Consider the following 115,343-nt stretch of genomic DNA (forward strand, 5'->3'; position numbering starts at 1 on the left):
TTTTAATCGACCAACGGTTTATTACATAGCGGAAATTGCCGTTAATTTCCCCGACCTGACCCAATGACCCAATGACTATTGCAGCAACAACTTCAGGTTAATACCAAAAGTGGTAAAGGCCGTATTAAATGTCTGCGAAGTATATGGCCGGGTGATGTTTGAGTCGTAAAACAAATTAAGGTTAAAATGCTGGTTGATCACATAATCAATTGATGGCCTTACAGTAATATTTTCAGCGCCCGACGATACCTGCGCCTGTTGTACGTCCGCCTGGTAAATCAGGTCTTTTGTACTTTGGAGCGAAAAATCGATCTTAAAGTTAACATCATTTTTTGCCCGGCTGCTAAACAGGCCAAACGGAAAATGGAAATCTTTATCATGGTAACCCCATCCTAAAACCAGTACATGCTGGTCTTCCTCAGCCAGCTGGCTGTTTAAAACACTTAGACTTAATGAACGGCTCTGGCGGTATTCAACGTTTGCCGTCATACTGTTTTTAAACCTTGCGTTTAACCCCAGCAACGGCACAAATTGCTCAAATATAGTAACTGTTGAAAACTGGTACAGCGGTAAAAAATCGTTATTGGCGTCTCTTGAACTTACTGCTCCGTTGGTTGCCTGGTATTGCAAAAGCGTACTGTAGCCGCTAACGTTATATGAAGACCGGTAGCCGTGGGTGATATCAAATGATTCGAACATTTCAGCAAAGAACGGGATATGGCTTAAACCATTATAGGTTACCTGCCAGTTTGGTATCGGGATTGCCGGGAAAGGGCTTAGATTGACGCCGCCTGCATTTTTACCTGTATATGCGGCAAGGAATGCAGGCACCAGCACATTTTCTGAATTGGCACTATACCCATCAGCATAGCCATTGGTTGGCGCCCCCGTTGAATTTGGGTTTGTGGCGCCTAATCTTTGCGATATTACGGTACGGTTGTTCTCAAATTGCTGGAAAGTTGGCGAGGTATTATTCACCCCGCTGATTTTTTTGAAGGCGGTACCGATGGTCATATAAGAAATACTGTAGTCGCCTGTAGTAACCGGGTTGTAACTCTGTATCAGGTTCGATCCGTCAATCGATTTAAAATTGGTTTGATAGGTATGGTCCTGCGTTTTGAAAGCGCTTAATTCTATACGCAGATCTTTAAAAGGTTCAATGGTACTTTTAAAATTAAGCGCCTGGTTAAACGTAGTTACGTAAAGTTGATTTTGCAAAGTGTCGGTACTTATCCAGCCGTGCGAAAGGGCCGTTGCTCGCAGGTCGCCCTGCCCGCCCAGTAAAAAGCCGATACCGGGTGCGCCGTAATTCATGTCCTCACCTAAAAAGTTCGATTGCGGCAGGTAGCCAGGTATAAAGGTACCATCGGTCCTGGTAAAAGTGGCGCTCACATTTTTAATACTGGTTACCAGGCCAACCAAAAGCTTGTTCAGGTTATCTGTATTATCCTTGCTTTTTGATTTTTTTACAAACCCGAACTTGTTATACAGCATATCAAAATTCAGGGTGGGGTTAATTTGGATGCTGCGCGTATTGTCAATACTGTTGCCCACATCAAATTGCGGGTTATCAATGGCAAATAAAGGTTGCCCCTGCCAATGGAAAGTGGTTTGATAGCGTGTAGTTACCCCTACCCAGTCCATCCCGGGAATCTTGTTTATGGGAGGCGTATAGTTAAAGGTGATACTGTGGTTGTAATTGGTTGTACGGCCAAGGTTCAAAATGTTATGCCATAGGGTATCCATCTTTAATCCATTTAATGTACCATATGGTTCATCAACAGTGGCAAGATTTGTTGCATCAATATCCATCGACAATGACTTGGTAATGTTCCATCCAAGGCCGTAAATCCTGGTAACAGTAAATGTTTTGTTAAAGGTGGTTGGTATCGGCACGGTTTCTTCCGGGTCATTGTTCCGCGGGGTATTCTGCGAATAAAAGCGATCAAAACTGATGCTAAAGTTTAACCTCGATGGCCATAAGCTCAAATTTATATCGCGCAACAAGGCCAGCGAATTCTTTTTAATGATCTTGGCAAATGGTGAAAAATATTTGGGCTGATCGGTAAAGTTATAAGCCAGCGCAATCTTATACGTTTTTTCCAGGTCGTTCAGGGTTGAAAAATCGTGGTGGTCATATTCGCTGTAAGCAAAAGTAGCATTAAAATTTTCAAGGTCCCACACACGCGACGGGGCTTTTGAATCTACTTTCGATTTATGGATATTGGTAAAGTTGATACTCTTGCGCATGGTATAGTCTTCAGCAGCATTTTGTATGGAGTCGCGTTTCTGGCTTGTTTGCGCAGCGTTTAATGATTGTTTTAACAAAATATCGGGCGACGCGGGATCGTACTCCGGCGTACTTACCTGTGTAGAAACATTCACATAGGCCGGTATGTGCACCCCGCTTTTGTCAGGGAAGAATTTCCCGAGTTCAACATTCGCCGCAATGTTGTAACCTGTTATATCATTAAGGCTCCGGTCTTCCATACGCGAATCCAGGGTACCAAACCCTGCGGTAGTTTTATTACCCGACACGGTTATATCGGCAAAATCAGCTAATTTGGCATTTACCTTACCAATAGCTGCCCATCCTCCTTTTTCGTTAAAATTTGTCGCGCGCATCTCATCAAACCATATGGTTCCTGATTTAGCCATGCCGTCATCCGTGCTGGTTGTTGACGAAGTTTTTACCGGATTACGTACCCCAAGCATAATGGTGGTTACCAGGCCAAGGTCAGGTTCGCCCACTATGGTTATGGTATCGCGGCCGTCCGAAACTTTAAACGGTAAAGTAAGCGGCCAGGGCTGCCCGTGGTACCTGGCATTATTTCGGGCAAGTTTGGCGTTTGTTAATTTTGTAAGCGTAAGGTCAAGCTCATTTGCCGCGGGCCATATGGCATTCGGGTCTGAAGTGCCGGGCTGGGTTACCTGCAGCGGTATTTCATATTCGTAATAGTTGTTTATATAATCAGCGCCAAGCCTGATGAAGGCATTCAAATCGTTATTTTTTAAGGTTGATGTGGTTAATGCTTCAGCATGTATAAACATTTGCAATTGTTTGTACTGGCGCAGGTCATTGTTAAATAACTTAAAGGCAGCTCTTGAATAGCCATCGCTCAGGTTAGTGATCTTTACGGATAACGATTGCTCATTCAGCCTCGTGTTTGCCTGTAAATTACTATAATCTATCTGGCGGGTTATGCCCGGCGGCACTACGTACGGGATGGGCGACTGCGCACCATTCTCTTCAATGTTTACCGTTTCCACGTCAATGTTCGAATTATCAAGGGGCGCATTGGCGACATCCGAAATTACATTTGACGGATTATTTTCAAGGTTAAACGCACGCCATTCGCCGCGAACCAGTTGCATGGTCGCAAACCGCAGTATGGCAGTGTCGGCAAAATTGGTAAGGTAGGTACGCATGTACCGGATGGATTTAAAATCCTGGATCCCGCCGATGGCGCTCTGGTACGAATTGATGGGCACCCTAAACTGGTACCAGTTAACAGTGGTAGTTGTTCCGTTTGGCAATTTAACCTGCGAGGTAACTTTATCAGTAACATAACCCTGGCCCACCACCAGCGCCTGCGGACTAAGGTGCACCTTGTACTCAAAGTACTCGTCGTCCTGGTCCATATTGTTATCGTGGTTCACATCCTCACCATCCGGGATGGCTGTGGCTGCAGAGGTTTGCAGGCCGAGCAGCGCCTGCGATTGCTGTGCCGTTGGCGAGTTGCCTTCGGTACCGTTGTATTTGCTGTAACGCGCCAGGATACCTGCACCTGCCCTGTCAAGTTGGGGGCCCTGGTAATATTGGTAATCGTCCGATGCCGGGTCATTGGCAAAATCAGTTGCGGCCTGCCCTGTTACCTCGCCCTTAACCTGTTGTACAACATTCGCAAATTTTACTTTTTCAGCGGCATCTCCAATCCCGTCCAAACCCACATCCTGTAAAGCACGGGCAGCCGGATTGCTGTCAAATGAGTTTACTACCGGCTGAATGGTTGGCACCCTTCCCCAAACCGTTTCGGCAGTATTGATCGTGCTTCCATCGGCCGGCAAGCCGTTTTCCTGCCCTTTTTGCCCGTCTTTCAATATATCTTCTGACATATTACCCAGGTTAAAATACACGTCGCCACCGGTTGAGTTGGGCTTGTTTATAAACGGGTCAAGCAGCCAGAATTCAATATACTGAACGTTCAGGTCCTGGAAATCACTTGAATTTATCCCCCTGAAGATACCACCCCATCTTGATGTCGGGTTTTGCAGCGTTCCATCCGGATTAAGGCCTGTAGTGGTAAAATTGTACGGCCCGCGCACCATGGGGTAAAATGCAAGGTCTAATGTGGCCAAAGGCAAAGGCTGCCCGGTAGGCGATTGTTTAAAGGGGAATACTTCTGTTTGAAGCACCTGCCTTACATAATTATTAGATAACTCGTTCCTGCTGACAGGTATGGTTGTGCTAGTATAAAATATTGGGTCGATATTATAAAACGCGAGGCGCGCACGGTTGTAACCATAGCTCAGGTCGTTAAAGTGGGTATATTCCGGAAATTTCTTAAGGTCAAAAGGCACGCCTGAAATTTGCCAGGTATTGGCTGCGCTAACATCAATAACCGACTGACTGTTTTCAAAATCGTCCAGGTAGGCCGTTCCGTTTTTTGAGCCGGCGAAATTAAGGGCAGAAGGACTTCCAGGGATCAATTTGGCAAACTCGCCGTTAAAGCTAAATGAAGAAGGGACTTTTGTATGAACGAACGGTATTTTGTCAACCAGCCTGGTAAGAAACCTTGATGGCGAACTATAGTTGGCATCAAAACCAACCATGGTGTTCGAGATCGACTCCTGGCCTATTACTTCATTTTGGGTTATGGGCTGTTCAGTTAAATGCATTAAGGTGGCCCCAAGGCTTAATTTATCATCCACCTTATAATCTAACCTGGTGCCAAAAAGTGATTTTTGCTGCACGCCGAAGAGTTCATTATTCTCAACTTTAACCGTAATGGGCTGGCCCGATGCAAGCAGCGACTGGTTTAATATGGTGATGCGGCCGGCGTTATAATCAATGGTGTAGTCGGTACCTTCAACCATCGTGGTTGCCCCGGCATTTACGACTACTGAGCCCTGCGGAATATTCACAGCGTTTAACTGGTACGACGACCCGCTTGTTGCCGAATAGGTACCGGAAATAGTGTACCTGTTTAAATTAGGGAACAATTGCCGGGCAGTTGTTTGCGTTGAATCATAGAGCGGCTGGTACACATAGCGGTTAACCAGGTTTTGTTCGCCGGGTAAAAACTGCTTTGCAAGGTCGGCCCCAAAAGGCTCAACGGTGGGAAAGATCAGAATCCCGTTGTTTGAATCAATAGTAACACCTTCCAGGTAGTCAAAATAGCCATCAGGCTGTTTGTTTTGCTGCGCATCGAGATTATCAAGGCCCAGGTTTTGGATCCAGAGCTTGCTTTTCATATTCTGCCCCTCCTCCATAACTTCCTTCTGGATCCCTGATTTATCATCCAGCCTCGACACTTTCATTTTAAAATTCTGCGGGCTGATTTGCAGTGCGTTTAATGAATAAATATTCTTCATCATTAAATTCCAGGTCGGCAACGCGGTCTTTAACAATTCGTTCTTTAATAATTTCACATACAATACTTTGCGGGTAGTTGGGTTCACCGGCTGGTCGCTTGAAAATTCACCCACCTGGTACTGCACACCGTTATAAGTATATTGATAGGCTACGCCAAGTACCTCATCGTTATTTAATGGCGCAGTTAAGGTAATATAACCCAATTGGGGATGCAGGGTATATTCTTTTGTGGTTAACTGCCGTGCATAGGTTAATTTGGCATAGTTATCTGACGCACCCGAACTGGCAAAATAAGTAGATATGCTGTTTTGGGGATCATAGGTTAACCGTGCGCTTGCCGGTAAATTGCGAAGCAAGGAGTTTGATTGCTGGGGAAAACCGGGTGAAGTTGTACCGGCCGGCATGCCCGAAAAGCCTGCACCGCCGCGTACCAAAGTTGTATTGTACGGCTTGTTTTCGCCCAGGTCTAAAAATGCCAGTACGTCACGCGAATTTGTGGTGCTGTTAACCCTGTTGGTTACCCAAACTTCAATTTTTGTAATATTGATATTTGAGCTGATGATTGGAATATTTGCTAACGCTGAATTGTAATTATTCCTGAAAAACTGCGACAAAAAGAAGTGCCTGTTGGCATCATAATCCGCGGAGGATAGTTTAAATGAGCCCTGTTGCGAACCATTGGTAATGGTAATAGTTTGCGCCTGCGAACGCTGCTGTGTAAAAATGTTGGTTACCTGCAGTTTGCCGAATTTTAATTTAGTTTTTAACCCGAACAAAGCCTGGCTGCCGGTAATCAGGGTAGTTGGCAGGGGCATGCTAACTGTACCTAATTCAATTTTCTGGATGATCTCGTCCGGATGGCCGGTATACTCCAGCTTGATCTGGTTCTCAAATTGAAACTGGGCATCGGTATTATAATTGGTGGTTATTTTCAGTTTATCGCCAATAGTTCCCGTTACATTTAACTGGATCTTTTGGTCCATATTAAAATTAAACTGGCTGCGCTGGATGGTATTGAACAGCGGGTTATCGTTTTTATTGATCTGGCCGGATAAAATAGCTTCGGCAGAACCCTGCGGCCTGAAATTAATGTTTGAACCGCCGAATATCCGTTCGAACGATTGGCTGTGGATTTTTATGGTCGGTATAAAACCAGGCTGTTGCGATTGGTACGCATAGGTATCTGAAAGTTGTTTGAAATATTTCCGTTCGTTTTCACGTTCCAATAAGGATAGGTATTCAGCAAAAGTAAGATATTGCGGAGGCCGGTACAAAAGGTTACCCACCCGCTGGTATAAAATATAGCGGTTGGTAACCGCATCATATTCAATAGTGCGCACCAGGTTTGGCGGATCAGCATCAAAGTAACCTTTCAATGACCTTTGGTTATTCGATTCAGGAAGCGTTACCGGGACCGTTACAATAACAGAATCTTTCTTAGTCCCCGTGCCTGCTTTTTGTGCAAACGCCTGCCCTGCCCCGCATAGTGCAGAAATTAATATAATGGTAAAAAATTTTGGGGTAAAAATTCTTATCAAGTTTCAGCGTAAAATAGTACGTAATTATAAACTTTTTAAAGCAAATTTTATTAATTGTTCGACGGTTAAGTCGCCATTATTTTTATTTATTTCCTGGTCAAGTACCTTCTCGGCAGCCTGCCGCGCAAATCCCAGCATCACCAATGCTGACAGGGCCTCTTCTCTTACCGTTTTGTTCAGTGGCACGGTGCTTAAAGTATCCGGCCCCTCTTTGCGGAGTTTATCCTGGAGCTCAAGTATGATGCGTTGTGCCGACTTGGGACCAATGCCCTTGATCCTTTGGATCAATGATACATTACCAGAAATAATAGCGTTTTGAATTTCCTCCGGCGTAATGGATGAAAGCATCATCCGGCCGGTATTTGGCCCGATGCCCGAAATTGAAATAAGGTGCAAAAAAAGGCGGCGTTCGCCTTCATCGGCAAAGCCATATAAAGTATGGGCATCCTCTTTTACATGAAGCCAGGTATACAGCTTGCAGCGTTCTGATGCGCCCAGCCGCGAAAATGTATTTAATGAAATATTGATATGATAACCAACCCCTCCGGCATCAATAACAACAAAGGCCGGGCTTTTAAAAACTAATTTTCCATCAATATAGGCGTACATATGTTGTTTTTCAATAATCCAGGTAAAAGGCGAAATGTAAAAGGTTAAAGGTTTTTAATAACCGTATCTTTTTGTATCACTGTATCAGCAATAACTATTTACTGCGTATCAGGCTTAAAACGTTAAAATATTAAATTTATCAATGCGCTAAATTAATATTTTAACGTTCGTTTTTTGCGTGTTTTTAAATATTTTCCTTCTCTTTTTCCTGCGCGTCAACAACGGCTATGGTTATCATATTTACGATCTCCCTTACCGAGCTGCCCAGCTGCAGTACATGCACAGGTTTTTTCAGCCCAAGCAATATTGGCCCAACAGCTTCTGCGCCACCCATTTCCTGCAATAATTTATAGGCAATGTTGCCCGACTCCAGGTTGGGAAATATCAGTGTATTTGCCGGGCGGCCTTTCAGCGTGCTGAAAGGAAAATTATCAGCAAGCAGGTCGGCATTTAAAGCGAAGTTGGCCTGCATATCGCCATCAACTATCATCTCAGGGTATTTCTCATGCAAAATACTTACCGCTTCCCTTGTTTTTTCGGGTATGGGGCCATCGTTCGATCCAAAGTTTGAATAGGATAAAATGGCCACCCGTGGGTTCACATTAAACTGCCTTACAGAATGTTCAATCAGTACCGTAATATCCACCAGGTCCTGTGTAGACGGGTTTACGTTAACCGTAGTATCGCCAAAAAACACCGGTCCTTTTTTGGTGATCATCATGTACATCCCCGCAACACGCCTTACCCCGGGTATAGTACCGATAATTTGCAAAGCGGGCCTTATGGTAGTAGCATAATCTTTTGTTAAACCCGAAATAAGCGCATCGGCCTCGCCAAACTGAACCATACAGGCACCGTAATAATTTCGGTCGCGTAACAGCTTCCGCGATTCTGTCAGCGTTATTCCTCTTCGCTGCCGGGTTCGGTACAGGTAGTCAGCATATTCCTCAATCCGGTCGCATTGATCCTTGGTATCAATAATTTTCACATCGCCCAGGTCAATTTCGTAATCCCGCATTATCTGCCTGATCCTTTTAATGTTCCCCAGCAATATTGGTGTAGCAATACCTTCTTCCTTTACAATCTGGGCTGCCCTTAAAATTTTATAAGTATCAGCTTCGGCAAACACTATCCGTTTCGGATCTTGTCGCGCTTTATAAGTTAAGTTGCGTAATAATTTATCATCAATACCAATTCTCAGCCTTAGTTCTTCATTATAGGCTTCCCAATCGGTAATAATTTTACGCGCCACACCCGATTCAATTGCGGCCAATGCCACCGCTGAGGAAACTTCGGTAATTAACCGCGGATCCATTGGTTTGGGGATGATATAATCGCGGCCAAACTTCAGGTTTGTGGTGTTATAGGCAAGGTTAACCGCTTCAGGAATGGGTTTCTTAGCCATTTCGGCGATTGCCTTTACCGCAGCAATCTTCATTTCTTCATTAATGGCCGTAGCGCGCACATCAAGCGCCCCCCTGAAAATATAAGGGAAACCCAAAACATTATTTACCTGGTTTGGAAAATCCGATCTGCCGGTAGCCATAATGATATCTTTCCGGGTTTGGATGGCCAGGTCGTAGCTTATCTCAGGGTCCGGGTTGGCCATGGCAAATACAACCGGGTTTTTGGCCATCACTTTAAGCATTTCTGCACTAACCACATTTCCAGCCGAAAGCCCAACAAAAACGTCAGCATTTTTCATTGCATCTGTCAGCGTTTTTACGTCATTGCGCGTAGTGGCAAATGCAAGCCTTATTTCATCAAGATCTGTCCGGTCGGGCGTAATCACGCCGTTAATGTCAAACATTACCAGGTTTTCTTTTTTAACGCCCAGCGCTAAGTACATTTTTGAGCAGGATACGGCAGCGGCACCCGCGCCGTTAACCACCATTTTTATTTTATCGAGCTTTTTCCCCTGTATTTCGCAGGCATTGAGCAACGCTGCACCTGATATAATGGCTGTTCCATGCTGGTCATCATGCATTACCGGAATCTTCATTTCGGCTTTTAACCTGCGCTCAATCTCAAAGCAGGTTGGGGCAGAAATATCTTCGAGGTTGATACCGCCGAAAGTGGGCTCAAGCGCCTTCACAATATTTACAAATTCATCAACGGTTTTCGCGTTAACTTCAAGGTCAAAAACATCTATATCGGCATAAATTTTAAACAATAACCCTTTACCCTCCATTACGGGTTTACTGGCTTCGGGGCCTATATTACCCAGGCCAAGCACAGCGGTACCATTGCTGATTACGCCCACAAGGTTGCCCTTTGCGGTGTATTTATAAACTTCATCAACATTATCGGCAATGCGTAAGCATGGTTCGGCAACTCCGGGCGAATAGGCCATGCTGAGGTCCCGCTGCGAATTGGTAGGCTTTGTCGGCACAACCTGTATCTTTCCGGGTCGGCCTTTTGAATGGTAATTTAAGGCGTCCTGGTTCCGGTTAGGTTTATTCATCTTCTCAGTTTCAAGTGACAAAATTACGATTCTTTTTTTCCGAAAGGGGGATATTTGTAACAGAAATATTGAAGATGAAGGGGAATGCTTTTAGATTAACCGGCCAAAGCAATGAGAACCAATTGAATAGGGAACAATAAAGAAACGCCGATTATTTACCGGCGATCACTGTGTTTAATTATCCCTTACTGATCTTTATGGTCATGCCTGGTTGAAGCTGGCCCTTTTTCAAACCATTTAACGATTTTATCTTTTCAACAGAAGCCCCGTCAAATTTGGACGCTATCCCGCTAAGTGTATCACCTCTCTTTACTATGTATGTAATATAATTATGGCTATGTTTTGGTGTTGCTTCCTGATCAGGCTCGTCTGCAGTTTCTCTGAGCTTAAGTTTTTGCCCTACTATGGCTTTTTTTCCGTGCAGGTGATTCCAGGCTTTCAGGTCCTGCACTTCAATTCCGTAGAGATCGGCAATATCGCTAAGCGTCTCCCCTCTTCTTACTTTATGGTAAAGCGGATGGCTGTCTGTTTTCTTTTCTGCATAGGCAGCATGCATAACAACCGGTGCAGTAACTTGTAAATTTGAATTGTTTAACGCATCATACAATACGCCAAACTTACTTTTATCCACCTGCGGGATCACCATTCTGCGTGGTAACGCAGCTGTCCCGTTTATAATCTGCCTTTTATATGAAGGATTCAGCATGGCCAATGCTCTTACGTCAATATTCAGTACCTGGGCCACATCGCCAAGGGAAACATATTTGTTTACCAACACGGTATCGGTTTTTAAGGCATAGTCGCAAGCCTGCGGGATAATATTGTGGTGCGCATAACAATTCATCAAATAAGTAACGGCTATAAATGCCGGCACATATCCCCTTGTTTCGGCAGGTAAATACTGGCGAATCGACCAAAAATCGGCAGCACCGGCTTTATCTATCGCATGTTCAACGTTACTTTTACCGCAATTATATGATGCAATGGCCAACAGCCAGTCGCCAAATTCCTGGTAAGCGTCCTTTAAATATGCGGCAGCAGCGTAGGTGGCCTGTATCGGGTCGCGCCGGTCGTCTACGTAATCATCCATATTTAAGCCATAAAGCCTTGCCGTAGTAAACATAAACTGCCAGGGGCCGGTAGCACCAACCCTTGAAACAGCATAAGGGTCGAGCTTTGATTCAACAATGGATAAATATTTCAGTTCATCCGGGATCCCGGCATCTTTAAATGCTTTTTCGTAAATAGGGAAGTAATATTTGGTTAAACCGAGTACACGCCCCATTTCTTCGCGGTTACGAGCGTATATTTCAATATAGCTTTGCACATATTCGTTATAATCCAGCGGAACATCCCTTTTAAGGGAATCAAGGCGTTTTTTGAAAATATTGTATTCGCCGGTTAAAGGCGCGGGCTGATTTACGATGGGTAAAATAACGGTATCACGGTCATCACCAGGGTTATAATTATAAGGAATTTTAAGCAGGTGAATGTTTTTGGAAGAAAAATCAGCAGCAAACGCTGCTGAAAAAGAGGCTGCTTTAACTACTTGCAAAAATAACAAGCAGAAAATTAAAGTAAATATTCTCTTCATCCTATAAAGTTTATAACCAGGGGAATTACTTTCTTAAATTAATATTTTACTAATTTATTAATTTTTTTAAAGCCCAAGGAAATATTCGGAAAAATTCAACAATTCCTTTTCTTCAAAATGAGGCGCAAGCAATTGTAACCCTAACGGCAAACCTTTACTATTATTGCCTGTAGGTAAAGAAATTGCGGGCACACCCGATAAGGATGCCTGAACAGTGAAAATATCTGCCAGGTAAGTTACAACAGGATCCTTCTCCATCCTGCCGATGGGAAATGCAGGTTCGGGTGCAGTAGGCACCAATATAAAATCATATTCCTTTAAAATAGCTTCTGTTTTTTCCCTTATCATCCGCCGCACTTTTTGAGCCTTTGCAAAATAGGCATCGTAATAACCGGCACTTAATACAAATGTGCCCAGCATGATGCGCCGTTTTACTTCTTTGCCAAAACCTTCGGAACGGGAGCTTTTGTAGGTAGATAGCAGGTCAACTGCCGCCGGGCTGCGGTACCCGATATGAACACCATCGTACCGTGAAAGGTTTGAGGATGCCTCGGCCATTGCTAAAATATAATAGGCAGGGACCAGGAAATCAAGTAACTCAAAAGCAATAGGCTTAACTATATGGCCCGCATTGCGCAGTTTATCAATATATTGTACCAGGTTGCTTTTTACTTCGCTGTCAACTCCCGGGCTTGATATAGCCTCCTGTAAATAGGCGATTTTTTTTACTGATACAGGTTTATTATCCGGAAGATAGGACGGGACGGCTTTATTGGCCAATGTACTGTCGTACTCATCGGGCCCGGCCATCACTTCAAGCAAAAGTGCCGCGTCAGCAATGGAACGGGTAATAGGGCCTACCTGGTCGAAAGACGATGCATAGGCGATAATGCCATGCCTTGAAACCCGGCCATAGGTCGGTTTCAGCCCTACCAGCCCGCAAAACGAAGCCGGTTGCCTTACTGAACCACCTGTATCGGTACCAATTGCGGCATGGCACATGCCGGCTTGCACCGCAACAGCTGAACCACCGGATGATCCGCCGGGTACGCGGCTTTCGTCGGCAAAATTCTTTACAGGGCCAAAATGCGAATTTTCATTTGAAGCGCCCATGGCAAACTCATCGCAGTTACACCGGCCGATAATCACCGCATCTTCGGCCAAAAGTCGTTCAACAATGGTGGATGAGTAAACGGAGGTAAAATTATCAAGGATTTTTGAGGAGGCGCTAACCTTATGTCCTTTATAGCAAATATTATCTTTTATGGCGATAACCATACCGGCCAGTTTGCCGGCAATGCCTTGCTTAATACGCGAATCTACTTCTTGTGCACATGTTAACGCTTCCTGTTCAAAAACTTCGTTGAAAGCATTTAACCGGGCGTTAACCGCAATTTTATTAAGATAACCTTTTACAAGCTTTTCGACTGTAATATCCCCACTGGCTATCTCACTCTTTATTTCATTTAAAGAGGTATATGATTTAGTCATGGGCCTAAAGTATAAAAATATTCAGATATTAAAGATTGGAGGATGGAGATTCCCAATTGGAGATTAAAAAAAGTATAGTACAAGACTAATCCCTGAGATTTTTTCCTCACTAATCTCCAATCTCTAATCAACTAATCACTAAACCCGTGGCTTGTCGTCCGAATTGTTTGTTGGATTTGTATTGGTATTGGTTGGTGCACTGCTGCTTTCCCCGTTTTGTGCATCTTTAAATTCTTTCATGCCTTTGCCCAAACCTTTCATTAGTTCAGGAATTTTCCTGCCTCCAAAAAGAAGTAATAAAGCAAAGACGATTAAGATAACGTGCATTGGTTCCAAAAGTCCCATGATTTATAATTTTTATGTTATGATGAAATATTCTTATGAATTCTTTGTTGTTTCGCTCCCGGTTGAAGCAGCCTCATCATGCGTCGCAGAATGATTACCGTTAAGTACATTATTATGGTCGTCAGCCGGGTGGTTAATTCCGGTACTTTCACCCGTGTAAATATACCCCTCGCTTGCCGGTATCGTATTTTCAACCGGTTTTATTAAATTAATCGAACTGGATTCCGCCGGTGCATTCTGTGTTTCAGTTTGATCTGCGGTGCTTTTTTCTTCGATCTTTTTCTGTTCCTGCTTCTCTTCGTAATTGTATATCTGGTTATTAATTTCCCGCTTTATGCCATCCGAAGCATCCTTAAAATCACGGATCCCTTTCCCTAATCCCCTTGCTATTTCAGGAAGCTTTTCTCCCCCGAAAAGGAATAAAGCAACAACCATGATAATTATCATGTCTGAAGAAAAAAGATTGCTTATAAACAACAGGCCTGAACTATACATCACAATTTACGAATTGAGGTTACAAATATAGGCAATTAAAATATTAAAAATTCCAAACTTAATTGGGTACAAGCCAAATTTTAGGGTTTACCGGATCGAGGCCTTTATAAATAGCGAAATTCACGATCGCTTCGCCTGTTGATGACTCTGTTGATACCACTCCTATTACTTGCTTGGTGGTTACTTTTTGCCCCTGTTTTACATTATATGAACGCAGGTTGGAGTAGGCGGTAAAATACTCACCATGCTTAATAATTACCAGGTAGGTCCCGCTTACATCAGATATATGGGTTACTTCGCCGTTAAAAACAGCCCTGACAGAAGCCCCCTGGTTTGTTTTTATATCCCATCCGTAACTTTCGTTTTTTATTCCTTCATTATCGTAATAAATTCCAAAACCCTGTTTCAAACTCCCCGTGCTTACCGGCCATGGCAGGGAGCCCCTGTTTTGTAAAAAATCGTTAGAAAGCCTTGCAGCTTCCGGCGTAGCATTTAACACCTCGCTGTTTGATAAATTTTTTACAGCGGTGCGCGGTTTCACAACCGGCGCTTCTTTGTTTTCAGCTTTAGCCCTGGCTGCTGCCTCTCTCTGCCTTGCTCTCTCTTCTTCCTCAGCCTTGCGCTTTGCTTCTTCAATTTCACGGCGGATAGCAGTATTTATTGCTTTATTGGTTTTTGCTATCTTCCGCTGAATATCCTGCTGCTGTTGTTTTAAAAGCCCCTCGTGTTTCGACAAATCAGCCACCACCTGTACCTGGGTTTCTTTTTCTTTCCCCAGCGACTCCTTTTCCTTCAGCTGATCAACCAACAGTGTGCTTTTTTCTTTTTTATTTTTATCCAGTTCATTGATTTTAACGTGCAATTCAACCTGGGTTTCCTGTATGTAGCCTGCCTGGCGTTCGCGGTAAGTACCTATCTGCTGTAAATATTTTAAACGTTTGTAGGCCTGGTTAAAGTCTTTTGCGGCAAAAATAAACATCAGTTTATTGTACGAGCTTTGGTTATAATAGGTGAATAGCACCATAGCCGCGTACTCTTTTTTTAACTGGCTTAGCTGGCTCTGCAAATTATGGACGGAAGAGTTGCTTTCGGCAATCTGGTTGTCAAGGTTCCGGATCTCCGAATTGATATTGTTTATTTTTTCTTCACGAAGGTTGATTTTCTCTTTCAGCAGGTTTAATTGCTTCAGCGTTGCTTTTTTGTTGTTGACCGTTTGATCATATTCCTGGTTTAGTTGATCCAATTGCCGGGTCAATTCATCCCGCTGACGTTTCAAGTCGGCACTGCTTTGGGCATGTACGGCAAGGGCTGCAAAAACAAAAACTATAAATAATACTGCTTTTAAAAATTTCATCCTTAAATTTTGCTTGCTTTAACCAGCTCAAATTGCCTGCTGGATAATATACATTTCTGTAAGTTTACTCTGCAGGCCTGTACCGCGGCGGAATGCTGAACGGAAAATCAAGCGGCTGATCAAAGTCATCTTTAACGTAATGCAAATTAACCAGTATTTTTTATCTTTCACCATTGAAGACAGATCTATTTCAGAAGGTATTACTTTATTTCCCGCCTGGATGAAGGCGCTGTTGGCCACCTGCAGTGTTTGACCAGCGCCCTGGTTACTTAAATTAGTTTGATTAGGCCTTAAATCGGGTCCAAAAATCACCTTAAAAACAAAATCCGAAAAATTGCCCGAGAGTACCGTACCGCCATTTTCTTCGCGGACGTCTGAATTTTCACTCACCAGTTCGGGTATCGCATTCCCTATGATCAGCGATTCCAGTGTTTTGTAAGTGGCCTGGCTCCCTGCAAATTTATTAATGTAGCTAAATGGCTTTTTTACGTACACGTTTTGAAGGCGATTGATCAGCAATATGCTATCAGGGGTTATTAATGCCCGTGCAACCTCAATGCCGGCAATTGCAGTAATAGAGATCCAGATCTTTTGATCGCTTTTGATACGAATGTTTAGTGTAACATCATTGCTATCGCCATTTATATTCAGCTTCGCACGTGCCTTACCCGAAAAAGTATTAAAAGTAGTTTGCGAGGCTTTAATAGCATTCAGTTTTAAGGTTTTTATACTAACCGTTTTTGCAACGGTATCAATTGCCACTGCTTTTTTTACTACCAATTGTTTTTTTGCCTTACAGCTAAACATTAGTAACAGGCAACAAACGGAGAATAATTTTATATACGCCCCTGTTTTAAAGCGACGATATCGGGGCATTTTATTCGATGTATTTTCTTTCATTGATTTTTTGATCTAAAACCGGCGAGTTATCGCCGTTTGCTTTAGCTTTTTTCCAGTTTTCGACGGCGGCATCCACATTACCGAGGTAAAACATGATATCACCGTAGTGTTCGGATTTAACTGCACTATGATTTTTATCATCGGCTAGCGCCTTTTCCATCCAAAGTTTTGCACCTGTATAATCTTTTTGCTTAAATAAGATCCATGCGTAGGTATCTTCAAACGAAGCATTGTTTGGCTGCAGGTCATTTGAATGTTTTGACATTGCTGCCGCTTTATCCAGTTGCTCCCCTCTTAACGACAAATAATAGGCATAATTGTTTAAAGTGAACACATTATCAGCATTATACTCCAAAGCTTTATCATAAGACAAGTCGGATTTTTTAAAATCTTTTACGCCATGATAACAATCGCCGAGTGAGGAGTAACATTGCGTAAGGAGTTCTTTATCCTGCATTTCGAGCGAGGTAGCATTTTTGATATAGGAGATTGCTTTATTAAAGTCTTTTTTTTGGAGCCAGGCCAAGCCAACCAGGTAGTTCATCCAGGCCTGGTTAGGGAAAAACGACAAGGAATTTTCTCCATCCTTAACAGCACCGTCAAGATCATCGTCGGCAAGTTCTATCCGCACCAATTGTTCCTGAACCTCATAAACCTGGTTATTTAGCGAAATGGATTTTTGATAGGCCGAACGGGCTTCCTTTCCTTTGCCGTTTTGAAGTAAAATATCACCGTAAATCGCAAAGGCCCTTGAATCATCAGGATGTGCTAGGGTAAGGATGCGGCTTAACTCAAGTGCGCTTGCTTTGGCGTCAGGGTCAGGAAATTTTGGCAAATAACCCATCACAATTTTTATCTTCTGCTCAATGTCCACATCCGGTATAGCAAAAGCTAAAGTTAATTGGTTATAGCTGGCTTCGTAGTCCTTTTTATCCCTGTAAATATCGGCCATGGCCAGGTGTACCAGGCCGCTGCCGGGGTTTATTTTTTCTGCATTTTGTAAAACCTTAAGCGCCTTATCGGCGAAATTATTGGCATTGTATAATTCGGAAAGGAACAAATAGTATTTTATTTCAGAAGGGTTTGCGCTGATCATTTTTTCAAGCTGCTTTGCCGCCAGATCAACCTTACCCTGCTTTAAATAGATCTTCTGCCTGTCGGCCAGCAAATCGTCGGTGGGGCCGGATAACAGTTCTATTTTATCATAAAGTTGCAAAGCTTCATCATATTTTTGCTGATGAAAGTAAACGTTTGCCTTATCAAAATAGCTATCCGTTTTTTCGGGATTCAAACGGATCAGCTCGTCAAAAACATTTTCAAGTTTATCAATATTATTGGTTTTCTCGTAGCAATCTGCAAGTGATGTCCAATACCATGTATTGTCACGGTTAATTGTTACTGCCTTTTCGAGCAGGCCCTGGGCGCCGCTATAATCATTTTTTAACTTTTTCAAGTTGGCCAGTTCGTACATGGCGGCGTCATTGGCAGCATCAATTTGTATCACCCGCTGGAAAAGTTCCGCGGCAGTCACCATGTTTTCAACTGTTTTTTCGCGCAGGGCTTTAAAGAAAAGATCTTTTACCATTACGCTGTCAGCATAGGTAAGCACTTTACCCTGGTTATCGCCCTTGATAGTTTGAGCAGCACCTTTGGTTTGAAGCAGGAACAACGCAACAACTGTTATAAACACAGCAGGCAGAACGCGGGCGAATATGCCCGAATTTTTTGCGCTTTTATTTTCCCTGTCGTTCATCCCTGTATTACCGTTTTCTCCTGTATTCGTTCAACTCAATTCTCTCGTTATGCAACGCCTGTATGGCCATAACCACCGGCTCCGCGCGAGGTTTCATTTAACTCTTCCACCTGTTGCCATATGGCTTTTTCGTGTCTGGCAATCACCATCTGGGCTATCCTGTCGCCGGTATTTATTTCAAAAACCTGGTCTGACAGATTGACCAGCAAAACCTTAATTTCGCCGCGGTAGTCCGCGTCAATGGTGCCGGGCGAATTAACGATACCGATACCATATTTGTAAGCAAGGCCGCTTCGCGGGCGGATCTGTGCTTCAAAGCCTTCGGGCAGTTCTATGTATAAGCCCGTAGGGATCAGTTTACGTTCCATTGGCTTCAAATGTATCGGTGCATCAAGATCAGCGCGAAGGTCCATCCCTGCGGCATGGGCTGTTTCATAAGCCGGTAAACTATTTTTCGACTTGTTAATTATCCTGATGTTCATCGTTTAATAAATATAGCTTTTAAATTTTTATACTCAAAATAAAGTGCCGTTAAAATAAACAATAATAAAAGCGAATTTCCCACAAATATATTGCGGTTGAAAACATAGAACGACAAGTAAACGATAAGAATTGACGAAATAATATAGGCCAGGTTCTTTTTCAGGTCGTAAGGGATGGGGTAATTTTTTTGCCCCCAGATGTATGAAAGCACCATCATACTACCGTACGCGGCAAGCGATGCCCAGGCCGATGCCATATAGCTGTATTTTGGTATGAATAAAACGTTTAGTACAATGGTTAGTATGGCTCCCACCCCTGATATATATAAGCCATATTTAGTTTGATCGGACAGTTTATACCAAACCGAAAGGTTCATGTAAATGCCTAAACTTACATAACCAAAAACCAGCGGCGGAATTACCCCAAGGCCGCTCCAGTAGATATGGGTTTGACGTGCATCGTGCCCGTGAACAAAGTATTTTAAAATTTCGATGTTAGCCACCAGGCCCACAAAAATTACGCACACGGTTATTACAAAATAATCCATTATACGGGCATAGGTTTGCCCTGAATTTTTGCTTTTGGCATGGCTGAAGAAAAATGGCTCGGCCCCAAGCCTGAATGCCTGTATAAAAATGCTCAGGAAGAGCGAAATTTTAGCGCAGGCCCCGTAAATCCCCACATCCTGCAGGTCTTTAACCGGTAAAAGCTTCCCCAATAATATTTTATCCAAATTTTCATTTACGATGAACGACAGGTTGGCGATCAATACCGGCCAGCTGTAGGCATACATTTCGATTAGCATTTTACCATCAAAATCAAACCTGATCTTTAAAAATTCAGGAGTCAGCAATAGTAAAGTAACGGCGCTTGATACCAGGTTTGATAAGAAAACATATCCCACCCATCCCTTAATATACCAGCTACTTAAAAAGCCGGCGCCAGGCAGATGATGTGCCATCCAGAAAGGAATACCCCAGATAAAAATAAGGTTTAAAATAATAAAGATAAGGATATTAATAAGTTTGATCAGGCTGTACCTGCCGGGTTTCCCCTCAGCACGCAACCTGGCGAAAGGAATTACGCACCAGGCATCGAGCACTAATACACCAATAAAAAACTCGATATAAATCTTATAATCGCTGGCGGAGGTGCCTTTATTTACATTTATAAAATTTGCAATATGCCCAATAAAAGGCATTGTTAGCAGCAAAAACAGGATGGTGATGGTAAATACAGAGGCAAATGCGTTATTGTACACCCTTTTCCGGTCATTCTCGTACTTGTTAAGGTACCTGAAAAAGGTAGTTTCCATCCCAAAAGCCATTACGGCATTTAAAATGGAAGCATAACTAAATAAGGTGGTTAAAATCCCATATACCCCCGGAACGAAGGCCCCCGTATAAACAGGGGTAAGGAAAAAACTGAATACGCGGCCGGCAATAGTGCTTATGCCGTATATGGCCGTTTGCCCGGCGAATTTTTTTGCAGTTGACAATGATGTAAAGCGATTTTCAGTAAAAGTTTATACAATTATAAACTCTTTTTTACGATCTCAAAATTACGATAGTTTTTTAATTCGCCTTCATGGCTTTCTACAAGATTTACATTTGCATGTTCCGGGCCCTCATGGCACCACTCCAAAAACATTTCGAGCGAAAGCTTATCTCCCTCTGCTTCAATAAAAACGTCGCCACCCGGTTCATTCCTGATAAAGCCTTTAACCCCCAGCTGATCCGCAACGGCTTTGGTAGCCGCCCGGTACGATACGCCCTGTACCCGCCCTTTTACTGTTATGTTGAGGTGTTTCATTTTTTTATTGGAATGTTGTAAAGTTGAAAGGTTGGCATGTTAAAAGTTCAGTTTGAAAATTATAAATTATAATGCCGGCAAAGTTAATATTCAAAAAACATTACAACTTTACAACAATTTTCACAGCAAACGCTTCACCTTCGTTTCCGGGGTGATCTTTAAACCGTCCAAACCGGTGATCAGGTTCAGGCCGGGTGTTTTACCAGGTTCAAGCGTACCTTTTTCATCATCTAGCCCTAAAAACCTGGCACCGTTGAGGGTAGCCCATTCAATTAACCTGGCGGTGCTGATCTCAGGCATTTTATGCTGGATGGTACGCATTTCGCTTAAAATACACAACTGGTTATTGGACGCAAGGCTATCGGTACCCAGGGTTATATTGTATCCCTGCCCGATAAAAAGTTCAATTTTTGGCAACCGGGTCTCGATATATAAATTTGCATTTGGGCAAAAACACCAGGTAACTTTGCGGTCGAACCGTTTAATAAAATAAATATCTTTTAAATTGGTGCAGGTATTATGCACCATCAAAATTTCCTGTTTATTGGTTAATAGCGGCAATACTGATTGCACCGAATTGCGGGCCATTGGTTTAAAGTACTGGATATCTATCCCAAATGCATCGTACATATCCAGGAACCTGCCCTGCTTGTACCGGTAAAACTTGTTTTCATCCTCGCACTCCTGGTTATGCATACTGATTAAATTCTGGCCGGACGCACTATGGTCGCGAATCAGTTTAAATAACTCCTTTGAAACAGAATACGGCGCATGCGGCGTTATTGAACACGGCATAGGCTTAAATTCCTTTAGCAACTCCAGCGCCTTATTAAAAGATTCTTCGGCCTTTGTTGGCAAAAAGCTAAACGTTTCAACAAACGTATGATAGTACAATTTACTTGCTTGTTTTATCCCGATACTATTATTAGTATTGGAAATATCACCCACAGCAACAATGCCATTTTCGTACATCTCATTGTCAGCTTTCAACGCAGCATCCGTGATTTCGCCTTTATCGATATTCCTGAATTTTTGAACATCCATAATAAAATTAACCAGCCCGCTGCGCGGCTGAATTTTTCCTTTCAGATGCGAAAGCTCCACATGGCAGTGTGCATTAATAAATCCGGGGCAAATAACACCACTAAGCTGTTCGACGGGAACATCAGGAGGATGAGAATGTTGGTCAGTAATGGAAGCTATTTTACCGGTGTCGTCAACGGTAATAATTCCATTTTTAATCGGATCGGCATAAACAGGGAAAACGTAATCGGCTCTAAAACTTTTCATTCAATTATTTTAAACTCACGTTACCTTTTTTTGAACGCATCTAAGTATATTTATATACTTTAACTTAAAGTTATTGTTTTTAAATATAAAAATAATGCTTTTAAAAAGTAAGTTTTTAAAAATTCGTACTTTTGCAGCGTGAATACCGTCAAAGAGAAAATAGACATCCGCAGCCTTAGCCTTGAAACCCTACAGGATCATTTTGTTCGCCATCTGGGCGAAAAAAACTTCAGGGCTAAACAAGTATATGAATGGCTATGGAATAAATCATGCTTTTCTTTCGACGAGATGAGTAATATTTCAAAAGAACTCCGCCAAAAACTGATCGAAAATTTTACGATAAACAACGTTAAAATTCACAATTCACAATTCAGCGCGGATAAAACTATAAAAAATTCTTTTATTTTATTCGATAACCACCTAATTGAGGGTGTTTTAATTCCAACCCCCGGCCGGATGACTGCCTGTGTATCATCGCAGGTGGGTTGCAGTTTAACGTGTAAATTTTGTGCAACCGGGTATATGGAGCGTAAACGCAACTTAAACCCTGATGAAATTTATGACCAGGTAGTGCTTATAGACAAACAGGCAAAAGAGAATTACGGGATCCCCTTATCAAACATTGTATACATGGGTATGGGCGAACCGCTGCTGAATTATAAAAATGTGCTGGAGTCTGTCGAAAAAATAACCTCGGAAGATGGCCTGAACATGGCCGCAAAAAGAATCACCGTATCAACCGCCGGCATTGCTAAAATGATTAAAAAATTAGGCGACGACCAGGTAAAATTTAACCTTGCTTTATCGCTTCATGCAGCAAATGACGAAAAGCGTAATACCATAATGCCTATAAATGAACAAAACTCGTTAAAAGCGCTGGCCGAAGCATTGAAGTATTATTACGCCAAAACAAAAAACCCGGTAACATACGAGTATATTGTTTTTGACGGGTTTAATGACAGCCTGAAAGACGCAGAGGAGTTGGCACGGTTTTGCAAACACCTGCCGTGCAAAGTAAATATTATTGAATATAACCCCATCTCGTTTGCCAGTTTTATTAATGCAGGCGAAGATAAAATTGAGGCTTTTGCCGAATACCTGCGTAAACAGGGTATAAACACGAACCTGCGCCGCAGCCGCGGTAAAGATATTGATGCCGCCTGCGGGCAACTGGCCATTAAAGAAGGCGGCAAATAATAAGCGGGAGTCAAGAAAAAAAATCAGGAAAGAGATGTTAAGAAAGAAGAAGCGACTAATTTATTCTCGTTATTTTTTACCTTGGCACTTGACTCTTGAATCCTGACTCTAATCTAATATGAAACTTCGCGAGACCTACATAGCTGATTTTGTTTCGCTCCTGTTCCCCGAACTTTGTGCTGCCTGCGGGGATAGCCTGGTGGCGAATGAGCATTTAATTTGCACCTCGTGCCGGATTACCTTACCCTATACCAATTTTCATTTATTGCCTGATAACATAGTAGCCCAGCAATTTTGGGGCAAAATTAAACTGGAAGGCGCCTTCGCACTTTTTTACTTTGCCAAGGGCGGCAAAGTGCAAAATTTAATGCACCGGTTTAAATATAAAGGGCAAAAAGAAATAGGCAATTTACTGGGGGAGATTGCGGGCGCTCAACTTATTAAAAATGATATCTATAAAAATGTCGACCACATCATCCCTGTTCCCCTGCATAAGAAAAGATTAAGCCAGCGGGGATATAACCAGAGCGCCTGTTTTGCCGAAGGCCTTGCAAAACAGCTAAACACCACTGTAATGGAACATAACCTTATAAGACCGGCTGCTACCGAAACCCAGACCCGAAAATCCCGTTTCGACCGTTATCAGAATATGAAGGAGGTTTTTTACGTATTGAACCCTGAAGAGCTAAAAAATAAGCATATTTTGCTGGTTGACGATGTGATTACCACCGGATCAACCCTGGAAGCCTGCGGCGCACAACTGTTAAGGATTGAGGGATTAAAATTGAGTATTGCTACGATTGCTTATGCAGAGTAGCGGTTAGTTCATGGTTCATGGTAAGAATCATCACTATGAACCATGAACTATGAACCATGAACCATGTACTAACCTACTTTCTGGAAAGCGCTTAGTTTCTCGAAAAGATTGGCCGGATCAAATGGTTTTAAAATATAATCGTTCATGCCTGATTCCATAATCTCTGCGCGTTCGCTGCTTAGCATTGATGCCGTTAAGGCAATGATTGGAAGTTGCTGGAAATAGGAATCGCTGTTGGCTCTGATAGCCTGTGTTGCTTCTATCCCGCCCATCTCGGGCATATAAACGTCCATTAAAACGACGTCGTAATTGCGGTTGCTGGTAATTTTTTCAATTGCCTGCAGCCCGTTTTCAGCAAAATCAGCAGATGCACCCCATTTTGTTAATACTTTATTAATCAGCAACCGATTAATATTGTTATCATCAACAACAAGTACATTTATTTTAAGATCTGTTTCCAAGGTATAAATATTTAGATAATTTGACCCTTGTTAAACGGTATCCATGGCAAAAGGTTGCAAAAAACCGTCAATAAACAATTGAAAAAATGAAAATTCCGCCAAAGCTTAATCTTTATACAGCGGATGATCTCCCATCAATTTATGAACCCTTTTCTTTACTTTTTTAATAGTATGCTCATTTTCAGCATCGGTGATCACCATATCGATCAATTCAACGATCTCATCCATATGCTTTTCTTTCAACCCGCGGGTGGTTATAGCTGCAGTACCTACCCGTATTCCGGAAGTTACAAATGGTGATTTATCATCATAAGGCACCATGTTTTTATTTACGGTAATATCTGCTGAAACCAGTGCATTCTCAGCAGCTTTACCGGTAATATTTTTATTCCTCAGGTCAATCAGGATCAAATGGTTATCAGTACCACCCGAAACGATCTCGTAACCACGGGTAGTAAATGATTGCGCCATCGCCGCCGCATTAACCCTCACCTGCAGGATATATTTCATATATTCGTCAGACAGTGCTTCGCCGAAGGCTATCGCTTTAGCAGCTATAATATGTTCCAGCGGGCCGCCCTGCGTACCAGGGAAAACCCCCATATCCAACAATGCCGACATCATTCTTACTTCTCCTTTAGGTGTTTTTAAACCCCAGGGATTTTCAAAATCTTTGCCCAGCAATATCATCCCCCCGCGCGGGCCGCGTAAGGTTTTGTGAGTGGTTGTAGTAACAATATGGCAGAATGGCATCGGATCATTTAATAAACCCCTTGCTATTAAACCGGCGGGGTGCGATATATCAGCCAGCACCAAAGCGCCAACTTCGTCAGCTACTTTGCGGATAAATTCATAATCCCAATCACGTGAGTATGCAGACGCACCGCAGATGATCATCTTTGGTTTTTGTTCAAGTGCAACCTTTTTTAGCTGGTCATAATCAACCCGGCCGGTTTCCTTATTCACCCCGTAAAAATGAGGTTCGTATAATTTACCTGAAAAGTTAACGGGCGAACCGTGTGTTAAATGCCCGCCATGCGACAAATCAAAGCCCAGTATCTTATCACCCGGCTGTAAGCAAGCCAGCATAACAGCAGCATTTGCCTGCGCGCCTGAGTGCGGCTGAACGTTGGCCCATTCGGCATTAAACAATTGTTTGGCCCTTTCAATGGCTATTGTTTCAATTTCGTCAACCACCTCGCAGCCGCCGTAGTAGCGTTTGCCCGGTAAGCCTTCGGCATATTTATTGGTTGCCACAGAACCTGCAGCTTCCATAACCTGCCTGCTAACAAAATTTTCTGATGCGATCAGTTCAATGCCCTCTTCCTGGCGTTGCTGCTCTTCATCCAACAGCTTGAATATTAACTTGTCTCTTTTCATAAATTTATTAAAACGGGGGCAAAGGTAGGAATTAGAGATTAGAGATTAGAGATTAGAGATTAATTTTTTAGTCCGAAAGTCCGAAAAGTCGGAGGTCCGAAAGTAAAACCAATATAAAGTGCCCCCTAATCTCTAATCTCCAGCCTCTGATCAACTAACCTGGCCGATATCCTGAAGTTATTATACCCCAGCCCTATCTGTATATCAATCAATTCCTGCTGAAGCATTTCCAATACTGCCAAAAAATTATACACAAAATGTACTTTATTTTCAGATTGACTGGCAATGGCCTTAAAATCCATCATTTTATTGATCTTCAGTAACTCTTCGATCGCCTTTTTTTGCTGCTCAATGGTATATGGATACTGTACAACTGTGTGGGTTACCTCTTCGCTACGGTTCATGTAACGTTTTAAAACGCGGCCGTACACCACCATCAGTTTATATAAATTAATTTCCGACAGTTCTTCACCCGGAAGCGGAACAATATCTGCCTGCTCAATATCAAACCGGATGTTGCCGCGCTTTTCCTGCTTGAAACGTTCATCCTCAAACGGGTGCAGTTCTGCACAGATCTCTTTGAATTTTTTATATTCGATCAGCTTCCTGATCAGGTCTTCTTTGCTATCCGTTTGGCTTTCATCATCCCCTGCATCATATCGCGGCAGCAGCATTTTAGCTTTTATCCGCATCAGCGTTGCAGCCACATAAATAAACTCGCTGGCAATCTCCATATTAAGGGTAGCCATGTGATGCAGATAGTTTAAAAAATCATCCGTAATGCGGGCGATGGGGATATCATGGATCTCCAGTTCATCCCTTTCAATAAAGAAAAGCAAAAGATCGAATGGCCCCTCAAACTGGGGTAAATGGATTTCAAAACTTTCTTCGACCATGGGTCAAAAATAAAGTTAAAAAGGTTTAAACGGTTGTAAGTGTTATAATTGTTGAAAAGTTTAGGAAAGTTAAAAAGGTTTCAGGTGTTGTAGTTGTTGAAAAGTAGTATCAATCAGAAATCTCTCTGCCATTCTTTACGGATTGCGGTTAGCTGTTTGTCAATATCCTCGCTACTCATTGGGGTTCGGATCTGCCCCGTAAAGACGATAGCTTTATTGGTTCTTTCAATACACGGATAAGGTGCAACTCTTCCATATCTTTCAAAAGTTTATAAGCTTTTTTTGATCGGTCAACTCTATCACAACCTTATCCATTTTAACTTTAATAATTATAAACAAATATGCGATTTTGTTAAATTGAAAATTAAACCTTTGTGAATTATACGTCGCACCTAAATTTATTAACACGAAGTCAAATTATTCCATCAATTTTATCCTGAACTTTAGCAATAAAATGCCGTAATTTGCATGCTAAATATTTTCTTCGAATGTCAATACAGGTACCGGCCGGAAATTTATTAAAAACCATAAATTATCCATCTGATTTAAAGCAACTTAAAATTGAGGAGCTTGAACAGGTTTGCCAGGAGTTGCGCCAGTATATTATTGACGAAGTATCTGTTAACGGCGGGCATTTCGCGGCAAGCTTAGGTGTTGTTGAACTCACGGTGGCGCTGCAATATGTTTTAAACACCCCCTATGATCAGCTGGTGTGGGATGTTGGCCACCAGGCTTACGGGCATAAGATACTTACCGGGCGACGCGACATTTTTCATACCAACAGGATTTATAAAGGATTAAGCGGCTTTCCGAAACGTTCGGAAAGTGAATATGATACTTTTGGGGTTGGCCACTCCTCCACCTCCATTTCGGCGGCGCTGGGCATGGCGGTGGCATCGCAATATAAAGGCGAGACAGACAGGCAGCATGTGGCCGTAATTGGCGACGGTGCTATGACAGCAGGTATGGCCTTCGAGGCGCTTAACCATGCCGGGATTGAAAATTCTAACCTGCTGGTGATCCTGAATGATAACAACATGTCTATCGACCCGAACGTTGGGGCATTGAAGGAGTATTTGACAGATATTACCACTTCAAAACCCTATAACCGTTTCAGGGATGACATTGCAAGTGTACTGGCAAAAATCTCGTCAATCGGCCCCGACGCTTTTAAGATAGCCCAAAAATTAGAAAAAAGCATTAAAGGTACTTTGCTTAAAAAGAGCAATTTTTTTGAAGCGCTCAAATTCAGGTACTTTGGCCCTATTGACGGGCATGATGTTGAACACCTTGTAAAAGTATTACGCGATCTGCGCGACATACCCGGCCCCAAGCTGCTGCATTGTATTACCGTAAAAGGTAAGGGTTATGCGCTGGCCGAAAAAGATCAAACCAAATGGCACGCACCGGGCTTATTTGACAAAATAACCGGCGAGATCAAGAAAACAAAATCAGAAAAACCACAACCGCCAAAATACCAGGATGTATTTGGCCATACCATAATTGAACTGGCCGAAGCAAATCCGAAGATAATGGGTATTACGCCGGCCATGCCGTCGGGATGTTCATTAAACCTGATGATGAAGGCCATGCCTAACCGTGCATTTGATGTAGGGATTGCCGAGCAACACGCAGTTACTTTTTCTGCAGGTTTAGCTACACAGGGGCTTATCCCCTTCTGCAACATCTATTCAAGCTTTATGCAAAGGGCCTATGACCAGGTTATACATGATGTGGCCATACAGAACCTTAACGTAGTATTTTGCCTTGACAGGGCCGGAATTGCCGGGGCAGACGGCCCCACACACCACGGCGCCTATGATCTGGCCTTTATGCGCTGCATCCCGAACATGACGGTTTCCGCACCGATGAACGAAGAAGAGTTACGTAACCTGATGTTTACGGCACAACAGGATGATATGGGGCCGTTCGTGATCAGGTACCCGCGCGGCAGTGGCGTAATGGTTGACTGGCAGCGGCCATTAAAAGCCATTAAAGTTGGTAAAGGCCGCATGGTTTGCGATGGCGACGATATTGCTATTTTAAGCATTGGCCATATTGGTAACGAAGTGGTAAAAGCCATGGCAAATTTGAATAACGAAGGCTTTTTCCCGGCACATTATGACCTGCGTTTTGTAAAACCGCTTGATGAAGCGCTGCTGCATGATGTATTTAAAAAATTCGGTAAAATAATTACTGTTGAAGATGGCTGCCTTGAAGGCGGTATGGGAAGCGCGGTACTTGAATTTATGGCCGATAACAATTACAGCGCGCAGGTGGTACGCCTGGGCATACCCGACCAGGTAATTGAACATGGAGAACAACCCGAGCTTTGGGCTGATTGCGGTTACGATGCCAACGGTATTGCCGCAAAAGTTAAACTTATAGGCATCCCCAAAAACAAGCATATTATTGCTTCGTGATAAAAGTCGTAAGCATTGAGTCTAAAGTCAGAAGATCAAGAAAGTACTGACTATAGACTTTGGACTACGACTTTAGACTTAATCAATGAGGTTTAAAGCTTGCCAGGTCGTTATATAAACTCCGGAACGAACTGCGGAGGCCAATACTTAGCCAGGTAGTACGGTCCTTAAACTGCGTATTATTTTCTGTTCTGTAGATGCCGTCGAGCTCTATCCGCAAGTTATACTTCGGGTTAAGTAAAAAGGCTATTTTTCCTTCCAGGTATACCATGTTTGTGGTTAAACCCTGCCCGGTGTAGTTTCCCTGGGAGTAATTCTGGTTATCCCCGTGGCGGGCGGGTTGTGTCCATAACTCAAATATATCTTTACCGAAATTTGCGCCATTTATATCAAAACCGTAACGGCCGAAATCGGCCTCGGCGCTAAAATCAAACCGTTTATAAGAGTAGTTCAGCAAGCCTACCCATTCCCTGAAATTCGCGCCCCAGGGATGCGCCAGCGGCTCGCTATTGTCTGAATAGTTTTCAATGTTTGAACGTTCAGAATAGGTATAGGGCTTTGCTGTATTATATTCAAAAAGGTAATTAAGCCCTTTTACGCTAAACAACTGTGAACCCCTGAAACCAAGTTGCCAGGCATACTTATTCCTTGAACTACCATCGTTTGAGAAAAAATCTTTCGACTGGAATTCATCCAGGGCAAACTGGCCATATGCAGTAATATTATCGGTAATTTTATATTTACCGGTAACGCCGATCAGCGCATTATCCGGCGAGCCATTTGATGCTTCAAGCGGCCTTAAAAATATAACCGGGTTTACATAAGTAAAGTCAAAAGGGCGTTTATTGCCATTATCATCAACTGTATATGAAATAACTGCATCAAAAAAACCAAGCGAGAGGCGGTTCGATACGTTCCAGTCCAGATAATGAAATACCGCAAATTTCTTCCGGCTGATATTGCTACCTGAATTTGCCTCGGCAACGGGGTCATTCATAAGGGTGTACATAGCCATATACCTTACATTGCCCAAAGTTGCCGTAAGTTTGAAAAACGGGTATGGCGAAGCAAAATCTGATAACAATTCGGAGCGGTAACCATCGCCTATAAAGGTTTTATCGCGCCCGGCACTAATATTTAAGTATCTAACCGGCGTGTAAGAGACCACAGCGGTAAGGTATGACCAATCATATCCGTACGTTGAATAAGTACGGGCATAGGCCTGGCCTGGCACAATACCCACCTGGTTGATGTAAGTTGAAATATATTCAGGAAGCTCCGCGCTGCCCTGGTAACCACTCACATTATAACTGAATTTATTGCCAATGGTACCACCAATTTGAGCACCGATGGAGAGGCTGTTGGTATTAAGATGCCCTGAAAGGTCCCGGCCTATGCCTATGTCGGGCAGCAGGTCGGCATAAAAAGTTGAACCCGGGCTTTTTACATCTATCAAATGTTCGTTAAAAAGCTTCCGGTATCCCCAACTGTGCTGTTTACCATCGTTCCCCAAATTCATTAACGAATCGTAATGATGCTTCAATAAAGAATCATCAACAAAAAAAGGCCTTAGCGAGCTGTGCTGGCGACTGCTTGTTGAATAAACATCCTCATTCAATTTTTGGTAAAACTGGTATGAATAAGGCTGATAAACGGATTGAGCCCTGACCACGCCAATTACAGAAAACAATAAAATAATGCTGCTAAAAACTTTCCTCATATGCTAAAATGAATAGTTTTACAATTTACTCAAAATAATTGAGTGTTTTAAACCCACCCTTTTTTAAATAGTCATCTTTTTTTACCAGGTGAAGATCAGATTGAACCATATCGCTTACCAAAGTCTGCAGGTTGTATCGTGGTACCCAACCCAATTTTTCTCTCGCTTTAGAGGCATCCCCTATCAAAAGGTCGACCTCGGTAGGCCTGAAATATTTGGGATCAACTTTTACTAAAGTCTGTCCGAATCTTAATGCCTCACGATTTAAACCTAACTCTTCGATCTTTTGATCATCAACATCAATAATCACTCCGCGTTCGTTTTCATCTTTTCCGCTAAATTCAATTTCAATACCCAATTCGCCGAAGGCCATTTTTATAAACTCCCTTACGGTAGTGGTAACCCCGGTGGCAATAACAAAATCTTCGGCTTTATCCTGTTGCAGCATAAGCCACATCGCTTCAATATAATCTTTTGCATGGCCCCAGTCACGCTGTGCCGAAAGATTGCCCACGTAAAGGTAATCTTGCAGCCCCATGGCTATTTTTGAAGCGGCACGGGTAATTTTGCGGGTAACAAAGGTCTCTCCGCGAATAGGGCTTTCGTGGTTAAATAAAATACCGTTACAGGCAAACATATTATAGGCCTCGCGATAGTTTACAATAATCCAGTACCCATAAAGTTTAGCCACAGCATATGGCGAACGGGGATAAAACGGGGTCGTTTCGCTTTGCGGTACCGCCTGTACCAGGCCGTACAACTCAGATGTGGATGCCTGGTAAATCCGGGTTTTTTTCTCAAGGCCCAGCAGTCTTACCGCTTCAAGGATCCTCAGTGTGCCGATACCGTCAGCATTTGCCGTATATTCCGGCGTATCAAAACTTACCTTTACATGGCTTTGGGCGGCAAGGTTGTATATTTCATCCGGCTGAATTTCCTGTACCAGCCTGATGAGGTTGGTCGAATCGGTCAGATCCCCGTAATGAAGTTTAAATTTTACATTTGCTTCATGCGGGTCGTGGTAAAGGTGGTCGATCCGCTCCGTATTCAGCAATGACGATCTCCGTTTGATCCCGTGTACTTCATAACCCTTTTTTAGCAAAAATTCAGCTAAATAAGCACCATCCTGACCGGTAATACCTGTTATTAAAGCTATTTTCATTTACGGTAGAAGCAAATAATGTTTTAGTTTACAATATTATCCAATTTAATTGTAAAAATTGGCATCAGGCATACCGATATTGTTTTTACAAACTATATGGTTATAAATAGGATTTTTGATTTTTTGTTTTCGGAAGAGTCAGATTAATACCTATTGCCTTTCTAAACAAAGGCCCCCGGTATTAAATAACGTGAAAATACCGTTAACATAAAAAAGGCAGGGTAACAACCCTTTTAAGGGCTGTTACCAATGCCTCCATATGGCTGGGATAAGTTTTTTGATAAGGTTCAGGTGTATTGATAGCTTAAAAAATTAATGTAAGTATACCTGCAAAATTTCAATTTTGCAGCCCGTATTTTAACCCTATTTATACCGTGTTTTCACGGTGTAAAATAACTAACCGGCATTTTTACAATTCATTATAAAGCACCAAATACCGATACAAGTAGTTAATTATTAAATACTTATAGCAATATTGCGGTAAAACCGTTTCTTTCTATTGAGAAAATTTGATTAAATATCCGAAACCTGTTCTTCCAGCTCCTGGTACCACTCTTCGCCGTATTTGCGAATGAGCGGGCCTTTTAAAAACTGGTAAACATGAACTTTCAGTTCGTTGCCAAAGGAGCATGCAGGGCTGCAAATACTCCAGCGGTCATAATTCAACACATCAAACTCAGGGTATTTTGTAATACGAATTGGGTATAAATGGCATGAAATGGGTTTCTGCCAGTTGATAGCCCCATTTTCATAGGCTTTTTCGATGGCGCATTTAGTAATACCGTTTTCCCAGATAACATAGGCACACTCTTTATTTACATCAACACAGGGCGTTGTATAATCACCTTCAAAATCTGTTACATAGGTGCCATTTTTCTCGATAGTGGCTATACCTTTGTCGGTCATAAAAGGTTTTACCTTTGGATATATTTCATTAAGGATATCAAGTTCAGCGGCGTCAAGCGGTGCACCTGAATCACCTTCCAGACAGCAGGCTCCCTTGCACTTGTTTAAGTTGCATACAAAATTTTCCTTTATCAGTTCTTCATGCACTAATACTGCGCCAATTTCTATCATATATTATTTTTTTAGAGCCAAGAGATAAGAATCAGGAACCAAGATAAAAAAATCTACTTTGCTTTTTACAACTTTAATATTGAAGCGCCAAACCAATGTTTTTTCATTGCTTTCGGCCGGCCTGCTCCGCTTCCTAAATCTTAATTTTTGGTTCTATACTCTTGATTTTCCCTTTATTTACTTATCGGTTTTAAAGGATATTTAAGATCCTTTGCGCTGGTTAGCTCCATAGATATACTGCCAACAATCAGTTCGACATGGGCCTTTAAAGGAATTCTGTTTTCGTCATCCGTTATCCACAGGTAAAGTTTACTATCCTTCCTGAAAACCCGCCCGGGGATGATTGTGGGGTTAAACTTCAAACAATTAAATTCCCCCAGGTCGCTTTTCAGCCGCTCTTTTCCAACGTAGGTAATACTGAGGGTATGTACGCCATCATCCAAAAAATATTTCAAATCGAAAGTTTCGCCTATTTTTAGTTTGGAAGCATCGATGCCCCTTGAAAAGTAATAAGCTGATAAAAAATCAAATACTTTCCCTTTGAACGGAAAAACGCCTTTCGCTGCAGTTATTTTATCGCTATCGTGGTTAAATGTAACGTTATCGGTGTGCTTGTAGCTTGACTCATGCCGATTTTCGGTATAGAAATAAGGCATCAGCGTTTTTTCATCAATATAGGTCTCGTACCTGTTACGCACTTTATATAGAACATCAAAAGCGCCCGCTGTTTTGCCGTCGGCAACGATATGGAACGCCGGCTGACCATCAAATTTCCTGTCTGTTGCCTCAACTCTTAAATTAGCTTCTGCCGCGGTAAAAAAACCATACTTGAGTTTATAGTTTAGCTGCTCACCAACTTTAAAAACCGGCGTCACCATATCCACCATTTCCTGACAAAATGTATTTCCTGAAAATGCAGATAGCAAAACCGCTACGAGTATGAATTTTTTCATTTAGTTATTTGCCGGCAATTTATTTACGGCCCGCTGTATTGAACCGCTGCCGGCGCAAATTATTGCGTTGCTACAAATCCTTTTTTTTGTAAATAGGTACTGTTGAACAAGGTTCGCCAAACATCAGGCTTTTTACCACCGGCGTAAGCTTTTTTGTTAAGGTAACATATGCCGAAACAGGTACAGGTATATCCCCGCAACCTTTTATCACCACGCGTTGACCATTATATTGTCCGACATCCATTTTTGCTAAACTTTTTTCAAACAGAACGGTTTCCAGCACTTCGGCATTGCCGAAAACAACCTCGGCCGCGTAGGGCGCCATTTTGTTGGCCAGCAGCATATAGGCCCAAGCCGGAACGATAGCGTCTTCAGAACAGGTTAAAGCTACAAATTTATCCTGGTACTGTGTCCAGTCATGCGCTTTCACAAACTCCCTGAAATCCTTTTCACGCAGGATCAAGCCCATGTACAAATTATCCTTTATATCGTACACAACACGATCACCAACCGGATAAAATGCGGCAGGGTCTAAAGTAACCAGGCCACTCATTGCTACTTTGTTAACTATATTTTCCTGTATTTCCATTTTTATTTTAATAGCGGGCTAATTCACCTACCCGGAAAACCCTTAAATAAAAAATCCGGGTACAGACATAGTGCTATACCCGGATACAAAATTACTTTAAAATATCCTTATAAAAACTTTGCTCTGTAATCTTTTACATTCGCCTTATCTTTCAGGGCTTCAAATATCTGCGAATCTGCACGCTGCATCATAGCCTGCCCCAGTTGTTGTTTTTCCCTAACTGCATCCGTCATAGGCGCCGGATTGGTAAAACTATCCAAAACGAATACATAAGCACCTTGTGTGCCCGCTATTGGTTTGGAGAGTTTATTGGGTTGCGATCCAAAAACGGTACCTATTAATTTATACTCTGCCGAAGAACCTGGTATAACCGGGTTAGCAAATACCATGTTTTGAATCGGGTTAACAGTAACTCCCGCTTTTTGAGCAACCTGGTCAATGGTAGATGCACCGTTTAATGCTGATTGCAGCTTATCGGTTAATGCTTTGCCTTTTACCTGGTTTAACACCATCGGCTGGATTTGCTTTTTAACATCATCCAGGGATAAAATTCCTTTTGGTTTAATTTGCGTTAAATGAGCCACAATATATTGGTTGCCTTCGATATACACCTTGTCTGAGAAATCGCCTTTAGCAGCGCTAAATGCCCACCTAACCAGGTCACGCGCACTATTAACGCCCGGAACTGAAACCGCCACACCATTTACATCGGCAGCGGTTTGTTTTTTAAGGCCGATTTTCTTTACTTCTTCGTCAAAGTTATCTTTCGTAAGCGAGCCTAAAAATCCCTGGGCTTTGCTGTAAACTACTGTTTGTGTTGCGCTGCTGGCTTTTAACGGAACATCCACAATAGCTACCTTGGCCACTTTTGACGAACCTTTTTGATCTTCGATCTGGATAATATGGACGCCAAATTGCGTACTCACTATTTTAATATCGCCTTTTTTGCCGTTAAACGCAGCGTCCTCAAACGGGCCTACCATAGCGCCGCGGGCAAAAGTACCCAGTTCGCCGCCTTTGGCAGCTGAGCCGTCAATGGAGAATTTTTTGGCAAGATCGGCAAATGATGCACCGCCATCGATCAATTTTTTCAATGAATCGGCCCTGGCCAGCGCTTTTTCATGACCAATAGTTTTTTCATCAATTAATATGTGTTTAGCCTTTACTGAATCTGCTTCAACATGCGAATCAACCAGCTTGGCTATTTTATAGCTGCCGTTTGATAAATAAGGCCCGTATACAAAACCCTTTGAAGCGTTGAACATCACCGAATCTAATTTCGGATCGCCCAGCTGCCCTTTGTGCTTGTAACTGATCGCTGATTTTGTTTCGGCGTTAATCTGCACAAATAACGAGTCATTGGTGGTTGTTTTAAAATCACCGGCTATTTTATCGGCTTGTTTTTTTATACCCGCTGAATCTGCTGAAGAAGGCGCCGCGTTAAAGGTTATAAAATCAAAGCTCCTTAACTCCTGCTGGTTTTTAAATTCAGCTTTGTGCTCATCATAATAAGCCTGGTAATCAGCATCCGTAGGGGTTACTTTATTATCAGGGATTGATGAATAATTAAGTACTGCATATTTAAAATTAGCCAGCCTGTTTTTATTCTGGTAATCATCTTTTGCTTCAAGCGTGTTAACATACAAAGAGTTGGTCACCAGCGAAACATATTTTTCCTGCAGTTTAGCCTCTATCATCTGGGTGATAAAATCGCTCCACTGCTGTTTTATTTCGGGGCTCAGGGTTGGCAGCTGGTTTAAAAAGTTATTCAGCCTGCTTCTGTCTAACTGCCCGGTTTTAGGATCGGCAAAGGCCTGCACAATCTGCGGATTAGGTTCATTACCGCTAACCATCGATTTGGTTTCATCGGTACCTACCTGTAAACCCAGGTTGTCAACTTCCTTTTGCAAAACGGTTTGTGCCACCAACTGGTTCCAGGTAGTTTCCTGTACGTAGCTGGTGATCTGCGGCGATAACGCCCCCTGGCCGGATTGCTGCCTGAACTGTGCGCTGTTCTGATCAACCTTTTTATTGAAATCGGTATACGAAATCTTTTCGCCGCTAACTTCACCCAGCAAATCCCTGTCGTCCCTGAAAAATGATCCACCCGACCTAACCACTTCACCAATAATAAATGCCAATAGCGAAAACCCGATACTAATCGCGAGGATTTTCCCCATCCGGTCACGCAAAAAACCCATTATACCCATATACCTATAATAATTACTTTATACTACTAAAAAGAGGGCGCAAGATACAACTTTTAGTAAAATTCTATAATACAATTTTTGATTAGTTTTTGTGGTGGTAATTAGTTGATTAAGTTGGTTAAATAAGCGGTTTACCAGGTTGTAACAAGTGATAGTATTTTGGGCGCCGGGCGGTAAGAAGCTTGAAAGTTGCGGGGGCTAGCCAACTGTAAAAAAAAATAAAAACTACTCCAAAGGGCATTGCTTCCTTGCCAAAGCACCGTAAGCACCTGAACCACCCGGAACGGACGAATAAGGCTGGTACACCTGGTACACTAATTTTTTCTGTGTTTTACTTGGATTTTTAAAGAAAAATACTTATAAATACAACGCTTGATTCATTACCACCAATCAACATGCCGTCCGGATAAATAATAACCGAAACGCGCCGCATTATTTATAATCCGCGTTGCGGCTGATTATCCGGCTGCATTACAGCGGTTTTACGTGCTAAGTCACGATAACATCACAACCCTTGATGCTTGTTTTATGCTTTCGTGATGATTGCCAGTTTTATAAATGACATTGGTCACCTTTGCGGCAGTTTGATTGCGTATCTTGGTATGCATATTGATAATAACAGCAAACATGTCCGGTCACCCTTATTTGAAATACTATTTTTTAATTCTGTTTATCGTTTGCGAAACCCTGGTTGGCTGCGGGCAGCCAAAACCCAAAAAGCCGGCCGCTAAACCGGCAAGGGTTTGGGACGAAACGATCCCGGGTAATTTCAGCACGCAGTCGAAGACAGTTTTTGATAGTACCGCCATCGACGAATTCCTGAAAAATTATCCGGATTTTAAACCCTATTCGAACGAGATCCATCGCTTTTACCAGGGCCGAAACTACGCCTGTGCCTGGTTTGAAGGCGGCAGGCTGATTGAACAGGGCAGCAATTTGGCCAGCAGGATGTTGAACCTCCAAAACGAAGGGCTCAGTCAAACAGCGCCTTATCAAAAGCAACTGGATTCACTGGTAAATATCGAACATACGAATGGGAAGGCAGACATCCAGACAGAACTGATGCTCACAGCGCAGTATTTTGTTTTTTCGAGACTGGCCTGGCAGGGCCTTGACAATAGCGCCAGCAGGATGGCCCGGTGGTACCTGCCCCGCAAAAAAGTTGATTATGAACAATACCTGGACAGTTTATTAAAAATACCGGCGAATGAGGTAGCCGCCGCAGAGCCTGTTTACCGGCAGTACGAACTGCTGCGGGCCTGGCTGCGCAAATACCGCGCCCTGGACGAGCGAGAAACCTGGACGCCCATCGTAGTGAGGCCTGCCATCATACCGGGCGATACCGCTGCAGTGGTCCCATTGATCAGGCGGCGTTTATACCTGCTGGAAGATTTTAAGGGAGACACGCTCAGCCCGGCTTATAATGAGGAGCTGCAAACGGCCATCACTCACTTTCAAAACCGCCACGGCCTGACGGGGGATGGTTTGTTGACCAAAGAAACGCTTGCCGAATTAAACGTATCCTTAAAAAGCAGGATCGAACAGATTATTGTCAACATGGAACGCTGCCGCTGGTTGCCGCTCAAATTAAATACCGACTACCTGGCGGTAAATATCCCGGAGTTTAAGCTCCATGTTTACCATGGCGACAGCCTGCTGTGGAGCTGCAATGTGGTGGTGGGGAAAACCATGCACCAAACCACGGTATTTTACGGAGAGATCAAATATGTCGTGTTCAGGCCGTATTGGGATGTGCCGCCAAGCATTGTACGCAAGGAGATCCTGCGGGATATGAGAAGGCACCCTAACTACCTGGCTGCCCACCAGATGCAGATCATTGGCCACGCAGATGGATTGCCGGTCATAAGGCAGTTGCCCGGCCCGGAAAATTCACTGGGGCTGGTAAAGTTTTTGTTCCCCAACAGTTACAACATCTACCTGCATGATACGCCAACCAAATCCCTGTTTGGCGAAACTGCCCGGGCCTTTAGCCATGGCTGTATCCGCGTGCAGGAGCCGGCAAAACTGGCCGCGTTCCTGCTGAAAGATGAGGATGGCTGGGACGCGGATAAAATAGAAGCTGCCATGCAGAGCGGAGATGACCATTCCATCACCTTACAAAATAAGGTGCCGGTATTTATCGCCTATTTTACCGCCTTTACCGGCCGCGATCATCAATTGAATTTCAGGAAGGATATCTATCACCTGGATGGCACGCTGGCAGCGATGATCCTTTCGGGGAAACGGGCGCGGCGGTAAATGGTGGCAGATGTGTTTAGGATTTTTCACTGCCCAAAGCTGACAGGCAGGGATTACCCTATTGTGTAAAACCAAAAATCATTTGCAGAAAAGTTTTTTGTATCTAATCTGTAGCCAATCCTGCTCGTTATTTCCTCATCTGTATCTATGGTAAATTCCTGCCTTGTTAAATCCTTTGATTCCAGGACAACTATATATTTAAGCTCATCGATACTTCCCTTTATTTCAGCGGTGCACCTTTCATCGATAATTATCAGGGGATATTTTTGCCATACATATCCTACCACGCCGCGGTTGAGTAAAAGTTCAGCCCAATTTTCCTCTCCTTCCCAAAAAGAAGTTTCAAATCCATTGTTCTTTAACATTTCAATGAAATAGAAAAAATCACTGATACACCAGGTAGCATTTACAGAAATTGCCTTTTTTATTTGTTTAGTTATATTTCTCATCATTTAGTTTCCCGGTCCGGCTAAGCTTGCCCACCACCCTATTTTAGCAATCAATCCAAAATTCAATTAAAAAAATGTATTGCTCGGATAAGGCTTTGCATCAGCTAAATATGGGCATTTAACTTTATAATAACAACAGGGTGTTTTATTTGATCAGCAGACTCATGATGTTAGATGTCCAGGCGGCGCGCTTGGACAAGCGGGTAAATAAATAAACAATCTCGGCAGTCAAGCGGTATACATACCAGGCGCTGGCTTAATAGTCCACAACTAAACTTTTGATATAATAATTGACAATCTCGTCCCCATAAAATTTTACACAGATAATCTCTTCATGTCCGGATCGCTTATCGTTTAAATGAATTACTACGTAGGTATTACCCTTATATAACACACTTTTATACAATCGCATTTTGTATATCGGGCCATTCAAATGTCCGCCTTGATGATACCTTATATGAATAGGTATGTTGGTTTTAGTATTTCGCCTAACTTCCGTGTTAACCATATTTATGCTATCCAGGTATTTTCTATTAGGAACACTGTCCTTCAGCATATTTATATCCCCAGTTGCGTAGGCAACATCATATATTTCCGATGGGCCTTCTATAAAATGCGGTTTTTTTACCGATATATTTTTTAGGGACGATTCAATTTTTAAAATATGATTATAAAAATAACCGGCAGCCGATAATTCCATTGCCACGTCATCCTGCGCAAATAAATTGCCGTCACAAAAAAACACAAGGCCTGCAATTAATATGAATACTAATTTCCTATATGCATTTTTCAAATTTATGTTTCTATATAACCGATTCGATTTACTCTTGGTTGAATAAAAAAGACACCTATTGGAAAAAACCAAATTACGCAAAATGTTAGAAAAATGCTCTGCTTTAGACACAATCTACAAATAGCAGGACGGTATATTAAGTTTCAAAAGTCCTCCCATTGTTTTAGTAATTTATTGTAAACCCATGCATTTTTAACGCTATCATATTTCAACAGCACCATTTTTCTATCGATATAGGTAAATATTCTAGGTGTAATGAAATAATTTTCAGCATCAACCTTAGATATTTCTAATTTCATTTGCAATTCCCCCACTTCCAAAGAGTCATATATTACCTGTAACGCAAAAGCTGATTCGCTTTTTTTGATATATTTTTTAAAGGATGGTTCATTAAAAAAAACCAATGACAAGGTATTGACTTTTAACGTTGATGTATCAATGAAATTAATATTTGCGGGAATTAGAAAACACAGCACCCTATTATCCAGAAACGCCCTATCTCTTTTAGCATAAGCCGAATTGATAACATCTTGTAGATTAAGCTTTTGGCCGAAAGATATTTTGCAAAAAAATAGTAAAATACAAAGCAATGTTTTTATCTTCATAAGAAGCTTTTTTAATCCCACGCCGGTCCAACTATTTACTCAAAAACTCCAATGCTCTCTGATTGGACAAGCTAACAGTATAAAATTTGTTGTATTTTTTATCCTTTACAAAAAAGGACATAGAGTAATCCCCGGGAAAAGTCCTAACAATTTCAAACTGCCGTTTTTGGAAAAACTTCTTATATCCTACTATCGTCGTATCCCCATTGTATTTGAAAATCGCATGCCTTTCAATATCTTTCGGGCCAAATCCATATACTATCGTGGTGTCACCGATCACTTTATCATATGCCCCACTGCCTTTTATAAACTCAACATAATTATTATGTAGTAATTGGTGAACCGTGACTACTTGTAAATCAACTTTTAGTCTGATGCCATCGTCCGGGTTTGAAACCCGATTACACCTTGACAAAAAAATAACTACAAAAAATAAAATGGTAAGCCTTCTCATCTGTGTTATTTTATTTTGCTGCACCTAACCATGTCTGCCCACCACCCAGTTTTAGCTTACCATCCAAAAATTTCAATAAATAAACGTGTATTTACTCGGACAAGGCTTTGCATCAGTTAAATATGGGTATTTAACTTTATAATAACAACCGGTTGTTTTATTTGATCGGCAGGCTCATGATGTTAGGTGTCCAGGCGGCACGTTTGGACAGGCGGGGGCTGGAAACACTATTTTATCCCCGCAGATTCTATGATTTGAATAAGAAAATAATTTTTGAGGTATCATTAACCGGATGCTTGTAATCAAATGCGACTTTCCAACCCGATTTTGACACATACCAGGTGGCCCATCCGGAAATTATATGCTGATCATCAGCCGTTAATTTAGCTAATACAATTTTATAAGTCATCCCGATTTTTATACCCTCACTAGTTGTAAAACCGGGATCATTAGTGAATATTTTTTTAATTCTTTTTGAGCCGTCGAGGATTAAATCATACTTATGCTTTTCGAATATAACAGAACAGCCCTTTTCAAAGCCACCTGGGTTGGTCATAATCAATTTTGAGTTATCAATTATCTTCATTGAATTATTCAATTTTACGCCAATCTTTAATTGTGCAATACCTGTGTAGCCAAATATTAAAAGTATACCAAATATTGTTTTCATTCTTTCCTGTATTTTCTAATTGTCCGGCTGTTCCGGTTAAATAAATTAAAAGCCGACAGTAAATTTTCTTCTATTGTGATGGGCAGTTAAGCGGCACACTTGACGGGGCGGGTTCTCGTTTTCATCTCAAATAGAAAAACCAAGCCAAAATAAAATTTACAACAATAGCCACTATAAGTATTCCAATTGCTTTATCCCATTTATCTTTCTTTTGTTTTGGCAGCCCTCTAAATTCTTTTACCATCAGCTTCCATTGATCGTAGTGGATAAAATAGAAGTAATTAAAAGATGCAAGTAGCAGAGATATAATTAATGTCACCCCCTTTGTATTGCCTAAATGACTTCTATTCCCTATAAAAGTCAGGTAATACATCACTAGAGATGCTAGTGTAACTTCCTGCAAAGCAATTATTGAAATAATAGCCTTCACTTCGCTTAAAAATTCAGGAATTGATACTGTTTCCCAAAAAGAGTAAATTTTGCAAAATAAATAATTATAAGTTTCTTTAATTTTCATATTGTTTTCCCGCCAGCTCAAGTGTGCCACTAGGACAGGCGGGTTTTCATATTTTTACATAATGTTTACCCGTCCAAGCGCACTTGGACAGTCGGGTACATTTTATAATTAGTTACAAATATTTAAATCGCTTTTACTTAACCCCCAATTTGGTAAATAAAATTTTTTAACAGTTGTATCGCCGCTATAAGTTAATTGTTTTTCGACGCCACTGTTGCCTATGTTTACTTCAACATATTTCGGAACACCCACGTCGCTGCTATAAACTCCCTCATCCACGGTAGCGATATTGTTTTTTATCTTGAGAAAACAATATTCGTTTATTATTTCTAAATCCCGAAAATTTGAAAAATCTAACTTAACACATATCATAAAGTATGGTTTGCCTGCATAAGAATATATTTTGGAGTTGATAACCTTTCCTTTGAACTGAACTTTTCCAATATATTTTTTGTTTTTATCAACCATTAATTGAGATTGATTATCATCGAATATTGCCAACAATACAATGATGATAATAAAGGCTACGCCAAAAAAAAAGAAACCTTTTTGCCGAGTTGTCATTTCAAAAATAAATAAAATTAAAATTCAATTACTGTTAATAAGCCTCGCCAGTCCAAGAGTGTCGTATGCTTGCTTGGGCGGGCGCCCCATCCAAAATCCTAATAAAAAAAAATGTATTTACTCGGATAAGGCTTTGCATCAGTTAAATATGGGCATTTAACTTTATAATAACAATTCATGAAATGAATATTGGAGAAACTTCCGGCCGGGGGATAAATTTAAATCCGAAATCGAAATTCCCTGCCTGCGGCAGGCAGACGACTTCCGAAATCTATTTCCCCTGCTCCTGCTTTTCATCCACATGAAAAACACCTGTTGAGCTGTCGATGGTCCAGGGGTACAGGCTTTCGTTGCTTTTAAAACCGGTGCCGTACATTACGTTGCCGGCAGTCATGGTAATTTGAACGGGTTTATGCGAATAGAGTTTTTTATTGGTCTGGTCGTAAACCAGCTCTTCTGATTTAAACGTCTCGCCCTGTGCATTGGTGGCGACCACGTTTTTACGGAAAGTAATGGTATTTTCTTTTACCAGGCGGATAGCATATTCAGAGGTGATGGTACCTTTTTCGCCGAGGGCGTCATCATAAAAGATCACTTTAACGCCCTTGGGCATCTCCTGGTAACCCTTATTCTGTTCGTCAAGCTCAATCATTAAAGGAGTGATCAGGTGCGCTTTCACCTTGGCCGAGTCGCTGTAGATCACGTCAACGCCGGTGGATTTGGAGATCGGCTTATCCTCTTCCTTGGAGGCGATCTTTTCGATATCGTTCAAAGAGTTTTCGCATGAGCTTAACGCCAGCATACAGCTAAACAGTGCCGGCAAACCCAGGTATAAAAACTTCTTTGCCCCACTTTTCATAAACGGATTTTATTCAAATTTAAACTGCTGGAACCATTTGTCGTTCAGCACAAAGCTTAAGTGCAGTGTAAAATAATTCTCTTTAACCATAGCATTGGTGGTAGTACCACGCTGGCCAACTTCGCCCGCCAGGTTGATCTTATAAAAAGCGCTACCTACACTGTTCGGCGCCAAAGGCAAACCCAAACCGAACGTTACCGCGTAGCCGGTTATATTGGTATACACCCCAGCTGCGTTTTGCACATTTAAGTACGATTGGTTGTACATAAAGCCTAAACGATAATCGGCCCGGGCAAAATAGTTCCGCAGGGAGTTAATGTCCGGGGTAAACTGCCCGCCAATGTTATAGGTTTTGCTGTCAACCAAACCCTGGTTAACACCGCCTATGGTTAAGGCCGACCATTTACCGGTGGAGTAATCGGCACCCACTAAAAAGTGGCCGTCGTTTTGGAACGAGATCCCGAAATGGTTGATCTGCGGTAGCTTGATGCTGGCTTTGGCGCCCTGCTCGTTTTTTATGGAATCAACTGCCACGTTTTTTGCGCCGCTGCTGTTATAGGTGTACTGGCTAACGATGTAAGTATCTGTTGCGCTCAGGCTGGTATTCGCCGAGCCGGAATAGCCCAGCACAAGGTGTTTGGTTTTATATTCGCCAAAATCAAATGAGTATTGGATACCGTAATCATAGTTAACACCGCGAACACTTCGCGTTTGCTGTACCTCGTTATCAAACACGCCATATAAATTGGGAAATTCAGTAGCCGTAGATTGCTGCGTGTTGCCAAAAATAAAGGAGGCGTTGGCACCTATTAAAAGGTGTTTGCCTAAACCAAAACCATAACCCAAATAGGCCTTTGAAAGGCCACCATCGCCGCTATTGATATAATTGGTTTTGTTGGTATCTACCGATGAGCCCGAACCAAACCCTGTTTTGGTTTGCACATTGTTGTAACCCACCTGGCTGTAGGGCATCAAACCAAAACTTAATGCCGACCGTTTGGATACTGGAATGGCAAAAGCAATATGGCTGAACCTGAAGTTTGAATTTTTGGATGTTGGCTGCCCTGTTTGGTTAAATGTTTGAAAGTTTGAATAAATACCGGCATCAATGGTAGTAAAATTTATCATACCGTATGATGCAGGGTTAAGCGGGTTAATATTATTATACAGGTTGATCCTGTTTATAGCGGTGGCAATGCCGCCCATGGCAATATTTTGCGGCAGGTAACCCGGGTCGATGTCGCCCAATCCGAATTGCGAATAGGGGGTACTGGTAGTAGCGGTTGATTGTGCCTGTGCTCCAAAAGCAAAAAAAGCAAGTAAAATTGTTATAAAAACCCTGGTATATTTAATCATTATTGTTGTGTATGGCTGCATTTAATCCTTTTAGAACCAAGTAAGGCTCAATTTTTATACAGGGGGCAAAGATGCTATTTTTTAACAGCGTATCAAAAAAAATACTGTCGCCCCCGCTCAGTACAATATTCAAGTCTTTTTCGTTAGCCCGGTAGCTTTCAATAAAACCGGTTAACTCATATTTTATCCCGTTTTGCACCCCCGATAGTATGGATGAGGTGGTGTTGTTTCCAAAAAAAGCGCTAAAGCTTTCGTCGGCATCAACCAGCGGTAACCCGGCAGTATAATTATTTAATGCCTTATAACGCATATTTAATCCCGGTGATATGCTGCCGCCAAAATAATTTCCGCCGGCATCAACCCAATCATACGTAATGCAGGTACCGCCGCTTATTACCAGGTTATCATTACCGGGGTATAAATGGTGGGCTCCCGTAACCGCTGCAAGGCGGTCGGCCCCTAATGTTTCCGGGCTCAGGTAATGATTTTTAATCAGCCTGTTCATCGCCGCATTAAAGTAAACCAAACGGGTGCTTTGCGCCAAAAACAGTTGCCAGGCATCGTCGTCCTTATTTTTAACGGTAGATATAATGGCCCGGCTTATTTGATGATCGATTAACAAGTCACCGATGATCTCTTCATCAAGCTGCTGGTATTGTGCGTTAAAAACAAGTTCATCCTGCTTAAAAACAGCAATTTTTGTAAACGTATTGCCAATGTCGATGACGAGGTTCATTTTTTGAGTCCCGAGTCTTGAGTCTTAAGTCTTAAGCCAGGTAAAAGGAAAACCATTTTAGGTATAAATTTATTTACCATCTTATTGATTATTAAGCTTATGCTACTGACTTAAGACTTCAGGCTAAAGACTTTGGACTTAAAATCAAACCTTTACCATTGATAAAATAGATTCAAAAATGGCAAGGCCATCCTCGTTGGCTACCAAAGCATCGGCAGCGCGTTCAGGGTGCGGCATAAAACCAAACACATTTCTTTCCTTGTTGCAGATGCCCGCTATGTTCTCTAAAGATCCGTTAGGGTTGCTTTCAGGCGTAATATTTCCTGATTCGTCACAATACCTGAACAAGATCTGGTCGTTGTCTTTCAATGATTGCAACACTTCCGGATCAGCAAAATAATTGCCTTCGCCATGGGCGATAGGTATTTTTAATGCCCGCTGCGGATCGATCTGCGCGGTGATCAATGAGTTTGAAGTTTGCGGCTTCATATAAATATTGCGGCAAATAAATTTCCGGTTCTCATTATGCAGCAGCGCACCTTCCAGCAAGCCTGCTTCGGTAAGGATCTGGAAACCATTGCAGATCCCTAAAACATATCCTCCGTTGGCAGCAAAGCGGATAACTTCCTGCATGATGGGCGAAAAACGTGCAATTGCGCCCGAACGCAAGTAATCGCCAAAAGAAAAACCGCCTGGCAATACAATAAACTCGGCCCCCTGCAGGTCATGGTCTTTATGCCATAAACGAACCACTTCCTGGCCCATTATTTTTTCCAATACATAAATGAGGTCCTCATCGCAATTGGATCCCGGAAATATAACTACTCCAAATTTCATCAGAATTAATTTTATGGCAGTCGGCCTGATGGTGATCGGGCTTATCGGCCGGTATTCATTTAAGATCATGAAACACATAACGGTTTCATGTTACAAAACTAACATAACAGCTGTAAATTGAGCGAAACTAAAAGTTAAAAATTGTTAAACTGAAAATAAACGATCATGAGCAGCAATAAGCCGAACAGCGCTTCGTAAAACCATTTGCGTTTAGCATTTAAAAAATAGTAAGCAAAAAACACCGATGCCGGCACTGCACACAACAAAAAATGTGGCAATTGAAAAGCAGCTTTTACGCAAAATGACAGCAGGGTGATCACAAATACGATCAGCAACAGCTGAAGCGACTTGCGTACCTGGATATAACTTTTATAAAAATTTTGCTGCAATTTGATCAAACAGAGCGTCAGTATAACTACAACCGGTATAATTAACAGGTAATTATAATAGTTGGTATTGATATTTTGCGGAAACCTGGTGGCCAGCGGAAGCCATATATCTGCAAAATGTACCAGGTTGTTCTCTAAATAATAATAAACCGCCAGGAAAAAAAAGATGGTAATGAACCCGATTACAGCCGCAATCCATTCGCGCCAGTCGAAAGACCTGAAAATTACCAGGCCGATCCATACGGCCAGAAAAAGAAAAACAAAGGGAAGATATAACAAGGTGCCCAGAGCGATGATCATCCCAAGGTCAAACGCAGTTGATTTGGCATCTTTACTTTTGTAAAAATTAATCAGTTTAAAAAGCATCCAGATCACCAGGAAATTACAAATTAAGGGCGGGCTTAATAACAGGAAGGGCGTAAACAGGCTTGATAAGGCAATAAACATTAAGGCCGGCAAAAATGAGGGTTTCCCTAATAAGTTAAAATGATTGACCAGGTGATTAAGCAAAAGTGCCTGCGCCAGCACCATAACCGCAGCCAGGAAAACGTTTAATGTGGGAGAAATTGCGCTGTAACCTGCCGGCAGCCAAAGGCTTAAAAACGGCCCCATAAACATTGATCCGGCTTTTGCGGGCGCGTTAACCAGGTAGCCTGTGCGCAGCCCTATTAAAACCACTACAAGCCATAAAACATTAAACGGGCTAAGCTTTTTGAAAAAGTTGATCATTATTGAAAATATCCGGGGGCGAAATTAGCAGAAAAACCGCTCACGGTAAAAGTACTTATTTTTAGCATACGTTGGCCTCACCTAAAATGCATAGCATTCATGAACTCCTATTAAAAACGAATTATTTGCGTGAATAATCCTCTCCAAAGGAGAGGACTTTACCTTCGCTCGCGTAAATCTATAACACTTTTAAGCCCCTCTCTCTTGGAGAGGGGTTGGGGTGAGGCAAAAAACTACTTATTTTTAGCATACCGTTTGATCATATCAGCTATGATCTGCGCTGTTTCATCCGGAAAATTAACGGCGATCTTTTTTTCGCTGCTGATCCAGTTATTGATATGGTAAACAAACTGGTCGTCAACATCATATATCACCGGCACCCCAAGTTTTGAAGCCGCCAGGGCATTGCATTGCTGCTCATACTGGCCCTTCATCGGGATCATCATCACTTTTTTCTGTAAAAATAAAGCTTCGGCAGGGCCTTCAAAACCGCCGCCGGTAAGCAGCCCCTCGCAGGCCGCAAGGCTATTGTTAAATGCTTCGTTATTTACCGGAAACACCTGCACATTACCCTGCTGGTATGGCGTTTTCTGCCGCTTTGAAAAAATATGCCACGTTACTTTAGACGCTTTATTTAACAGCCCCGCAAGCAGTTTATCGTCATATGCGGGCAGGTAAACCGTGTAATGCCCGGCGTTGCTGGTAATTAAATTGCGGATTTCGCTGCGGATAACCGGGGTATGTATAAAATCATCATAACGCTCAAAATGAAAGCCAATATGATCAGTAGTAGGCGAATAGTATTTAAAAAGCCATTCGGCCCAGCTGCGTTTGGCCGGCCTGGGTGTTTTGGGCGAAACAAAAGAGCACTGGTGACTTAACGATACACTTGGTAATTTTTGCAGCCTGCATGCCCAGGCGCTTACTGGCTCAAAATCGTTGATGATCAGGTCGTATTGCTTCAAGGGGAGGTTTCGGATATCCTTCAATAGGCGGGGCAGGTTCATCAATTTAAAGGTGGCCCAATTGTCAACCCCGCCCTGCGTCCCAAAAACAAAACTAAAGCCATGAAACCGGTACTTTAATGGCTGCGCCAAACTTACCTCGGCTTCTGTACCGCTTACCAGCAGGTCAAGCTCGCCATATTGCTGCAGCAGGGGCACAATTTCGCGCGCCCGGCTAATATGGCCATTACCTGTTCCCTGTATAGCATAGAGTATTTTCATGGTAGAGTTGTTGGAATGTTGGAATGTTGTAAAGTTGGAATGTTGCTAAAATGTTTTAATGTTGTTTTCAACTTTACCCTCAACGTCAAATGTAACATTACAACGTTTCAACTTTACAACATTACAACAAAATTGTTAGCAACAATTCCTACCCCGGTTCCTGTTTAAATCTTTCGAGTAAGATATTTACATCCATTTTGGCATCCAGGTCCTCTGCATCGGTTTTATCGTCGTCATCGGGCTCGCTTCCAAAGTTATCGGGTTCGTATTTAAATATGGTCCACTTACCTTCATTATATTCCAGCGCGGTAAGGCTCTCTACCCAGTCGCCTGAATTTAAATACAAAACGGAACCGCTTTTTTCGGTTGATTCGATCTCCCTGATCTCGGCGTGATGGATATGCCCGCAAATTACATACTGGTAGTTTTTGTCGACAGCCAGGTCGGCGGCAGTTTGTTCAAACTGGTTGATAAATTTTACCGCTTCTTTAAAACTCGCCTTAACTTTTTGCGAAAAGCTCATTTTTTGGCGGCCAAAAGCTGTTAAAATCCGGTTGGTAAAGCTATTGATCAGGATGAGTGTATCATAACCAATGGCGCCAAGTTTGGCCAGCCATTTAGAATGCTGCATGGTAACGTCAAACACATCGCCGTGGAAGATCCAGGCTTTCTTACCGTCAATATTCAGTACGATCTTATTCAGCAGCTGGAAAGAACCCAGGTTAAAATCAGCAAATTTGCGCAGCATTTCATCATGATTGCCGGTTAAATAGTAAACCGGGATGCCTTCGGTCACAAACTTCAGAATCCTGCGCACCACTTTCATATGCGCTTCGGGCCAGTATGATTTGCTGAACTGCCAGATATCTATGATATCGCCGTTCAGGATCAGCATTTTCGGTTTGACGCTTTTTAAATATTTCAGCAATTCTTTGGCGTGACAGCCATAGGTGCCCAAATGCACGTCGGATATAACTACAATATCAACTTCGCGTTTAGCCATTAAAATTTAGGGGGTAGAATTTTGGCCGGCAAAATATACCGGAAAAAGGAGTGAGAAAAATATAGCAACGATTACTCGTCGTCGTCGTCATGATTAACTTTCAGATCAAATGGGCTCAGATAAAATACTCCTACCAGGAATAACAATCCAACTATAACCAAATAAGCAAATTCGAAATGCATATCTTAAATGTTTTACAAATATCCGTAAATCAGGTTATTCTAATGTTAAGACTCTGTTAAATGTAAAAGGTTTCATCCGGTTTTAAATTTTTTTTCGATCCTGTCCAGCTGTTTTAAATGATGCAGTAAATGGATCCTGATAAATTTAACCCATTGCCCGGCATTCAGCATCCCCAGGCGCGGGTGTTTATGCCGCGAGGCCGGCAGTGCATCCTTTAATTGCGGGGTAATTTCATCCACCCGTTTCCGGCATTTGATCACCAGGTTTTTGGCGTCCTCTTTGCTGATCTTCAGGGCAGGCATTTTTGCGTTAACTTTTTCAGGCACTTTTACCCTAACCGGCGGGAACCTGTTGATGGTCATCATCAGCATGCCCAAAAAAGTTAATTTTTTGGTAGTAGGTACGCAGGTATTATTGCAGCACCGTTCCAGCGCTATGGTTGAACCTAATGTGGCCTGCAGGATATGGCTGTACACCTCGGCGTATGACCATCCCCCGCCAGGCGGCGTTTCGGTAAATTTTTCATCAGGGATAAGGTCAAGCCGCGCCCGGTAGTTATCCAATGCGGTATCAATGGCCTTACGTTCCTTGTTGATGTTCATGTATTAAAGGTAATGTGTTTTTATTCAAAGTCTTGCGCTAAACTTCTCCACATATAAACTATTAGCTAGGAGGGCGGCTCAGTGATCAATAAGAAATTGTTTCGGAATTTAGTCTTTTAAATCAATCCCGGCTTGTTTGAGAATCCCGTGCAAAGTCCCCTTTTTTAAATCTTTTGCGTGCATCGGAACAACAGTTCTCTTATTATTCGATCTGTTGACATAGATATGGTGACTTCCATTTGTTCGGGCGAGTTCAAATCCATGCGCCAATAAAATAGCAACAATCTCTTTGGGTGTATAAGACTTCATGCATTAAGACGCAAATGTCAAAGAATATTCGAGGCTTTTGCTGTCATCAGGAACCGGCTCACCATCTTCTTCTAAACTTTCCACATATAAGCTTATTGCCTCTTTCGCCATTGCTATCGCTTCGTCAATTGTCTCACCTTGAGTAAAACATCCCGGCAGCGCGGGAACAGAAACACTAAATCCCCCTTCATCCTCAGGAGTAAGTAGTATACGGTAGGTACGTTGCTTCATAGCACAAATTTATATAATATTTCCCAATTATAATATCAACATCAGTTCCTTCAAATGATGTATCTGCACTGGTACATCATCCGGCTTTGGCGCATTAAACGGGTTAAAATAGATGGCATCCATACCAAAATTCAATGCACCGTAAACGTCGGCCTCCAGGCTGTCGCCAATCATCATGCTTTCATTTTTTTTGGCTCCCGCCACATTTAGCGCATGTTCAAAAATGGCCGGATCGGGCTTGTTGATGCCCACAATTTCGGAGATGATCACCTCAGCGAAATACTGACCAATATTGGTGTTACCTATCTTAAGCGTTGAGGCTTCCTTAAAACCATTGGAGATCAGGTGAAGGGTATATTTGCCTTGCAAATATTGCAAAGTCTCGTGCGCATGCGGAAACAGGTTGGTTTTGGTGGGGCAAAGTTTTACATAATCATCCTCAAAAGCCAGCGGCACCTGGTCGGGGTGCAGGCCAAGCTCTATAAAAGTCCTTCTGAAGCGGGTTTCCCGCAATTCCGTTTTGGTGATCTTCCCGGTATGATATTCTGCCCAAAGCTGGTGGTTATTGCGGGTATAGGTTTCAATAAATAAGGATGCGCCGGGTAAACCGATCTCGTCCAGTTTATAAATGTCATATAACTCGATGAGTGTTTCAGCGGCATTTTTATCAAAATCCCAAATGGTGTGATCGAGGTCGAAGAAAATGTGTTTGTATTTTATTTCGGATGTCGGAGTTTGCATTTCGGATTTGATAGATATAAAATCCAAAACTAAACTATTCAATTATTAAATCCGAAAGTGGGAACTGAAATTAAAAATCATTGTGCAATTTGGGAATTGAATTCCCAAATTGCATAAAAATCGCGCTAAACAACAGATAGTGTTAATGTTTTATTTATTTTACGACAAGGATGAAACAGTGATAAATCATTTATTCCTGCAATTCTATAAAAAGATTATAAAATTGCAGGAATGTTCAGCGTCAAAATAATTCAAATATTATGGTTTTAACCATTTATCGTGTTGAAGTTTAACTTGTTCATGACTTAACAGGTTACTGCTGTCAAAACTTTCTTCATAAGCTGTCAGCAGTTCTTTTTTCTGATCCTCGGTAAGGCTATTCCAAAGATGCCCGTTTTGGTCATGGTTGATCTTTTGAATCAATTGATAATAACTTTTTAAAAGTTGTTCGTCTTCAATACTATCAATCAACTGATGAAAATCGTCCTTTATCTTCATGGCATAAAATAATTGTACTAAAATAACCATTTTTAGTAAACATCCCTAAAAGTGGTTCTTAAAAACTATACCTCATTATTATTTTAAATACTAAGAATGAAACGACTTTACATTTTTAAATCCTTTGTTAAATACTCAAGATAATTTGATAGAATAAAAGGCATCTCTTTCATAAACATGTAAAAATTATCTTTTCTGTTTCCATAAATTTCTCGCATCATTGGATGCTGAAATGTAAAGTCCATCATTTCTTTAAAATCATTGACAGCGTCAACTTTTGTTTCTTTACTTGATTTAGATTTTAAAACGTCAGAAAGTTCTTTTCCCATATCATAGACCCAAGGAAAATCAGCGCGAAAAAAACTCAATACAATTAAGAACCCATAAGAACTCTTCCCGCTTTGCATTGCCATATGGAGCATTTCATCAAAAAATATCGGACTAAACTTTCTTGATATTCTCCTAACATCTAATTCAGAATTCCGTTCGCTTTTTAAATATTGATCCTGGATCATTGCTTTTAATGTATCAAAATTTTCGTAAACTTTCGGATCTGGATTTCGCAAAAGTTTTTGGTTATTTCTTGATAAATCGAGAATTTCTTCTAAAATCTCGGCTGAATGAGACTTGCTATCTTCTTTACTTTCAGCATCATCAGCTTCATCTTTGATACCACTAATTTTGCTTAGCTCATCTTCTAAGGTAGGGTACCATACCTCAAAAGCTTTTTCTAGCCTACTTTCGGGAATTCCGATTTCTCCGCACGCTTTATTTAAAGTATTTAGCAGTTTTTTTATATCCTCTTTTTGAAATATTGTAGATTGAAATTGTAAAATGGGGCCTTTGACTTCTGAGCGTTTAATATCAAATAGAAACGGGCTCACAAATGCCTTATCCATCGTCTTTGAAAGAGCGCCAGCTTCAAAAGAAAGCCAGGGGGCCTCGAGATTTTCTTTAGTAACACAAAGTATCCCGAAAGTTGAGTTTTCAAGTTCTTTGGCGATATCGGTACTCCATCTAGCCCCTTTATCAATATCTTCAGAGGAAACATATGGCTCAATGGACTGAATTACTGATGGAAACCAATCGCGAAAAACCAATGCAACTTTATGACTTTTACTACCAGACCAGCTTATAAATACTTTCATTCTCAATTTGTTTAGGTTGTTTATTTTGTAAAGATAAGATTCTATCATTGATTGTTTTAATTGAAAGCTTAGGCCGCATGCGTGAGTTGTGCAATTTGGGAATTCAATTCCTAAATTGCATGATCATTGGCAGATTTCACAAAATACCCTAATTCAAACAAACCCTGCTGACATACCGTTGTCACATAACATCCTATTTTTGGCTCCACAAAGCTGAATCGTCAATTGCCCGACATTTTCTTTCGGACTTTCCCAACTTTCGGACTTTCGGACTAAAAAATAGTATTTTTGTAATAACCTATGGATTTTAAATTAACTTCTCAATATTATCCCACCGGCGACCAGCCCGAAGCCATCAGGCAGCTGGTTGAAGGTGTAAATAACCAGGACCCGTTTCAAACCCTGCTGGGGGTAACCGGCTCGGGTAAAACATTTACTATTGCCAATGTAATTGCGCAAACGCAAAAGCCTACGCTCATATTAAGTCATAATAAAACCCTGGCGGCGCAGCTTTACGGCGAGTTTAAACAGTTTTTTCCGGATAACGCGGTCAACTATTTTGTTTCTTACTACGACTATTACCAGCCCGAAGCTTTTATCCCCACTACCAATACTTATATCGAAAAAGACCTGCAGATAAATGAGGAAATAGAAAAATTACGCTTACGCACCACCTCGGCGTTAATGTCGGGCAGGCGGGATGTGATCGTGGTTTCGTCTATTTCCTGCATCTACGGTATGGGTAACCCGGAGGATTTTAAAGATTCCGTTTTCCGTTTTGCGGTGGGTACACGCATCAGCCGCAATGCTTTTTTACACCGGCTGGTAGAGATACTATACTCACGCACCACGGCGGATTTTAAACGCGGCACCTTCAGGGTAAAGGGCGATGTTGTAGATATTTTCCCGGCTTATATGGACCACGCCTACCGGGTTTCTTTTTTTGGAGATGATATTGAGGAATTAAGCACTTTTGATGTCAGCACCGGGAAAACGATGGAGAAGATGACGCACATGGTGCTCTTCCCGGCCAACTTATATGTGGCCCCGCGTGAACGTTTTACCCAAAGCATCTGGGCCATACAGGAAGAACTGGAAACCCGAAAAAAGCAATTCATAGGCGATGGCCGCTACCTGGAAGCCAAACGACTGGAAGAAAGGGTAAATTACGACCTGGAGATGATCCGCGAATTGGGCTATTGCTCGGGTATTGAAAATTACTCCCGCTTTTTTGATGGCAGGCTGCCTGGCGCAAGACCGTTTTGTTTACTGGATTATTTCCCGGATGATTATTTAATGGTGATTGATGAGAGCCACGTTACGGTGGGCCAGATAAGGGCGATGTATGGCGGCGACCGTTCCCGAAAGATCTCATTGGTTGAATATGGTTTCCGTTTGCCTGCCGCTATGGATAACCGCCCCTTAAATTTCCAGGAATTTGAAAGCCTTGCCCCGCAAACTATTTATGTAAGCGCTACCCCGGGTGATTTTGAACTGGAAAAATCAGGCGGTGTGGTGGTTGAACAGGTGATCCGTCCTACCGGATTGCTTGACCCTGTGATAGATGTTCGGCCTGTGATCAACCAGGTGGATGATTTATTAGAGGAGGTTGATAAAACGGTAAAAATGGGCGACCGTGTGCTGGTAACCACGCTTACCAAACGCATGGCCGAAGAACTGGCCAAATACATGGACAGGCTGGGCATTAAATGCCGGTACATCCACTCCGAAGTGAAGACCCTTGAAAGGGTGGAAATATTACGCGGGCTGCGCCTTGGCGAGTTTGATGTACTGATCGGTATCAACCTTTTGCGCGAGGGCCTGGACCTACCCGAAGTTTCGCTGGTAGCCATTTTGGATGCGGATAAGGAAGGCTTTTTACGCTCGGAACGCTCGCTGATCCAAACCATTGGCCGTGCGGCGCGTAATGACCGTGGCAGGGTAATTATGTATGCTGATAAAATAACAGACTCGATGCAGATCACGATGGACGAAACCAACCGCCGCCGTGATATCCAAATCAAATACAACGCGGAACACGGCATTACGCCAACCACTGTTGGTAAAACCCGCAGCGAGATCATTGAGCAAACATCAGTAATGGACTTTAAAGACGGGATCCAAAAAGCTTACGTAGAGGCCGATTCGGTATCCATGGCCGCAGACCCTATTGTGCAGTACATGACCAAGCCTGATCTAAAAAAATCCATCGAAAACACCAAAAAAGAAATGATCGCGGCAGCAAAAGATATGGACTTTTTGTTAGCAGCCAAACTACGCGATGAAATGTTTGCGCTTGAAAAAATGATGGCGGAGAAGTTTTGATCAATTTGAAAATGTGTTGATTTGAAGATTTGAAAATTGATGGCTGCATCTTCAAATTGTCAAATTTTCAAATCATCAAATTAAAAAATGTAACAATTGCCTTCATCCTGAAGTCAAAAATTACAGCAAAATCATACACAAACAATTTTGCCGTTATAGTATTATATTTGTACGCTTAATTTTTACCAGCTATGCCGGAATTACTTAGTTTCCTGATTACAGCCATCTTAATTTTATATATCCTACGCCTGCTTGCACGTATATTTTTGCCTATGCTTTTTCAAAAGGTGGTTAACAAAGCTCAACAGCAGCAACAACAAAACTACGGGCAGCAGTACAACCAGAACACAAACCAGCAAACCAGCCAAAATGCCGGCCCTGCAAAAATAAAGGTTGACTATGTACCGCCTCAATCAAAAAAAGGAAGCATACCCGATTCTGAAGGGGATTTTGTAGATTACGAAGAAATTAAATAAATACATTAGCAATGATACCGGAAGAGCTATTTAAAAGGCGCCCCAGGCATAACAACACGCCGGATTCAACGCTTCTTATCCTGACCAATTTTATCGTTATCGCCATTTCCACCGCTTTGTTTACTTCAAAAACAGAGATCTATACTTTTTTTTGGGTAGTGGTTGCCCTGCTGGCGCTTTATAATTTTTATACCATCCGCCGCAACCGCGAAGAGTTTGGCACCAAAGTGGTGCTTATTTCTTATATCGCGAGCACTGCATTGCTGGTGGGGTTATTTTTCCTGTTTAAGGGCCACTCCTGAGCCATAAAAATCAAAAAAAACTAATCATTCCTATTCTCAGGCAAATTTCTATTTTTGGGAGATTATATTATCTTCAATAAAAAACTGAAATGAATAACTGGTTTAAGCGCAATGGCACTCACTTTTTGATTGCTGCAATATTTTTAGTGATCTGCTTAGCTTATTTTACACCTGCTTTCCAGGGGAAAACCCTGGGCCAGGCTGACGTGCTCGGCGCTCAATCAACCCAAAAAGAAATTAACGATTACCGGGCAAAGGATACCACTATATTATGGACCAACCAGATTTTTGGCGGCATGCCCGCTTACCAGATCTGGGCTCCTTACTCCAGTAACGTCGCTTCATTTGTCATAAAAACCCTGATTGCGGCATTCCCTAACCCTATTTACGTTGTATTCCTGTTGCTGTTTGGCACCTACTTTTTATTCACCGTTTTAAAGCTAAATCCATGGCTTGCCGCCGCAGGCGCAGTCGCGTTTACATTTTCATCCTATAATATTATTTTGCTTACGGCCGGGCATTCCAACCAGGTGCTGGCGATAGCCTTTTTTGCCCCCATAATTGCCAGCGTTATTTTAACCCTGAGGGGGCGATATCTGCTGGGCGGTGCCCTTTCGGCTCTTTTTATCGCTTTAGAGCTAAAAGCCAACCACATCCAGATGACCTATTACCTGGTACTGGCGCTGGCTATTTTAATCGGAATAGAGTTGTACCACGCTATTAAAGCAAAAACAACACCGGCGTTTTTTAAATCTGTCGGGGTTATCGCTGCGGCAACTTTACTGGCCGTACTGGTTAACGCATCATTACTATGGAGCACCATGGAATACGCTGCCTATAGCTACCGCGGACCATCAAACTTGACCCAACATTCCAAAGAACCAAGCAATGGCCTGGCTAAAGATTATGCCTACCAATGGAGCCAGGGCGTTGGCGAATGTTTTACCTTTTTAATACCCAATGCCTACGGCGGTGCATCCGGCCCGTCGGAAGGAATTGATCAAAACTCGGCTACTGCGAAAGTTTTTATTGACAAAGGCGTTCCGGCTGACCAGGCGGTAAATTACGCGCAGCAAATGTCACAATTCCCTGGTTTAGGGATGTACTGGGGTAACAAACCCGGCACTGCTGGTCCCTTTTATTTTGGCGCCGTAATATGTTTCCTGTTTTTATTTGGTTTACTGATTGTAAAAAACCGGATAAAATGGTGGTTATTGGGCACGGTGCTGCTAACCATGCTGCTTTCATTTGGCAGTAACTGGCCTTATTTATCCGATTTGTTTTTTAACTACTTCCCGCTCTATAATAAATTCCGTGCGGTGGAGTCCATATTGGCGGTAGCAAGTATTTGCTTCCCGATAATGGCGCTGCTTGCGGTAAAAGAGATCACCGAAACAGTTGATAAAAAAGAGATCCTCAAAAAGCTTTATATCACAGCCGGTATTTTCGTCGCCCTGATCATCGTAGCTACTCTGTTTTTAAGTTTCAGATCGGCTGATGCACAAAGCGGCATCACCTATTTAACAAAAGCATTACGCGGCGACAGCGCTACGGCAACCAATATTGCCACTGCTATTGTTAGCGACCGGCAGGACCTGGAACATGCAGATGCCATCAGGTCTTTCATTTTTATAGCGCTTGCTTTTGGCCTGCTTTGGATCTTTATAAAAGACAAAGTGAATACAACCGTTTTTTCAGTTGCCTTGCTGGCATTGATATTGGTAGATATGTGGCCGATAGATAAACGTTATTTGAAAGAGGCTAATTTCCAGGAGAAACAGGATGCCAGCCAGGTGGTAAGGCCACGAGAAGTGGACCAGTTTATTGCCAGGGATCCTGACCCGGATTTCCGGGTATTTGACCTTACCGCTGAAATCAAAAACGACGAAATAAACCCGTTCTTCCATAAATCAATCAGCGGTTATTCAGCTGCACGCTTAAAAAGGTATGATGAGTTGATGGATAACCAGCTGACTACCAACCCGCCAAACCACGATGTTTTGGATATGCTGAATGCCAAATATTTCATCACCCAGGATACGGCCCACAACTCCAAAATGGTATCAAACGTTACTGCATGCGGACATGCCTGGTTTGTAAAATCCGTTAAGTTTGTTGACAATGCCGACAAAGAAATGCAGGCCATCAGCAGCTTTACACCAAAAGATGAAGCCATTGTTGACCAGCGTTACAAAACTGTGATCGATACCAAAAGTACAATAGGCGGCGATCCGAATGCTACCATCAAGTTAACCAATTACAATCCTGATCATTTAACCTACCAAACCGGCTCAACCGCCAACCAGGTAGCGGTATTCTCCGAGATCTATTATGATAAGGGCTGGAAAATGCTGATCGACGGTAAAGAAGCCCCTTATTTCCGTGCTGATTACCTGTTGCGTGCAGCGCAGATCCCGTTGGGAAACCACAAGGTTGAATTCATTTTCCATCCGGCATCATACTATACCGGCGAAAAATTATCACTTGCCGGATCAATTTTGCTGGTGCTTTTATTAGGCGGAGCGGTTTATACGGAGGCGAAGAAAAAGCCTGTGGCTGAAGCTGACGACAAGAAAAAGGCACCTGCCGACGATAAGAAAGCGAAAAAATAACTATTTGTCATTGCTGGAGCAGCAATCGCGAACTTTGCATCACCGCTATACAAAGTTTGCGATTGCTGCAGGCGTTTCATTTGTCCAATAAAGTTTGTTTTTCCTATGATTAAAGTTATTTGTAACTTTACGTTATGAATAATTATCTGGAAAGGATTACAATTGACACAAATATCTGCCACGGCAAAGCCTGCATCCGGCATATGCGCTGGCCTGTGGAAGTTATGATTGACTTGATTGCTTCAGGTATGTCGTTCGACGAAATTATTGCCGACCACCCGGAATTAGAAAAAGAAGATATTTTGGCTTCGTTAGCCTACGCAAAGAATTAGATTTGTCCTTTTACAACAATTCCAACCCTTACAACCTTTAACAACCAACCCTCAATCATTCGTCCTACTATTCCTCAGCCAGTACCAGCCCAGGTTAAACGCGATAACAAAGTGGTTTAAAACAGTAGGTATTAAGCCATAATAGCGTTGCATGATATCGAAGCGCTCCATTAAGCTTTGGCGGTGCTTGGCTTTTGACATCCCCCCTACCAGGTACCTGGCTACATATTGGTTTACATTAACGATCTTTTCTGCCTGCGATGCCGCCCGGATGATCCAATCGATGTCCCCGCTCAACTTATACTTCAGGTCGTAGGGCCCGGCCAGTGACCGGCGCACATAAATGGCCTGGTGACTGATACTCATCCCATACCGAAAACCCATCCAGGTAAACTTTTCAGGCGCTTTGTGCCGCCTTTGACCCAGGCTTTTACCTCCCGCATCTATCATTTCGGTTTCGCCATAATAAATATCCGCATCCGGCGCCGACTCAAAAACTTTTTGTACGGTATCCCTGGAATAAAACTCGTCGCCCGAATTCATAAAGATCACATAGTCGCCGGTAGCTGCGGCAAGGCCCTTGTTCATGGCATCATAGATGCCCTCATCCTTTTCGCTGAAGATCTTTGCCACCTGGTCCTTATACCGGTTGATGATTTTTAACGTACCATCGGTTGATTTGCCGTCAATAATGATGTATTCGATACGGGGATAGGTCTGGGTCAACACGGAAAGCATCGTCCGTTCAATATCGCGCTCGTTATTATAAACAACGGTGATAACTGATAATGTGGGCTTAAAAGCTTTCATTTTTTTACTATTGACCGGTAAACATCCATATATTTTGAGGCGACGATTTCATTGGTAAAATTTTCCATTACCTTTTTTCGTGCATTTGCCGATAGTTCGGCCTTTTTGTTTGAGGTTAAGATAAAATTGATCCCTGCGGCAAAATCAGCGGCAGATTTAAATTCGGCCAGGTAGCCATTTTGCTGATGATCCACCATATCCGGCAGTCCGCCGGTATTAAAAGCCACCACGGGTGTACCACAGGCCAGCGACTCCATCACGGTATTGGGCAGGTTATCTTCGATGGCCGGCGTTACATACACATCTGCCAGGTTATACAGCGCTGCCATATCCTCCTGCGAGGTAATTACATTCATTTCATATACTTTAAAAGGCAGCAGGCTGACATCAAATGATTTATTTTTGCCGAAAAGGACGATCTCAACAGTATCCGTATCGCTGTAATTATTTTTAAGATCATTCAGCGCCTCCACCAGGTAGGTGATGCCTTTGCGCCTGTCGAGGATATTAGCCGCGCCAAACAGGATGATTTTTGATTTTGGGTCGATATTCCATTTAAGCCTTGCTGCATTTTTATCCTGCGGCGAAAACAGTTCTGTATCTATCGGGTTGGGGATGGTTTCGATGCGAAAATCTTTTAACAATGAACTTGTGCGGGCAACATCAGCCAGCCAGTGGCTGCAGGTTACCAAAACCAGTTTTTTTGCCGGTTGAAACATATCCGATTTACGATTCCAGCCTTTGTGCGACAGATCATTTTTATGCGGGTCGCGCAGCATCCAGCAATTTCCGCATTGGTTCATAAAATGGAAACAATCGCCTGAATAATGGCAGCCACCGGTAAAGGCCCACATATCGTGCAGTGTCCACACCACCGGTTTGCCGGTTTCAAAAAGCTGTTTGATATTATGGGTCGACAGAAAACCTGAATTTGTCCAGTGCAGGTGCAATAGATCTGCACTTTGTATACCAGGTTCTTTTTTTATATCAGTACCAAATTCCGCAGTTGAAAAAGCAAACCTCACCTCGCGCGCCTTTGCCTCCAACCAGATAAAAGGCAAACGCTCATAAAAAAAACTAAATCGTGCTTTTAATTTTCCCGCTAAATTATCGCTGATGCTGTCAACACGCGGCTCACCGGTTTTCTTTTCCTGTACTAGCATATGCACATCAACCTGCTTTAATTCCAGCGCTTTCAGCAGGCGCATACAGGCTGCCGGGGCGCCACCGCCGGCATCAGAGGTGTTAATTAAAGTTACTTTCATTTGGCGGCGCTATTTTAGCGGCAATTATAACAATTCTAAAATGAAAACTTTACTTTTGGACGCGCCGTATTTAAATTTGAAAATACGGCTTTAGCATAACCGTCTGTAGAACGGTCATTTTAAATCAATTCCATGCCTTAGGTATGAAGGCCGCGTTCAGGGTAGCCCGCCAAATGGCGGGGCAATTTATTTGATTTGATTTTTCCTACAAACAGGTAGCCCCTACGGGGCAAATGAATTTGATTTGGCAACTAACAGCCGTAATTGTGAAATAAACAGACAGACCCGAAAAATGAACTTTTTTGCTTATTTATTCCAGGACTGGCGGGCAAACCGGCAAAACTTTAAGGCACAGTCGGTTTTGTTTTCTTTTCGGTTGCTGCAGGCTTTTAACCGCTATACCATCACCAAAATCATTTTTTACCCATACTTTATGCTTTACCGTTTTTGGGTAGAATGGATCCTGGGGATAGAACTGCCCCGCAAGCTAACCATAGGCAAAGGCTTGTCATTATATCACGGGCAGGCGCTTGTGGTCAATAAAAGCACCATCATCGGCGATAATTGCGTGTTACGAAACTCCACCACCATCGGTCACAAAAAACTGTCCGACGGTACGTTAAGCCGCAGCCCCCGTATAGGGAACAATGTAGATATTGGCGCCAACGTTTGTATTATTGGTGATATTACCATCGGGGATAATGTGATCATTGGTGCAGGGGCCGTTGTTACAAAAGATATACCTTCGGATTGTATTGCCGTCGGCAACCCGGCAAGGGTGTTGGAAAAGAAGAATTAATTAGCAAATAGTTTTCAAACTGTCCACTAATTAGGCTAAAGCCATCCCTATTTTTAACTTTATCCGTTGGCTAAAGCCAACGGCAATAAAAAAGTTGGATTAACGGCTTTATATTTTAATCATTGCCGTCCCATTTATGGGGCGGACTAATAAAAAAAGCGCTATTGGCTTTAGCCAAACTTCCGCGTTTCGGTTGTCAATTATTTCGGGGCGGCCTAATCAGGGAGAGAAATTCTGGCGGCTAATTGAGCATTTCGCATATTGAGTATTTAATGGAACAAAATTTAACTGACCGCGCTTTCTGGAAGTCCTTTTGGGAATCAAAGAACGACATCATCTTTTACCTGAAACCGGATTACCATTTCGGGGAGATCCTGGCCAAACTGATCAAAGAAAAGAATATCAAAACGGCAATTGAACTTGGCGGGTTTCCGGGCTATTATGCCACCTTTCTGAAAAAATATTACCAACTTGATACGACGCTTTTTGATTATTTTATCCACGAAGGAATAATCGACCAACTACTGGAAAAAAACGGGCTGAAACATGGCGATGTAAAGATCATCGAAGCCGATCTGTTTGCATACCAGCCCACCGTACAATACGATTTAGTGACCTCCTTTGGCCTGATAGAGCATTTTAACGATACCAGAGCGATCCTTGAAACCCACCTGCAGTTTTTAAAACCCGGCGGTGTGCTATTTGTCACCCTGCCAAATTTTAAAGCCGTAAATGGCTGGATACAGCGCAAATTTGATAAGGCTAATTACGATAAACATAACATCAACTGTATGGAGCCGAAACTGCTGGCAGATTATTGCCGGCAACTGGGACTTACTGAAGTGGAAAGTTACTACCATGGCAAATTCTCCGTTTGGCTGGAAAACCGTGCCGAGCAGGGCGGGATAGTTAAGGCATTGGTAAAATCTATATGGTTTGCTGGCAAGGTGTTTACTAAAATTGTGCCGGTGGAAAGTAAGGCTTTATCGCCATATATTGTATTGAAAGCAGTGAAACCTCTGTAAAACGATGAAAACGTCAAAAGTAATTCTGCTTAAAATACTTTCAGCATTATTAACGCTTGGCTTAATCTATTTTTTGTTTTCCAGCCTGTTTATTGAAGATATTACCACTTCGCTATTACCCGGCTGGCATACCACCATCACGCCTTTTGGAGGCGTTTTACAGGCAATTATCGTTCTGTTATTATTTTCAGGTATTGCGTTTTTGGTATATAAACTGATCTGGCGCGTACTGAGCAAATTTTGGTTATAAATTACACAGCGCTTTCAACGCAAGTTGCCTTGAGAGCTTGAAACAGATTTAGCATAAAGATTAAAAAATGAAACTCCACCTTTTTGAAGAACAGGTTTATATTGACCGCAGAAATATATTAAAGCAAAATATAGGGCAAGATGGCCTGATCCTGTTGCTGGGTAATGAAGACAGCAGCATGAACTATAAAGACAATTGCTACCCCTTCAGGCAGGACAGCAGTTTTTTGTATTATTTCGGACTGGATGTGCAGGGGCTTGCCGCCATTATTGATACCGATACGGGCGAGGAAGTAATTTTTGGGGACGAGCTGACCATCGATGATATCGTGTGGACAGGCACCCTGCCCACTGTAAAAGAAATGGCTTCACTGGTAGGCGTTCAGCAAACCAACCCGTACCAGCAGGTAGTTCGTTATATTCACAAAGCAATGGTAGCAGGCCGAAAGGTACATATCCTTCCGCCCTATCGACCCGAAAATAAAATTAAACTTGCTAACTGGTTCAATGTGAGCCTGGAGGACGTTGCCGATCATGTTTCGGTAAAACTCATCAAAGCGGTTATTGCCCAACGGCTGATCAAATCTCCGCTGGAAATTGAGCAAATGGAAAACGCTGTGTCCATCAGTGTGGATATGGAATTGGCCGTCATCAAACATACCCGTCCCGGCATCAAGGAATATGAGCTGGTGGCCAAAGCCGAAGAAGCAGCCATGGCTGCTAATGCACGATTGGGTTACCCTGCCATCATCACCACACACGGGCAAACCCTGCATACTCATTATTACGGCAACACGCTGGAAGAAGGCCGGATGGTGTTAAGCGATATCGGCGCCGAAAACGCCATGCACTATGGCGGCGACCTTACCCGCACCTTCCCTGTTGGGCGGAGTTTTACTACCCGGCAAAGGGAGTTGTATGAAGTGGTACTGAATTCAATGGACCATGCCATCGGCCTGTTAAAACCGGGCGTAAGGTATAAAGACATCCACCTGGCAGCCTGCCAGAAACTTGTTGAAGGGCTGACCCAGGTAAACCTGATGAAAGGCGATGCCGCAGAAGCCGTAGCCGCCGGCGCACATACCATGTTTTTTCAATGCGGATTGGGCCATATGCTGGGCATGGACACTCACGACATGGAAGACCTGGGCGAACCTTACGTGGGTTATACCGACACCCTGAAAAAGGAGACATCGATATTCGGCCTTAAATCATTGCGTTTGGGCCGCGAACTGGAAAAAGGTTTTGTACTTACGGTGGAACCGGGCATTTATATCATCCCAGAACTGATTGACCGCTGGGCAGCCGAAAAAAAGTATGCTGAATTTATCAACTACGATGTTTTAAACACCTACCGCGATTTTGGCGGCATCCGCATTGAGGATAACTTTTTGATCACCGAAACCGGGAGCCACCTGCTGGGTAAATATCTGCCTAAAACTTTAAAAGAGATAGAGGGGTTGAAAGGATAAAACTCTTTAAAGATTTGAACTGCCGGCCATTTTATTTTTTTGAAAGATATTTCACCTGCAACTGTTTCACAAAGCGGACCCCACGTTGCAAAAAATTGCCCTTCCTGTTTTTCAGGAAATTTTTGATGGCCTGGTAAGCCTGCTGATCTTCTTTTATTTCCGAAGGAAATTGGGTGACGGGTTTCTGTGTTATGCGTACATGATACATATCTTCCTTATTGGAATGCACACCCGTGCCGTCGTTGCCAATATTATTCACAAGGGAAATAGACGGATTAAGGGTAAGGCCGCCCTTTAAAAAAATGGAAGCATACCAGCGGATGGCCCATGAGTCATTTTTACCGGCTTTAAAACCTTGCAGTTGTTTCCAGAAATTCATGGTGCCCTCGATGGAAAAGCGGTCGGTTTTCTTTTTATCGAATTGATTTAACAACACATCCACATCAGGCTCAAAATCTTTCCAGGCGCGGGCCCATGTTGCCCAACCCCAGCTGGTTGCCGCTCTGAAAAAGAAAGTTTGGGGCAGAACTTTCGCTTTTAACTGGTACATATATGCGCCGATATGCATTACTTTTTCCTCTTTAGCATACCTGTCCAGTGCTTCATTAAAATACCGCAGCGTAAAGGGCGATGAAAGCAGGTCATCCTCAAAAACAATTACCTTATCATACTCATTCACCAGTTGGGTAACACCGCTGATGATGGACTCCGCCAGCCCCAGGTTTTCTTTTCTTTGGGTGATCTTTACTGATTTAAAGCCGGTAACCTCTTTTATGAGCTGGCGTACTTCATCAACCTTAGCTTTATCCGCATCGGTTTTTGGAGCATCCGAAAAAATAAACAGGCGCGACTCCTCTGCCAGTAAATTTTTCTGCAAATAACTGATAGTCCGCCGCGTATGTTCGGGGCGGTTATAAACAAATAAGGCTATCGGCGCAAGGTTTTGCATTGATTAAACACTAATTTTTTCGAATTGATGCGAATTTCACGAATTGCCTCACCCCGGCCCTCTCCAAAGGAGAGGGAGGAAAAAGCATCCCTTTTTTAAGTCCTCTCCTTTGGAGAGGATTTAGGTGAGGCGAACGGAATGCTTACACTCTCGTATTATCTAAAATATATTAACCTGCTGGTCGGCCTTTTTAACCAATACCGTATAGGCATTGGCTAACTTCTCATTCATTTTTTTTCCAAAAACTATTCCCAGCATATCCTTCAACGCGTATTCGGTGCTGATCTTGATATTCTTTACTAAACTTTTTGATTTTTTCTGGTTGATGTAAGTATTGAACCTGGTTACCTCGGGTTCAATTAACGATGTCAGGTCATCCTCAACTTCAAAACCTTCTGTTTGAAGCAGGTAGCGCAGCGAGGTCGGCGTATACACATTAATGTGCCCATAGGCCAGGAAATGCTTGATCCTTTTGTCAACCCCTACCCGGTAATCCAGCGGCACTTCAATAATGCAATGGCGCGCTACCCTTTTCAGTTCGCGCAACAGCATACGCTCATGCTCCACATGCTCTAAAACATGTGAAAGGATGATCAGGTCGAAACTATCCCTTTCAAACGGCAGGGTATAACCGTCAAATTCCTGTACTGATTTTACGCCTGCTATATTCCTTGCCAGGATATGCTCCACGCCGCTTTCCGAAATTTCCACCGCATGGTACTCTTCGGCAAAATTGGCATCGGCCAAAAACTTTAAGATGCTGCCGTCACCGGCGCCAACTTCCAGCACTTTTTTGAATATACGCCCCTTACTCACATCAATAATATGCTGTGCCTTGTATTTAGCGCCCAGCATGCGCCAGGCTTCGTCGTGCTTTTGGTAAAATTCGTCGTATGCGGTTTTAACGTTCCCGCTGATGATCTGTTCAGCCATATTATATATTTAGGCAGTTTTCGGGCCTGTAAAAAACTGATGTTGCTTTCCGGTAAAATAACCCGGGAGAAATACCGGTAAATGCCAGTTCCTTAAACCCTTTATTGGTTAAATAAGTAATGCCTTCTTTATAAAACTCCCGCTCCGAATCATCCAGCACGATCACCCCGTTTTCGGATACCGCCTTTACCGCCTGTTTGCAGCAGTTTACACGGTCGCGGCCATCAACTATGATAATGTCAAAGGTTTCTTCCAGTTTTAAGGGCATGCGGCAATAATCGCCGTCGCGCACCAGTTCACAAAATATCATTTCGGCATTTTCGGGTTTGGTATTGACGATTTTATCGAACCATTCCTTATCATGCTCCACCGAAACCACGATCCCGGCGTATTTGGCATAAAAATAGGTGGAATTGCCCGAGCCAAACTCAAATACGGTATGCTGGCGGTTTAATCTTCCTTTAATAAAATCAATAAAGGAATAAGTAACCCAGGGGATGGGGTTATTGTCCTGGTCAACCGGCGACTGGGTGTCAAATGCATTGAACCAGCCCACTTCATCCAGGTAACCTTTATCATTAAATGACAGCAATGTGCGCAGCCTTTTGGGGCTTGTAAATACTTTAAACAGTAAATTAAGTTTATTACTCATCGTTTAATGATCTTTTGAACCAGCGAAATTAAAAATAATGATTTAAACATCATCACTGCCTGGTCGTTAACTTTTGGAATAAATACGATAAAGAAAGTAGCGCAGGCGTAGGCAACCAGTGTAGCGATGGCCGCGCCCATCATTCCCATGTGCGGGATCAGGATTAAATTGAGCACAATATTTACGATAGCTCCAAAGCCGGTACGGATAAAGGTAAGTTTGTTAAAATTTTCGGCTATTAAATACTGGCTGCTGGCCGCCCCTAAAAATACAAACACCCCCGACCAGATATGTACGGCCAAAGTTGGCGCTGCATAAGCATATTCAGGCGTAAATAATTTATAGATCAATGGTGCTGTGAACGTTATTATAACGGCCACGGGCAAGCTGATATAAACCATCAGGTCGTACAAATGCTGGATGCGTTTTTTATAACGTGCGGCGTCATCCCGCTTAGCATTCAAAATGGCCGGGAACAGGGAGGTGACGATCACAGCAGGAATAAAGTTCCAGGCCTCGCTTAAATTGGCCACAGTTGCATAGGCCCCGGCTTCTTTAACGCTGTACATATTTTGCAGCATGATCTGGTCTATCTTCATATAAAGAGCAACCATTATACCCGAGATAATGAGTGGCCATGAATAATGGAGCAGTTTTTTGGATAGCTTAAAATTGAACGACCAGTTAAATACGCTTCTTTGTTTTCGCTGGTAGGTGAAATAATAACCAATAGAGATCAGCATAAAATCAAATGTATAAGCATACACAAACCAGATGAGCGGCATTTTATTAAATATCAACAATAGCTTTACAGCAGCCGATACCAGGTTGCCCGCTATCTGCACCTGCATAATATATTTGGACTGCACCTGCGACTGGAAGTAGGCATCAATTACCGTGAAGGCCTGTATGATACCTATAAATGAAAAGATAAATACATAACTATACGGTGTTTTGTTGGCAGGATAAATCACATAGGCGAGGTAAATTAACGGGATGCAACAAAATCCGGCGAATACTTTCATCCAGAAAGATGTGCCCAGGATCTGGTCGCGGTTATCAGGAAACTGGTGTAATTCTTTAACAATAAACTGGTCGAGGCCTAGCGTGGCAATGGCCGAAAAAAAGTAAATATAAACAGTACCACCGGCTAAAATGCCATTAAATTGCCTGCCCAGGTATCGCGCCAGTATAATGGTAACGATCATTTTTATGGCCAGGCTCCCCACGCGGCCCACAAACAGCATTCCTGTATTTTTAAAATACTTTTCAAATGCCTGCTGGTCAAAACCTGGGATGTTAGGGAAACGCATATTTGTGCAAAGGTATAATTTAGTTGATTAAGTTGAGTGGTTGATTTGGTGAGTAGTTTTTTTAGTCCGAATGTCGGAAAAGTCCGAAAGTCCGAGAGAAACTGCAATAGCCTAATCAACTTAGTCAACCTAATCAACCACTCATTACCTAATCAACCCCTCACAAAAAAAAATCAAAAAACACTTGACTCTTACCTTACGTCATAGCATACCTTTGGTTTCGGGTAACAAATGCAAAGGAAATGAAAGTAAATTATGCCGTAAAACAATTAGCCAAATTAGCCGGGGTAAGTGTGCGCACGCTTCATCTTTACGACCAGATTGGGCTGTTGAAACCATCCGTCCGGACTGCGTCCCGGTATCGCCAGTATGGCGAAACGGAATTGCTGCGGCTGCAACAGATCTTGTTTTATAAAGAACTTGACTTCCCGTTAAAGGAGATCATTCGCATCCTGGATGACCCGGATTTCGACCTGGTGAGGGCGCTTGAAGGCCACAAAGCTGCCCTGCAGGCAAGAAGGAAACGTTTGGATACCTTACTTGAAACCGTTAACAAAACTGTTAATCATTTAAAAAACAAAACCATGAGCAATTACGAAGAATTATATGAAGGCATGCCGCATGAACAAGCGGCGGCCTGGCGAAAGGAAGCCATAGAAAAATGGGGCGAAGACACCGTGATACGGTCGGAGAAAGCCCTGCTCGAAATACCGAAACTTGACATTGAAAGACTGAAGGCAGATCAGAAAGCGATAAAGACGGCACTTAAAGGGCTGGCCGGGGAGAATCCTGAAAGCGACGCCGTGCAGGAGCAAATCGCCAGGCATTATGCAAATATCCGCAGCTTTTGGGGGGTGTCTGACCCCACCGACCTAAAGATAGCAACTTATAAAGGTTTAGCGGAATTGTATGTATCGGATGAGCGCTATACGGCTGAAGATGGAAAGCCTGACCCGGCTTTTGCCACGTTTATGCGAAATGCTATGATTTACTTTGCTGATAATACATTAATGTGAGCGGCTACCCAATTCACGAAGGGTAGCCACTGACGTGGCAATTATCCTTGTTTTTTGATTTCTACAAAGCGGTAGCCCCCATGGGGCATACTTTAATGATGTCCAATTCTTATATGAACCCACATTAAACTAAAGTGGTGAATAGTAAGGGAATGAATCTATTTAAAACTCAAAAGCAAACCTGTGTGCAGGTTTGCTTTTGAAATGATATGATAACCAGTTAACGATTAATTTTTCAACTCAAATATCGAATTCGACTTATCAACCCACCATGGTAAACCAGATGGTGAAACTGCTATACTTACACCAGAAGCACCGGTTACAGGCGCCCAGCTGTTATTAGTGAATTTATAGATTGGCGAATTGGCATTTGTTGAGTCTTTCCCGGTTACATAAACGGATCCATCGGCCCCAATGCCTATGTCATTTGCTGCAATACCGGGTACCGGGTTCCATAAAAGGCCACCGGTATTTTCATATACGATGTTTGACTTATTTACCACCCATGGAATACCCTGTGGCGATACAGCAATACGTACACCGGCACATTGAGGCATTACGTCCCAATCGGAGCCGTTCCATTTCAAAATATTAAAACCTCCTGTAGGCGAAACGGTAGTTGTTCCGATGATAAATACTGATCCATCGGCGCCAATACCTATATCTGTTGCGGTACCCGGCAATTGATCCCAAAGCGAGCCATTGTACCTGAAGATGAGGTGCGATTTATTTACGGCCCAGGGTACACCCTGCGGCGAAACGGCAATACGAATGGCTGCGCACTCAGGCATTTTAACCAGGTTACCGCTAACAAGTTTTGAGATGCTGTAACCGCCCGTTGGCGAAACACTGTCTTTACCGACAACAAATACCGACCCATCTGCACCAATGCCAATATCGGTGCCGAAGCCAGGGATTTGTGTAATATTTCCGTTGATTGGTGCAGTAACCAGTACCACACAGGTTGCTGTTACTGTTCTGTCCGAATTATTTACGGTAATGACTGACTGACCAGCCTTTTTACCGGTGATCATCCCTGCTGCAGATACCGTAGCTATGGTAGTATCGGATGAACTCCAGGCAAGCTGGTTGCTGCTGTAATTTTTTGAAACCAGCTGTTTAGTTTCGCCTGTGGTTAGTCTTAAGGTGTCAAGCGTTAACGAAATAGACTTATCAGGGTTTACGGTTAAGGTTTTTACGCAAGCGCTGCAGATCCATATCAGGGACACAGCGATCAATATTAATTTTTTCATTATAAGGATTTAGTTATGTGGTGCAAAATAATAAATTATCGTCACATTATTAAGCAAAAAAGCACCCTGAATTTACAGGATGCTTTGTATTTTAATATTTTGATTGACTTTTTGACAAATTGAGCAGCAAACTTAATCAACCACTCAACCAAATCAACCAATTACTGATTCACAAACTTCTTGGCGTTGATCTTGCGCTCGTTCTCGTTAAGGAAGATCTTACGCATACGGATGCTTTGCGGGGTTACCTCGATGTATTCATCAGCCTGGATATACTCCATTGATTCTTCCAATGAAAATTTGATCGCCGGCGCAATACGCACGTTGGTATCGCTGCCTGATGCGCGCATGTTGGTTAACTGCTTGCCTTTGGTAAGGTTGATCACCAAATCGTTATCGCGGATGTGTTCGCCCAAAACCTGGCCTTCGTAAATATCAACCCCGGGGTCAACGTGAAAACGACCACGGTCCTGCAATTTATCAATGGCGAAAGCGGTAGTTTTACCGGTATCCATTGATACCAACACACCGTTTGAACGGCCGGGGATAGTACCTTTCCAGGGTTCGTATGATTTAAAGCGGTGGGCCATAATCGCCTCGCCACCGGTTGCAGTTAATACGTTGTTACGCAAACCGATAATACCGCGGGCAGGAATTTCAAACTCCAAATGCTGCAGGTCGCCTTTTGGCTCCATCACTAAAAGGTCGCCTTTGCGCTGGGTTACCAGCTCAATTACCTTACCGGCAACTTCTCCGGGTACATCAACAATCAGGGTTTCCACCGGCTCGCATTTAACACCATCAATTTCTTTGATGATAACCTGTGGCTGGCCAACCTGCAATTCGTAACCTTCGCGGCGCATGGTCTCAATCAATACCGATAAGTGAAGGATGCCACGGCCATATACTAAATAGGAATCCGGCGATTCGGTTTCAACAACCTTAAGGGCCAGGTTTTTTTCCATTTCCTTATATAAACGGTCGCGCAGGTGGCGTGAAGTAACAAACTTGCCTTCTTTACCAAAAAACGGTGAAGTGTTGATGGTGAACAGCATGTTCATGGTAGGCTCGTCGATATGGATAACTTCCAGTTGTTCCGGTTTATCAAAATCGGCAATGGTATCACCAATGTCAAAACCGTCGATACCTACCACGGCACAAATATCGCCTGATTTTACTTCAGTGGTCTTTACTTTACCAAGGCCTTCGAAAGTATATAATTCTTTTATTCTTGATTTCTGTATTGTACCGTCGCGTTTAACCAGCGATACCGGCATATTTTCGCGGATAACACCACGGGCCACACGGCCGATAGCGATACGGCCAACGAACGAAGAATAATCCAGCGAAGTGATTTGCATCTGCAAGGTGCCTTCAGACTCAGGAGCCGGAGGGATATTTGCCAGGATAGCATCCATCAGCGGGAATATATTCTCAGTAGGCACTTTCCAGTCGGTGCTCATCCAGCCTTGTTTTGACGAACCGTAGATCACCGGGAAATCCAGTTGCTCTTCTGTTGCTTCCAGGTTAAAAAACAGTTCGAAGATCTGTTCGTAAACTTCTTCCGGACGGCAGTTTTCTTTATCTACCTTATTTACTACCACAATTGGTTTTAAGCCTAAAGCCAAAGCCTTTTGTGTTACAAACCGGGTTTGGGGCATAGCGCCTTCAAAGGCATCGCACAGCAGCAATACGCCGTCGGCCATTTTCAATACCCGTTCCACCTCGCCGCCAAAGTCGGCGTGACCAGGAGTATCAATGATGTTGATTTTAACATCCTTATACATTACCGAAACGTTTTTTGAAACGATGGTAATACCCCTTTCGCGTTCCAGGTCATTATTATCCAGTATCAATTCACCTGTTTGTTCGTTATCCCTGAAGATGGAACAAGCGTGTAAGATCTTATCAACGAGGGTAGTTTTACCGTGGTCAACGTGTGCAATGATTGCTATATTTCTTATTTTTTGCATTTAAATGCGCCTCTAAATTTGGCGCAAAGGTACGCTTATTTAGTGAAAATTTCAAGCAATGGCAAGTTATTAGTAAAATAATGATGTTGGGTTAACAATCAACGCCCTGCGCCTTTTAAACTTACTTATTTAAATCATGACAATCAGTCAAGGCTTATTCCTCGTTCCTGTTAAACTTAACTTTAAAAATAGTTCCTTTATCCACTTCGCTTTCGGCAGATATTTCGCCGCCCATGGTTTCAACCTGGGTTTTGGTTAAAAACAGGCCAAGGCCCTTGGCTTCGGAATGGCGGTGAAAGGTTTGACGAAGGCCAAACAGGTTTTTGCTATGCCGGGCAAGATCAATACCGAGGCCGTTATCCTGCACACTGAGCATTAACTCGCCATTAATATTATCGCTGGTAATGGTTATCCGGGGCGCCCGTTCCGGCGATTTATATTTAAGCGCATTCGATACCAGGTTCAACATAATGCTTTCCAGGTAAATTTTGGGGTAAACAATATCCTGCGCTTTTGTAAAATCGACGTTTATAATCGCATGTGTTTCCTTTATCTGGCCGATCAAAGTTTCTTTAACGGAGTTAAATGTTTTTTCGAAACTGAGTATTTCACGCTCTTTGGCAATATCTTCCTGTATTTTCAGTGTTTCTAAAAGTTCGTCGAGCGTGCTATTCAAATGGCCGATTACGGTGTCAAAATTCCCCCAAAGTTCTTCTTTCTCCAGTTCAGTAGTGCTTTCTTTATAAAAGTGCACCAGTAAATTCAGATTGCTTACGGGAGCTCGCAGGTTGTGCGAAATAATATGCGCAAAGCTTAGTAATTGTTTGTTCTGGCCGGTTAATTTATCTGCTAATATTTCGAGATCCTTTTTGGTTTCCTGCAGGTTATTTTCAGTGATCTTGCGCTCTGTTATATCATAAACAAAAGACATCAGGTATTTGTCGTTCCCGTCGTCCAATACTTCAGCCGAAAGTATACAGTGCTTGATATCGCCATTTTTGCCTTTCAATATGGTATCCTCATTCTTTATAGAACCATGATCAACCATTCTGTCGGCGAAGTACTGGCGATAGTCTGCAGTGATAATCGACAGATCAGCCGCCGAATGCCCGATAATCTCCTCCCGTTTAAACTCCAGCATCTCCAGCAGCGCAGGATTTACATCTTCATACTCACCATTATCTGTGCGGGCTATCGCTATACAAATAGGACTTGCGTTGAATATGGTTAAGAACCGGGCATTGCTTCGCTTTAGGTCGTTTGTCCTTTGTAGTATTATTTTCTCCAGGTTTTTATTCAGCAGACGGGTTTCGTTTTCGGCTTCGGTACGTTTTAAATCCAAAAAATTCATTTCCTTAACCGTGCTCCTCGTCAAAAAAAGCCCGGTTATTAAAAATGAAGCGGTCGTAATAATCACGCCAAATTCAGTGCTGATATATTCAGCGCGCTCCAATTCAATACTGATATACGCCAATACAAGCAAGGCGATGATCATCCCCGGAAAAAACTTCCTGGCTATAATGTTGCCTATGCCGGCCCCCATATACAAGCCGGTAAAGCCTAAATCGTCATTAATCAACGAAGCAACTATAGAAAACAACAAGAAAGCGATAGCCGTATTTAAGGCCATGGTTGAAAAAAAGCTGAATTTAAGGGCGTACGGTACGCTAAACAAATAGCCTATCAGCGATATAAATGCAATTAGCGTTATGGCATGTAAAAAATACTGCGCTATGTTTCTATAGAAAATGCCCTTAGCTCCCACATTCCATAGGCCTATTGCCAGCAGAATAAAACACAGGGCCGTTGAAGGCGAAATGCGACCCGGAAAAAGATGCCCGGGGACAATCAGGTTGTGGTCGGTAATAAACAGTTGGTCGATCCCGGCCGAATAATGAAAAATATCCTGCGAAAATGAAACAAGTGCGACGGCTCCAAAGCAGAACAGCAGCAGCCGCATCAAACTTTTCGAAAATGAATCATTATACCGTGTAAGCAATAAAAACGACAGTCCCGAAATAATAAAACACAAGGATGTATTAAATTTCATGGTGACATATGCAGAGAAAACACTTTTTAAAACCCCTACGTTTAACAGCCAGCCTATTAATGCTGCAATTCCTAAACTGATTACAAAAAAGCCTGTGGATGCAAAAAGAACTGATCGCTTACGATTTTGATGAATGACTATCATGCTTGGCAAATTATTGGGTCCGGCTATAAATAAAAACTAACAGATAACATAGGCAAGATACCTGCAAACCCGAATTGTAAATCAATGTAATTAATTGACCTGTAAACCGATAAGATGGTATAGTAACTACATAATAAATGATTAAATGTTTGCTTACAAATAAAATTGCCTGATTTAAACCAACAAGCAGCACAAACTGCTCCATGCAGGCCAAATTGCGACCGGTTTGCGGCCATAAACAGGTTGCAATTTAACTTAAAGCCATATTTTGCAGATTCAGTAACTTAGTGCTCATAAAACACCGCATGACCCGCAAAGCATTTCCCAAAATTTACCTTTACCGCAGGATAGTTTATGCCAAACTATTTATTGATAACCATTATGACGAAAAAATCGACCTGGACAATATTGCGGATGCAGCCTTCTTTTCGAGGTTCCATTTTATCCGGCTTTTTCATGCTGTGTACAAAAAAACGCCGCACCAGCACCTATCATTTGTCAGAATTGAGAAAGCAAAGCTGCTTTTAACGTCGGGTTTAAGTGTTTCGCAGGTCTGTTACGCTGTTGGCTTCGAAAGTGCAAGTTCGTTCGCCGGCCTTTTTAAACGGCTGACGGGGCAAAACCCTTCAGTTTATCAAAAAGACCAGCATAAAAGATTGACCGATATCGCCAAAACACCCCTGAAATATATTCCTAATTGTTTTGCGGAGAAGAAGGGCTGGCGTTAGTTGATTGGATTTGAAAGCCATTGGGTGGGGTCATTGGGTCAAAAAAGCCATCGGTTATCGCGGAAAGTTACCGGCTTAATAACTGAGGGCCGGCATAGTTTGGTCGTAAACTAACTGAATCAAACAAATCTAACTTAGTCAACCAATCAACTTCCCATAAAAATCGCAATTTTCGAGAAGTTTCGCAAAAAATAAACCTGCACTTTTGGCCCATAAAAAACTACCCGCACATGATCACAAAAATGAACCACGTTAGCATTTTTGTCCTGGACCAGGACAGTGCTTATGAGTTTTACGTTAATAAACTCGGTTTTAAGGTACACACGGACGCACCTATGGGCCCCGGGATGCGCTGGTTAACAGTTTGCCCGCCTGAACAACCTGACCTGGAGATATCGCTGATGGCTATTAACGAAGGGATGATGTTTAAAAAAGATGCAGCCGCACAAATGCGGAGCCTGGTGAGCAAAGGCACTTTCGGCTTCGGGGTGTTTGAATGCGATAACCTGCTGGTAACCTATGAAGAACTGAAAGCCAAAGGGGTGGAATTTACCAAGGAACCTACCCGCGAGTTTTACGGCTTCGAAGCATTATTTAAAGATGATTCGGGCAACTGGTTTTCGCTCGGGGAAAAAGCCGGGTAGGCTACCTGTTTAAGGCTTGGAAATTAAGCGGTTATCATATAACTTTACTTAACTGGTTTAAGTTAAGTTATATGATGAAGATTTCATCCATTTAAAACAACTTATCCTGTTATTCCATTAAAATGACGACGATGAATAAGCAGGTTGTTTTCTATTTTGCCGGGGCGATCAATAGCCATGATGTTGACAGGATTTGTTCCATGATGACTGAAGAGCACACTTTTGTGGATGCCCATGGCAACCGTGTTGAGGGCCGTGATAAAATGAAAGCCGGTTGGAATGCGTATTTTCAACTATTCCCTGATTACCACATTGAACTGACCGATATTTTTGAAAATAACGGCACTGTAGCTGCCTTCGGTTTTGCCGGGGGCACCTATAAAGGTTATAAAACGCCAAACAACCAAAATTACTGGCGCCTGCCCGCCGCCTGGAAAGCCATTGTTGAAGACGGTAAAATTAAGTTATGGCAGGTTTATGCGGATACGAAGGTAGTGTTTGAGGTGATGGGGAAGAATGGGTAGCCCCCAACAGCTTTGTCACATTATTAAACACCGAACATGCAGGAACTACCTTGGTGTTAATGTTATTAAGTTAAGGGGGAAAATGAAAAAATTAATTTCGAATAATGAATGCCGAATATCCAATTTCGAAGTTTCTTAATTTATTATCCGGCATTTGATACTGGCCATTCAATATTAAAATCCTTGCCCTAATGCTATTGCCTGTCCCCGCATTCTATGTTTTGGGCGACCACAAGGGTCGCCCCTACAATCTTCCCGTAACACATTAGTCATTCCCCGAATACACCCTCACTGGCCCCAGCAATCCGGATTCCAGCAATGGCGTACTTCCTCTCAGCATATCAAAACGGAAAGCATCATGTGTTTTGGTAAACCTTTTTTCTTTGGGCAGGTTCAGGTCGCCAACAACTCGGTTAGCCCATAAATTAATAACATCCACCTCCAGTATATTCCCTGTTGGCTTTACGGCATTAGTAATTTCAACGCGCCATGGGGCACACCAAAGAATGCCCAGTTTCTTTCCGTTCAGCCGCACTTCTGCAACGTTCTTAACCTCGCCAAGATCAAGAAATATTTTTCCCGGCTTATGCGTTCCTTTACTATCGGCACCTCTGCTCAAATCAAAGGTTTTGGTGTAGGTGGCCGTGCCCGAATAATATTTAATTCCTTCTTCAGGCCTTTTAGTCCAGCTAACCAGTTCAGGAAACTCCGCCTTAGCAGGGCCGCCCCATTGGGTATCAAATATGGCTTTCCAGACGCCATCCAATTTTTGCATTTCTTTCAACTGAGGGAAATTACTCTCTGCTTCCCCTTTGGCATTAAGGGCGACAGGCTTGCGAAACACAATAAAACAGGAGCCGAAAGCATCCAATTCCAGCGGCAGGGTGCTACGGCCATTTTCCTGGCGATACGCCGCGGCCAATTGCGTTTTGCCCGTTACGGCATTCCAGATCTCGGGCTGCTTGCCCGCAACGCGGAATGTAAAGGCACTTACCTGGCGCCTGTTAGTTCTGTTGATGACGAAATAGATGTCGGTTTCTTTATCTGTGCGATGAATGTAATCGAACTGATCAGGCTTTTCAGCTTGCCCGGTGAACGAAAAGTCGGGAGCTAAGCCATCCTCAAGCAAAACTTCCCGCGGTGTTTTTCCCCAAATTACGCGCCCCTTTCCCAGGCGACGTTCGGTACGGGTTTTACCGTCCAGGTCGCCCCATATTTCTGCGGCTATTTTCCGCACCTCTGTATCACATTCAGGATAATTTTTCAACTCAGCGGATATATCTGGCGGAGCCCCAACAACAGTTGCACCAAGATTAACCAGTTCCCGGATCTTTTTGATCACCGATAGCGACATCGCATCAGAAGGAACAGAAGATACGGAGAGGCTCTGGTAAGCCCCCACCTGCTTCGCGATCTCCTGCAACGGGCTCGTGCAATTCTGCAATACCAAAAGTTTATAGCTCATGCCGTCGGGTAAAACAATCCGTCCATTTTTAACGGTCATCCTGGACAATAATACTTCTGGATTGCTATAATCACAGTCGTAACCCGGGCCAAGGGAAGGAATATTGTATTTGGGCGGCGCCAGGAGCGGCGGCCTTTCGCCCAGGTAGAAACAAACATCGCCCACGAATTTTCCCTGCTGCAGCATATACTGGCAGCGTGACAGATAGCTGAAAAACGCCGGCGACTGCTCCCACCAGGTAATATTTGGAGTAAAATGCTGCCCTGCACAAAATTCATATCCCGGTTTGCCGTCTGACGGCGGCTGACAAGTGGCCTGATGAAGCATCAGGCGATTAATGCCTTCGCAAAATGCATCGTTGGCATAGGGCTTCAAATCGGATGGACCAAGTGACCAATGGGTACGATCCTGTTCCTGCTGGGTGAAAGCCTCTGCCTGTGCCTGCGGTTTGCCATATACATGCGCCGCCGTTGCCGTTTGTTTAAGATTGAGCCGGTTAAACCTGTCCTTATTATATCCATCCGGCGAGTTATAATGCCCGTTTACCCAAAACTCACCTGAAAGGATGTCACAATGCCCAAAATTCTTCAAAACATCCTGGGGAGGAATATCATTAGGCCCCCCGGCTTCGTTACCCACCTTCATTCCGTGCTGATGACAGAGTCCTTCAAAATGTCCATAATAATTTTCTGCGATACAATCCTGGATCGTCCGGTCAAAATCATCCCGGAACCGGGCCGATACATCCGCGTTAACCACGTTATATCCGGCCAATGCAGGCATATAAGCATTCAGATCGTACCCCCGGAAACGGTTGAACTGACCGGGAAAATCCTGTGTCCAGGTAAGTTTTCCGCACTCCCAACTGTCGGACCATAAATAGTCCAAATGTGCCCCGGCCTTCTTCAGTTCTGCAATTACAGTCTTGCCCAAATGGGCAAAATAGTCGTCTAAAGCGGCCCTGCTCAAATAATCTATCTCATAGCCTTCCCCGCCTTTAAAGGTATCTCCTTCGGGATAGGCTTTCCATTTGCTCCATGGATGCCCGGTAAGCGTGTAGCCGGATCGCAGGATTACCCATTTCCCTTCCGGCACATTCCACTCAAAATGGCCCGAGGCATCCAGCTGAGCTGTTAAGTTGAGAATGGTTTTAGGGTCGATGGATTTAGTACTATCCGGCAGCGGGAAAGCCTGCACCATAATATCATGATAATAGCCATCTATCATTTTCGGCTGTGGAAGAGTACCTGAGAATTTAGCCGGCCCTGCTACGCGTAATTCGGCCGATTCAACCTTTTTCATGGCATTATCCTTTGTTACGGAAGGACCCATCATGGTCCACCCTCCGGCCAGGTTAAACCCAATTTCAATGTGCAACTTATTGGCTTCACTCACGGCATAACGAAAAAGTGCCCGCCATTGCTTACCCAGAAAAGGCACACCGGGCAACGGTTCTTTCCCAGCATATCCGCCGGTACAGATCAGGTTAACGCCACTGATCCCTTTCGCCTTAAACTGCGTTAAATCCCTTGTAATACCAGCTTTAGTAACCCTGTTATATTCCCAAAACCAATAAACCCTTGGTTTTGCGGAAGCTGGCGGCGAACGAAATAAATTGAATAAGGTATCGGTACCTGCGGTGTTTTTTTTAGCATAATTTTTGTGTTGCTGCGCCTGGCTAACAACATCAATATTGAATATTAAAAATGCCGATAAAATAATACGAATGCTAAGGTGACGAATAGACAGGTTATTCATAAAACAAAATTAGCGTTAGTTTATGCAACTTTATTTAAAAATAAAGTTGCATAGTTGGAATATGCAGGATGCTATTTACAATTTACTAAACCACCCTTTTTTCCAGAAAACAACCACCTGGATAATCCCGATGATGAGCATTCCTCCCAGGGCATAAAAATAGCCATGCGGGTTGTAAAGTTCGGGCAGGTTATCGGGCATTACCTTGTTGGTTACCGGGTCGACCCGCGAAAAATTCATGCCGTACACGCCGGCAATAAATGTAAGCGGGATAAAAATGACTGATATAATGGTGAGCACTTTCATGATCTCGTTCATACGATTGCTCACCATCGAAAGATAGATGTCCATAATGCTCGATGTGATCTCCTTATAGCCCTCCACCAGGTCCATAATCTGGATGCAATGGTCGTAGGCATCCTTCAAAAACATTTTTATTTCCGGGCTTATCAGCGGGCTTTCCGTGCGGAGCATATCGTTGATCTTGTCGCGCTCGGGCCAGCATGCGCGGCGCAAAACAATCAGGGTACGTTTAAGCTGCTGGGTTTCGTACATAATGCTTTTATCAGCATGATCATACAGGCGGTCTTCCACCTCGTCCAGTTGCTCGCCAAGCTGGGCTAATAATGCAAAATAACGGTCGAGTATAGTGTCGGTTAAAGCATAGCACATGTAACCTGCCCCGGCGGTGCGGATAGCGCCTTTCCCGGCTGCCAGGCGGTTTTTTACGCCTTCAAAATGCTCTTTGTGCGTTTCCTCGAAGGTGATGATGATATTATCCTTTACCAGGGCCGAAAACTGTAAATTGACAAGCTGGTAATCAATACTGAAACTGATCATCCGGCTTACGGCAAAAATATAGTCGTCATAATCGTCAAATTTGGGGCGTTGATGTACGTTGGCAATATCCTCCAGCACCAGGGGGTTAATATTTAATATGGCGCCCACTTCTTCAATCAGGGTGGCATCGCCAAGCCCGCGCACCTGGATCCAATGGGTATGGTCGCTGCACTTTTTAAACTGGTCAAATATTACTTTAATGTCTTTTCCCTCGCTGCTTACCAATTCTTTCGCATTATAGGAGAAAATAGTGATTAAAGGTTTAAGGGCATCCTCGGGCGGTATCACCACACCGGGGCTTTCCCCTATCACGCCGGCCCTTCGCCGCGGGTTATATTGGATCCTTTTCAATGGTTTTTTCATTTGGCGATTTTATGTTTATAAAATTGAAATGTAGGTTTTTTATTTCCATAATTTATCGATGCACAATAAACTAAAGAAAAAACTTCTTGTAAAATGGCTGTCTTTTTTTTCAAATCATACACTAATTATATTAGCAAATTTTCCTTATATTTGTTTGATGCTGATGTTCATCCGCATCATAAATTTTCAACCGGGTTTCTTCGGTTGATCTTAAAAAAATAAAACATAAAAATTTTTCTAAAAATACCGGCGTTCAGAGACGCGATGCATCGCGTCTCTACGTGTTGATTTTAAAAAACTGCGTTTCTGACTGATAGAAGCGGTTTTTCATCAGCGGGCATCAACAAAAAAGCCAAAATTGCCTGGTACCCAAAACGCGTTTTGCCTTCGGAATAGCCTGTTTTTATGGTACCCAAAACGCATTTTGCCTTCGGATCGGCCCTTTTTTTTGGTACCCAAAATGCGTTTTGCCTTCGGAATGGCCCGTTTTTGTGGTACCCAAAACGCGTTTTGGGTACCAATTTTACCGGTTTATGGTTCCCCTGCCCCCTTTTTGCACATTAAAACCCAATAAAATATGACAAATAACAACCTTAACCGCTTCGTTCCGGCCCGGATCACCCGCGCCGGGAAGGATTTTGACTACTGCCCGCTGGATGGTGACATTCCCCTATTACAATTTATTAACACACATAGCAAAAGGGGCACCCTGCAGGCCAAAGATTACCTTACCAGCTACAGGGAATTTTTGATCTGGAGTCATGAGATCAAGCTGATCGACGACGAAACCAGCGACATCCTGGAGCTGGAAGCCTACTGCTATGAAAGGGAAGCGGGCGGAATCCTCAACAAAGCCATTATAGCCCGCGGCAACTTTTACCTGCTGATTGATCATATTATGCATGATGAACCCGTGCCAGCGGCAATAATAAATGAATTGAACGACGCGAACGACGAAGCCAACAGGCACATACATTATGTGATGACGCCCTATGGCTTGAGGGAAGCATGGCGCAGCCCGCAGGAAGAACTGGCTTTCCCGCTATGGATCATTACAAAAAGCGCTTTGAAATTTTTAACGTCGGCGGAGGTGAAATATATTAAGAGATGCCATTGCGGGCACTTTTACCTGGATACTACCAAAAACCGCAACAGGCGGTATTGCAACCCGCTTACCTGCGGTAAGATCCGCCGGTCGAAAAAATATTTGGAGAGATTGAGGAGCCGCCAATTTGAAGATTTGGCAATTCGAAAATTTGAAGATTAAAAAAATGCCGATTCAAAAATTGAAAATTAATTTTCAAAATCTTCAAATCGGCACATTTTCAGATTACTACAACCCAAAAGCCGCCTTCACTTTATCTACATAATCCAGTTTCTCCCAGGTAAACAGTTCCACTTCTTTGGTTACCACGGTACCTTCGGGGCTTACAAAAGTTTTGGTTACTACTTTGCTTGGTTTGCCAAAGTGGCCGTAGGCAGCAGTTTCGCTGTAAATAGGGTTACGCAGTTTAAAGCGGGTTTCAATGGCGTAAGGGGTCATGTTAAATATTGCCTCTACTTTTTTGGCGATATCGCCGTCGTGCAGGCCAACTTTACCTGTTCCGTAAGTGTTTACATAGATACCCATAGGCTGTGCAACGCCGATAGCGTAAGATACTTGTACCAGTACTTCATCGCAAACGCCGGCAGCAACCAGGTTTTTGGCAATATGGCGGGTAGCATAAGCTGCAGAACGGTCAACTTTCGAAGGGTCTTTACCTGAAAACGCGCCGCCGCCATGTGCGCCTTTGCCGCCATAGGTATCCACAATAATCTTGCGGCCTGTTAAGCCTGAATCGCCGTGCGGGCCGCCGATCACAAACTTGCCGGTTGGGTTAATATGGTATTTAATGCCATCGCCAAAGAAATGGGCATATTTTGGATACTTAGCTTTTACCCTCGGGATGAGGATGCTGATGATATCATCATTGATCTTTTTCAGCATCGCAACTTCTTCGTCAAAATCATCATGCTGGGTGGAGATCACAATGGCATCAATCCTTACCGGTTTGTTGTCATCATCATACTCCAGTGTAACCTGCGATTTTGCATCAGGGCGAAGGTATTTAATACCGGTATTCTCGCGGCGGATAGCAGCCAGTTCAATTAATAGTGCATGGGCAATATCCAGTGCCAGCGGCATATAGTTGTCGGTTTCAACAGTAGCATAACCAAACATCATCCCCTGGTCGCCAGCGCCCTGCTCTTCTTTTGCAGAACGGTCGACACCCTGGTTGATATCCGGTGATTGCTCATGAATAGCGGAAAGCACCGCGCATGAGTTACCATCAAACATATATTCGCCTTTGGTATAGCCGATCTTATTGATTACCTCGCGGGCAATTTTTTGAACATCAAGATAAGCCTTTGATTTTACTTCGCCGGCCAAAACAACCAGCCCGGTAGTAACCAGGGTTTCGCAGGCCACTTTCGACTCAGGGTCGAAGGCTAAAAACTGATCAATTAATGCATCCGATATCTGGTCGGCAACTTTATCCGGATGTCCTTCTGATACGGATTCTGAGGTAAATAAGTATGACATAAATTTTTTTTGGATAAATTTTAACTTAACAGCAATAAGGTTCGTTTCACGGTGCCTCTGCCAAATTTTTTATTTAAACGTAAAAATGAAGAATAATGATTTAAGGGGATTGTAGTAAAAAGAAGCATGGTTTTAGCACTTTTTTACGTGGTTGCAATCCAGACCGCTGTATTTTCCGTTACCTGTATTAAGGCATTAGAATTTGGAACGGTACAATTAAATCAGTCCACATTCAGGCCGCTAAATTAAAACAATTTTTACAAAGCCGAAAATACATTTACTTTTGGCGCCAGAAAATATATTTAGTTGAAAGGGAAAGCGTTATTTATTATAAACCCGATATCGGGCGGGAAGAAAAAGGAAGGGGTTCCTGAACTGATAGAAAAACATCTTGATGCAAATGCATTAACGCCTGTTATTCTTTTTAGCGACAGTGTTTCGCATGCCAGGGAAATAGCCCGGGATGCGGTAAACAAATTCGAGATGGTAGTGGCCGTTGGCGGCGACGGAACGGTGAATGAAGTAGCCTCGGCAATAGTGGGTACCGATATGAAGTTAGGCATTGTGCCATTCGGGTCAGGGAACGGTTTATCCCGGTTTCTGCAAATCCCTATGGACCCTGTAAAAGCTATTCAAACACTCAACGCAGGCCATGTAGAAGTAATTGATTCAGCAACCCTTAACGGAAAGCCGTTTTTTAATATGGCAGGTATGGGTTTTGATGCGCACATTGCCGAAGTATTTTCTCACAACAAAAAACGGGGCTTTATCACCTACATCAAGTCTTCGTTTGAAGAGTTCAATAAATATAAACCGGAATTATATAAAATAAATATCGACGGTAAAACCTATGACCGGAAATCGTTTATGCTGAGTTTTGCAAATTCCTCGCAATATGGTAACGATGCCCACATCTCACCATGTGCCTCCGTTCAGGACGGGTTACTGGATATTTGCATGATCGATCAATTTTCAATCTGGCGGTTGCCTGAAATGGGTTTGCGGATGATGAACAAAACCGCAGATAAGACGAAGTTTGTGGAGATTATCAGGGGAAAACGGATCCATATTACACGTGTTGCCCCGGGCCCTGTTCATCTTGACGGTGAGCCACGTACAGAAGGCGCCGAAGTTACCATTGAAATTGTACCCGCATCTTTAAAGGTGATTACGGGTGTTGATTATAAAAAAGGCTGAAGTCCGGAGTCTGGAGTCTAAAGTCAGATTTATCTTTGTCTCTATCTCTCGAAAACCCGACTCAAGACTTTCGACTTAAGACTAACGACTTAGAAAAATGTCAAAAAAAAATTTCACAGGGGTAGTTTATTCAACCGACCCGGGGTTCCGGTACCAGGAAGAAGGCGGCCAGCCAGCGGCTACCCTGCCACCACAGCAGCAAAATCTTAAAATATTCCTCGACCGCAAGGGCGGCGGTAAACTGGTTACCCGCGTAACCGGGTTTATTGGTGCCGATGACGACCTGGAAACCCTCGGCAAAAAATTAAAATCCAAATGCGGCGCCGGCGGCGCGGCCAAAGATGGCGAGATCTTGGTGCAGGGCGATTTCAGGGAAAAGGTTTTAGCCATGCTGGTGGCTGATGGTTATAAGGCGAAGAAAGCGGGGGGATAGTTGATTAGTTAATCAGAGGTTAGAGATTAGTTAAAAAAAACTATAATATCTCGCGGGCTATTCCGGTTGCGTCTGTCTTCGGACTTTACTGACTTTTCGGACTTTCGGACTACATCAACCGCTAACCTTAGTGTATCGAACTAAATAAATAAATATCTATATATCAATTATTTATATAGTGTGTAAAACATACATTATGTAAAAAAATATGTTATTTTACTTGTTTCTTAGTGTTTAAAACCGGTATTTTTGCGCCGACCAATTTATCTGTTTTCATGAGAAACCGTACTACCCATGTACCTGATTTGAGCTATTTCGGACTCGACCAGGCAAAGCACATCTATTACCAGTTAACTCCCTCCGAACTTATTGAAGAGGCCTTAAAAAGAAACGAAGGCGTTTTAACCGATAACGGCGCCCTTGCCATCGACACGGGCGAATTTACCGGGCGCTCACCCAAAGACCGTTTTATTGTTGAAGATGACCTTACACGCGACACTGTATGGTGGGGCAAAGTGAACTTTAAATTTGACAGCGCCAAATTTGACACCCTGCTGCAAAAAGTTTGCGACTACCTTTCACAACGGGATATATTTGTACGCGATTGTTGTGCCTGTGCAAACGAAAAATATCATATTGATATACGAGTGATTACCGAAACAGCTTATCAAAACCTATTTTCGCACCATTTATTCATTCGCCCCGAGGTAATTAACGCACTTTTACCTCCGGAGTGGACAATCATTGCGGCGCCTGGCTTTATCGCCAACCCCGAAGTAGACGGTACCCGCCAGCATAATTTCTCAATTATCAATTTTAGCCGGAAGATCGTCCTCATCGGCGGTACCGGCTATACCGGCGAAATCAAAAAAGCAATATTTTCGGTGCTGAACTTTATTCTCCCGCTGCAAAAGAAGGTGCTTGCCATGCATTGCGCAGCCAATACGGGCGCAAAAGGCGATACGGCGATATTTTTCGGCTTATCAGGTACCGGCAAAACTACCCTATCAGCCGACCCGGAACGCAGCCTGATCGGCGATGACGAACATGGCTGGAGCGATTATACCATTTTTAACTTTGAAGGTGGCTGCTACGCAAAATGCGCCGACCTTACTGCTGAAAAAGAGCCTCAGATATTTAAAGCGATCCAATTTGGCGCCCTGCTTGAAAATATCAATTTTATAAAGGGCACCCGGATGGTGAACTTTTCAAACATCGATAAAACGGAGAATACCCGGGTAGCCTATCCGTTGAATTATATCAATAACGCGGTAACACCTTCTATAGGGGCCTCCCCAAAAAATATATTCTTTTTAACTGCCGACGCGTTCGGGGTTTTGCCGCCCATATCAAAACTTACCCCAGAGCAGGCCATGTACCATTTTATTTCGGGGTACACCGCAAAGGTTGCCGGTACCGAAACAGGCATCACCGAACCAAAAGTCACTTTCTCTGCCTGTTTTGGCGAGGCTTTCCTTCCTTTAAACCCGGTAACCTACGCCAACCTGCTTGGTCAGAAAATAAAAGATCACCATGTAAATGTGTGGCTTGTAAACACCGGCTGGTCGGGCGGGCCGTACGGAACCGGTAAGCGGATCAAACTTAAATACACCCGCGCTATGATTACCGCCGCCCTCAACGGCGAACTTTGTAATGCACAATATACCGAACACCCTATATTCAACCTAAGAATGCCGATCAGCTGCCCGAATGTGCCCGATCAGCTGCTCGATCCAAAAAATACATGGTCAAACACGGAAAATTATGATGAAAAAGCCCATTATTTAGCGATTGCCTTTAACAAGAATTTTGAACAATACGCCAGTTTAAGCAATTTAGCCGTATCAGAAGCGGGCCCGAATGTGCCGGTGCAATTTTAGTAACATAATTTTTATAGGTTATTACTTGCTATTATTAAAAAAATAGGTTTTATTGTAAAAAATTGCATTGGTAAAATACGATTCATAAATTCTGTTACGTTAAGTATCCACCCTGTATACTAACCGTATAAAGTTTTTATTAAAAAACAGTAAAGAATAATTTAAATAGTTTTTTTAATTCATTAAAATTCTATTTTTGTTATTCGCTTAATATATGCGCATTTAACAAACTTATATTCATAAACTAAAAACTAAAACTAAAAACTAAAGTAATGGCAAACGCACCAACAAAACCAACTACTCCTGTTAAAAAAGAAAGCGCAAGTGCTTCAGGCTTGTTTGCAACGCTTACTATTCCTATTTGTATAGCTGTTGCAATATTAATATACATCTTTATACTGGGAGATCCGAGCCATTTTGCAGGAGGTGACACTTCAGCAGAGCCTACAGATTATTATGGTACCGTACACAGAGGGGGAACTATCGTACCGCTGATCATGTCGTACCTGTTAATTGTAATTACATTCTCTATCGAACGTTTTGTGGTTATCGGCAAAGCATCTGGTACAAGCAATGTTGATTCATTTGTACGTAAAATACAAAGCTTCCTGAATGCAGGTAACATTGATGCTGCTAATGCAGAATGCGACAAACAAAAAGGTTCAGTAGCTAACGTAATCAAATCAGGCTTGAAGAAATACAAGGAAATGGAACTTGAACCAGGACTTGATGTTGACCAGAAAACTTTGGCTATCCAGAAAGACATCGAAGAAGCTACTTCACTGGAAATGCCAATGCTTGAGCAAAACCTTACCGTTATTGCTACCCTGGTATCTATCGGTACATTAACCGGTCTGTTAGGAACGGTTGTGGGTATGATCAAGGCGTTTAAAACTTTGGCTTCATCAGGTGCTCCAAATACTACTGAATTGTCAACTTCTATCTCTGAAGCGTTGATCAACACTGCATTGGGTATCAGCACATCTGCTATCTCAATCATCATGTACAACGTGTTTACTTCAAAAATTGACAAGCTGACTTACGCTATCGATGAAACCGGCTTCAGCATTGTACAAACATTTGCTGCATCGCACAAAAATAAGTAAAGGCCCGCTATTGCTTAGTTTTCACCCTGTTTAATTGCCGCTGCACTGGCTGCAATTAAACGGGGGTAGTATAATTCACTTATACATTATATATTTAAAAATTAACAATTATGCCTAGAGTAAAAGTTGCAAGGAAAAGCACAGCCATTGACATGACTGCCATGTGCGATGTGGCTTTCCTGTTGCTTACCTTTTTTATATTAACAGCAAAACCCAAAATAGACGACCCTTCGCATGCTGAAGTACCACCTTCATCATATATGCTCCCGTTGAAGGATGCAAACATGATCACCATAGCTGTTGGAGTTAACAAGGCGTTTTTCTCTGTTACGGAGCAGGACGTTCGTGCCGGCGCGTTGAAAGCCATGGGCGAAAAATACGGGGTAACTTTCACCCCCGAAGAAACCCAGCGTTTTTCATTGGTACCGATATTTGGTGTACCGATGAAACAACTCAAATCGTACCTGGATACGGAGCCAACCCAGGTAAAAAACTTCCCTCAAACCGGGATCCCTGTTGACACTACTAATAACAACGAATTATTTAACTGGATTTATACCTCAAGGCAGGCTGAAAAAGCTTTACATGATAAGGATCTGCAAGTATCCATCAAAGCCGACAAGAAAGAGGAGTATCCGATGATACACACTGTTATTAGCGTTTTAGAGAAACAGAAACTCTTTAAGTTTGATTTAATCACCACGCTGGCAACAGCGCCTAAAAAATAAAAAGATGGCAGAATTAGACACCTCCTCCGGCGGGGGCAAACATAAAGGCGGGAAGGTAAGGAGTAAAAAGGCTTCAACACGCGTCGATTTAACGGCGATGGTTGACCTTGCATTCTTATTGATCACCTTCTTTATGTACACTACCACGCTGAACAAACCGAAGGCCATGAACGTGGCGATGCCTGATAACTCCGTAAAAACCCAGAGCTTACCAATTGCTGCCTCCCGTTCAATGACGATCCTTTTGGGAAGCCATAACAAGGTTGAATGGTACATGGGCGAGCCTGGTAAATCAGCACCGACAGTTGACCATTATGGAAAAGACGGTTTGCGCAAAGCATTGATCGATAATGCCAAACAAGTTGAATCGACGCATGCTGCGCCCGACAACACCATGGAAGTTTTGATTAAACCAAGTGATAAGTCGACCTATGAAAACCTGGTTGCCGCGCTTGACGAAATGAAGATCACCAATGTGCAGATCTATGCGATTGTAAAAATCACACAGATGGAGATTGATGACCTGAAAAAGAATAATATTTATTAGTAATATTCAAATTACTATTATCGTTAATTAATTATTAAAGCCTAAAAAAATGTTAGGATCAAAATTAGACATATTTAATCAGGAATGGATTGATGTCGTATTTGCCGGTCGTAATAAAGCATATGGCGCGTATGAACTAAGAAGGGACAACGGGCGCAATACCCGTACCGCCCTTATCATAGGTGTTATCGCCTTTGTTATAATTATCTCTGCAAATACAATCATCAACGCTATTTCTGGCTTTATTCCTAAAGCCAAAGAAAAGGTGAAGATCACCAATGTGGTGCTTGCGCCGCCCCCGGTTGATATTAAAAAACCACCTCCGCCGCCTCCGCCTGAACCGCCGAAACCAAAGGTTGACCAGGTAAGGTTCCCGCCTCCTGTTGTAAAACCGGATGCTGAGGTAAAGGAAAAACCACCAACCGTTAAGGAACTGGAAGTAGCTGACCCCGGTCAGAAAAACCTGAAAGGCGACTCAAAAGCTGATGTTACTATCGATGAACCTGTTGGAACAGCAGAAAAGAAAGTAACCGAAGATGATGGCAACAAAATCTTTACAGCAGTTGAGCAAAATCCTGAGTTCCCCGGAGGTTTGGATGCGTTCTATAAATATCTTGGAAAAACCATCCGTTATCCCGCAGTTGCAAGGGAAAACAATACCCAGGGAAGGGTAGTTGTACAGTTTGTTTGCGAGAAAGATGGTTCGTTAACAGATATCAAAGTGGTACGTGGTATTGGTGATGGTTGCGATGAAGAAGCAATTCGCGTTGTGAAAAATTCACCACACTGGAAACCAGGTATTCAAAACGGTCGCCCTGTACGTGTAATGTACAGCGTGCCTATCAACTTTACGCTATCGTCTGAAGACCAATAACAGTTACATGTTTACAGATAATAACAAGCAAAAATCGCCCTCCCGGCGATTTTTGCTTATTTTAGGAGCCGTAGTATTTATAGCAATTTTCGCATGGGGACTGATGGTGATCTTTGACGACAAACTGTTTTCAAACTTACCAAAAACCCAAAAAATACTTTTTGGTTCATTGATCATCCTCTACGCAGTGCTGCGGATTTCGCGCATATTTAAAAAAAATAATGACCAGGTATAGTCTCTCCGCCGGCGTTTGCCTTATTGTTTTGTTCCTGCTGTGCCAAAGCTGCGGGCATAAAACCAATGCGCTAAAAAAGGGCAAATACAGCGCTGATAGCTTGACAATGGTTGTAGATGAGTCCCTGCAGCCAATCGTCGACCAGGAATTATATGTATTTAAAGCGCTGGAGACCAAGTCTCGCCCAAAAGTAATTTATGCGCCTGAAAATGACGCTGTCAACCTGCTTTTAGCGGACAGCGTTAGGATGGCCCTTATTTCGCGCGAGCTAAGCCCGCAGGAAAAACAAGTACTAAAATCCCGCAACCTGGTAACCATCGTAAACCGCTTTGCTGTGGATGCGATCGCTATTATTGTTAACAAAGCCTCCAATGATACCACTATTACCGTAAGCGAAGTAAAAAAGATGCTTAACGGACAGGCCAGGCAGGATAAAAATATCATTTTTGATAACCCAAACTCGGGCCTGGTAAGATATCTGAAAGCGTTTTCCGGCAATAAAGAGCTTAAACAAAAAAATATTTTCTCCCTCAAATCCAACAAAGACGTCATCAAATATGTGAGCCAGCACCCCAATTCAATAGGGATTGTCGGCTTTCCATGGCTTAATGACCCGGATAAGGATTATGCCGATGCCGTCGACAATATAAAAATTGTAGGTGTGAGGAATGATACCGCAAAAAATGCATCCCCTGATTATTTTACACCATCGCAAACTACCCTTGCTTTAAAACAATATCCCCTCACCCGCGATTTATATATTGTAAACAGCACCGGCAATATGAGTTTGGGAATGAAATTTGAGGTGTTTATGAGGGGCGAAAGAGGTCAGCTGATCGTATTAAAATCTGGAATTCTTCCCGATAATATACCGGATAGACAAATAAATATTGTAAAATAAAAGAAACAGTTAACCGGGTTTATTTATTTTGTATAAACTTGTTTAAACTTGTACCCGCAAAATCAATCTAAAAAATATAATATTGCAGGATTATCCAAAAAAAAATGTTGTTTTACATGCTGTTTCACAGGGGAAAACATTTCTAAAGTCACAATGTTGCAGTAAAAAACAATTAATTAGTAATTTAGCAGTTATTGCTAAGGAAACAATTATAAGAATAAGGGAAGTACCGCCGGTTTACTGAAACATTAAAATAAAAGTAAATATGCTGCTGCTGACAGAACGCAATTAAACATAAAACGATAACGAATTAACTATTAAAAATGAAAATGATCAGTAAAATAGCCGCCTCAGGGTTAGGACTGTTATTTATAGGTTCATCAGTTTTTGCTCAAAGTTTAGCAGATGCCAAAAAAGCAATTGATGCCGAACAATACCAGAAGGCTAAATCGATGCTAAAAAACCTGACGGTTACGCAGGCAGATAAAGATGAAAACTATTTTTACCTGGGATGGGTATATCTGAAGCAGGATTATTTGGACTCGGCCAAAACGCTTTTCAACAAAGGGCTTGCTGTAAACAGCAAATCAGCATTAAATTATGTTGGTTTGGGCGCTGCTGCCCATATTGAAAAAGACAACAGCACCGCTACAACCAATTTCAACACCGCCATAACCCTTGCAGGAAAGAAAAACAGCACGCCTTATTTATATATAGGCTTGTCGTACCTTTTACCGGTAAGCGGCAGCAGTATTGGTCCCAAAGGGTCAGCTGTAACCCAGGCTGATGCAAATGCTGCTATTGCCGCATTAAACCAGGGCAAAGCTGCCAATCCGCGCGATGCCGAGGTATTGACGGCGCTTGGCGATGCGTACCGCTCGCAATTAAGCAGTAACGATGCCTACAGCGCTTATTCATCGGCGTTAGCAATTGACCCTAAATCAGCAGCTGCAAATGTTGCTGAGGGTGTACTATGGAAATTTGCAGACAACTTTGACGGCGCCGTAACCCAGTTTAAAGCAGCGTTAAATGCCGATCCAAACTATGGACCCGCCTATCGCGAATGGGCCGAAACTGATTTACGCTGGGCTGATACTGACCCGGCCATCCATGATGCCAAAATCCAGGAAGCAGCGGATAATTATAAAAAATACATCAGCCTTACTGATTATTCGGTTGAATCGCAAATGCGTTATGCCGACTTTTTGATCACCGCTAAAGATTATGTTACCCTGCAAAAGGTTGCAACTGACCTTTCGGGCGCCTCTAAATCTAACTTAAGGGTTTACCGCTATTTAGGTTATGCCGCGCTTGAAAACAAGGACTATCCTGCGGGCGAAGCTGCTTTAACCAAATGGGTTACCCAGGCAGATCCAAAACGTTTGATCCCTACCGATTATTTAAAATTGGGCAAGATAGAACTCGCACTTAAAAAAGATTCATTAGGCGTACTTGACCTTCGCAAGGCTTTAACATTGGATACCACGCAGGTAGATGTATATGGCGATATAGCAACTTCGTTATTTAGCCTGAAAAAATACCAGGAAGCAGCAGATGCTTATCATGTTTACGGGCAAAAATCTTCTCACGCTAAACTGAAAGACCATTTTAACGAGGGTTATAGTTTTTACGAAGCCTATTTAGCACAGGCCCGCAAATCGCAAACTGATAAGGCCTATAAACCAGATACGACATTGCTTACAAAAGCAGATTCAGCTTTTACCTATGTTCAGCGTAAACTGGCCAATCCTAACGTTAGCGTTGTATATTACCAGGCGCAGGTGAAGGATTTTGAAGATTCAGGCGACAGGAACAATATCAAAGGATTGGCAAAACCTTTTTATGAACAATACATCCAGTTGGTATTGGCTAAAGGCGGTACCCCTGATGAAACTACCAAAAGTAATTTGGTTGATTCATATGTTTATCTAGGCAACTATGCCGAATTTAAGGACAAGGACCACGCCAAAGCGCTGGATTACTTTAACAAAGCAAAGGAACTTGACCCGACGGATGCCAGGGTTACCTATTACTTCCAGACTTCAGGAAAAGCAAAGTAAAACCCATTCTATAAATAAAAAAAGCCTCGCTGATAAAACATCAGGGAGGCTTTTTTATTATCGTTCCGTTTGTATATTTGCAGCATGGAAGTTCATAGTTTGCCAGTAAATTATTTGCCCATCATTTTTCAAATGATCGTGGCATTGGCCTTTGTGGTGGTCACCATGTTTTTTACCCATAAATTGGGGCCCGCACGCAAAACAAAAGATAAGTTAACCACCTTTGAATCGGGTATCGAGGTAATAGGTAATGCGCGCACACCCATCTCCATCAAATATTTCCTGGTAGCCATCCTTTTTGTATTGTTTGATGTGGAAGTAATTTTTATGTACCCCTGGGCAGTAAATTTCAAGGACCTTGGCCAACAGGGAATGATTGAAATGTTCATTTTTATGGGCACCCTGCTGCTGGGCTTTATTTATGTTATAAAAAAAGGCGCACTGGACTGGGATTAAGCTGCCCCTCCCAACCCTCCCCGGTAGGGAGGGCTTTTGAATTGCGTTTTAAAAGATTATTTAAAAAATACTTTTCAAGTCTCCCCTACCGGGGAAGATTTAGAGGGAGCTGGTTTAGACTAATTCTAAATATAAATACCATATTGCAAAGTGTATCTTATACATTAGTTATTTATTGTAAATTTGCAACCACATAGTCAATTTAGGACGGGTTTTTGTTTGATATAGATCATGAGTGAAATTCAGTTAGTTGATGCCCCTGCGGGCGTAGAAGGAGCAGGTTTCTTTGCTACTTCGGTTGATAAAGCAATAGGTTTAGCGCGTTCATATTCATTATGGCCACTGCCATTTGCAACTTCATGCTGCGGGATCGAATTTATGGCCACTATGTCGCCACATTATGACCTGGCCAGGTTTGGTGCCGAACGGTTAAGCTTTTCGCCCCGGCAGGCCGACCTTTTAATGGTGATGGGTACCATCTCCAAAAAAATGGGCCCGGTTTTACGCCAGGTTTACCTGCAAATGGCTGAACCACGCTGGGTAATGGCCGTTGGCGCCTGCGCATCAAGCGGTGGTATTTTTGATACCTATTCGGTTTTACAGGGAATTGACGAAGTGATACCGGTTGACGTTTACGTGCCCGGCTGCCCGCCACGCCCCGAAGCCATTATTGATGGCTTCATACAAATTCAAAAACTGGTGCAATCAGAAACTTTGCGCCGCAGAAATGAGCCTAAATATCAGGAACTATTAGCTTCATACGGAATTCAATAATGGGTAAATTAACAAACGAAGATCTTGTAAAAAAGATCAGCGAAAAATACAGTGACCAGGTAACCCTGCTTGGCGAACCATTTGGCTTATTAACCTTTGAGACCGGGCGCGACCAGATCACCGATCTGCTAACCTGGTTAAAAAACGACACTTCAACGCAGTTTATTTATTTAACAGATATTACCGCTATCCACTATCCCGAACTGCCAAAACCTATCGGGGTAATTTATCATTTGCATAGCCTGGTAAACAATGTACGCGTTAGGATAAAAGTATTTTTAGAAGATGCTGATGTACACATCCCTACGGCCTCCAATATATGGAACGGCGCAAACTGGATGGAACGCGAAACATATGACCTGTTTGGGGTGATATTTGACGGGCACCCGGATTTGCGGAGGATATTAAATGTTGATGACATGACAGCCTTCCCGATGCGGAAAGAATTCCCGCTGGAAGACCCTAACCGTGTTGATAAAAAAGATTATTTTTTTGGAAGATAAAAGCAATGCAGAACCATCCGGTATATACAGATAACGATCCGCAAACCGAGCTTTCAACCCTGAACCTGGGTCCAACCCACCCTGCCACACATGGTGTATTCCAGAATGTGCTGCAGCTGGATGGCGAAAGAATTGTAAGCGGCGTATCCACCATAGGCTACATCCACCGTGCTTTTGAAAAAATTGCCGAACACCGGCCGTTTTACCAGATCACCCCGCTGACCGACAGGTTAAACTACTGCTCATCACCCATCAATAACATGGGCTGGCACATGACAGTTGAAAAACTACTGGGTATTGAAACCCCTAAACGGGTTGATTACCTGCGTATCATTATTATGGAACTGGCACGTATTGCCGACCATTTGATCTGTAACAGCGTACTCGCCGTAGATACCGGTGCAGCAACCGGCTTCTTTTACGTAATGGAATACCGCGAGGCCATTTACGAAATTTACGAAGAGGTTTGCGGATCGCGACTTACTACCAATATTGGCCGCATAGGCGGTTTCGAACGAAATTTTAATGCCATCGCCTTCAGAAAGCTGCGTAAATTTTTAAAGGAATACCCCGTTGTTTTAAAAGAGTTTGAAAACCTTACCAAACGTAACCGCATATTTATTGACCGTACCAAAGATGTTGCAGCAGTAACAGCCGAAGATGCAATAAGCTACAGCTGGAGCGGCCCGATATTGCGCGCTACGGGCGTTGATTATGATGTAAGGGCGATGAACCCTTACTGCTCATACGAGGAGTTTGATTTTGAAGTACCGGTTGGCGAAAACGGAGATGTATACAGCCGCTACCTGGTACGCCAGGAAGAAATGTGGCAAAGTTTACGCCTGATTGAGCAGGCTTTGGTAAAATTGGAAAAAGAGCCTTCGGATATTTTCCACGCGGATGTACCCGACTTTTACCTGCCTCCGAAAGAAGATGTATATAATAATATGGAAGCGTTGATCTATCACTTTAAAATAGTGATGGGCGAAATACCTACGCCAAATACAGAAGTTTACCACTCGGTTGAAGGTGGTAACGGCGAATTGGGCTTTTACCTGGTAAACGATGGCGGACGTTCGCCTTACCGTTTGCATTTCCGCCGGCCAAGCTTTATTAATTACCAGATGTACGCGCCAATGAGCCGCGGCATGCTGTTATCAGATGCGATAATTAACATGAGTAGTTTAAACGTTATAGCCGGAGAGTTAGATGCTTAGAGTTGAAGAAACCCAGGCGCCGGTTGAATTTTCGCCGGAACTGTTAAAAAAGTTCGATGAAATCGTAAGCCGTTATCCCGAAGGGAAGCAAAAATCGGCTTTATTGCCAATTTTACACCTTGTACAGGCAGAATTGGGTTGGCTTAGCTCATCCGCTATGGATAGCGTAGCTGAATACCTGAATATCCAATCGATTGAAGTTTACGAAGTAGCCACTTTTTACTCCATGTATTTTTTGCGCCCCCAGGGCAAATATGTACTGGAGGTTTGCCGCACCGGCCCATGTTGCCTGGTGGGCGCCGAAAAAATAATGGACCATATTGAAGAAAAACTGGGAGTTAAGGAAGGTGAAGTTACTCCCGACGGCTTGTTTAGCTGGAGAGGTGTTGAATGCCTTGCGGCCTGTGGTTTCGGCCCCGTATTGCAAATTGGTCCTGAGTACACATTTTATGAAAATTTAACAAATGAAGGGGTTGATAAGCTGATTTCGGAATTAAGAGCGAAAGGCAATAATTAATAATGACAGGAACATCTTTAGTTTTATCAGATACTTTGTTAGTAGTAACCGTAGCAGTTATCAATTTAACCAACGAAAGCATCGATCAAATACCAGTGTTCCTGAAGTTCCTCATAATTATTGCTGTAGCCAGCTGCATTATCAGGCATATCAACCATTACCGGCATACAAAACGACTGTATTAGCTGGTTTACCTTATAAGTAAATAAAAAATGAACAACAGAACAAAATTGATTTTATGGGATTCGGCCTTAATCAGCGGGATCATGTTGTTTTTGTTTTGGAATATTCAGCCGCATAGCAATTTAATCATAGGTTTAATTACCGTATTAATTCTGTCAAATTGTGCGGCAAAACATATAGCCGCTTATAAATTAACCGGCAAAATTTATTAACAGTAATGGCACGTAAATTACTATTAGAACACATCAACGTACCGGGCATCAATACTTTTGATGTTTACCGATCAAAAGGCGGCTATGCTTCGGTTGAAAAAGCTTTGAAAACCATGTCGCCCGACGAAGTGGTGGAAGAAGTCAAGAAATCGGGACTGCGCGGCCGTGGCGGCGCGGGTTTCCCTACCGGGATGAAATGGAGCTTTCTGGCAAAACCGGAAGGTGTTGCCCGTTACCTGGTTTGCAATGCTGATGAATCGGAACCCGGAACTTTTAAAGACCGCTACCTGATGACTTATATTCCCCACCTATTAGTTGAGGGGATGATCACCGCAAGCTACGCCCTTGGTGCTAAAGTATCCTATATCTACGTTCGTGGTGAAATGATGCCGCAGATCAGGATCCTGGAAAAAGCTATTGCCGAAGCAAAAAATGCCGGTTTCCTTGGTAAAAACATCTTAGGTTCAGGCTACGATCTTGAATTATATGTACAACCGGGCGGCGGCGCGTATATCTGCGGCGAAGAAACCGCTTTATTAGAGTCGTTGGAAGGCAAGCGCGGCAACCCGCGTATCAAACCGCCGTTTCCGGCGATTGCGGGTTTGTACGGCTGCCCAACGGTAGTAAATAATGTTGAATCCATAGCGGCTGTGGTACCCATCATCAACGAAGGGGGCGAAGAATATGCCAAGATAGGGATTGGCCGCAGCACGGGCACCAAATTAATCTCAGCCGGCGGAAATGTTAAAAAACCGGGCGTTTATGAAATTGATTTAGGCTTACCAGCTGAAGAATTTTTATACTCCGACGAATATTGCGGCGGTATCGCCAATGGCAAACGTTTAAAAGCGGTTGTAGCCGGTGGTTCATCAGTGCCTATCCTACCTGCAAATCTGTTCCTTAAAACCATTAATAACCAGCCCCGCCTGATGAGCTATGAATCATTGGCCGACGGCGGATTTGTGAGTGGTACCATGATGGGCTCAGGTGGATTTATTGCTTTTGACGAAGATCAGTGCATTGTTCGCAATACCTGGAACTTTACCCGTTTTTATCACCACGAAAGCTGCGGGCAATGCTCGCCATGCCGCGAAGGTACCGGGTGGATGGAAAAAGTATTGCACCGTTTGGAATATGGTCACGGCAAAATGAGCGACATGGACCTGCTGGTTGATGTATCGAAAAAAATTGAGGGGAATACTATTTGTCCGCTGGGCGACGCAGCTGCATGGCCGGTGGCCAGCGCCATCCGTCATTTCAGGGATGAATTTGAATGGCATGTAACCAATGCTTCCGAAGCGGTAACAAGGAATTTTGGATTGGCGCATTATGCTGATCCCCTGCCGAAATTAGAAACGGTAAGTTAATTTGGCTTATTTTTGTGTATGAACAGCATCAATGACTTAGACTTCTCAAAAACTTATACCTACGCGGATTATTATTCGTGGAAGTTTGAGGAACGTTTGGAATTGATTAAGGGTAAGATCTTTAAGATGAGTCCTGCCCCTAGTAATGCACACCAGGAGATTGCACTTAATATCGGCAGCGAACTAAATTACTTTTTAAAGAATAAACCATGCAAGGTTTATTTGGCTCCTTTCGATGTTCGGTTGGTTAGGAATGAAACAACTGATCAAAAAATAAAGACGGTTGTTCAGCCGGATATCTGTGTTGTTTGCGATCTGAACAAATTAACTGATCAACGTGGATGTTTGGGTGCCCCTGATTTGGTTGTTGAAATTTTATCACCTGGTAACAACGCCAAGGAAATAAAAATAAAATACGATTTATACGAGGAGTTTGCTGTAAAAGAATATTGGGTTATTTATCCCGATGAGCAATCATTATTAAAGTACGTTCTCAATAAAGATGGAAAATTTGTGGCTGAAGGCAGGGCGTTAACTGTTGGTGACAAAATTACCACATCAATATTGCCCGGTTTTGAATTGTCGTTGGACGATGTATTTCATAACCTGATTTGAGCGTCGATTGCGTTTTAATAATATAATTTTGACTAATATAGAATGTCAGTTAAAGTAACCATAGATGGCATTGCCATTGAAGTAGAACCAGGGACAACCATCCTTAACGCCGCAAGGCAGATTGGTGGTGATATTGTTCCGCCTGCGATGTGCTATTATTCAAAACTGAAGGATAGCGGCGGTAAATGCCGTACCTGTTTGGTAAAAGTGAGCAAAGGATCTGAAAAAGACCCGCGCCCTATGCCCAAACTGGTGGCTTCGTGCCGCACCACAGTAATGGATGGCATGGAAGTGCAAAACATCACCTCGCCCGAAGTTATTGAGGCCCGCAAAGGTATTGTTGAAATGCTGCTGGTAAACCACCCGCTGGATTGCCCGATTTGTGATCAGGCCGGCGAATGCCACCTGCAGGATCTTGGGTTTGAACACGGCGCAGTAAAAACCCGCTATGAGTTCGACCGTCGTACCTTCGAAAAAATCGATATCGGTGATAAAATACAGCTGCACATGACCCGCTGTATCCTTTGCTACCGTTGTGTTTTTGTAGCTAACCAGCTTACCGACCATCGTTACCACGGAATTTTAAACCGCGGAGATCATTCCGAAATATCAACTTATATACAACATGCCGTTGATAACGATTTTTCCGGAAATGTGATCGACGTTTGCCCTGTTGGCGCCTTAACTGACAAAACTTTCCGCTTTAAAAACCGGGTTTGGTTTACCAAACCGGTTGAAGCACACCGTGATTGCGATCATCCTAACTGCAATGGTAAGGTAACCCTGTGGTATAAAGGCGAAGAAGTTTTGCGTGTAACCGCCCGTAAAGACGTATACGGCGAGGTAGAAGATTTTATTTGCAATACCTGCCGCTTTGATAAAAAGAAAACATCCGACTGGGTAATTGACGGGCCGCGCCACGTATCACATAAATCTGTTATCAGTGCTAATCATTATGATTTTATACCTTTGCCGGTAGTAAAATCCAACCCTGTGCTGATAGAGGCTAATAAAGAACAATTTGAACGGGAGACACGCTTATAATGGAACTTGCAGATATCATAATTAAATTTGTACTGGTAGTGATCATTTTTGCCATCAGTTTGCTGATCGCATTATACTCTACCTATGCCGAACGTAAAGTAGCCGCATTTTTTCAGGACAGGCTGGGCCCAAACCGTGCCGGCCCATGGGGTATTTTACAGCCTTTTGCCGATGGCGGTAAAATGTTTTTAAAAGAAGAAATCATCCCGGCAAGCGCCAGCAAGTTCCTTTTTATTGCAGGCCCGTCGCTATCCATATTTACAGCTTGTATCGGTTCCGCTGTTATCCCCTGGGGGCAAAAACTAGTCATTGCAGGCCATACAATAGACCTGCAGGTAACTGATATTAATGTCGGCATATTATACATTCTCGGCGTAGTATCACTTGGTGTTTATGGGGTAATGATAGGTGGTTGGGCCTCCAACAACAAATATTCCTTATTGGGCGCCATACGTGCCGCATCACAAAATATCAGCTACGAAATTTCGATGGGCCTCGCTATCATCGCGCTGTTATTGGTTACCGGTACCCTGAGCTTGCGCCAGATTGCCGAACAACAGCATGGCTTTTGGGCGCATGGCTGGTTCACCTGGAACTTTTTTAAACAGCCTTTAGGGTTTTTATTGTTTATTGTTTGTGCTTTTGCAGAAACCAACCGTACCCCTTTCGACCTTCCTGAATGCGAAACTGAACTGATCGGTGGTTACCACACCGAATACTCCTCCATGAAACTGGGTTTTTACCTATTTTCCGAGTATATCAATATGTTCGTGTCTGGCGCAGTAATGGCTACCCTTTATTTCGGTGGTTATAATTTCCCTTTCATGGATATGATTCACTCACCAAACCTGGTAGCAATTTTGGGTGTTGTTGCGCTATTCGCAAAGGTATTTTTCTTTATATTCTTTTTTATGTGGGTTCGCTGGACAATCCCCCGTTTCCGTTACGATCAGTTAATGGACCTGGGCTGGAAAGCATTGATCCCTCTGGCAATAGCCAATATTGTCATCACCGGTATTGTTATTACTTTTTTAAACAGATAAGCGATTTAAACAGATGGAAGCATTAAGTAATAAGCGAAAAGTAATGGAAGCAAAGCCGCTCACGTTTTTGGAGCGGATCTATTTACCGGCCATTTTTCAGGGCCTGGCCATTACCATGAGGCACTTCTTCAGGAAACCTGTAACCATTCAGTATCCTGAACAAACACGCGAATATTCTGAAAATTTTAGGGGGTTGCACTCGCTCAAACGGGATGAGAATGGCAAGGAACGTTGCACCGCCTGCGGATTATGTGCCTTATCCTGCCCGGCAGAAGCCATCACCATGACAGCGGCTGAACGCCAGAAAGGTGAAGAACATTTATACCGCGAAGAAAAATATGCAGCTGTTTACGAGATCAATATGCTGCGCTGTATTTTTTGCGGCTTATGCGAAGAGGCCTGCCCGAAAGAAGCAATTTACCTGGACGGCCCGCACGTAACTTCAGACTATTTGAGAAAAGATTTTATATACGGTAAGGACAAATTAGTAGAAGCCCCATTAAATCAATAAAGAAGTTTTATACCTTTGCCCCGCACTTTAAAGGGTAAGGTATTTTGTAAATATAAACCATGAGTACATTTTACTTCATCGCATTTTTGTCAATCTTTTTTTCGATACTGGTTATCTCTGCGAAAAATCCTGTACATAGCATTCTTTACCTGGTGCTGGTGTTTTTCACCTTCACTATTCATTATATTTTGATGAATGCCCAGTTTTTAGCTGTGGTAAATTTCATTGTATATATGGGTGCTATCCTGGTATTGTTTTTATATACCCTGATGCTGATTAACCTGAATAAAGAATCAGAGCCGCGCAAATCCGGCCTCATTAAGCTTGCAGCGGTTGTTGGCGGCGGTTGCTTTTTAACAACCATCATTGCAGCATTAAAAGCATTTAAAATTTCGCAGCCGGTAATGTTGCAGGACCCTAACCTGGGCCTGGTAAAAAACTTAGGCAAAATTTTGTTCAACGAATATTTACTGCCATTTGAAGTTTCGTCCATTCTGTTGCTATCAGCAATGGTTGGCGCGGTTTTACTGGCAACTAAAGACCCAAAAACAACCTGATGGAAACCATATCAAAAAACATACAAGCTATTCCGCTTAACCATTACATCCTGTTATGTTCTATCATATTTTCGATAGGCGTTATCGGTGTTTTGATCCGCAGGAATGCGATTGTGATCTTCATGTCGGTTGAGTTGATGCTGAACTCGGTAAACCTGCTGTTAACCGCATTTTCCGTTTATCGCGGCGATGCCACCGGCCAGGTTTTCGTATTCTTTATTATGGCGCTGGCAGCGGCAGAAGTAGCAATAGGCCTTGCCATCATCGTAATGATCTATCGAAATACCAATTCGATAGACATCAATGTGCTGAACAGGTTGAAATGGTAAGCCCCCGGCCCCCTAAAGGGGAGCAAAGAGGGATTTCGGAAGTCGGATTTTCGATTTCGAATTTTAGAAAAATAAAAAACGCCTCATCCCTTTTAAGGGTTGGAGACTAATTAAATAACAATTAAAATTCCCCCTTTAGGGGGTTAGGGGGCATATGGATAATTACATCTGGCTTATTCCTGTACTACCGTTAGCCGGTTTTATTATTAACGGCTTAGGCCGCAACACGCTGTCAAAAGGCCTCATCGGCTTTTTGGGTAGTTTAATGGTACTGGTTTCATTTGGCTTAAGCCTGGGCCTGTTCTTGCAGATCAATTCAACACATGCGCCAATCAATGTAACTTTGTTTACCTGGTTCGAAGCTGGTACCTACAAGTTACCTTTCGCTTTTCTGGTAGATCAGTTAAGTGCATTAATGTTGCTCATCATTACTGGTGTAGGTTTCCTGATTCATCTTTATTCAATAGGATATATGAAGGATGACGCAGGTTACGGCAAGTTTTTCGCCTACCTTAACCTGTTCGTTTTCTTTATGCTTTTACTGGTTTTAGGTTCAAATTACCTGATTATGTTTATCGGCTGGGAAGGTGTAGGGCTGTGCTCCTACCTGCTCATCGGTTTCTGGTACACCAACCCCGATTACGCGGATGCCGCAAAAAAAGCATTCATTATGAACCGAATCGGCGATCTGGGCTTTATCATTGGTATATTTTTACTGATGTATTATTTTCATAGCGCAAACTTTGCGGATATCTTCCTGCACGCAGGCACCAGCCAATACGCTGGTATACCATACGTTTTAATCACATTATTACTATTTGTAGGCGCTGTTGGTAAATCGGCACAATTACCATTATTTACCTGGCTTCCTGATGCGATGGCCGGCCCGACACCTGTTTCGGCCCTTATCCATGCCGCTACCATGGTAACTGCAGGTGTTTATATGATCGCCCGCTCAAACATCTTATTTACTTTGGCGCCGGTTACGCTGCATGTAATATCCATCGTCGGCTTATCAACCGCAGTTTTAGCAGCTGTTATCGCTTTAACCCAAACTGATATTAAAAAAGTACTGGCTTATTCAACGGTTTCGCAGTTGGGTTATATGTTTTTAGGCTTGGGCGTTGGCGCCTATACAGGGGCTTTCTTCCATGTGCTTACCCACGCGTTTTTCAAGGCTTTATTATTCCTTGGTGCAGGTTCGGTTATCCACGCGGTTAGCGGCGAACAGGATATGCGCAAAATGGGTGGCCTAAAAAGCAAACTGCCTATAACTTACAGAACAATGCTTATTGGTACCATCGCTATTGCGGGTATACCGCCTTTTGCAGGCTTCTTTTCAAAAGACGAAATACTGGCACATGTTTTCGCGCAAAGCCCTGCGATGTGGGTGATTGGTGTTATTACCGCCATGTTCACCTCCTTCTATATGTTCAGGATGCTGTACCTTACCTTCTTCGGTAAGTTCCGCGGCACGCATGAGCAAGAACATCATTTGCATGAATCACCGTCTACTATGACCATTCCGCTAATTGTTTTGGCAGCATTATCCATTGTTGGCGGTCTGATCGGCATTCCCGAGGTGTTGGGTGGCCATGATTGGCTTGCGCAATTTTTAGCGCCCGTATTTAAACAATCAGCCGCTGTTTTAACTGAAACGCCTTTGGCGCACTCTACAGAATGGGGCCTTATGGTCTTCTCTGTTCTCGGCGCATTAGCAGCCTTGCTTTATGCATACAACAAATACGTAAAGAATGCCCATGTGCCTGTTGCCGATACCGAAGAACGCCCTGCCCTGGCTGAATTATCATACCATAAGTTTTACATCGACGAATTGTATGACATGATTATCCGGAAACCACTGGATGCGCTATCAGACTTCGCTTATAAAGTGGTAGATAAAATGGGTATTGACGGAATTGTGAATGGACTGGGTAAAGGATCAATTGAGGCAAGCAAAGGCCTGCGCCTTTTGCAAACCGGTAATGTAGGTTTTTATATTTTCATGATGGTATTGGGGATCATTTCCATACTTCTGACACTTGTTTTTAAATTTTAAAAAACGTTTAGCGTTTACAATATAAAATGACGGTTAGTATTTTAATTTTTTTGCCGGTAGTTGCAGCCCTTGCGGTATTGTTATTTAAAAACAATGCGGCCAAACACGCTGCCTTAACTTTTGCGGTTGCCGAGTTGGTTGTAGCTGCATTGTTTTTATCCAAATTCGTACCTGATGCATCGTTTCAGTTTGTTACGGATGTGCCCTGGATCCCCAAATTCGGTATTTATTTTAACGCCGGAATCGACGGGATCAGCATGATGATGGTCTTGCTGACTACTTTATTGGTTCCGCTCATCATTTTAACCACCTATAAGCATCAATACAAAAATGCAAATGCTTTTTATGCCCTCATTTTATTTATGCAGGCAGGCTTGCTGGTAGTATTTACCGCTTTAGACGGGTTTTTATTTTATGTGGGTTGGGAAGCGGCTTTGATACCCATCTATTTCATTTGTTCACTATGGGGCGGCGAAAACCGTATCAAGGTAACCATCAAGTTTTTTATCTATACTTTCTCAGGTTCGCTGATCATGTTACTGGCTATCATTTACCTGTACCTGCAAACTCCTGAAAAAACTTACGACATATTTCATTTTTATAATTTAGCGCTCGGTGCCAAACAACAGTCATGGGTTTTTCTAGCTTTCTTCCTGGCGTTTGCTATAAAGATGCCGCTATTCCCTTTCCATACCTGGCAGCCTGATACTTATACCGAAGCGCCAACAGCCGGCACCATGCTATTAGCAGGTATTATGCTGAAAATGGGCATCTATGGCGTTATCCGCTGGTTAATTCCAAATGCGCCGCTTGGCTATATGCAATGGTATAGCATTGTAATTGTACTGGCAGTAATTGGCATTGTATATGCCTCCATTATTGCCATCAGGCAAAAAGATGGCAAACGGCTGGTTGCTTATTCGTCCATTGCACACGTTGGCTTAATTGCAGCCGGCATCTTTGCCTGGTCAGTTCAGGGCTTGCAGGGCGCCATGATCCAAATGCTGAGCCACGGTATTAACGTAGTCGGCATGTTCTTTATATGGGATATTATCAGCACCCGTTTGGGCACCCGCGAGATCAGCCAGCTGGGCGGCATTGCAAAAGTAGCCCCCAAATTTGCGCTGGCATTTTTAATTATCGTATTAGGCACTGTAGCCCTTCCGCTTACCAACGGCTTTGTTGGCGAGTTTATGTTGCTCTACAGCGTATTCACCGTAAACATCTACCTGGTTGCTGTCGCAGGTTTGACTATGATATTTGGCGCGGTTTACATGTTGCGTATGTATAAACAGGTAATGCAAGGCGAAACAAATGCATTAACTGCCACTTTTACTGATATTACAGGTACTGAAAAACTGGCCCTTTGTATCATTTGCGCCCTTATTATTGTAATTGGCATTTATCCGCAGCCAATACTTCATATTTCAGACGCCGCAGTTACAAAATTGGTGCAAACCTTGAATTTTAAATTTTACCAGCAAAAACTATGAGTACCCTAATAATTATATCTACTCTTCCTATACTATTGTTATACCTGGGTTTATACAAAGCCCAAAAAGCATTATTACCCGTTACACTGATTGGTTTGATCGCTGCGTTGGGCTGTACTGTGGCTTCCTACACCTCAGCTGACACCGCTACTCCTATTTACAGCGGCATGATGCTGTTCAATAATTTTTCAGCAGTATTTTCAGGTATCACCATCATTACAACTATCCTGATCATTTTACTGTCCCGCGGTTATTTTGAAAAGATAAGTAATCATATCGCTGAGTATTATGCCATCATCCTGTTTGCGCTGGCAGGGGTTATTGTAATGGTTTCTTTTTACAACCTGGTTATGCTGTTTATCGGTATCGAGATCATGTCTGTGAGCTTATACATTCTTGCAGGTATTAAAAAAACCGATTTCGCCTCAAATGAAGCTGCTTTAAAATACTTTCTTATGGGGGCATTTTCAACCGGCTTCCTGTTATTTGGTATTGCCTTAATATATGGCTCTACAGGTTCCTTTAACCTCGAAACCATCCGCAATTGGGTAATTCAAAATCCACACAGCATCGATCCGATGTTTTATGCAGGCATCCTGCTGATCGTTGTTGGCCTTTGCTTTAAAGTGGGTGCCGCCCCCTTCCATTTCTGGACGCCGGATGTGTACGAAGGCTCCCCTACCCTGATTACCGCATTCATGTCAACCGTGGCAAAAACGGCCGCTTTTGCTGCTTTTTTACGCCTGTTCAGCGCTTGTTTTGCGCCGGTATCTGATTTTTGGGTGCCTGTGTTATTAGTGATTACCATTATCACCCTTTTCATTGGAAACATTACGGCGCTTTACCAGCAAAGCTTTAAACGCATGCTGGCATTTTCGAGTATTTCGCATGCCGGTTACTTACTGTTCGCCATTGTGGCGCTTGGTGCAAGCTCTGCAAATTCGGTATTCATGTATGCCACTGCTTATTCAATTGCCTCTATCATTGCCTTTGGCGCCTTAATACTGGTTCAGCAACAATCAGGCAGCGACAATTTTGACAGCTTTAACGGATTGGCTAAAAAGAACCCGTTCCTGGCGGTTGTATTAACCATTGCCATGCTTTCACTGGCGGGCATTCCACTTACTGCGGGCTTTATTGGTAAATTCTTTATGTTCTCAGGCGCATTGCTGCAATTTAAGTTAGTGCTGGTATTATTGGCAGTGGTAAATGCTGTTATCAGTATTTTCTATTACTTCAGGGTAATTATTGCCATGTATTTCCGTGATGCGGAACGCGCCGAGCTAACTGTACCTGTATATTATCAACTGGTTTTAGGTTTTGCTGCATTGGTAACCATACTGATTGGCATCTACCCGGGCTTTATTTCAAACCTTATTTAAATCTGTAACATAAGCATTACAAATTCATTTAATATTTGTAGTTTTACAAATATAGCAAATGAATAGTTTTTGGGAACACCTGCAAAATTTAACAGATGCCCGATCAATTATAAGCTTAGGGTTCTTCTTTTTGCTTATCGTTGTTTTTGCTGAAACCGGGCTGTTTTTTGGTTTCTTTTTGCCAGGCGACTATTTGTTATTCATGTCAGGTCTGTTCTGCTCAACAGGCAGGTTCGATATTTCAATTTATACACTTGTTTTATCACTCATTGCGGCAGGCGTTTTAGGAAATTATACAGGGTACTGGTTTGGGTACCGAACGGGGCCTGCCTTATTTAATAAAAGCAATTCTTTCTTCTTCAAAAAGCATCATATTATTGTTGCACAGGAATTTTATGCCAAACATGGAGGCAAAGCATTGGTTTTAGGGAGATTTTTCCCAATAATTAGAACTTTTGCACCTATCTTTGCAGGAGTTGTTAAAGTTGACATTAAAAAATTCACACTTTATAATTTTGCGGGCAGTATTGCCTGGGTATGTACATTTACCTTATCCGGATATTTTTTAGGCCGACGATACCCGCAATTAAAAGAATATATTGAGTATATTGTAATTGGTTTAATAATAGTAACAAGCGTTCCGCTGATTTACGCGTTGTACAGGCGAAATCACAGTAATCGCGAAAAGATAAAAGAGTTAAAATAAAATAGATAAATGAGTACACAACATCCATGGCACCAGGTTTCGCCCGGAGATAATATGCCCGAAATTGTTAACGCAATTATTGAGATCCCTAAAGGATCCAAAGCTAAATATGAAATTGACAAAGCTTCCGGGTTGTTAAAACTCGACAGGGTTTTATTTTCATCGGTAATGTACCCGGCTAATTACGGGTTTATCCCGCAAACTTATTGCGATGACAATGACCCATTGGATATCCTCGTACTTTGCTCCATAGATGTATTCCCCATGTCAATTATCGAAGCTAAAGTGATAGGTGTTATGCACATGGTTGACAACGGCGAGCAAGACGATAAGATCATCGCGGTTGCAAAAAACGATATGTCGATCAACTACATCAACGACCTTGCCGAACTTCCTCCGCATGTAATGGTAGAAATTGTACGCTTTTTTAAGGATTACAAAAAGCTGGAAGGTAAGAACGTGACCATTGAACACCTTTTAGGGATGCGATATGCACATAAGGTGATCAAAGAAAGTTTGGAATTGTATAAGTCTACTTTTCCCGTTTACCAATAAATAATTTATGGGGCCTGATCTTGAAATAAACGGTTTTTACCTTTTCCTTACCTTTTTCCTGGTTTTGCTGAACGGTTTTTTCGTGGCGGCAGAATTTGCCATGGTGAGGGTCCGCGGTTCGCAGGTTGAAATTAAGGCAAAATCGGGCAGCCCGGTAGCAAAAGTTGCCCGGGGTATTTTACACAACCTTGACGGATACCTGGCGGCTACACAACTGGGTATCACTATTGCCTCCCTTGGTTTGGGCTGGGTGGGCCAATCCGTTGTAACCGCTTTGATGCTGCGGATGTTCCTGACCTTCGGCCTTGATATAAAATCAGTATTTATTGTTGATACCAGCCATATTGTAGCATTTGCTTTTATTACCGTATTTCACATTGTATTCGGGGAATTAGCGCCCAAGTCTATAGCCATTCAACGATCAGTGCGTACAGTAATGGCCATTTCGCTGCCGCTGCGGTTCTTTTTTGTTGTGTTTAAGCCTGTAATCTGGCTGTTAAACGGCTTCGCCAATTTTATATTAAAGCTGATGGGGATCAACCCTGTGCAGGGTGAAGCTTCTCACAGCTCCGAAGAGCTGCAATACCTGCTGGACCAGGGAAAGGAAACAGGTGCCCTGGATTCAACTGAGCATGAACTGATCCAGAATGTTTTTGATTTTAACGAGCGTATCGTTAAAAACATCATGGTACCCCGTACAAAAATATCGGGTATAGAGCTCACCACCACTAAAGATGAGTTACTTGAAATCATCATAACGGAAGGCTATTCGCGCATACCCGTATATGATGACACTATTGACAAGATAGTGGGCATTGTGCACGCAAAGGATATTTTACCCCTGCTGGCCCACCACGAGGAAATCATTTTAAAGAACATTATCCGCAAACCCTACTTCATCCCCGAAACAAAACGGATTAACGACCTGATGAGCGAATTACAGCAAAAACGCATCCAGATTGCAATTGTGCTGGACGAGTTTGGGGGTACAGCCGGAATGGTAACGCTTGAAGATATTGTAGAGGAATTGGTTGGCGAGATCCAGGACGAATATGATGAAGAAAAACCAATTGTTGAAACGATAAACGACCGTGAATTTATTGTGAATGCGCTTGCACCCATCTATGATGTTAACAGCCATTTGCCGCATGATTTGCCGGAGGATGGTGACTACGACACAGTATCCGGATGGCTTGGCGATATTTTCGGCAAAATACCGGATGTTGGTGAGCAGAAAGAAGCAAATGGTTACAACATAACGGTTTTGAAAAAGTCCGAACAGAATATTGAGTCGGTAAAGCTCGAGTTGCTGATTAACGAGGAGGATGCATTAGATTTACATTGATCTGCTTTAACGATGCACCTTTTTTACACGCCAGCTATTGAACCGTCATGCCAGCAATATTTTCTGACAGAGGAAGAAAGCAAGCACTGCGCACGTGTACTAAGGCTTGAGAAAGGAGCAAAACTGCAATTGATCGATGGCAGGGGTGGTTTATATACCGCAAGTATTTTGGATCCCCATCCAAAACGAACATTGCTTCAAATCATCTCGGTAACCCACAACTTCAATAAAAGAAACCACTATTTACATATCGCCATTGCCCCAACCAAAAATATTGAACGTATTGAATGGTTTTTGGAGAAAGCAACAGAGATAGGCATAGACGAAATCTCGTTCATCCTCTGCAAACGATCAGAACGAAAAGAGGTAAAGACGGAACGGCTGAACAAGGTAGTTACCTCCGCCGTTAAACAATCGTTAAAAGCCTACCATCCGCTTTTGAATGAGCCGATAAATTTGAATAAACTGCTGACCCAGCCTTTTGAAGGACAGAAATTTATTGCACATTGCGAAAAAACGGGCAAAACCAGCATAGACGCTGAGCTTAAAACCGGAGGCCGGTATTTGATACTGATTGGACCCGAAGGCGATTTTACCACGGACGAAATTGACGAGGCATTGCAATACGGTTTTAAAGCAATAACTTTAGGCGAAAGCCGTTTGAGGACAGAAACAGCCGCTTTAGAAGCTTGTTTTGAAGTGAACTTTTTGAACAGAAAAGGTTGATTTTATTGATAGATTGGTTAACTTAGTTAATATTTGATGATTAACCGAAAAAAATCTCTTAAAGCGCCGGACTTAAAGCCCATTGCGCTAATTTTTGCCTTTACGATGTTAATGCTGGCCAGCAGTTTTAGCCCACCTACCTATAAAATGGCCAAGCTGAAATATAACGGCGGCGGCGATTGGTATGGCGACCGGACAGCCCTCCCCAACCTGATAAAATTTTGCAACGAAAAACTCAAAACCAACTTTCAGCCCGAAGATGATGTGGTTGAGGTTGGCAGCGCTGAATTATTCAATTACCCTTTTATTTTCATGACCGGCCATGGTAACGTGATTTTTTCGGACCAGGAAGCCCAAAACCTGCGGAAATATTTAACCGGCGGCGGCTTTTTGCATATCGACGATAATTATGGCCTCGACCCTTATGTGCGGCCGCAAATGAAAAAGGTGTTCCCTGAGCTTGATTTTGTTGAATTGCCGCTTAACTATCCTATCTATCACCAAAAGTTTGATTTTCCATCCGGCTTACCAAAAATTCACGAACATGATGGTAAACGGGCGCAAGGTTTTGGATTGATTTACAAGGGCCGCCTGGTATGTTTTTACACCTATGAGTGCGACCTTGGGAATGGCTGGGAAGATTATGGCACCTACGCCGGCGATACGCAGGAAACGCGCTTAAAGGCCTTAAAAATGGGCGCTAACCTTGTGCAATACATTTTAACCCAGCAGTAACACCCGATCACTGAATATTTGAATTTTTAATGAACACTATTGAGAAAGCCCCTCGCTATTTTACTAATCTCTAATTAACTAACCTCCAGTCTCTAACAACTATGTACCAGGTAAAAGTAAATGAAAAATACAATTTCGAACTTGAAAAGAATGGCGATAGCCTGTTGATAGATAAGGAAATCATTGAGGCAGACTTAAAACAGTTAAATAATACCGCCTATCATATCATAAGTAACATGCAGTCGTACAATGCGGAGGTGATCAGTTTTAACCCCGCTGAAAAAACGGCTGAAATAAAAGTAAATAATAATATTTATACAGTTACCGCAAAGGATCAATTTGATATTTTACTGGATAAACTTGGCCTGAGTAACCTTAATACAGCTAAGGTTAGCGAAATAAAAGCACCCATGCCCGGCATGGTACTTAAAGTTTTTGTAAGTGAAGGAATGGAAATAAAAAAAGGCGATAACCTATTTGTTTTGGAGGCCATGAAAATGGAAAACATTATCAAAGCGCCGGCGGATGTAACGGTTAAAACAGTTAAGATAAAACCAGGGGATAAAGTAGAAAAAGGGCAGATCCTGATGCTGTTTTAAGCCGGGATCAACTTATATTCCACACAAAAAAGGCCTCCCGATTTTTTCAGGAAGCCTTTTCAATAGCTAAAGATTGGAATTATTGTTTCGCGTTAAACTTCTTTGATTGTTTGATGCTGTAATGCGGTTTGCCTTCAGGGTGAATTTCAGGCTCACCTACTAAGGTCATTGCACAACGGAAACCAACGGTTGAACTTGACTCGTCTTCATTCATAAAACGACGGGTTGCCGGGTTTAACCAAAAAGCCATATCATTCCATGAACCTCCCTTATACACTTTTGAATGATCGCTTACCAAACTGGTTGTACCATACAATGTAGTATTTACAGTATCGTTATAACCCCTGTTATCAGGATTAAATTTCTTTCCTTCCAAAGCATTTTTTTCAGCCGGGGTTTGACCGGGAGCCGCACCTACAGCTGCGCCTGCATTTGCAGTATTTGGTTGGTTAGGGTTTGCAGTTTGTGCCTGTTGCAATGCCAGTAATTCGCTGTATTTTAATTTTTTGTTTGATACAGAAGCATCTTTAATCGGGCGGCCATATTTATCTTTTGCATACAAACCTTTTGAAGCATCAGCCAAACGCTTATTGCTAAACTCGTTACCACGGAAAGGGTTAAAATCTTCAACTTCTTCAAATGAAGTTTGGCGGTAGGTATCCTGAACCCATTCATTTACGTTTCCGGCCATGTTATATAAACCAAAATCATTTGGTGGAAAGTCCCTCACAGGCGCGGTTATATCGGCTTTATCATTCAAATATCCACCTACGCCCATGTTATCACCCAAACCGCGTTTAAAGTTGGCCAATATCATACCCCGGGTAGCTCTTTTTGATGAACGTACACCTAAACCATTCCACGGATAAACTTTATTGTCGTCAATATTTTCAAATTGAGTATTTCCTATCAAACCCAGGGCAGCATATTCCCATTCGGCTTCTGATGGCAGGCGATATGCTTGTTTTAATATGCCGTCTTCCATACGCACGTGCCTTACAGGCTCTTTTCCGCCTTTTCCGTTGGCACCTGTAGTTGGTTTGGCGTTAGGGCTTAAATCAACTATCATTTTTTTACCATCAATACCGGGGCCAGTATATTGGCCATTCAGGTAAATATCGGTATTAAAAGGATCTTTATTTGATGCTGCGGGCGCTGCGGCTTTGCCTTTTTTGCCATTTCCGTTTAAATCATTCCAGGCAACCATACGCCCGGTTTCACGTAAAATATTTTCGTTAACCCGGTCAGTGCGCCAAACGCAATAATCCTGCACCTGGTCCCAGCTAACCCCCACAACAGGATAGTCCTGAAAGGCAGGGTGCCTTAAATAGTTATCAACATAGGGCTCATTATATGCCAAAGCATTACGCCAAACCAAAGTATCGGGCAATGCATTATAATATAATTCGTGATCCTCCGGATAGGTAACACTTATCCAGTGCATGTAATCAATCCAATCCTGGTTGGCTACTTCCGTTTCATCCATGTAAAATGAAGGAACCGTAACCCGGCGTTTTACGTTATTGTAATCGTAAGTAACGTCCTGGTCGGCACTGCCACCCATTACAAAGGTACCGCCTTCAATAGGAACCAAACCAGGTCCGGGAGTGGGGTGAGTCTTCCTGAAACGTTCGTAACCGCCGGTTTTTTTGTCATTATAAGTAATACCGGTCTTTGAAGATTGCGCGTGTTTACTGCAGCTGCTCATCACTATGCCAATACCCAGCAACACAATCGCAGTTCGCGTAAAAAGTACTTTCATATTTATACTTTATTTTTGGAATGTAAATTTATAACATTTTGCTTAAAATGCTAATTCTATTACCTAAAT

The 115,343-nt window shown here is 42.8% G+C and carries 106 protein-coding genes; 50 read left to right on the forward strand and 56 right to left on the reverse strand.

Features of this window, described 5'->3' with window-relative positions; all coding sequences use genetic code 11:
- Positions 1–75: 75 nt before the first annotated feature.
- From sov to MgSA37_RS21125, 14 genes are all read right to left on the reverse strand, one after another.
- On the reverse strand, positions 76–7,134 hold the full coding sequence (gene sov, locus MgSA37_RS21060) for a T9SS outer membrane translocon Sov/SprA (protein ID WP_096354750.1): 7,059 nt from the start codon (positions 7,132–7,134) through the stop codon (positions 76–78).
- Between the two features lie 24 nt (positions 7,135–7,158).
- The gene (gene ruvA / locus MgSA37_RS21065; RefSeq protein WP_096354752.1) at positions 7,159–7,743 is read right to left on the reverse strand and encodes a Holliday junction branch migration protein RuvA; all 585 of its coding nucleotides are present in this window, start codon (positions 7,741–7,743) and stop codon (positions 7,159–7,161) included.
- A gap of 184 nt (positions 7,744–7,927) precedes the next feature.
- Positions 7,928–10,207: an NADP-dependent malic enzyme gene (locus MgSA37_RS21070; RefSeq protein WP_096354753.1), complete on the reverse strand. Its 2,280-nt coding sequence runs from the start codon at positions 10,205–10,207 to the stop codon at positions 7,928–7,930.
- 178 nt (positions 10,208–10,385) lie between these two features.
- Complete coding sequence (locus MgSA37_RS21075; protein WP_096354755.1) at positions 10,386–11,801, reverse strand: lytic transglycosylase domain-containing protein; 1,416 nt, start codon at positions 11,799–11,801, stop codon at positions 10,386–10,388.
- Between the two features lie 66 nt (positions 11,802–11,867).
- Positions 11,868–13,292, reverse strand: a complete 1,425-nt coding sequence (gatA, locus tag MgSA37_RS21080; protein ID WP_096354756.1) for an Asp-tRNA(Asn)/Glu-tRNA(Gln) amidotransferase subunit GatA — start codon at positions 13,290–13,292, stop codon at positions 11,868–11,870.
- 138 nt (positions 13,293–13,430) lie between these two features.
- A complete protein-coding gene (locus MgSA37_RS21085) occupies positions 13,431–13,637 on the reverse strand; it encodes a Sec-independent protein translocase subunit TatA/TatB (protein WP_096354758.1) in 207 nt (68 codons plus the stop codon).
- 33 nt (positions 13,638–13,670) lie between these two features.
- The gene (locus tag MgSA37_RS21090; RefSeq protein WP_232010698.1) at positions 13,671–14,084 is read right to left on the reverse strand and encodes a Sec-independent protein translocase subunit TatA/TatB; all 414 of its coding nucleotides are present in this window, start codon (positions 14,082–14,084) and stop codon (positions 13,671–13,673) included.
- Positions 14,085–14,190: 106 nt separating this feature from the next.
- Positions 14,191–15,486, reverse strand: a complete 1,296-nt coding sequence (locus MgSA37_RS21095; protein ID WP_096354761.1) for a murein hydrolase activator EnvC family protein — start codon at positions 15,484–15,486, stop codon at positions 14,191–14,193.
- A gap of 27 nt (positions 15,487–15,513) precedes the next feature.
- A complete protein-coding gene (locus MgSA37_RS21100) occupies positions 15,514–16,266 on the reverse strand; it encodes a DUF4292 domain-containing protein (protein WP_157750667.1) in 753 nt (250 codons plus the stop codon).
- 97 nt (positions 16,267–16,363) lie between these two features.
- The gene (locus tag MgSA37_RS21105; protein WP_096354764.1) at positions 16,364–18,139 is read right to left on the reverse strand and encodes a tetratricopeptide repeat protein; all 1,776 of its coding nucleotides are present in this window, start codon (positions 18,137–18,139) and stop codon (positions 16,364–16,366) included.
- A gap of 47 nt (positions 18,140–18,186) precedes the next feature.
- Complete coding sequence (dut, locus tag MgSA37_RS21110) at positions 18,187–18,621, reverse strand: dUTP diphosphatase (RefSeq protein WP_096354766.1); 435 nt, start codon at positions 18,619–18,621, stop codon at positions 18,187–18,189.
- Positions 18,618–20,120, reverse strand: coding sequence for a lipopolysaccharide biosynthesis protein (locus MgSA37_RS21115; RefSeq protein ID WP_096354767.1), 1,503 nt, complete (start codon positions 20,118–20,120; stop codon positions 18,618–18,620). Before MgSA37_RS21115 ends, dut begins: the two co-directional genes overlap by 4 nt.
- 35 nt (positions 20,121–20,155) lie before the next feature.
- On the reverse strand, positions 20,156–20,434 hold the full coding sequence (locus MgSA37_RS21120) for an acylphosphatase (protein WP_096354769.1): 279 nt from the start codon (positions 20,432–20,434) through the stop codon (positions 20,156–20,158).
- 120 nt (positions 20,435–20,554) lie between these two features.
- Positions 20,555–21,724, reverse strand: coding sequence for an amidohydrolase family protein (locus tag MgSA37_RS21125; protein ID WP_096354770.1), 1,170 nt, complete (start codon positions 21,722–21,724; stop codon positions 20,555–20,557).
- A gap of 138 nt (positions 21,725–21,862) precedes the next feature.
- Here MgSA37_RS21125 and rlmN point away from each other — a divergent pair, with 138 nt between their 5' ends.
- Positions 21,863–22,921 carry a 23S rRNA (adenine(2503)-C(2))-methyltransferase RlmN gene (gene rlmN, locus MgSA37_RS21130; RefSeq protein WP_096354772.1) on the forward strand — a complete coding sequence of 353 codons (1,059 nt, stop codon included), beginning with the start codon at positions 21,863–21,865 and terminating at the stop codon, positions 22,919–22,921.
- Positions 22,922–23,039: 118 nt separating this feature from the next.
- The gene (locus tag MgSA37_RS21135; RefSeq protein WP_096354773.1) at positions 23,040–23,738 is read left to right on the forward strand and encodes a ComF family protein; all 699 of its coding nucleotides are present in this window, start codon (positions 23,040–23,042) and stop codon (positions 23,736–23,738) included.
- 68 nt (positions 23,739–23,806) lie between these two features.
- Here the strand turns inward: MgSA37_RS21135 and MgSA37_RS21140 are convergent, their stop codons facing one another.
- The 3 genes from MgSA37_RS21140 to MgSA37_RS21150 form a co-directional block, all read right to left on the reverse strand.
- The gene (locus tag MgSA37_RS21140) at positions 23,807–24,199 is read right to left on the reverse strand and encodes a response regulator (RefSeq protein ID WP_157750668.1); all 393 of its coding nucleotides are present in this window, start codon (positions 24,197–24,199) and stop codon (positions 23,807–23,809) included.
- 105 nt (positions 24,200–24,304) lie between these two features.
- Positions 24,305–25,579 (reverse strand): serine hydroxymethyltransferase, encoded by a 1,275-nt coding sequence (gene glyA, locus MgSA37_RS21145; RefSeq protein WP_096354778.1) that lies wholly within the window; start codon positions 25,577–25,579, stop codon positions 24,305–24,307.
- Between the two features lie 125 nt (positions 25,580–25,704).
- Complete coding sequence (locus tag MgSA37_RS21150; RefSeq protein WP_096354779.1) at positions 25,705–26,475, reverse strand: segregation and condensation protein A; 771 nt, start codon at positions 26,473–26,475, stop codon at positions 25,705–25,707.
- A 494-nt stretch (positions 26,476–26,969) separates the two neighbouring features.
- On the opposite strand from MgSA37_RS21150, the gene dxs reads away from it, so the two are divergent.
- Positions 26,970–28,898, forward strand: a complete 1,929-nt coding sequence (gene dxs / locus MgSA37_RS21155; RefSeq protein WP_096357641.1) for a 1-deoxy-D-xylulose-5-phosphate synthase — start codon at positions 26,970–26,972, stop codon at positions 28,896–28,898.
- An 82-nt stretch (positions 28,899–28,980) separates the two neighbouring features.
- Here dxs and MgSA37_RS21160 read toward each other — a convergent pair whose 3' ends face one another.
- The 6 genes from MgSA37_RS21160 to MgSA37_RS21185 form a co-directional block, all read right to left on the reverse strand.
- Entirely contained in the window at positions 28,981–30,618 is a 1,638-nt protein-coding gene (locus MgSA37_RS21160) for a gliding motility protein RemB (protein WP_096354781.1), read from the reverse strand.
- Positions 30,619–30,643: 25 nt separating this feature from the next.
- Positions 30,644–31,780 carry a GDP-mannose 4,6-dehydratase gene (gene gmd, locus MgSA37_RS21165; RefSeq protein WP_096354783.1) on the reverse strand — a complete coding sequence of 379 codons (1,137 nt, stop codon included), beginning with the start codon at positions 31,778–31,780 and terminating at the stop codon, positions 30,644–30,646.
- 513 nt (positions 31,781–32,293) lie between these two features.
- Entirely contained in the window at positions 32,294–32,857 is a 564-nt protein-coding gene (locus tag MgSA37_RS21170; RefSeq protein ID WP_096354784.1) for a DUF3109 family protein, read from the reverse strand.
- Between the two features lie 173 nt (positions 32,858–33,030).
- Positions 33,031–33,810 (reverse strand): DUF3108 domain-containing protein, encoded by a 780-nt coding sequence (locus tag MgSA37_RS21175; protein ID WP_096354786.1) that lies wholly within the window; start codon positions 33,808–33,810, stop codon positions 33,031–33,033.
- A 70-nt stretch (positions 33,811–33,880) separates the two neighbouring features.
- Positions 33,881–34,399, reverse strand: coding sequence for a DUF2480 family protein (locus tag MgSA37_RS21180; RefSeq protein ID WP_096354787.1), 519 nt, complete (start codon positions 34,397–34,399; stop codon positions 33,881–33,883).
- A gap of 107 nt (positions 34,400–34,506) precedes the next feature.
- Entirely contained in the window at positions 34,507–36,609 is a 2,103-nt protein-coding gene (locus tag MgSA37_RS21185) for a peptidylprolyl isomerase (RefSeq protein WP_096354789.1), read from the reverse strand.
- Between the two features lie 627 nt (positions 36,610–37,236).
- On the opposite strand from MgSA37_RS21185, the gene MgSA37_RS21190 reads away from it, so the two are divergent.
- On the forward strand, positions 37,237–38,868 hold the full coding sequence (locus MgSA37_RS21190) for a L,D-transpeptidase family protein (RefSeq protein WP_096354790.1): 1,632 nt from the start codon (positions 37,237–37,239) through the stop codon (positions 38,866–38,868).
- Between the two features lie 53 nt (positions 38,869–38,921).
- Here the strand turns inward: MgSA37_RS21190 and MgSA37_RS21195 are convergent, their stop codons facing one another.
- The 20 genes from MgSA37_RS21195 to MgSA37_RS21290 form a co-directional block, all read right to left on the reverse strand.
- Positions 38,922–39,320, reverse strand: coding sequence for a hypothetical protein (locus tag MgSA37_RS21195; RefSeq protein ID WP_157750669.1), 399 nt, complete (start codon positions 39,318–39,320; stop codon positions 38,922–38,924).
- A 253-nt stretch (positions 39,321–39,573) separates the two neighbouring features.
- The gene (locus MgSA37_RS21200) at positions 39,574–40,110 is read right to left on the reverse strand and encodes a hypothetical protein (RefSeq protein ID WP_096354794.1); all 537 of its coding nucleotides are present in this window, start codon (positions 40,108–40,110) and stop codon (positions 39,574–39,576) included.
- Positions 40,111–40,253: 143 nt separating this feature from the next.
- A complete protein-coding gene (locus MgSA37_RS21205; RefSeq protein ID WP_096354795.1) occupies positions 40,254–40,715 on the reverse strand; it encodes a hypothetical protein in 462 nt (153 codons plus the stop codon).
- A 31-nt stretch (positions 40,716–40,746) separates the two neighbouring features.
- On the reverse strand, positions 40,747–41,169 hold the full coding sequence (locus MgSA37_RS21210) for a hypothetical protein (protein ID WP_157750670.1): 423 nt from the start codon (positions 41,167–41,169) through the stop codon (positions 40,747–40,749).
- Between the two features lie 247 nt (positions 41,170–41,416).
- Positions 41,417–41,839 (reverse strand): hypothetical protein, encoded by a 423-nt coding sequence (locus MgSA37_RS21215; RefSeq protein WP_096354798.1) that lies wholly within the window; start codon positions 41,837–41,839, stop codon positions 41,417–41,419.
- 121 nt (positions 41,840–41,960) lie between these two features.
- Positions 41,961–42,356 (reverse strand): hypothetical protein, encoded by a 396-nt coding sequence (locus MgSA37_RS21220; RefSeq protein WP_096354800.1) that lies wholly within the window; start codon positions 42,354–42,356, stop codon positions 41,961–41,963.
- A gap of 108 nt (positions 42,357–42,464) precedes the next feature.
- Positions 42,465–42,920 carry a hypothetical protein gene (locus MgSA37_RS21225; RefSeq protein WP_096354802.1) on the reverse strand — a complete coding sequence of 152 codons (456 nt, stop codon included), beginning with the start codon at positions 42,918–42,920 and terminating at the stop codon, positions 42,465–42,467.
- 271 nt (positions 42,921–43,191) lie between these two features.
- Positions 43,192–43,779 carry an LPS export ABC transporter periplasmic protein LptC gene (gene lptC, locus MgSA37_RS21230; protein ID WP_096354803.1) on the reverse strand — a complete coding sequence of 196 codons (588 nt, stop codon included), beginning with the start codon at positions 43,777–43,779 and terminating at the stop codon, positions 43,192–43,194.
- A gap of 9 nt (positions 43,780–43,788) precedes the next feature.
- Positions 43,789–45,135 carry a hypothetical protein gene (locus MgSA37_RS21235; protein WP_096354805.1) on the reverse strand — a complete coding sequence of 449 codons (1,347 nt, stop codon included), beginning with the start codon at positions 45,133–45,135 and terminating at the stop codon, positions 43,789–43,791.
- On the reverse strand, positions 45,128–45,871 hold the full coding sequence (locus tag MgSA37_RS21240; protein ID WP_096354806.1) for a type III pantothenate kinase: 744 nt from the start codon (positions 45,869–45,871) through the stop codon (positions 45,128–45,130). Before MgSA37_RS21240 ends, MgSA37_RS21235 begins: the two co-directional genes overlap by 8 nt.
- 144 nt (positions 45,872–46,015) lie before the next feature.
- Positions 46,016–46,777, reverse strand: a complete 762-nt coding sequence (gene purQ / locus MgSA37_RS21245) for a phosphoribosylformylglycinamidine synthase subunit PurQ (RefSeq protein WP_232010700.1) — start codon at positions 46,775–46,777, stop codon at positions 46,016–46,018.
- A 65-nt stretch (positions 46,778–46,842) separates the two neighbouring features.
- Positions 46,843–47,826, reverse strand: a complete 984-nt coding sequence (locus MgSA37_RS21250) for a DUF6427 family protein (RefSeq protein ID WP_096354808.1) — start codon at positions 47,824–47,826, stop codon at positions 46,843–46,845.
- 233 nt (positions 47,827–48,059) lie between these two features.
- The gene (locus tag MgSA37_RS21255; protein ID WP_096354809.1) at positions 48,060–49,052 is read right to left on the reverse strand and encodes a glycosyltransferase family protein; all 993 of its coding nucleotides are present in this window, start codon (positions 49,050–49,052) and stop codon (positions 48,060–48,062) included.
- Between the two features lie 148 nt (positions 49,053–49,200).
- Positions 49,201–50,055, reverse strand: a complete 855-nt coding sequence (locus MgSA37_RS21260) for a UDP-2,3-diacylglucosamine diphosphatase (RefSeq protein WP_096354811.1) — start codon at positions 50,053–50,055, stop codon at positions 49,201–49,203.
- Between the two features lie 254 nt (positions 50,056–50,309).
- Positions 50,310–50,840, reverse strand: a complete 531-nt coding sequence (locus MgSA37_RS21265) for a DinB family protein (protein ID WP_096354812.1) — start codon at positions 50,838–50,840, stop codon at positions 50,310–50,312.
- Positions 50,841–50,948: 108 nt separating this feature from the next.
- Positions 50,949–51,149 (reverse strand): type II toxin-antitoxin system HicA family toxin, encoded by a 201-nt coding sequence (locus MgSA37_RS21270; RefSeq protein ID WP_096354814.1) that lies wholly within the window; start codon positions 51,147–51,149, stop codon positions 50,949–50,951.
- A gap of 3 nt (positions 51,150–51,152) precedes the next feature.
- A complete protein-coding gene (locus MgSA37_RS21275) occupies positions 51,153–51,380 on the reverse strand; it encodes a type II toxin-antitoxin system HicB family antitoxin (RefSeq protein ID WP_096354815.1) in 228 nt (75 codons plus the stop codon).
- A gap of 27 nt (positions 51,381–51,407) precedes the next feature.
- Complete coding sequence (locus MgSA37_RS21280; protein WP_096354816.1) at positions 51,408–52,121, reverse strand: YjjG family noncanonical pyrimidine nucleotidase; 714 nt, start codon at positions 52,119–52,121, stop codon at positions 51,408–51,410.
- A 258-nt stretch (positions 52,122–52,379) separates the two neighbouring features.
- A complete protein-coding gene (locus MgSA37_RS21285) occupies positions 52,380–52,619 on the reverse strand; it encodes a hypothetical protein (protein ID WP_157750671.1) in 240 nt (79 codons plus the stop codon).
- A gap of 107 nt (positions 52,620–52,726) precedes the next feature.
- Positions 52,727–53,767 carry a TIR domain-containing protein gene (locus MgSA37_RS21290; RefSeq protein ID WP_096354818.1) on the reverse strand — a complete coding sequence of 347 codons (1,041 nt, stop codon included), beginning with the start codon at positions 53,765–53,767 and terminating at the stop codon, positions 52,727–52,729.
- Between the two features lie 300 nt (positions 53,768–54,067).
- On the opposite strand from MgSA37_RS21290, the gene uvrB reads away from it, so the two are divergent.
- From uvrB to MgSA37_RS21315, 5 genes are all read left to right on the forward strand, one after another.
- Positions 54,068–56,092, forward strand: coding sequence for an excinuclease ABC subunit UvrB (gene uvrB, locus MgSA37_RS21295; RefSeq protein WP_096354820.1), 2,025 nt, complete (start codon positions 54,068–54,070; stop codon positions 56,090–56,092).
- Positions 56,093–56,283: 191 nt separating this feature from the next.
- The gene (locus MgSA37_RS21300; RefSeq protein ID WP_096354822.1) at positions 56,284–56,568 is read left to right on the forward strand and encodes a DUF4834 family protein; all 285 of its coding nucleotides are present in this window, start codon (positions 56,284–56,286) and stop codon (positions 56,566–56,568) included.
- Positions 56,569–56,579: 11 nt separating this feature from the next.
- Positions 56,580–56,870 carry a hypothetical protein gene (locus MgSA37_RS21305; protein WP_096354824.1) on the forward strand — a complete coding sequence of 97 codons (291 nt, stop codon included), beginning with the start codon at positions 56,580–56,582 and terminating at the stop codon, positions 56,868–56,870.
- 89 nt (positions 56,871–56,959) lie between these two features.
- The gene (locus MgSA37_RS21310; protein WP_096354826.1) at positions 56,960–59,482 is read left to right on the forward strand and encodes a YfhO family protein; all 2,523 of its coding nucleotides are present in this window, start codon (positions 56,960–56,962) and stop codon (positions 59,480–59,482) included.
- A gap of 134 nt (positions 59,483–59,616) precedes the next feature.
- On the forward strand, positions 59,617–59,814 hold the full coding sequence (locus MgSA37_RS21315) for a DUF433 domain-containing protein (RefSeq protein ID WP_096354828.1): 198 nt from the start codon (positions 59,617–59,619) through the stop codon (positions 59,812–59,814).
- 51 nt (positions 59,815–59,865) lie between these two features.
- Here MgSA37_RS21315 and MgSA37_RS21320 read toward each other — a convergent pair whose 3' ends face one another.
- Positions 59,866–60,624 (reverse strand): glycosyltransferase family 2 protein, encoded by a 759-nt coding sequence (locus MgSA37_RS21320; protein WP_096354830.1) that lies wholly within the window; start codon positions 60,622–60,624, stop codon positions 59,866–59,868.
- Positions 60,621–61,889: a glycosyltransferase family 4 protein gene (locus MgSA37_RS21325; protein ID WP_096354832.1), complete on the reverse strand. Its 1,269-nt coding sequence runs from the start codon at positions 61,887–61,889 to the stop codon at positions 60,621–60,623. Before MgSA37_RS21325 ends, MgSA37_RS21320 begins: the two co-directional genes overlap by 4 nt.
- A gap of 292 nt (positions 61,890–62,181) precedes the next feature.
- On the opposite strand from MgSA37_RS21325, the gene MgSA37_RS21330 reads away from it, so the two are divergent.
- The 4 genes from MgSA37_RS21330 (at position 62,182) to MgSA37_RS21345 (ending at position 65,434) form a co-directional block, all read left to right on the forward strand.
- Entirely contained in the window at positions 62,182–62,688 is a 507-nt protein-coding gene (locus tag MgSA37_RS21330) for a serine acetyltransferase (protein ID WP_096354833.1), read from the forward strand.
- Between the two features lie 272 nt (positions 62,689–62,960).
- Positions 62,961–63,713, forward strand: coding sequence for a class I SAM-dependent methyltransferase (locus MgSA37_RS21335; RefSeq protein ID WP_096354835.1), 753 nt, complete (start codon positions 62,961–62,963; stop codon positions 63,711–63,713).
- Positions 63,714–63,717: 4 nt separating this feature from the next.
- Positions 63,718–63,963, forward strand: coding sequence for a hypothetical protein (locus MgSA37_RS21340; protein ID WP_096354836.1), 246 nt, complete (start codon positions 63,718–63,720; stop codon positions 63,961–63,963).
- A 67-nt stretch (positions 63,964–64,030) separates the two neighbouring features.
- Positions 64,031–65,434, forward strand: a complete 1,404-nt coding sequence (locus MgSA37_RS21345; RefSeq protein ID WP_096354838.1) for an aminopeptidase P family protein — start codon at positions 64,031–64,033, stop codon at positions 65,432–65,434.
- 31 nt (positions 65,435–65,465) lie between these two features.
- On the opposite strand, the gene MgSA37_RS21350 is transcribed toward MgSA37_RS21345, so the two are convergent.
- The 4 genes from MgSA37_RS21350 to MgSA37_RS21365 all read right to left on the reverse strand — a co-directional run bounded on the left by MgSA37_RS21350 (position 65,466) and on the right by MgSA37_RS21365 (position 69,281).
- Positions 65,466–66,383 (reverse strand): glycosyltransferase family protein, encoded by a 918-nt coding sequence (locus MgSA37_RS21350; protein WP_096354839.1) that lies wholly within the window; start codon positions 66,381–66,383, stop codon positions 65,466–65,468.
- Between the two features lie 159 nt (positions 66,384–66,542).
- Complete coding sequence (locus tag MgSA37_RS21355; RefSeq protein ID WP_221199400.1) at positions 66,543–67,316, reverse strand: class I SAM-dependent methyltransferase; 774 nt, start codon at positions 67,314–67,316, stop codon at positions 66,543–66,545.
- Between the two features lies 1 nt (position 67,317).
- Positions 67,318–67,968: a type 1 periplasmic-binding domain-containing protein gene (locus MgSA37_RS21360; protein WP_096354841.1), complete on the reverse strand. Its 651-nt coding sequence runs from the start codon at positions 67,966–67,968 to the stop codon at positions 67,318–67,320.
- Positions 67,965–69,281, reverse strand: coding sequence for a flippase (locus tag MgSA37_RS21365; protein WP_096354843.1), 1,317 nt, complete (start codon positions 69,279–69,281; stop codon positions 67,965–67,967). The genes MgSA37_RS21360 and MgSA37_RS21365 overlap by 4 nt, the downstream gene beginning before the upstream one ends.
- A gap of 242 nt (positions 69,282–69,523) precedes the next feature.
- On the opposite strand from MgSA37_RS21365, the gene MgSA37_RS21370 reads away from it, so the two are divergent.
- Positions 69,524–70,297 carry a MerR family transcriptional regulator gene (locus MgSA37_RS21370; protein ID WP_096354844.1) on the forward strand — a complete coding sequence of 258 codons (774 nt, stop codon included), beginning with the start codon at positions 69,524–69,526 and terminating at the stop codon, positions 70,295–70,297.
- Between the two features lie 227 nt (positions 70,298–70,524).
- On the opposite strand, the gene MgSA37_RS21375 is transcribed toward MgSA37_RS21370, so the two are convergent.
- The 3 genes from MgSA37_RS21375 to MgSA37_RS21385 form a co-directional block, all read right to left on the reverse strand.
- Entirely contained in the window at positions 70,525–71,550 is a 1,026-nt protein-coding gene (locus MgSA37_RS21375; RefSeq protein WP_096354846.1) for a tectonin domain-containing protein, read from the reverse strand.
- A 161-nt stretch (positions 71,551–71,711) separates the two neighbouring features.
- A complete protein-coding gene (gene typA / locus MgSA37_RS21380) occupies positions 71,712–73,523 on the reverse strand; it encodes a translational GTPase TypA (protein ID WP_096354847.1) in 1,812 nt (603 codons plus the stop codon).
- A gap of 154 nt (positions 73,524–73,677) precedes the next feature.
- Entirely contained in the window at positions 73,678–75,717 is a 2,040-nt protein-coding gene (locus MgSA37_RS21385) for a sensor histidine kinase (protein ID WP_096354849.1), read from the reverse strand.
- A 305-nt stretch (positions 75,718–76,022) separates the two neighbouring features.
- Here MgSA37_RS21385 and MgSA37_RS21395 point away from each other — a divergent pair, with 305 nt between their 5' ends.
- The 3 genes from MgSA37_RS21395 (at position 76,023) to MgSA37_RS21405 (ending at position 77,613) form a co-directional block, all read left to right on the forward strand.
- Complete coding sequence (locus MgSA37_RS21395) at positions 76,023–76,445, forward strand: helix-turn-helix domain-containing protein (protein WP_096354853.1); 423 nt, start codon at positions 76,023–76,025, stop codon at positions 76,443–76,445.
- A gap of 230 nt (positions 76,446–76,675) precedes the next feature.
- Entirely contained in the window at positions 76,676–77,089 is a 414-nt protein-coding gene (locus tag MgSA37_RS21400) for a VOC family protein (RefSeq protein ID WP_096354854.1), read from the forward strand.
- Between the two features lie 131 nt (positions 77,090–77,220).
- Positions 77,221–77,613: a nuclear transport factor 2 family protein gene (locus MgSA37_RS21405; RefSeq protein WP_157750672.1), complete on the forward strand. Its 393-nt coding sequence runs from the start codon at positions 77,221–77,223 to the stop codon at positions 77,611–77,613.
- Positions 77,614–77,878: 265 nt separating this feature from the next.
- On the opposite strand, the gene MgSA37_RS21410 is transcribed toward MgSA37_RS21405, so the two are convergent.
- Both MgSA37_RS21410 and corA read right to left on the reverse strand, forming a co-directional pair.
- Entirely contained in the window at positions 77,879–80,836 is a 2,958-nt protein-coding gene (locus MgSA37_RS21410; RefSeq protein WP_096354857.1) for a glycosyl hydrolase, read from the reverse strand.
- 75 nt (positions 80,837–80,911) lie between these two features.
- Positions 80,912–82,039 (reverse strand): magnesium/cobalt transporter CorA, encoded by a 1,128-nt coding sequence (corA, locus tag MgSA37_RS21415; protein ID WP_096354859.1) that lies wholly within the window; start codon positions 82,037–82,039, stop codon positions 80,912–80,914.
- Between the two features lie 577 nt (positions 82,040–82,616).
- Here corA and MgSA37_RS21420 point away from each other — a divergent pair.
- Positions 82,617–83,306 (forward strand): CGNR zinc finger domain-containing protein, encoded by a 690-nt coding sequence (locus tag MgSA37_RS21420; RefSeq protein WP_096354860.1) that lies wholly within the window; start codon positions 82,617–82,619, stop codon positions 83,304–83,306.
- Between the two features lie 66 nt (positions 83,307–83,372).
- Here the strand turns inward: MgSA37_RS21420 and metK are convergent, their stop codons facing one another.
- Positions 83,373–84,623 carry a methionine adenosyltransferase gene (gene metK / locus MgSA37_RS21425; RefSeq protein ID WP_096354862.1) on the reverse strand — a complete coding sequence of 417 codons (1,251 nt, stop codon included), beginning with the start codon at positions 84,621–84,623 and terminating at the stop codon, positions 83,373–83,375.
- A gap of 306 nt (positions 84,624–84,929) precedes the next feature.
- Between metK and MgSA37_RS21430 the strand changes: the two genes are divergently transcribed.
- The 32 genes from MgSA37_RS21430 (at position 84,930) to MgSA37_RS21585 (ending at position 113,512) form a co-directional block, all read left to right on the forward strand.
- Complete coding sequence (locus MgSA37_RS21430; RefSeq protein ID WP_096354863.1) at positions 84,930–85,820, forward strand: diacylglycerol/lipid kinase family protein; 891 nt, start codon at positions 84,930–84,932, stop codon at positions 85,818–85,820.
- A gap of 97 nt (positions 85,821–85,917) precedes the next feature.
- A complete protein-coding gene (locus tag MgSA37_RS21435) occupies positions 85,918–86,253 on the forward strand; it encodes a translation initiation factor (RefSeq protein WP_096354865.1) in 336 nt (111 codons plus the stop codon).
- A gap of 275 nt (positions 86,254–86,528) precedes the next feature.
- Positions 86,529–88,133, forward strand: a complete 1,605-nt coding sequence (gene pckA / locus MgSA37_RS21440; RefSeq protein ID WP_096357647.1) for a phosphoenolpyruvate carboxykinase (ATP) — start codon at positions 86,529–86,531, stop codon at positions 88,131–88,133.
- 272 nt (positions 88,134–88,405) lie between these two features.
- Positions 88,406–89,239, forward strand: coding sequence for a MotA/TolQ/ExbB proton channel family protein (locus tag MgSA37_RS21445; RefSeq protein WP_096354866.1), 834 nt, complete (start codon positions 88,406–88,408; stop codon positions 89,237–89,239).
- A gap of 110 nt (positions 89,240–89,349) precedes the next feature.
- Positions 89,350–89,967: an ExbD/TolR family protein gene (locus tag MgSA37_RS21450; RefSeq protein WP_096354868.1), complete on the forward strand. Its 618-nt coding sequence runs from the start codon at positions 89,350–89,352 to the stop codon at positions 89,965–89,967.
- Positions 89,968–89,971: 4 nt separating this feature from the next.
- The gene (locus tag MgSA37_RS21455) at positions 89,972–90,514 is read left to right on the forward strand and encodes an ExbD/TolR family protein (RefSeq protein WP_096354869.1); all 543 of its coding nucleotides are present in this window, start codon (positions 89,972–89,974) and stop codon (positions 90,512–90,514) included.
- A 49-nt stretch (positions 90,515–90,563) separates the two neighbouring features.
- The gene (locus MgSA37_RS21460; protein WP_096354871.1) at positions 90,564–91,388 is read left to right on the forward strand and encodes an energy transducer TonB; all 825 of its coding nucleotides are present in this window, start codon (positions 90,564–90,566) and stop codon (positions 91,386–91,388) included.
- A gap of 7 nt (positions 91,389–91,395) precedes the next feature.
- Positions 91,396–91,623 carry a hypothetical protein gene (locus tag MgSA37_RS21465; RefSeq protein WP_096354872.1) on the forward strand — a complete coding sequence of 76 codons (228 nt, stop codon included), beginning with the start codon at positions 91,396–91,398 and terminating at the stop codon, positions 91,621–91,623.
- Complete coding sequence (locus tag MgSA37_RS21470) at positions 91,610–92,524, forward strand: PstS family phosphate ABC transporter substrate-binding protein (protein ID WP_096354874.1); 915 nt, start codon at positions 91,610–91,612, stop codon at positions 92,522–92,524. Before MgSA37_RS21465 ends, MgSA37_RS21470 begins: the two co-directional genes overlap by 14 nt.
- A gap of 323 nt (positions 92,525–92,847) precedes the next feature.
- Positions 92,848–94,584 (forward strand): tetratricopeptide repeat protein, encoded by a 1,737-nt coding sequence (locus MgSA37_RS21475; RefSeq protein ID WP_096354875.1) that lies wholly within the window; start codon positions 92,848–92,850, stop codon positions 94,582–94,584.
- 84 nt (positions 94,585–94,668) lie between these two features.
- Positions 94,669–95,040, forward strand: a complete 372-nt coding sequence (locus tag MgSA37_RS21480) for an NADH-quinone oxidoreductase subunit A (RefSeq protein ID WP_096354877.1) — start codon at positions 94,669–94,671, stop codon at positions 95,038–95,040.
- 231 nt (positions 95,041–95,271) lie between these two features.
- Complete coding sequence (locus MgSA37_RS21485) at positions 95,272–95,814, forward strand: NADH-quinone oxidoreductase subunit B (RefSeq protein ID WP_096354878.1); 543 nt, start codon at positions 95,272–95,274, stop codon at positions 95,812–95,814.
- A complete protein-coding gene (locus MgSA37_RS21490) occupies positions 95,814–96,317 on the forward strand; it encodes an NADH-quinone oxidoreductase subunit C (RefSeq protein ID WP_096354880.1) in 504 nt (167 codons plus the stop codon). Before MgSA37_RS21485 ends, MgSA37_RS21490 begins: the two co-directional genes overlap by 1 nt.
- 5 nt (positions 96,318–96,322) lie before the next feature.
- Positions 96,323–97,534 (forward strand): NADH-quinone oxidoreductase subunit D, encoded by a 1,212-nt coding sequence (locus MgSA37_RS21495; protein ID WP_096354881.1) that lies wholly within the window; start codon positions 96,323–96,325, stop codon positions 97,532–97,534.
- Positions 97,527–98,051: an NADH-quinone oxidoreductase subunit NuoE family protein gene (locus MgSA37_RS21500; RefSeq protein WP_096354883.1), complete on the forward strand. Its 525-nt coding sequence runs from the start codon at positions 97,527–97,529 to the stop codon at positions 98,049–98,051. Before MgSA37_RS21495 ends, MgSA37_RS21500 begins: the two co-directional genes overlap by 8 nt.
- A 2-nt stretch (positions 98,052–98,053) precedes the next feature.
- On the forward strand, positions 98,054–98,236 hold the full coding sequence (locus tag MgSA37_RS28380; protein ID WP_157750673.1) for a hypothetical protein: 183 nt from the start codon (positions 98,054–98,056) through the stop codon (positions 98,234–98,236).
- Between the two features lie 215 nt (positions 98,237–98,451).
- Positions 98,452–99,813, forward strand: a complete 1,362-nt coding sequence (nuoF, locus tag MgSA37_RS21510) for an NADH-quinone oxidoreductase subunit NuoF (RefSeq protein WP_096354886.1) — start codon at positions 98,452–98,454, stop codon at positions 99,811–99,813.
- Between the two features lie 18 nt (positions 99,814–99,831).
- Entirely contained in the window at positions 99,832–100,428 is a 597-nt protein-coding gene (locus MgSA37_RS21515) for a Uma2 family endonuclease (RefSeq protein WP_096354887.1), read from the forward strand.
- A 42-nt stretch (positions 100,429–100,470) separates the two neighbouring features.
- Complete coding sequence (locus MgSA37_RS21520; protein ID WP_096354889.1) at positions 100,471–101,472, forward strand: 2Fe-2S iron-sulfur cluster-binding protein; 1,002 nt, start codon at positions 100,471–100,473, stop codon at positions 101,470–101,472.
- Complete coding sequence (nuoH, locus tag MgSA37_RS21525) at positions 101,472–102,515, forward strand: NADH-quinone oxidoreductase subunit NuoH (protein WP_096354891.1); 1,044 nt, start codon at positions 101,472–101,474, stop codon at positions 102,513–102,515. The genes MgSA37_RS21520 and nuoH overlap by 1 nt, the downstream gene beginning before the upstream one ends.
- A 13-nt stretch (positions 102,516–102,528) precedes the next feature.
- On the forward strand, positions 102,529–103,026 hold the full coding sequence (locus MgSA37_RS21530; RefSeq protein ID WP_096354893.1) for a NuoI/complex I 23 kDa subunit family protein: 498 nt from the start codon (positions 102,529–102,531) through the stop codon (positions 103,024–103,026).
- Positions 103,027–103,085: 59 nt separating this feature from the next.
- A complete protein-coding gene (locus tag MgSA37_RS21535) occupies positions 103,086–103,583 on the forward strand; it encodes an NADH-quinone oxidoreductase subunit J family protein (protein WP_096354895.1) in 498 nt (165 codons plus the stop codon).
- A complete protein-coding gene (gene nuoK / locus MgSA37_RS21540; protein ID WP_096354896.1) occupies positions 103,583–103,912 on the forward strand; it encodes an NADH-quinone oxidoreductase subunit NuoK in 330 nt (109 codons plus the stop codon). The genes MgSA37_RS21535 and nuoK overlap by 1 nt, the downstream gene beginning before the upstream one ends.
- A gap of 154 nt (positions 103,913–104,066) precedes the next feature.
- On the forward strand, positions 104,067–105,971 hold the full coding sequence (nuoL, locus tag MgSA37_RS21545) for an NADH-quinone oxidoreductase subunit L (protein ID WP_096354898.1): 1,905 nt from the start codon (positions 104,067–104,069) through the stop codon (positions 105,969–105,971).
- A 26-nt stretch (positions 105,972–105,997) separates the two neighbouring features.
- Positions 105,998–107,464 carry a complex I subunit 4 family protein gene (locus MgSA37_RS21550; protein ID WP_096354900.1) on the forward strand — a complete coding sequence of 489 codons (1,467 nt, stop codon included), beginning with the start codon at positions 105,998–106,000 and terminating at the stop codon, positions 107,462–107,464.
- Positions 107,461–108,846, forward strand: coding sequence for an NADH-quinone oxidoreductase subunit N (locus MgSA37_RS21555; protein WP_096354902.1), 1,386 nt, complete (start codon positions 107,461–107,463; stop codon positions 108,844–108,846). The genes MgSA37_RS21550 and MgSA37_RS21555 overlap by 4 nt, the downstream gene beginning before the upstream one ends.
- A gap of 58 nt (positions 108,847–108,904) precedes the next feature.
- Positions 108,905–109,552, forward strand: a complete 648-nt coding sequence (locus MgSA37_RS21560) for a DedA family protein (RefSeq protein WP_096354904.1) — start codon at positions 108,905–108,907, stop codon at positions 109,550–109,552.
- Positions 109,553–109,561: 9 nt separating this feature from the next.
- The gene (locus tag MgSA37_RS21565; protein ID WP_096354906.1) at positions 109,562–110,107 is read left to right on the forward strand and encodes an inorganic diphosphatase; all 546 of its coding nucleotides are present in this window, start codon (positions 109,562–109,564) and stop codon (positions 110,105–110,107) included.
- 7 nt (positions 110,108–110,114) lie between these two features.
- On the forward strand, positions 110,115–111,452 hold the full coding sequence (locus MgSA37_RS21570) for a hemolysin family protein (protein WP_096354908.1): 1,338 nt from the start codon (positions 110,115–110,117) through the stop codon (positions 111,450–111,452).
- 12 nt (positions 111,453–111,464) lie between these two features.
- Positions 111,465–112,178, forward strand: coding sequence for a 16S rRNA (uracil(1498)-N(3))-methyltransferase (locus tag MgSA37_RS21575; RefSeq protein WP_096354909.1), 714 nt, complete (start codon positions 111,465–111,467; stop codon positions 112,176–112,178).
- A gap of 105 nt (positions 112,179–112,283) precedes the next feature.
- Positions 112,284–112,913, forward strand: coding sequence for a DUF4159 domain-containing protein (locus MgSA37_RS21580; RefSeq protein ID WP_232010889.1), 630 nt, complete (start codon positions 112,284–112,286; stop codon positions 112,911–112,913).
- Between the two features lie 101 nt (positions 112,914–113,014).
- Positions 113,015–113,512, forward strand: a complete 498-nt coding sequence (locus MgSA37_RS21585; RefSeq protein WP_096354913.1) for an acetyl-CoA carboxylase biotin carboxyl carrier protein subunit — start codon at positions 113,015–113,017, stop codon at positions 113,510–113,512.
- Positions 113,513–113,591: 79 nt separating this feature from the next.
- On the opposite strand, the gene MgSA37_RS21590 is transcribed toward MgSA37_RS21585, so the two are convergent.
- Complete coding sequence (locus tag MgSA37_RS21590) at positions 113,592–115,274, reverse strand: SUMF1/EgtB/PvdO family nonheme iron enzyme (protein ID WP_096354915.1); 1,683 nt, start codon at positions 115,272–115,274, stop codon at positions 113,592–113,594.
- Between the last annotated feature and the right edge of the window lie 69 nt (positions 115,275–115,343).

The sequence above is a fragment of the Mucilaginibacter gotjawali genome (assembly GCF_002355435.1).
Taxonomy (GTDB): Bacteria; Bacteroidota; Bacteroidia; order Sphingobacteriales; family Sphingobacteriaceae; genus Mucilaginibacter; species Mucilaginibacter gotjawali.

Bases quoted from the DNA above. Each gene is read 5' to 3' on its own strand.
- ruvA (WP_096354752.1), bottom strand. From the start codon at position 7,743: ATGTACGCCTATATTGATGGAAAATTAGTTTTTAAAAGCCCGGCCTTT.
- MgSA37_RS21070 (WP_096354753.1), bottom strand. From the start codon at position 10,207: ATGAATAAACCTAACCGGAACCAGGACGCCTTAAATTACCATTCAAAA.
- MgSA37_RS21075 (WP_096354755.1), bottom strand. From the start codon at position 11,801: ATGAAGAGAATATTTACTTTAATTTTCTGCTTGTTATTTTTGCAAGTA.
- gatA (WP_096354756.1), bottom strand. From the start codon at position 13,292: ATGACTAAATCATATACCTCTTTAAATGAAATAAAGAGTGAGATAGCC.
- MgSA37_RS21085 (WP_096354758.1), bottom strand. From the start codon at position 13,637: ATGGGACTTTTGGAACCAATGCACGTTATCTTAATCGTCTTTGCTTTA.
- MgSA37_RS21090 (WP_232010698.1), bottom strand. From the start codon at position 14,084: ATGATAATTATCATGGTTGTTGCTTTATTCCTTTTCGGGGGAGAAAAG.
- MgSA37_RS21095 (WP_096354761.1), bottom strand. From the start codon at position 15,486: ATGAAATTTTTAAAAGCAGTATTATTTATAGTTTTTGTTTTTGCAGCC.
- MgSA37_RS21105 (WP_096354764.1), bottom strand. From the start codon at position 18,139: ATGAACGACAGGGAAAATAAAAGCGCAAAAAATTCGGGCATATTCGCC.
- dut (WP_096354766.1), bottom strand. From the start codon at position 18,621: ATGAACATCAGGATAATTAACAAGTCGAAAAATAGTTTACCGGCTTAT.
- MgSA37_RS21120 (WP_096354769.1), bottom strand. From the start codon at position 20,434: ATGAAACACCTCAACATAACAGTAAAAGGGCGGGTACAGGGCGTATCG.
- MgSA37_RS21125 (WP_096354770.1), bottom strand. From the start codon at position 21,724: ATGAAAAGTTTTAGAGCCGATTACGTTTTCCCTGTTTATGCCGATCCG.
- MgSA37_RS21135 (WP_096354773.1), top strand. From the start codon at position 23,040: ATGAAACTTCGCGAGACCTACATAGCTGATTTTGTTTCGCTCCTGTTC.
- glyA (WP_096354778.1), bottom strand. From the start codon at position 25,579: ATGAAAAGAGACAAGTTAATATTCAAGCTGTTGGATGAAGAGCAGCAA.
- MgSA37_RS21150 (WP_096354779.1), bottom strand. From the start codon at position 26,475: ATGGTCGAAGAAAGTTTTGAAATCCATTTACCCCAGTTTGAGGGGCCA.
- MgSA37_RS21160 (WP_096354781.1), bottom strand. From the start codon at position 30,618: ATGAGGAAAGTTTTTAGCAGCATTATTTTATTGTTTTCTGTAATTGGC.
- gmd (WP_096354783.1), bottom strand. From the start codon at position 31,780: ATGAAAATAGCTTTAATAACAGGTATTACCGGTCAGGATGGTGCTTAT.
- MgSA37_RS21170 (WP_096354784.1), bottom strand. From the start codon at position 32,857: ATGATAGAAATTGGCGCAGTATTAGTGCATGAAGAACTGATAAAGGAA.
- MgSA37_RS21175 (WP_096354786.1), bottom strand. From the start codon at position 33,810: ATGAAAAAATTCATACTCGTAGCGGTTTTGCTATCTGCATTTTCAGGA.
- MgSA37_RS21180 (WP_096354787.1), bottom strand. From the start codon at position 34,399: ATGGAAATACAGGAAAATATAGTTAACAAAGTAGCAATGAGTGGCCTG.
- MgSA37_RS21185 (WP_096354789.1), bottom strand. From the start codon at position 36,609: ATGGGTATAATGGGTTTTTTGCGTGACCGGATGGGGAAAATCCTCGCG.
- MgSA37_RS21190 (WP_096354790.1), top strand. From the start codon at position 37,237: ATGTCCGGTCACCCTTATTTGAAATACTATTTTTTAATTCTGTTTATC.
- MgSA37_RS21195 (WP_157750669.1), bottom strand. From the start codon at position 39,320: ATGATGAGAAATATAACTAAACAAATAAAAAAGGCAATTTCTGTAAAT.
- MgSA37_RS21205 (WP_096354795.1), bottom strand. From the start codon at position 40,715: ATGAAGATAAAAACATTGCTTTGTATTTTACTATTTTTTTGCAAAATA.
- MgSA37_RS21210 (WP_157750670.1), bottom strand. From the start codon at position 41,169: ATGAGAAGGCTTACCATTTTATTTTTTGTAGTTATTTTTTTGTCAAGG.
- MgSA37_RS21215 (WP_096354798.1), bottom strand. From the start codon at position 41,839: ATGAAAACAATATTTGGTATACTTTTAATATTTGGCTACACAGGTATT.
- MgSA37_RS21220 (WP_096354800.1), bottom strand. From the start codon at position 42,356: ATGAAAATTAAAGAAACTTATAATTATTTATTTTGCAAAATTTACTCT.
- MgSA37_RS21225 (WP_096354802.1), bottom strand. From the start codon at position 42,920: ATGACAACTCGGCAAAAAGGTTTCTTTTTTTTTGGCGTAGCCTTTATT.
- lptC (WP_096354803.1), bottom strand. From the start codon at position 43,779: ATGAAAAGTGGGGCAAAGAAGTTTTTATACCTGGGTTTGCCGGCACTG.
- MgSA37_RS21235 (WP_096354805.1), bottom strand. From the start codon at position 45,135: ATGATTAAATATACCAGGGTTTTTATAACAATTTTACTTGCTTTTTTT.
- MgSA37_RS21240 (WP_096354806.1), bottom strand. From the start codon at position 45,871: ATGAACCTCGTCATCGACATTGGCAATACGTTTACAAAAATTGCTGTT.
- purQ (WP_232010700.1), bottom strand. From the start codon at position 46,777: ATGATCTTAAATGAATACCGGCCGATAAGCCCGATCACCATCAGGCCG.
- MgSA37_RS21250 (WP_096354808.1), bottom strand. From the start codon at position 47,826: ATGATCAACTTTTTCAAAAAGCTTAGCCCGTTTAATGTTTTATGGCTT.
- MgSA37_RS21255 (WP_096354809.1), bottom strand. From the start codon at position 49,052: ATGAAAATACTCTATGCTATACAGGGAACAGGTAATGGCCATATTAGC.
- MgSA37_RS21260 (WP_096354811.1), bottom strand. From the start codon at position 50,055: ATGGCTAAACGCGAAGTTGATATTGTAGTTATATCCGACGTGCATTTG.
- MgSA37_RS21265 (WP_096354812.1), bottom strand. From the start codon at position 50,840: ATGAACATCAACAAGGAACGTAAGGCCATTGATACCGCATTGGATAAC.
- MgSA37_RS21270 (WP_096354814.1), bottom strand. From the start codon at position 51,149: ATGAAGTCTTATACACCCAAAGAGATTGTTGCTATTTTATTGGCGCAT.
- MgSA37_RS21275 (WP_096354815.1), bottom strand. From the start codon at position 51,380: ATGAAGCAACGTACCTACCGTATACTACTTACTCCTGAGGATGAAGGG.
- MgSA37_RS21280 (WP_096354816.1), bottom strand. From the start codon at position 52,121: ATGCAAACTCCGACATCCGAAATAAAATACAAACACATTTTCTTCGAC.
- MgSA37_RS21285 (WP_157750671.1), bottom strand. From the start codon at position 52,619: ATGAAGATAAAGGACGATTTTCATCAGTTGATTGATAGTATTGAAGAC.
- MgSA37_RS21290 (WP_096354818.1), bottom strand. From the start codon at position 53,767: ATGAAAGTATTTATAAGCTGGTCTGGTAGTAAAAGTCATAAAGTTGCA.
- uvrB (WP_096354820.1), top strand. From the start codon at position 54,068: ATGGATTTTAAATTAACTTCTCAATATTATCCCACCGGCGACCAGCCC.
- MgSA37_RS21300 (WP_096354822.1), top strand. From the start codon at position 56,284: ATGCCGGAATTACTTAGTTTCCTGATTACAGCCATCTTAATTTTATAT.
- MgSA37_RS21305 (WP_096354824.1), top strand. From the start codon at position 56,580: ATGATACCGGAAGAGCTATTTAAAAGGCGCCCCAGGCATAACAACACG.
- MgSA37_RS21310 (WP_096354826.1), top strand. From the start codon at position 56,960: ATGAATAACTGGTTTAAGCGCAATGGCACTCACTTTTTGATTGCTGCA.
- MgSA37_RS21315 (WP_096354828.1), top strand. From the start codon at position 59,617: ATGAATAATTATCTGGAAAGGATTACAATTGACACAAATATCTGCCAC.
- MgSA37_RS21320 (WP_096354830.1), bottom strand. From the start codon at position 60,624: ATGAAAGCTTTTAAGCCCACATTATCAGTTATCACCGTTGTTTATAAT.
- MgSA37_RS21325 (WP_096354832.1), bottom strand. From the start codon at position 61,889: ATGAAAGTAACTTTAATTAACACCTCTGATGCCGGCGGTGGCGCCCCG.
- MgSA37_RS21330 (WP_096354833.1), top strand. From the start codon at position 62,182: ATGAACTTTTTTGCTTATTTATTCCAGGACTGGCGGGCAAACCGGCAA.
- MgSA37_RS21335 (WP_096354835.1), top strand. From the start codon at position 62,961: ATGGAACAAAATTTAACTGACCGCGCTTTCTGGAAGTCCTTTTGGGAA.
- MgSA37_RS21340 (WP_096354836.1), top strand. From the start codon at position 63,718: ATGAAAACGTCAAAAGTAATTCTGCTTAAAATACTTTCAGCATTATTA.
- MgSA37_RS21345 (WP_096354838.1), top strand. From the start codon at position 64,031: ATGAAACTCCACCTTTTTGAAGAACAGGTTTATATTGACCGCAGAAAT.
- MgSA37_RS21350 (WP_096354839.1), bottom strand. From the start codon at position 66,383: ATGCAAAACCTTGCGCCGATAGCCTTATTTGTTTATAACCGCCCCGAA.
- MgSA37_RS21355 (WP_221199400.1), bottom strand. From the start codon at position 67,316: ATGGCTGAACAGATCATCAGCGGGAACGTTAAAACCGCATACGACGAA.
- MgSA37_RS21360 (WP_096354841.1), bottom strand. From the start codon at position 67,968: ATGAGTAATAAACTTAATTTACTGTTTAAAGTATTTACAAGCCCCAAA.
- MgSA37_RS21365 (WP_096354843.1), bottom strand. From the start codon at position 69,281: ATGCGTTTCCCTAACATCCCAGGTTTTGACCAGCAGGCATTTGAAAAG.
- MgSA37_RS21370 (WP_096354844.1), top strand. From the start codon at position 69,524: ATGAAAGTAAATTATGCCGTAAAACAATTAGCCAAATTAGCCGGGGTA.
- MgSA37_RS21375 (WP_096354846.1), bottom strand. From the start codon at position 71,550: ATGAAAAAATTAATATTGATCGCTGTGTCCCTGATATGGATCTGCAGC.
- typA (WP_096354847.1), bottom strand. From the start codon at position 73,523: ATGCAAAAAATAAGAAATATAGCAATCATTGCACACGTTGACCACGGT.
- MgSA37_RS21385 (WP_096354849.1), bottom strand. From the start codon at position 75,717: ATGATAGTCATTCATCAAAATCGTAAGCGATCAGTTCTTTTTGCATCC.
- MgSA37_RS21395 (WP_096354853.1), top strand. From the start codon at position 76,023: ATGACCCGCAAAGCATTTCCCAAAATTTACCTTTACCGCAGGATAGTT.
- MgSA37_RS21400 (WP_096354854.1), top strand. From the start codon at position 76,676: ATGATCACAAAAATGAACCACGTTAGCATTTTTGTCCTGGACCAGGAC.
- MgSA37_RS21405 (WP_157750672.1), top strand. From the start codon at position 77,221: ATGAATAAGCAGGTTGTTTTCTATTTTGCCGGGGCGATCAATAGCCAT.
- MgSA37_RS21410 (WP_096354857.1), bottom strand. From the start codon at position 80,836: ATGAATAACCTGTCTATTCGTCACCTTAGCATTCGTATTATTTTATCG.
- corA (WP_096354859.1), bottom strand. From the start codon at position 82,039: ATGAAAAAACCATTGAAAAGGATCCAATATAACCCGCGGCGAAGGGCC.
- MgSA37_RS21420 (WP_096354860.1), top strand. From the start codon at position 82,617: ATGACAAATAACAACCTTAACCGCTTCGTTCCGGCCCGGATCACCCGC.
- metK (WP_096354862.1), bottom strand. From the start codon at position 84,623: ATGTCATACTTATTTACCTCAGAATCCGTATCAGAAGGACATCCGGAT.
- MgSA37_RS21435 (WP_096354865.1), top strand. From the start codon at position 85,918: ATGTCAAAAAAAAATTTCACAGGGGTAGTTTATTCAACCGACCCGGGG.
- pckA (WP_096357647.1), top strand. From the start codon at position 86,529: ATGAGAAACCGTACTACCCATGTACCTGATTTGAGCTATTTCGGACTC.
- MgSA37_RS21445 (WP_096354866.1), top strand. From the start codon at position 88,406: ATGGCAAACGCACCAACAAAACCAACTACTCCTGTTAAAAAAGAAAGC.
- MgSA37_RS21450 (WP_096354868.1), top strand. From the start codon at position 89,350: ATGCCTAGAGTAAAAGTTGCAAGGAAAAGCACAGCCATTGACATGACT.
- MgSA37_RS21455 (WP_096354869.1), top strand. From the start codon at position 89,972: ATGGCAGAATTAGACACCTCCTCCGGCGGGGGCAAACATAAAGGCGGG.
- MgSA37_RS21460 (WP_096354871.1), top strand. From the start codon at position 90,564: ATGTTAGGATCAAAATTAGACATATTTAATCAGGAATGGATTGATGTC.
- MgSA37_RS21465 (WP_096354872.1), top strand. From the start codon at position 91,396: ATGTTTACAGATAATAACAAGCAAAAATCGCCCTCCCGGCGATTTTTG.
- MgSA37_RS21470 (WP_096354874.1), top strand. From the start codon at position 91,610: ATGACCAGGTATAGTCTCTCCGCCGGCGTTTGCCTTATTGTTTTGTTC.
- MgSA37_RS21475 (WP_096354875.1), top strand. From the start codon at position 92,848: ATGAAAATGATCAGTAAAATAGCCGCCTCAGGGTTAGGACTGTTATTT.
- MgSA37_RS21480 (WP_096354877.1), top strand. From the start codon at position 94,669: ATGGAAGTTCATAGTTTGCCAGTAAATTATTTGCCCATCATTTTTCAA.
- MgSA37_RS21485 (WP_096354878.1), top strand. From the start codon at position 95,272: ATGAGTGAAATTCAGTTAGTTGATGCCCCTGCGGGCGTAGAAGGAGCA.
- MgSA37_RS21490 (WP_096354880.1), top strand. From the start codon at position 95,814: ATGGGTAAATTAACAAACGAAGATCTTGTAAAAAAGATCAGCGAAAAA.
- MgSA37_RS21495 (WP_096354881.1), top strand. From the start codon at position 96,323: ATGCAGAACCATCCGGTATATACAGATAACGATCCGCAAACCGAGCTT.
- MgSA37_RS21500 (WP_096354883.1), top strand. From the start codon at position 97,527: ATGCTTAGAGTTGAAGAAACCCAGGCGCCGGTTGAATTTTCGCCGGAA.
- MgSA37_RS28380 (WP_157750673.1), top strand. From the start codon at position 98,054: ATGACAGGAACATCTTTAGTTTTATCAGATACTTTGTTAGTAGTAACC.
- nuoF (WP_096354886.1), top strand. From the start codon at position 98,452: ATGGCACGTAAATTACTATTAGAACACATCAACGTACCGGGCATCAAT.
- MgSA37_RS21515 (WP_096354887.1), top strand. From the start codon at position 99,832: ATGAACAGCATCAATGACTTAGACTTCTCAAAAACTTATACCTACGCG.
- MgSA37_RS21520 (WP_096354889.1), top strand. From the start codon at position 100,471: ATGTCAGTTAAAGTAACCATAGATGGCATTGCCATTGAAGTAGAACCA.
- nuoH (WP_096354891.1), top strand. From the start codon at position 101,472: ATGGAACTTGCAGATATCATAATTAAATTTGTACTGGTAGTGATCATT.
- MgSA37_RS21530 (WP_096354893.1), top strand. From the start codon at position 102,529: ATGGAAGCATTAAGTAATAAGCGAAAAGTAATGGAAGCAAAGCCGCTC.
- MgSA37_RS21535 (WP_096354895.1), top strand. From the start codon at position 103,086: ATGAGTACATTTTACTTCATCGCATTTTTGTCAATCTTTTTTTCGATA.
- nuoK (WP_096354896.1), top strand. From the start codon at position 103,583: ATGGAAACCATATCAAAAAACATACAAGCTATTCCGCTTAACCATTAC.
- nuoL (WP_096354898.1), top strand. From the start codon at position 104,067: ATGGATAATTACATCTGGCTTATTCCTGTACTACCGTTAGCCGGTTTT.
- MgSA37_RS21550 (WP_096354900.1), top strand. From the start codon at position 105,998: ATGACGGTTAGTATTTTAATTTTTTTGCCGGTAGTTGCAGCCCTTGCG.
- MgSA37_RS21555 (WP_096354902.1), top strand. From the start codon at position 107,461: ATGAGTACCCTAATAATTATATCTACTCTTCCTATACTATTGTTATAC.
- MgSA37_RS21560 (WP_096354904.1), top strand. From the start codon at position 108,905: ATGAATAGTTTTTGGGAACACCTGCAAAATTTAACAGATGCCCGATCA.
- MgSA37_RS21565 (WP_096354906.1), top strand. From the start codon at position 109,562: ATGAGTACACAACATCCATGGCACCAGGTTTCGCCCGGAGATAATATG.
- MgSA37_RS21570 (WP_096354908.1), top strand. From the start codon at position 110,115: ATGGGGCCTGATCTTGAAATAAACGGTTTTTACCTTTTCCTTACCTTT.
- MgSA37_RS21575 (WP_096354909.1), top strand. From the start codon at position 111,465: ATGCACCTTTTTTACACGCCAGCTATTGAACCGTCATGCCAGCAATAT.
- MgSA37_RS21580 (WP_232010889.1), top strand. From the start codon at position 112,284: ATGTTAATGCTGGCCAGCAGTTTTAGCCCACCTACCTATAAAATGGCC.
- MgSA37_RS21585 (WP_096354913.1), top strand. From the start codon at position 113,015: ATGTACCAGGTAAAAGTAAATGAAAAATACAATTTCGAACTTGAAAAG.
- MgSA37_RS21590 (WP_096354915.1), bottom strand. From the start codon at position 115,274: ATGAAAGTACTTTTTACGCGAACTGCGATTGTGTTGCTGGGTATTGGC.